Annotated in this window: 108 protein-coding genes, 11 tRNA genes, 1 other RNA gene and 1 riboswitch (2 of these 121 only partly in view); of the genes, 61 read left to right on the top strand and 59 right to left on the bottom strand. The window is 55.4% G+C overall.

Translation table 11 applies throughout. From position 1 onward, the window contains the following. Positions 1–243: the 3' end of an ATP-binding protein gene (locus ACSOSI_RS06600; RefSeq protein WP_476706720.1), read on the top strand. The gene continues 2,970 nt to the left of window position 1, outside the view; only the last 243 of its 3,213 coding nucleotides appear in the window; its start codon lies beyond the left edge, outside the window; it ends in the stop codon at positions 241–243. Continuing rightward, positions 243–1,193 (top strand): CDF family zinc transporter ZitB, encoded by a 951-nt coding sequence (gene zitB / locus ACSOSI_RS06595; RefSeq protein WP_012005718.1) that lies wholly within the window; start codon positions 243–245, stop codon positions 1,191–1,193. Before ACSOSI_RS06600 ends, zitB begins: the two co-directional genes overlap by 1 nt. Before the next feature lie 37 nt (positions 1,194–1,230). Here zitB and pnuC read toward each other — a convergent pair whose 3' ends face one another. From pnuC to sdhC, 27 genes are all read right to left on the bottom strand, one after another. Beyond that, on the bottom strand, positions 1,231–1,956 hold the full coding sequence (gene pnuC, locus ACSOSI_RS06590; RefSeq protein ID WP_112364343.1) for a nicotinamide riboside transporter PnuC: 726 nt from the start codon (positions 1,954–1,956) through the stop codon (positions 1,231–1,233). Positions 1,957–1,977: 21 nt separating this feature from the next. Continuing rightward, positions 1,978–3,039, bottom strand: coding sequence for a quinolinate synthase NadA (nadA, locus tag ACSOSI_RS06585; RefSeq protein ID WP_012005716.1), 1,062 nt, complete (start codon positions 3,037–3,039; stop codon positions 1,978–1,980). A 255-nt stretch (positions 3,040–3,294) separates the two neighbouring features. Beyond that, a non-coding RNA gene (locus tag ACSOSI_RS06580) (RtT sRNA) lies at positions 3,295–3,419 on the bottom strand. A 45-nt stretch (positions 3,420–3,464) separates the two neighbouring features. Beyond that, positions 3,465–3,540, bottom strand: a tRNA-Lys gene (locus tag ACSOSI_RS06575). Positions 3,541–3,593: 53 nt separating this feature from the next. Continuing rightward, positions 3,594–3,669 (bottom strand) — tRNA-Lys (locus tag ACSOSI_RS06570). 70 nt (positions 3,670–3,739) lie between these two features. After that, a tRNA-Lys gene (locus tag ACSOSI_RS06565) sits at positions 3,740–3,815 on the bottom strand. Between the two features lie 7 nt (positions 3,816–3,822). Further along, positions 3,823–3,898 (bottom strand) — tRNA-Val (locus ACSOSI_RS06560). Positions 3,899–3,930: 32 nt separating this feature from the next. Further along, positions 3,931–4,006 (bottom strand) — tRNA-Lys (locus ACSOSI_RS06555). Between the two features lie 178 nt (positions 4,007–4,184). Then, the gene (cpoB, locus tag ACSOSI_RS06550; RefSeq protein WP_012005715.1) at positions 4,185–4,985 is read right to left on the bottom strand and encodes a cell division protein CpoB; all 801 of its coding nucleotides are present in this window, start codon (positions 4,983–4,985) and stop codon (positions 4,185–4,187) included. A 9-nt stretch (positions 4,986–4,994) separates the two neighbouring features. Next, positions 4,995–5,510: a peptidoglycan-associated lipoprotein Pal gene (gene pal / locus ACSOSI_RS06545; RefSeq protein WP_012005714.1), complete on the bottom strand. Its 516-nt coding sequence runs from the start codon at positions 5,508–5,510 to the stop codon at positions 4,995–4,997. A 44-nt stretch (positions 5,511–5,554) separates the two neighbouring features. After that, complete coding sequence (tolB, locus tag ACSOSI_RS06540; protein ID WP_012005713.1) at positions 5,555–6,847, bottom strand: Tol-Pal system beta propeller repeat protein TolB; 1,293 nt, start codon at positions 6,845–6,847, stop codon at positions 5,555–5,557. Between the two features lie 131 nt (positions 6,848–6,978). Further along, entirely contained in the window at positions 6,979–8,232 is a 1,254-nt protein-coding gene (gene tolA, locus ACSOSI_RS06535; protein ID WP_476706719.1) for a cell envelope integrity protein TolA, read from the bottom strand. A gap of 81 nt (positions 8,233–8,313) precedes the next feature. Next, positions 8,314–8,742 carry a colicin uptake protein TolR gene (gene tolR / locus ACSOSI_RS06530; RefSeq protein WP_012005711.1) on the bottom strand — a complete coding sequence of 143 codons (429 nt, stop codon included), beginning with the start codon at positions 8,740–8,742 and terminating at the stop codon, positions 8,314–8,316. A 12-nt stretch (positions 8,743–8,754) separates the two neighbouring features. Further along, on the bottom strand, positions 8,755–9,438 hold the full coding sequence (gene tolQ / locus ACSOSI_RS06525) for a Tol-Pal system protein TolQ (RefSeq protein WP_006324117.1): 684 nt from the start codon (positions 9,436–9,438) through the stop codon (positions 8,755–8,757). After that, a complete protein-coding gene (ybgC, locus tag ACSOSI_RS06520) occupies positions 9,435–9,839 on the bottom strand; it encodes a tol-pal system-associated acyl-CoA thioesterase (RefSeq protein WP_012005710.1) in 405 nt (134 codons plus the stop codon). The genes tolQ and ybgC overlap by 4 nt, the downstream gene beginning before the upstream one ends. 130 nt (positions 9,840–9,969) lie before the next feature. Continuing rightward, positions 9,970–10,266, bottom strand: coding sequence for a cyd operon protein YbgE (gene ybgE / locus ACSOSI_RS06515; protein WP_012005709.1), 297 nt, complete (start codon positions 10,264–10,266; stop codon positions 9,970–9,972). Beyond that, complete coding sequence (gene cydX, locus ACSOSI_RS06510; protein WP_012005708.1) at positions 10,266–10,379, bottom strand: cytochrome bd-I oxidase subunit CydX; 114 nt, start codon at positions 10,377–10,379, stop codon at positions 10,266–10,268. Before cydX ends, ybgE begins: the two co-directional genes overlap by 1 nt. A gap of 17 nt (positions 10,380–10,396) precedes the next feature. Then, positions 10,397–11,536: a cytochrome d ubiquinol oxidase subunit II gene (gene cydB, locus ACSOSI_RS06505; protein WP_012005707.1), complete on the bottom strand. Its 1,140-nt coding sequence runs from the start codon at positions 11,534–11,536 to the stop codon at positions 10,397–10,399. Between the two features lie 14 nt (positions 11,537–11,550). Then, complete coding sequence (cydA, locus tag ACSOSI_RS06500) at positions 11,551–13,119, bottom strand: cytochrome ubiquinol oxidase subunit I (RefSeq protein WP_012005706.1); 1,569 nt, start codon at positions 13,117–13,119, stop codon at positions 11,551–11,553. Positions 13,120–13,899: 780 nt separating this feature from the next. Next, complete coding sequence (sucD, locus tag ACSOSI_RS06495) at positions 13,900–14,772, bottom strand: succinate--CoA ligase subunit alpha (RefSeq protein WP_012005705.1); 873 nt, start codon at positions 14,770–14,772, stop codon at positions 13,900–13,902. Further along, positions 14,772–15,938 carry an ADP-forming succinate--CoA ligase subunit beta gene (gene sucC / locus ACSOSI_RS06490; protein ID WP_012005704.1) on the bottom strand — a complete coding sequence of 389 codons (1,167 nt, stop codon included), beginning with the start codon at positions 15,936–15,938 and terminating at the stop codon, positions 14,772–14,774. Before sucC ends, sucD begins: the two co-directional genes overlap by 1 nt. 117 nt (positions 15,939–16,055) lie before the next feature. Then, positions 16,056–17,270: a 2-oxoglutarate dehydrogenase complex dihydrolipoyllysine-residue succinyltransferase gene (gene odhB / locus ACSOSI_RS06485; RefSeq protein ID WP_261098958.1), complete on the bottom strand. Its 1,215-nt coding sequence runs from the start codon at positions 17,268–17,270 to the stop codon at positions 16,056–16,058. An 11-nt stretch (positions 17,271–17,281) separates the two neighbouring features. Further along, positions 17,282–20,095, bottom strand: a complete 2,814-nt coding sequence (gene sucA, locus ACSOSI_RS06480; RefSeq protein ID WP_012005702.1) for a 2-oxoglutarate dehydrogenase E1 component — start codon at positions 20,093–20,095, stop codon at positions 17,282–17,284. Between the two features lie 385 nt (positions 20,096–20,480). After that, on the bottom strand, positions 20,481–21,197 hold the full coding sequence (locus ACSOSI_RS06475) for a succinate dehydrogenase iron-sulfur subunit (protein WP_012005701.1): 717 nt from the start codon (positions 21,195–21,197) through the stop codon (positions 20,481–20,483). A 16-nt stretch (positions 21,198–21,213) separates the two neighbouring features. Beyond that, entirely contained in the window at positions 21,214–22,980 is a 1,767-nt protein-coding gene (sdhA, locus tag ACSOSI_RS06470; protein WP_012005700.1) for a succinate dehydrogenase flavoprotein subunit, read from the bottom strand. A 1-nt stretch (position 22,981) separates the two neighbouring features. Then, positions 22,982–23,329 carry a succinate dehydrogenase membrane anchor subunit gene (gene sdhD / locus ACSOSI_RS06465; protein ID WP_012005699.1) on the bottom strand — a complete coding sequence of 116 codons (348 nt, stop codon included), beginning with the start codon at positions 23,327–23,329 and terminating at the stop codon, positions 22,982–22,984. Beyond that, the gene (gene sdhC / locus ACSOSI_RS06460; protein ID WP_004949747.1) at positions 23,323–23,712 is read right to left on the bottom strand and encodes a succinate dehydrogenase cytochrome b556 subunit; all 390 of its coding nucleotides are present in this window, start codon (positions 23,710–23,712) and stop codon (positions 23,323–23,325) included. The genes sdhD and sdhC overlap by 7 nt, the downstream gene beginning before the upstream one ends. 733 nt (positions 23,713–24,445) lie before the next feature. On the opposite strand from sdhC, the gene ACSOSI_RS06455 reads away from it, so the two are divergent. Continuing rightward, positions 24,446–25,738 carry a citrate synthase gene (locus ACSOSI_RS06455; protein ID WP_012005698.1) on the top strand — a complete coding sequence of 431 codons (1,293 nt, stop codon included), beginning with the start codon at positions 24,446–24,448 and terminating at the stop codon, positions 25,736–25,738. A gap of 107 nt (positions 25,739–25,845) precedes the next feature. Here ACSOSI_RS06455 and nei read toward each other — a convergent pair whose 3' ends face one another. From nei to ACSOSI_RS06395, 12 genes are all read right to left on the bottom strand, one after another. Continuing rightward, complete coding sequence (gene nei / locus ACSOSI_RS06450; RefSeq protein WP_476706718.1) at positions 25,846–26,637, bottom strand: endonuclease VIII; 792 nt, start codon at positions 26,635–26,637, stop codon at positions 25,846–25,848. A gap of 56 nt (positions 26,638–26,693) precedes the next feature. Next, complete coding sequence (gene pcp / locus ACSOSI_RS06445; protein WP_135344549.1) at positions 26,694–27,338, bottom strand: pyroglutamyl-peptidase I; 645 nt, start codon at positions 27,336–27,338, stop codon at positions 26,694–26,696. A 9-nt stretch (positions 27,339–27,347) separates the two neighbouring features. Then, positions 27,348–28,367, bottom strand: coding sequence for a DUF979 domain-containing protein (locus tag ACSOSI_RS06440; RefSeq protein ID WP_012005695.1), 1,020 nt, complete (start codon positions 28,365–28,367; stop codon positions 27,348–27,350). Continuing rightward, positions 28,364–29,095 carry a DUF969 domain-containing protein gene (locus ACSOSI_RS06435; RefSeq protein ID WP_012005694.1) on the bottom strand — a complete coding sequence of 244 codons (732 nt, stop codon included), beginning with the start codon at positions 29,093–29,095 and terminating at the stop codon, positions 28,364–28,366. Before ACSOSI_RS06435 ends, ACSOSI_RS06440 begins: the two co-directional genes overlap by 4 nt. A gap of 60 nt (positions 29,096–29,155) precedes the next feature. Next, on the bottom strand, positions 29,156–29,893 hold the full coding sequence (gene pxpA / locus ACSOSI_RS06430) for a 5-oxoprolinase subunit PxpA (RefSeq protein WP_135344551.1): 738 nt from the start codon (positions 29,891–29,893) through the stop codon (positions 29,156–29,158). After that, positions 29,883–30,815, bottom strand: coding sequence for a 5-oxoprolinase subunit PxpC (gene pxpC / locus ACSOSI_RS06425; RefSeq protein ID WP_261130806.1), 933 nt, complete (start codon positions 30,813–30,815; stop codon positions 29,883–29,885). The genes pxpA and pxpC overlap by 11 nt, the downstream gene beginning before the upstream one ends. Continuing rightward, positions 30,809–31,465: a 5-oxoprolinase subunit PxpB gene (pxpB, locus tag ACSOSI_RS06420; RefSeq protein WP_012005691.1), complete on the bottom strand. Its 657-nt coding sequence runs from the start codon at positions 31,463–31,465 to the stop codon at positions 30,809–30,811. The genes pxpC and pxpB overlap by 7 nt, the downstream gene beginning before the upstream one ends. 152 nt (positions 31,466–31,617) lie before the next feature. Continuing rightward, on the bottom strand, positions 31,618–32,361 hold the full coding sequence (locus ACSOSI_RS06415; protein ID WP_012005690.1) for a type 2 GTP cyclohydrolase I: 744 nt from the start codon (positions 32,359–32,361) through the stop codon (positions 31,618–31,620). Between the two features lie 17 nt (positions 32,362–32,378). Next, on the bottom strand, positions 32,379–33,359 hold the full coding sequence (locus tag ACSOSI_RS06410; protein ID WP_012005689.1) for an MBL fold metallo-hydrolase: 981 nt from the start codon (positions 33,357–33,359) through the stop codon (positions 32,379–32,381). A gap of 22 nt (positions 33,360–33,381) precedes the next feature. Beyond that, entirely contained in the window at positions 33,382–34,812 is a 1,431-nt protein-coding gene (phrB, locus tag ACSOSI_RS06405) for a deoxyribodipyrimidine photo-lyase (protein ID WP_476706717.1), read from the bottom strand. Positions 34,813–34,827: 15 nt separating this feature from the next. After that, a complete protein-coding gene (locus ACSOSI_RS06400; protein WP_261138247.1) occupies positions 34,828–35,781 on the bottom strand; it encodes a YbgA family protein in 954 nt (317 codons plus the stop codon). A 143-nt stretch (positions 35,782–35,924) separates the two neighbouring features. Next, on the bottom strand, positions 35,925–36,131 hold the full coding sequence (locus tag ACSOSI_RS06395; protein ID WP_012005686.1) for a YbfA family protein: 207 nt from the start codon (positions 36,129–36,131) through the stop codon (positions 35,925–35,927). A gap of 444 nt (positions 36,132–36,575) precedes the next feature. On the opposite strand from ACSOSI_RS06395, the gene ACSOSI_RS06390 reads away from it, so the two are divergent. The 6 genes from ACSOSI_RS06390 to kdpE all read left to right on the top strand — a co-directional run bounded on the left by ACSOSI_RS06390 (position 36,576) and on the right by kdpE (position 44,645). Beyond that, complete coding sequence (locus ACSOSI_RS06390) at positions 36,576–36,665, top strand: K(+)-transporting ATPase subunit F (protein ID WP_004949718.1); 90 nt, start codon at positions 36,576–36,578, stop codon at positions 36,663–36,665. Further along, entirely contained in the window at positions 36,665–38,353 is a 1,689-nt protein-coding gene (gene kdpA, locus ACSOSI_RS06385; protein WP_012005685.1) for a potassium-transporting ATPase subunit KdpA, read from the top strand. The genes ACSOSI_RS06390 and kdpA overlap by 1 nt, the downstream gene beginning before the upstream one ends. A gap of 155 nt (positions 38,354–38,508) precedes the next feature. Next, positions 38,509–40,578, top strand: coding sequence for a potassium-transporting ATPase subunit KdpB (gene kdpB, locus ACSOSI_RS06380; protein ID WP_012005684.1), 2,070 nt, complete (start codon positions 38,509–38,511; stop codon positions 40,576–40,578). 19 nt (positions 40,579–40,597) lie between these two features. Next, complete coding sequence (gene kdpC / locus ACSOSI_RS06375) at positions 40,598–41,167, top strand: potassium-transporting ATPase subunit KdpC (protein ID WP_476706716.1); 570 nt, start codon at positions 40,598–40,600, stop codon at positions 41,165–41,167. Positions 41,168–41,243: 76 nt separating this feature from the next. Then, positions 41,244–43,937: a two-component system sensor histidine kinase KdpD gene (gene kdpD, locus ACSOSI_RS06370; RefSeq protein WP_012005682.1), complete on the top strand. Its 2,694-nt coding sequence runs from the start codon at positions 41,244–41,246 to the stop codon at positions 43,935–43,937. Positions 43,938–43,955: 18 nt separating this feature from the next. After that, a complete protein-coding gene (gene kdpE / locus ACSOSI_RS06365) occupies positions 43,956–44,645 on the top strand; it encodes a two-component system response regulator KdpE (protein ID WP_012005681.1) in 690 nt (229 codons plus the stop codon). Positions 44,646–44,672: 27 nt separating this feature from the next. On the opposite strand, the gene ACSOSI_RS06360 is transcribed toward kdpE, so the two are convergent. The 4 genes from ACSOSI_RS06360 to seqA form a co-directional block, all read right to left on the bottom strand. Next, the gene (locus ACSOSI_RS06360) at positions 44,673–44,972 is read right to left on the bottom strand and encodes a DUF3861 domain-containing protein (RefSeq protein ID WP_368460220.1); all 300 of its coding nucleotides are present in this window, start codon (positions 44,970–44,972) and stop codon (positions 44,673–44,675) included. Beyond that, positions 44,972–45,628 (bottom strand): PadR family transcriptional regulator, encoded by a 657-nt coding sequence (locus ACSOSI_RS06355; protein WP_476706715.1) that lies wholly within the window; start codon positions 45,626–45,628, stop codon positions 44,972–44,974. The genes ACSOSI_RS06360 and ACSOSI_RS06355 overlap by 1 nt, the downstream gene beginning before the upstream one ends. A gap of 185 nt (positions 45,629–45,813) precedes the next feature. Next, positions 45,814–47,457: a phosphoglucomutase (alpha-D-glucose-1,6-bisphosphate-dependent) gene (gene pgm / locus ACSOSI_RS06350; RefSeq protein WP_259190725.1), complete on the bottom strand. Its 1,644-nt coding sequence runs from the start codon at positions 47,455–47,457 to the stop codon at positions 45,814–45,816. Positions 47,458–47,533: 76 nt separating this feature from the next. Beyond that, positions 47,534–48,073 carry a replication initiation negative regulator SeqA gene (gene seqA, locus ACSOSI_RS06345; RefSeq protein ID WP_012005677.1) on the bottom strand — a complete coding sequence of 180 codons (540 nt, stop codon included), beginning with the start codon at positions 48,071–48,073 and terminating at the stop codon, positions 47,534–47,536. Positions 48,074–48,439: 366 nt separating this feature from the next. Here seqA and ybfF point away from each other — a divergent pair, with 366 nt between their 5' ends. The 4 genes from ybfF to fur all read left to right on the top strand — a co-directional run bounded on the left by ybfF (position 48,440) and on the right by fur (position 51,328). Continuing rightward, complete coding sequence (gene ybfF, locus ACSOSI_RS06340) at positions 48,440–49,213, top strand: esterase (protein ID WP_012005676.1); 774 nt, start codon at positions 48,440–48,442, stop codon at positions 49,211–49,213. 292 nt (positions 49,214–49,505) lie between these two features. After that, positions 49,506–49,793: a LexA regulated protein gene (gene ybfE, locus ACSOSI_RS06335; RefSeq protein ID WP_012005675.1), complete on the top strand. Its 288-nt coding sequence runs from the start codon at positions 49,506–49,508 to the stop codon at positions 49,791–49,793. Between the two features lie 228 nt (positions 49,794–50,021). Then, positions 50,022–50,561 (top strand): flavodoxin FldA, encoded by a 540-nt coding sequence (gene fldA / locus ACSOSI_RS06330; RefSeq protein ID WP_012005674.1) that lies wholly within the window; start codon positions 50,022–50,024, stop codon positions 50,559–50,561. Positions 50,562–50,881: 320 nt separating this feature from the next. Continuing rightward, positions 50,882–51,328: a ferric iron uptake transcriptional regulator gene (gene fur / locus ACSOSI_RS06325; protein WP_012005673.1), complete on the top strand. Its 447-nt coding sequence runs from the start codon at positions 50,882–50,884 to the stop codon at positions 51,326–51,328. A 207-nt stretch (positions 51,329–51,535) separates the two neighbouring features. On the opposite strand, the gene ACSOSI_RS06320 is transcribed toward fur, so the two are convergent. The 8 genes from ACSOSI_RS06320 to nagE form a co-directional block, all read right to left on the bottom strand. Then, positions 51,536–53,497 (bottom strand): TcdB toxin N-terminal helical domain-containing protein, encoded by a 1,962-nt coding sequence (locus ACSOSI_RS06320; protein WP_476706714.1) that lies wholly within the window; start codon positions 53,495–53,497, stop codon positions 51,536–51,538. Then, positions 53,487–54,539, bottom strand: a complete 1,053-nt coding sequence (gene galE / locus ACSOSI_RS06315) for a UDP-glucose 4-epimerase GalE (RefSeq protein WP_476707252.1) — start codon at positions 54,537–54,539, stop codon at positions 53,487–53,489. Before galE ends, ACSOSI_RS06320 begins: the two co-directional genes overlap by 11 nt. Positions 54,540–54,588: 49 nt before the next feature. Beyond that, positions 54,589–55,734 (bottom strand): MFS transporter, encoded by a 1,146-nt coding sequence (locus tag ACSOSI_RS06310; protein ID WP_476706713.1) that lies wholly within the window; start codon positions 55,732–55,734, stop codon positions 54,589–54,591. A gap of 76 nt (positions 55,735–55,810) precedes the next feature. Next, positions 55,811–58,468 (bottom strand): beta-N-acetylhexosaminidase, encoded by a 2,658-nt coding sequence (locus ACSOSI_RS06305; protein ID WP_476706712.1) that lies wholly within the window; start codon positions 58,466–58,468, stop codon positions 55,811–55,813. 14 nt (positions 58,469–58,482) lie between these two features. Then, positions 58,483–58,809: a ChiQ/YbfN family lipoprotein gene (gene chiQ / locus ACSOSI_RS06300; RefSeq protein WP_012005668.1), complete on the bottom strand. Its 327-nt coding sequence runs from the start codon at positions 58,807–58,809 to the stop codon at positions 58,483–58,485. 59 nt (positions 58,810–58,868) lie between these two features. After that, complete coding sequence (gene chiP, locus ACSOSI_RS06295; protein ID WP_012005667.1) at positions 58,869–60,272, bottom strand: chitoporin ChiP; 1,404 nt, start codon at positions 60,270–60,272, stop codon at positions 58,869–58,871. 580 nt (positions 60,273–60,852) lie between these two features. Continuing rightward, positions 60,853–62,517, bottom strand: a complete 1,665-nt coding sequence (glnS, locus tag ACSOSI_RS06290; protein WP_012005666.1) for a glutamine--tRNA ligase — start codon at positions 62,515–62,517, stop codon at positions 60,853–60,855. A gap of 241 nt (positions 62,518–62,758) precedes the next feature. Then, positions 62,759–64,705: a PTS N-acetyl glucosamine transporter subunit IIABC gene (nagE, locus tag ACSOSI_RS06285; RefSeq protein WP_012005665.1), complete on the bottom strand. Its 1,947-nt coding sequence runs from the start codon at positions 64,703–64,705 to the stop codon at positions 62,759–62,761. A gap of 334 nt (positions 64,706–65,039) precedes the next feature. Between nagE and nagB the strand changes: the two genes are divergently transcribed. The 12 genes from nagB to ACSOSI_RS06225 all read left to right on the top strand — a co-directional run bounded on the left by nagB (position 65,040) and on the right by ACSOSI_RS06225 (position 73,480). Then, positions 65,040–65,840: a glucosamine-6-phosphate deaminase gene (gene nagB, locus ACSOSI_RS06280; protein ID WP_012005664.1), complete on the top strand. Its 801-nt coding sequence runs from the start codon at positions 65,040–65,042 to the stop codon at positions 65,838–65,840. A gap of 18 nt (positions 65,841–65,858) precedes the next feature. Next, a complete protein-coding gene (gene nagA / locus ACSOSI_RS06275; protein ID WP_476706711.1) occupies positions 65,859–66,998 on the top strand; it encodes an N-acetylglucosamine-6-phosphate deacetylase in 1,140 nt (379 codons plus the stop codon). A gap of 27 nt (positions 66,999–67,025) precedes the next feature. Beyond that, positions 67,026–68,246, top strand: coding sequence for a DNA-binding transcriptional regulator NagC (gene nagC / locus ACSOSI_RS06270; protein WP_012005662.1), 1,221 nt, complete (start codon positions 67,026–67,028; stop codon positions 68,244–68,246). A 67-nt stretch (positions 68,247–68,313) separates the two neighbouring features. Beyond that, complete coding sequence (locus ACSOSI_RS06265; RefSeq protein WP_012005661.1) at positions 68,314–69,066, top strand: HAD-IIA family hydrolase; 753 nt, start codon at positions 68,314–68,316, stop codon at positions 69,064–69,066. A 178-nt stretch (positions 69,067–69,244) separates the two neighbouring features. After that, complete coding sequence (gene chiC, locus ACSOSI_RS06260; protein ID WP_012005660.1) at positions 69,245–70,699, top strand: chitinase ChiC; 1,455 nt, start codon at positions 69,245–69,247, stop codon at positions 70,697–70,699. Positions 70,700–70,988: 289 nt separating this feature from the next. Next, the gene (asnB, locus tag ACSOSI_RS06255; protein WP_012005659.1) at positions 70,989–72,653 is read left to right on the top strand and encodes an asparagine synthase B; all 1,665 of its coding nucleotides are present in this window, start codon (positions 70,989–70,991) and stop codon (positions 72,651–72,653) included. A gap of 220 nt (positions 72,654–72,873) precedes the next feature. After that, positions 72,874–72,950: transfer RNA gene (locus ACSOSI_RS06250), tRNA-Met, on the top strand. Between the two features lie 10 nt (positions 72,951–72,960). After that, a tRNA-Leu gene (locus tag ACSOSI_RS06245) sits at positions 72,961–73,045 on the top strand. A 29-nt stretch (positions 73,046–73,074) separates the two neighbouring features. Next, positions 73,075–73,149 (top strand) — tRNA-Gln (locus ACSOSI_RS06240). Positions 73,150–73,196: 47 nt separating this feature from the next. Then, positions 73,197–73,271 (top strand) — tRNA-Gln (locus ACSOSI_RS06235). Positions 73,272–73,309: 38 nt separating this feature from the next. Next, positions 73,310–73,386 (top strand) — tRNA-Met (locus ACSOSI_RS06230). Positions 73,387–73,405: 19 nt separating this feature from the next. Continuing rightward, positions 73,406–73,480 (top strand) — tRNA-Gln (locus tag ACSOSI_RS06225). A gap of 84 nt (positions 73,481–73,564) precedes the next feature. On the opposite strand, the gene ubiF is transcribed toward ACSOSI_RS06225, so the two are convergent. After that, positions 73,565–74,746: a 3-demethoxyubiquinol 3-hydroxylase gene (ubiF, locus tag ACSOSI_RS06220; RefSeq protein ID WP_218215567.1), complete on the bottom strand. Its 1,182-nt coding sequence runs from the start codon at positions 74,744–74,746 to the stop codon at positions 73,565–73,567. 199 nt (positions 74,747–74,945) lie between these two features. Here ubiF and miaB point away from each other — a divergent pair, with 199 nt between their 5' ends. The 12 genes from miaB to ACSOSI_RS06160 all read left to right on the top strand — a co-directional run bounded on the left by miaB (position 74,946) and on the right by ACSOSI_RS06160 (position 86,719). After that, positions 74,946–76,370 carry a tRNA (N6-isopentenyl adenosine(37)-C2)-methylthiotransferase MiaB gene (gene miaB, locus ACSOSI_RS06215; protein WP_017891922.1) on the top strand — a complete coding sequence of 475 codons (1,425 nt, stop codon included), beginning with the start codon at positions 74,946–74,948 and terminating at the stop codon, positions 76,368–76,370. 139 nt (positions 76,371–76,509) lie between these two features. Continuing rightward, complete coding sequence (locus tag ACSOSI_RS06210) at positions 76,510–76,845, top strand: zinc ribbon domain-containing protein YjdM (RefSeq protein ID WP_085115587.1); 336 nt, start codon at positions 76,510–76,512, stop codon at positions 76,843–76,845. Positions 76,846–77,059: 214 nt separating this feature from the next. Then, complete coding sequence (locus tag ACSOSI_RS06205; protein WP_012005655.1) at positions 77,060–78,115, top strand: PhoH family protein; 1,056 nt, start codon at positions 77,060–77,062, stop codon at positions 78,113–78,115. Then, positions 78,112–78,585, top strand: a complete 474-nt coding sequence (gene ybeY, locus ACSOSI_RS06200; RefSeq protein WP_012005654.1) for an rRNA maturation RNase YbeY — start codon at positions 78,112–78,114, stop codon at positions 78,583–78,585. The genes ACSOSI_RS06205 and ybeY overlap by 4 nt, the downstream gene beginning before the upstream one ends. An 84-nt stretch (positions 78,586–78,669) precedes the next feature. Next, positions 78,670–79,548 carry a CNNM family magnesium/cobalt transport protein CorC gene (gene corC / locus ACSOSI_RS06195; protein WP_012005653.1) on the top strand — a complete coding sequence of 293 codons (879 nt, stop codon included), beginning with the start codon at positions 78,670–78,672 and terminating at the stop codon, positions 79,546–79,548. A 7-nt stretch (positions 79,549–79,555) separates the two neighbouring features. Further along, positions 79,556–81,085, top strand: a complete 1,530-nt coding sequence (gene lnt, locus ACSOSI_RS06190; RefSeq protein WP_476706710.1) for an apolipoprotein N-acyltransferase — start codon at positions 79,556–79,558, stop codon at positions 81,083–81,085. A 382-nt stretch (positions 81,086–81,467) separates the two neighbouring features. Then, positions 81,468–82,364, top strand: a complete 897-nt coding sequence (locus ACSOSI_RS06185) for an amino acid ABC transporter substrate-binding protein (protein WP_017891918.1) — start codon at positions 81,468–81,470, stop codon at positions 82,362–82,364. Positions 82,365–82,561: 197 nt separating this feature from the next. Continuing rightward, positions 82,562–83,302: an amino acid ABC transporter permease gene (locus ACSOSI_RS06180; RefSeq protein WP_017891917.1), complete on the top strand. Its 741-nt coding sequence runs from the start codon at positions 82,562–82,564 to the stop codon at positions 83,300–83,302. Continuing rightward, a complete protein-coding gene (gene gltK, locus ACSOSI_RS06175; protein ID WP_012005649.1) occupies positions 83,302–83,976 on the top strand; it encodes a glutamate/aspartate ABC transporter permease GltK in 675 nt (224 codons plus the stop codon). The genes ACSOSI_RS06180 and gltK overlap by 1 nt, the downstream gene beginning before the upstream one ends. Continuing rightward, the gene (locus tag ACSOSI_RS06170; protein WP_012005648.1) at positions 83,976–84,701 is read left to right on the top strand and encodes an amino acid ABC transporter ATP-binding protein; all 726 of its coding nucleotides are present in this window, start codon (positions 83,976–83,978) and stop codon (positions 84,699–84,701) included. Before gltK ends, ACSOSI_RS06170 begins: the two co-directional genes overlap by 1 nt. 238 nt (positions 84,702–84,939) lie before the next feature. Further along, the gene (rihA, locus tag ACSOSI_RS06165; protein WP_017891916.1) at positions 84,940–85,872 is read left to right on the top strand and encodes a pyrimidine-specific ribonucleoside hydrolase RihA; all 933 of its coding nucleotides are present in this window, start codon (positions 84,940–84,942) and stop codon (positions 85,870–85,872) included. Positions 85,873–86,020: 148 nt separating this feature from the next. Then, the gene (locus tag ACSOSI_RS06160) at positions 86,021–86,719 is read left to right on the top strand and encodes an FMN-dependent NADH-azoreductase (protein ID WP_411227623.1); all 699 of its coding nucleotides are present in this window, start codon (positions 86,021–86,023) and stop codon (positions 86,717–86,719) included. A 58-nt stretch (positions 86,720–86,777) separates the two neighbouring features. Here the strand turns inward: ACSOSI_RS06160 and ACSOSI_RS06155 are convergent, their stop codons facing one another. Next, the gene (locus tag ACSOSI_RS06155) at positions 86,778–87,260 is read right to left on the bottom strand and encodes a zinc ribbon-containing protein (RefSeq protein WP_012005645.1); all 483 of its coding nucleotides are present in this window, start codon (positions 87,258–87,260) and stop codon (positions 86,778–86,780) included. Between the two features lie 266 nt (positions 87,261–87,526). On the opposite strand from ACSOSI_RS06155, the gene leuS reads away from it, so the two are divergent. From leuS to lipA, 13 genes are all read left to right on the top strand, one after another. Beyond that, a complete protein-coding gene (gene leuS / locus ACSOSI_RS06150) occupies positions 87,527–90,109 on the top strand; it encodes a leucine--tRNA ligase (RefSeq protein WP_012005644.1) in 2,583 nt (860 codons plus the stop codon). A 14-nt stretch (positions 90,110–90,123) separates the two neighbouring features. Then, on the top strand, positions 90,124–90,684 hold the full coding sequence (gene lptE, locus ACSOSI_RS06145; protein WP_012005643.1) for an LPS assembly lipoprotein LptE: 561 nt from the start codon (positions 90,124–90,126) through the stop codon (positions 90,682–90,684). After that, positions 90,681–91,715, top strand: coding sequence for a DNA polymerase III subunit delta (gene holA / locus ACSOSI_RS06140; protein WP_261098970.1), 1,035 nt, complete (start codon positions 90,681–90,683; stop codon positions 91,713–91,715). The genes lptE and holA overlap by 4 nt, the downstream gene beginning before the upstream one ends. Next, complete coding sequence (gene nadD, locus ACSOSI_RS06135; RefSeq protein ID WP_174353226.1) at positions 91,705–92,367, top strand: nicotinate-nucleotide adenylyltransferase; 663 nt, start codon at positions 91,705–91,707, stop codon at positions 92,365–92,367. Before holA ends, nadD begins: the two co-directional genes overlap by 11 nt. 188 nt (positions 92,368–92,555) lie before the next feature. After that, positions 92,556–92,873: a ribosome silencing factor gene (gene rsfS, locus ACSOSI_RS06130; protein WP_012005640.1), complete on the top strand. Its 318-nt coding sequence runs from the start codon at positions 92,556–92,558 to the stop codon at positions 92,871–92,873. Between the two features lie 3 nt (positions 92,874–92,876). Further along, positions 92,877–93,347, top strand: a complete 471-nt coding sequence (gene rlmH, locus ACSOSI_RS06125; protein WP_004949595.1) for a 23S rRNA (pseudouridine(1915)-N(3))-methyltransferase RlmH — start codon at positions 92,877–92,879, stop codon at positions 93,345–93,347. A 38-nt stretch (positions 93,348–93,385) separates the two neighbouring features. Beyond that, positions 93,386–95,281: a peptidoglycan DD-transpeptidase MrdA gene (gene mrdA, locus ACSOSI_RS06120; protein WP_126501370.1), complete on the top strand. Its 1,896-nt coding sequence runs from the start codon at positions 93,386–93,388 to the stop codon at positions 95,279–95,281. 8 nt (positions 95,282–95,289) lie between these two features. Further along, positions 95,290–96,402: a peptidoglycan glycosyltransferase MrdB gene (gene mrdB, locus ACSOSI_RS06115; protein WP_476706709.1), complete on the top strand. Its 1,113-nt coding sequence runs from the start codon at positions 95,290–95,292 to the stop codon at positions 96,400–96,402. Positions 96,403–96,412: 10 nt separating this feature from the next. After that, a complete protein-coding gene (rlpA, locus tag ACSOSI_RS06110) occupies positions 96,413–97,498 on the top strand; it encodes an endolytic peptidoglycan transglycosylase RlpA (protein WP_012005637.1) in 1,086 nt (361 codons plus the stop codon). A 178-nt stretch (positions 97,499–97,676) separates the two neighbouring features. Further along, complete coding sequence (gene dacA, locus ACSOSI_RS06105) at positions 97,677–98,888, top strand: D-alanyl-D-alanine carboxypeptidase DacA (RefSeq protein ID WP_017891907.1); 1,212 nt, start codon at positions 97,677–97,679, stop codon at positions 98,886–98,888. A gap of 111 nt (positions 98,889–98,999) precedes the next feature. Continuing rightward, positions 99,000–99,263 carry a DUF493 family protein YbeD gene (gene ybeD, locus ACSOSI_RS06100; RefSeq protein WP_009636895.1) on the top strand — a complete coding sequence of 88 codons (264 nt, stop codon included), beginning with the start codon at positions 99,000–99,002 and terminating at the stop codon, positions 99,261–99,263. A gap of 134 nt (positions 99,264–99,397) precedes the next feature. Then, the gene (gene lipB / locus ACSOSI_RS06095; protein ID WP_012005635.1) at positions 99,398–100,066 is read left to right on the top strand and encodes a lipoyl(octanoyl) transferase LipB; all 669 of its coding nucleotides are present in this window, start codon (positions 99,398–99,400) and stop codon (positions 100,064–100,066) included. After that, on the top strand, positions 100,059–101,024 hold the full coding sequence (gene lipA, locus ACSOSI_RS06090) for a lipoyl synthase (RefSeq protein ID WP_012005634.1): 966 nt from the start codon (positions 100,059–100,061) through the stop codon (positions 101,022–101,024). Before lipB ends, lipA begins: the two co-directional genes overlap by 8 nt. 95 nt (positions 101,025–101,119) lie before the next feature. Here the strand turns inward: lipA and tatA are convergent, their stop codons facing one another. Beyond that, positions 101,120–101,329: a Sec-independent protein translocase subunit TatA gene (gene tatA, locus ACSOSI_RS06085; RefSeq protein ID WP_012005633.1), complete on the bottom strand. Its 210-nt coding sequence runs from the start codon at positions 101,327–101,329 to the stop codon at positions 101,120–101,122. 219 nt (positions 101,330–101,548) lie between these two features. On the opposite strand from tatA, the gene ACSOSI_RS06080 reads away from it, so the two are divergent. The 4 genes from ACSOSI_RS06080 (at position 101,549) to ACSOSI_RS06065 (ending at position 105,321) form a co-directional block, all read left to right on the top strand. Then, a complete protein-coding gene (locus ACSOSI_RS06080) occupies positions 101,549–102,610 on the top strand; it encodes a diguanylate cyclase (RefSeq protein WP_476706708.1) in 1,062 nt (353 codons plus the stop codon). 94 nt (positions 102,611–102,704) lie between these two features. Then, positions 102,705–102,767, top strand: a riboswitch (Fluoride riboswitch). 75 nt (positions 102,768–102,842) lie between these two features. After that, on the top strand, positions 102,843–103,226 hold the full coding sequence (gene crcB / locus ACSOSI_RS06075) for a fluoride efflux transporter CrcB (RefSeq protein WP_261138296.1): 384 nt from the start codon (positions 102,843–102,845) through the stop codon (positions 103,224–103,226). Positions 103,227–103,528: 302 nt separating this feature from the next. After that, entirely contained in the window at positions 103,529–104,125 is a 597-nt protein-coding gene (locus ACSOSI_RS06070; RefSeq protein WP_218215557.1) for a TetR/AcrR family transcriptional regulator, read from the top strand. Between the two features lie 5 nt (positions 104,126–104,130). Then, on the top strand, positions 104,131–105,321 hold the full coding sequence (locus tag ACSOSI_RS06065; RefSeq protein WP_476706707.1) for a multidrug effflux MFS transporter: 1,191 nt from the start codon (positions 104,131–104,133) through the stop codon (positions 105,319–105,321). 66 nt (positions 105,322–105,387) lie between these two features. On the opposite strand, the gene cspE is transcribed toward ACSOSI_RS06065, so the two are convergent. After that, a complete protein-coding gene (gene cspE, locus ACSOSI_RS06060) occupies positions 105,388–105,597 on the bottom strand; it encodes a transcription antiterminator/RNA stability regulator CspE (protein WP_012005628.1) in 210 nt (69 codons plus the stop codon). Positions 105,598–105,943: 346 nt separating this feature from the next. Between cspE and ACSOSI_RS06055 the strand changes: the two genes are divergently transcribed. The 5 genes from ACSOSI_RS06055 (at position 105,944) to ACSOSI_RS06035 (ending at position 111,010) form a co-directional block, all read left to right on the top strand. After that, positions 105,944–107,107, top strand: coding sequence for a M20 peptidase aminoacylase family protein (locus tag ACSOSI_RS06055; RefSeq protein ID WP_012005627.1), 1,164 nt, complete (start codon positions 105,944–105,946; stop codon positions 107,105–107,107). Positions 107,108–107,291: 184 nt separating this feature from the next. Then, complete coding sequence (locus ACSOSI_RS06050) at positions 107,292–108,617, top strand: LLM class flavin-dependent oxidoreductase (protein ID WP_112362787.1); 1,326 nt, start codon at positions 107,292–107,294, stop codon at positions 108,615–108,617. Between the two features lie 92 nt (positions 108,618–108,709). Beyond that, the gene (locus tag ACSOSI_RS06045; protein ID WP_012005625.1) at positions 108,710–109,237 is read left to right on the top strand and encodes a GNAT family N-acetyltransferase; all 528 of its coding nucleotides are present in this window, start codon (positions 108,710–108,712) and stop codon (positions 109,235–109,237) included. Between the two features lie 48 nt (positions 109,238–109,285). Then, entirely contained in the window at positions 109,286–110,173 is an 888-nt protein-coding gene (locus tag ACSOSI_RS06040) for an amino acid ABC transporter permease (protein WP_012005624.1), read from the top strand. A 9-nt stretch (positions 110,174–110,182) separates the two neighbouring features. After that, positions 110,183–111,010 carry an amino acid ABC transporter ATP-binding protein gene (locus tag ACSOSI_RS06035; RefSeq protein WP_476706706.1) on the top strand — a complete coding sequence of 276 codons (828 nt, stop codon included), beginning with the start codon at positions 110,183–110,185 and terminating at the stop codon, positions 111,008–111,010. 30 nt (positions 111,011–111,040) lie between these two features. Here the strand turns inward: ACSOSI_RS06035 and ACSOSI_RS06030 are convergent, their stop codons facing one another. After that, positions 111,041–111,550, bottom strand: coding sequence for a VOC family protein (locus tag ACSOSI_RS06030; protein ID WP_012005622.1), 510 nt, complete (start codon positions 111,548–111,550; stop codon positions 111,041–111,043). Positions 111,551–111,716: 166 nt separating this feature from the next. On the opposite strand from ACSOSI_RS06030, the gene ACSOSI_RS06025 reads away from it, so the two are divergent. Beyond that, complete coding sequence (locus ACSOSI_RS06025; protein ID WP_017891897.1) at positions 111,717–112,196, top strand: cold-shock protein; 480 nt, start codon at positions 111,717–111,719, stop codon at positions 112,194–112,196. Between the two features lie 268 nt (positions 112,197–112,464). Continuing rightward, the gene (locus ACSOSI_RS06020; RefSeq protein ID WP_165366726.1) at positions 112,465–112,626 is read left to right on the top strand and encodes a YnfU family zinc-binding protein; all 162 of its coding nucleotides are present in this window, start codon (positions 112,465–112,467) and stop codon (positions 112,624–112,626) included. 5 nt (positions 112,627–112,631) lie between these two features. On the opposite strand, the gene ACSOSI_RS06015 is transcribed toward ACSOSI_RS06020, so the two are convergent. The 3 genes from ACSOSI_RS06015 to ACSOSI_RS06005 form a co-directional block, all read right to left on the bottom strand. Further along, positions 112,632–114,080, bottom strand: a complete 1,449-nt coding sequence (locus tag ACSOSI_RS06015) for a GGDEF domain-containing protein (RefSeq protein WP_476706705.1) — start codon at positions 114,078–114,080, stop codon at positions 112,632–112,634. A 493-nt stretch (positions 114,081–114,573) separates the two neighbouring features. Continuing rightward, positions 114,574–115,125 carry a flavodoxin family protein gene (locus ACSOSI_RS06010; protein WP_012005619.1) on the bottom strand — a complete coding sequence of 184 codons (552 nt, stop codon included), beginning with the start codon at positions 115,123–115,125 and terminating at the stop codon, positions 114,574–114,576. Between the two features lie 130 nt (positions 115,126–115,255). Next, positions 115,256–115,343 carry the 3' end of a LysR family transcriptional regulator gene (locus ACSOSI_RS06005; RefSeq protein WP_261408368.1) on the bottom strand. The gene runs 824 nt beyond the window's last position, so 88 of the gene's 912 nt are visible here — the last part of the coding sequence; its start codon lies beyond the right edge, outside the window; the stop codon is at positions 115,256–115,258.

Below are 115,343 nucleotides of genomic sequence, written 5' to 3'. Positions count from 1 at the left end.
GCACAGAATCAGGACTGGCCAACCCTGGCGCAAACCGCGCATCGCATCAAGGGCAGCCTGCTGATGCTGCAACTGCCTGCAGCGGCCAGCCTGTGCCAACAACTGGCGGACAGCGGTCGTGAAGGAACATTCATTCAGGCCGCCTATACTGAATTGAGTACGTTAGTGGAACAGATCCTGATAGAACTGGATAATCTGGTCAGCACTGACGAGTCGTATTTTGCTATGGATAAGGAAGAATAATGTCGGACGCCCCACACGTACACCAGCCAAAAGACAGTAATAGTAAACGCCTACTGACCGCTTTTTTAGTCACCGCGGTCTTTATGGTCGCCGAAGTGGCCGGCGGGTTAATTTCAGGTTCACTGGCGCTGCTGGCGGATGCCGGCCATATGCTCACCGACGCCGCCGCGCTGCTGGTGGCCTTGATGGCCGTCCACTTCTCACAGCGTAAGCCCAATGCGCGCCACACCTTCGGTTATCTGCGTCTGACCACCCTGGCGGCCTTCCTCAACGCCGCCGCGCTGTTGGTGATCGTGGTATTCATCCTGTGGGAGGCGATACGGCGTTTCTTCGAGCCACAGCCGGTGATGGGTACGCCAATGCTGATTATCGCCATAGCGGGGCTGCTGGCCAACCTGTTCGCCTTCTGGCTACTGCACCGGGGCAGCGAAGAGAAAAATATCAATGTGCGCGCTGCCGCATTGCATGTGCTGGGTGATTTACTGGGGTCGGTGGGCGCCATCGCCGCCGCCATTGTGATCCTGACCACTGGCTGGACGCCGATTGACCCGATATTGTCAGTGCTGGTGTCTTGTCTGGTGATTCGCAGCGCCTGGCGACTGCTGAAAGAGAGTTTCCACGAACTACTGGAAGGCACGCCGCAGGAGGTGGACATCAACAAGTTGCAAAAGGACCTGTGCCTGAATATTCCGGAAGTACGCAATATTCATCACGTCCATGTGTGGCAGATTGGTGAACAAAAGTTGATGACGCTGCATGCGCAGGTGATACCGCCGCACGACCATGATGGTTTGCTGCGCCGTATTCAGGCCTATCTGCTGGAGCACTATCGGATTGGTCACGTAACCATTCAGATGGAATATCAGCACTGTGATACACCCGACTGTGGGATTAACCGGGCCCCCGAGCCGAGTGACCACTCACATTCACATGTGGGACATCATCACTAGAATCCACTGGGGCGCCTTATTCGGCGCCCCAGCGTTATTATGGTGCAGAAGATAATGGCCGCGATTGATTGTTGCCGGCGCTTTTGATCCACAGCCAGGAGCCGTTCAGCGCAATCAACGTCAGGATCACGTATTCCAGCGCCATGGCATAGACGCCCTGGTAGGCGAATATCGCCACGCTGATCACGTCAATCACTATCCACAACAGCCAGTTTTCCACGTACTTGCGCGTCATCAGGATCATCGCCACGATCGACAACACCATCATGGTCGAATCCCAGAATGGGAAGGCATCCGGCTGCAGTTGCGGCATTTGCACGCTCAAACCAAGCCCCTGCATCACCGTCACCGCTGCCTGCGTCAACCAGGCAAACACGCGGTCAATATTGAACGTCATCAAGGCTATGCCGATAACGCACACCGCCGCCCAGCTCAGCGCCTTCGGCAGTGACAGCCAACGTATCTTCAGCTCGGCCTGGTTATCCTGAGTCTGACGGCTCCAGGCGTACCAGCCGTAGATATTGGCGACAAAAAAGAACAGCTGCAGCAGCAGGCTGGCGTAAAGCTGGATTTGAAAGAAAATCACCGCAAACAGCGTGACGTTAATCAGGCCGAACAGGTAATTGATAATTTTCTCTTTGCTGGCATACCAAATGCACAGCAGGCCAAACAGGGTGCCGATAGCCTCAATCCATGACAGATCGTAGCCCCCCGCTCCCAGCGGGATATGCACCAGGATATTGCTGGTACTGAAAAAACTCATTTTATCTTCCTTATTAAATGGTTAAGCGTTCCCTTTAACCTGCACCCTTAACTCAGCGGCGAAATCCAACATCCGGTTCAACGGGATCAGCGCCTTCTGACGCAACGCGGCATCGACATGGATCTCATGCAGTACACCGCCGTGCTCCAGCCCATCGGCGATAGCCTTCAGGCCATTCATCGCCATCCACGGGCAGTGTGCGCAGCTACGACAGGTGGCACCTTCCCCGGCGGTTGGCGCTTCGAACAACTCTTTGTCCGGGCAGGCCTGTTGCATCTTATAAAAAATACCGCGATCGGTGGCAACAATCAGCTGCGAATTAGGCAGAGTTTTCGCCGCCTGAATCAATTGGCTGGTTGAGCCTACCGCATCGGCCAGGCTGACCACCGCCTGTGGTGACTCCGGATGCACCAGTATCGCCGCGTTCGGGTACAAGGCCTTCATCCGCATCAGGGCCTGGGTTTTAAACTCGTCATGGACGATACAGGCACCCTGCCAGCACAGCATATCTGCACCGGTTTGCTTTTGCACATAGCTCCCCAGGTGGCGATCCGGCGCCCAGATGATTTTCTCACCCAGGCTGTCGAGATGTTCAATCAGTTCAACGGCGATACTGGAGGTGACCACCCAGTCCGCCCGCGCTTTTACCGCCGCTGAGGTATTAGCGTAGACCACCACGGTTCTGTCCGGGTGGCTGTCGCAAAAGGCATTGAATTCTTCTTCCGGGCAACCGAGATCCAGCGAGCACTCGGCGTTCAATGTCGGCATCAGCACCCGTTTTTCGGGGCTGAGGATCTTGGCGGTTTCCCCCATAAAACGCACCCCGGCAACCAGCAGGGTCGAAGCCGGATGATTGCTGCCAAAGCGCGCCATCTCCAGCGAGTCCGCCACGCAGCCACCGGTTTCTTCCGCCAGCGCCTGGATCTCCGGATCGGTATAGTAATGGGCTACCATCACCGCATTACGCTGCTTGAGCAGGATTTTAATCTTCTCGCGGTAAAACGCCTTCTGCGCGTCGTCCAGCGGTACCGGCTTGGGCGGGAACGGGTACACCGCCGCATTAACATCAAACATTTCACTCATCGCTGCAATCTCTGTGCTAGGCTGGGTGTCTGCTGCCCGGGTATCACCCCATCGCAACCCCCTTCGTTTTATATACTAAACAAAATACCTTTATTTGTGCGAAAAGTCCGCTGATATTTTATATTTGCGCGGAAGATGTTTAATTCATTAAAAATTTAAAAGGATAAAATGCAAAGAAAGAGAGGGTTCAAGGTGCAACCAGGTACTAAAAGAGATAAACGGATAAAACGGATTGAAGATGCTGGGGGGCAAACCGGGGATACCGTGCGGGATTGATTCGGCCTTTGGCCTCACCCTACGGGCAACGCTATGCGTTGTCGTATCGCTGCGCGATGCTCGAACCTGAACGCAGCTTCTCACCCACACGGTTCGTGCGTTATGCCAATCAAGAGTTTATAAATTACGGAAGTGTATTTCTTTAAGAATGGTGGGCCGTGCGGGATTCGAACCTGCGACCAATTGATTAAAAGTCAACTGCTCTACCAACTGAGCTAACGGCCCACTGAGGGGATACTGCTGAACCGCGTAAGCAGGAGAGGAACTCGCTGCAATAATGGTGGGCCGTGCGGGATTCGAACCTGCGACCAATTGATTAAAAGTCAACTGCTCTACCAACTGAGCTAACGGCCCACTGACGTGGTTTACTGCTGAACAACCAATACAAAACCGAAGCTCGTATTGCGGAAAAACCATTCTGAAATGGTGGGCCGTGCGGGATTCGAACCTGCGACCAATTGATTAAAAGTCAACTGCTCTACCAACTGAGCTAACGGCCCACAGCAGTGGTGGGTGATGACGGGCTCGAACCGCCGACCCCCTCCGTGTAAAGGAGATGCTCTACCAACTGAGCTAATCACCCACTAGTGTGGTTACTGCTACTACTTCAGAAATTGGTGGGTCGTGCGGGATTCGAACCTGCGACCAATTGATTAAAAGTCAACTGCTCTACCAACTGAGCTAACGACCCAATTTCCTTGCTGCTTTAACATCTTGCAAGATGTCTTGGCAACGGCGGCATATATTACTAATTTATCTTGGCAGCGCAACCTAAATTTATAAACAACAGGTTCAACTGCTTGTTCTTCACACGAATGAGCCCAGAAATCGGTCAAATCGACTAACTTCTGGGCTCATTTTTTTACTGACTAACCTGCTACTCGACTTTTCGCCTGTTTGGCCGCAGCACTGGTTGGGTATTGTTTAATCACCTGCTGGAACACGGCTTTGGCTTTATCGGCCTGCCCTTTTTCCTGCATGATGATACCTACCTTGTACATTGCGTCCGGTGCCTTAGGTGATTTTGCGTAATTCTTCACCACCACCGCATAATAGTAAGCCGCATCATCTTTCTTACCCTTGTTGTAGAACAACTGGCCGAGCCAATAGTTGGCGTTGGGCTGGTAAGTTGATTTTGGGTACTGTTTTACGAAGGACTGAAAAGCGGAAATAGCCTGGTCATACTGTTTTTTTTCCAGCGCCAATGAAACAGCGGCGTTGTAGTCGCTGTTTTCATCACCCGTACTGGCCGGCGCTGCGGCTGTAGCGCCCGCAGAGGCGCTCTCAGCGCCGTCAGTGGACGCAGCCGCTGCTGCCCCACCTGCGGCACCCGCTGCAGCAGCGGAGCTCTGAGCGCCGCCCTGGCTGATGCTATCCATCTGTTGATAGATCTGCTTTTGGCGTTCAACAACCTGATTCAGTTGATATTGGTTTTCCTGGATTTGCCCGCGGAGAGAGTCAATATCGCGCTGGTTGTCAGAGAGTTGTTGCTGGAGTTGGTTTAAAAGCTGGCCCTGAGCATTGCTGATGCGCTCAAGTGAGGTGACACGGTCTTCGACCGAGCCGGAGCCGACATTACTGATTGGCGCTTGGGCAGTAGCGGCCCATGGGACCGCTACGCCAACCAGTAACGACAGACTCAACAAGTGACGTCTGAAGTTACTGTTCATGCGATTCTCTTAGTAAACCAGAACTGCACGACGGTTTTTAGCATAAGCCGCTTCGTCGTGGCCCAGTACTGCTGGTTTTTCTTTACCGTAAGAAACGATAGAGATCTGGTCAGCAGAAACGCCTTTACCTTGCAGGTACATTTTGACTGAGTTAGAACGACGCTCACCCAGGGCAATGTTGTATTCCGGCGTACCGCGTTCATCCGCGTGGCCTTCAACGGTCACTTTGTAAGACGGGTTGTTACGCAGGAATGCAGCGTGCGCGTCCAGCATCTGAGCGAACTCAGAGCTCACGTCATACTTGTCCAGGCCGAAGTAAACAATGTTGTTCTTCTGCAGTTCTTGCATCTGCAGACGAGCTTGTTCTTCAGAAGACAGGTTGCTGCTGCCATTTTCTGTACCAGTGCCAGCGCCAGCGCCCATACCAGATTGGTCGTTGTTTGCGCTTTTGTTAGAACTACAAGCCGCTACAGCCAGAACTGGCAGTGCCAGCAGAAGCCCTTTCAGCACTTTGTTCAGTTGCATTTCTTTAATCCTTTTATAGTTTGCCATACATATTTACACATGCATCACAGATACGGCGACCAGGCAGGGAATTTGACCTGTCCATCAGTTGCCGGAAGACGCGCTTTAAAACGCCCATCAGTCGATACCAGTTGCAGCACGGAGCCCATACCTTGCGTGGAGCTATAGATCACCATGGTGCCATTTGGCGCAATACTAGGCGTTTCGTCCAGGAAGGTGCCGGTCAAAACTTGAACTGCACCCGATCCGAGATCTTGTTTGGCGATATGCTGAGCACCACTGTTAGAGCTCACCATCACCAGGAATTTACCATCAGAGCTGACTTCAGAATCCTGATTCTGAGAGCCTTCCCATGTCAGACGCTGTGACGCACCGCCACTGGCACTGACTTTATAAATCTGTGGTCTGCCGCCCTGATCGGAGGTATAGGCCAGAGACTGCCCATCCGGGAACCAGGTCGGTTCGGTATTGTTGCTGCGCCCGTCGGTGATTTGGGTGATCTGGCCAGAGCCAAGATTCATCACGTACAGGTTCAGGCTACCGCTTTTAGACAGCGCAAACGCCAGGCGGCTGCCGTCCGGTGAGAACGCCGGCGCCCCGTTGTGACGCGGGAACGAAGCGATCTGACGGATAGCACCGTTAGCCAGGGTCTGCACAACCAGCGCAGAACGGCCGCTTTCAAAGGTTACGTACGCCAGTTTGCTGCCGTCCGGCGACCAGGCCGGGGACATCAGAGGTTCTGGTGAACGATGTACCGTAAACTGGTTGTAGCCGTCGTAATCCGCCACGCGCAGCTCATACGGGAATTTCCCGCCGTTGGTCTGCACTACGTATGCGATACGGGTACGGAATGCGCCCTTGATACCGGTCAGCTTCTCAAACACTTCGTCACTGGCAGTGTGAGCAGAATAACGCAACCATTGTTTGGTCACTTTATACTGGTTCTGCGCCAGAACGGTGCCTGGTGAGCCCGAAGTGTCCACCAGTTGATAAGAGATCAGGTAGCCGCCGTCTGCACCAGGTTGCACCTGGCCGACCACGACCGCGTCAATGCCCAATGCAGTCCAGGCCGCCGGCGTCACTTCAGACGCGGTGGTAGGTTGCTGAGGCATACGCGCCACGTCAATTGGGTTGAATTTGCCGCTGTTGCGCAGGTCTGCGCCGACAATTTTGCCAATATCTTCCGGAGGCGTGCCTGGGCCCGCCCATTTAAACGGCACCACGCCAATCGGACGAGCGGAGTCGACCCCTTGGGTGATTTCAATGCGAACTTCCGCGTGAAGAACGGATGCCCACAGTATTAAAAAACCTAGCGCTACTCGAAATGCCTGCTTCATCTCATCTCCCTTATCCAGGCGGAATGCCTGCGATAAATTAGCAGAATTTTAACAAACCAACTCAAACAAAACTACATAATCCCTGTTGGTTACCTTAGTACATCCCTGTCACGACTCAGTAAGAACAACACTTATTGAGGTTTGAATTCAAGTATAGAACTCTTAAATTGCTGATAAACGGCATCACTCGGCGGTTTAGGAATATTTGCCGATTTTGCCGCAGCAACCGCTGCCTGACATAATGCAGGATCACCGCCTGCTGCCTGAACACTGATCAATAAGCCATCGGGAGCCAGACGGATGCGCAGATCGCAGGTTTTTCCACTGTAATCCGAGGCACCGTAAAACTTGCTCTGGATAGCAGCCTGTATCTGGCTTTTGTAGCCGTTGATATCAGCACCACTGGCACCCGCAGTCTTGGCATTGCCCTGACCGGCCGGTTTACCGTCACCCTTCTGCTTGCCGCCGCCTTTCGGCGCGTTTTTACCGTCCGCCAGGCCACCAAACAGTTCGTCAACCTCTGAAGACTGATTCGCAGCTGCAGCGGCCGCTTTCTTCTTGGCATCTGCGGCTTTCTTGGCTGCGGCCTTCTCAGCAGCAGCGGCTTTTTTCTCTGCCTCTGCGGCCGCTTTCTTCTCGGCATCAGCAGCCGCTTTTTTCTCAGCCTTCTCAGCTTCTGCGGCAGCCTTCTTCTCGGCGTCGGCAGCGGCTTTTTTCTCTGCAGCTTCAGCGGCAGCGGCTTTCTTCGCTTCTTCCGCCTGTTTCTTGGCGGTAGCCGCGGCGGCAGCTTCTTTCTTGGCTTCAGACTCGGCTTTCTTCTGCGCGTCTGCCTGTGCTTTAGCGACCTTATCCGCTTCGGCCTTGGCCTTGGCGGCAGCGGCTTCCGCTACTTTCTGTTGTTCTTTGGCTTTCGCCGCGGCGTTCTCGGCCACTTTTTGCTGTTCAGCTGCCTGCTTTTGTTGCTCCGCCGCTTGCTTTTGCTGCTCTGCGGCCTGCTTTTGCTGTTCAGCCTGTTCTTTCGCGTCCTGGGCCGCTTTTTCCTGCGCGCTCAAACGCTCTTTCTCCAGCTCTTTCAGGCGCTGTTGTTCCGCCGCCTGCTTCTGCTGAAGTTCTTCGGCCTGTTGCTCCGCTTTTTTCTGGCGCTGCTTTTCAGCACGCTGCGCGTCGTTACTCTGCTGTTGCTGGCGGTTGTACTGCTCCACCACTGCCCCGGGATCGACCATCACTGCACCGACGACCGAACCGTCGCCGCCACCGCCGGCACTCATTTCGACGTTTTCTTGCAGCGAGCCCCAAATCAGCAGGGCAATCAATACAAAGTGCAGAACGACCGAAACAATAACGGCGCGGTTCAGCTTATCGTTTTGCTCAGTTGCCTTTACCAAAATAGATTCCCAAAAACTGGTGTTGCTTATACGGGGTTCCTGCACCGCAGCGCAGGAACCGGGTTGCCACTGACCTTAGGGTCAAATTGGCTGGGTCATCAGCCCCACAGAAGTGACGCCCGCCTGATGGAGAATATTCAATGCCTTGATAATCTCATCGTACGGAACTTCCTTCGCCCCACCGATCAAAAAGACCGTCTTGGGGTTGGCCGCCAAACGCGACTTGGCTTCGGCTGCAACCTGCTCCGGCGGCAACAGTTCCATGCGGTCGTGATCCACCACCATGGTGTATTGGCCCACGCCGGAAACCTCGAGGATCACCGGTGGATTATCACTGCTGGAAACCGCTTTGGAATCGGTGGCGTCCGGCAGATCAACCTCAACGCTCTGGGTGATGATCGGTGCGGTTGCCATAAAGATCAGCAACAGCACCAGCAACACGTCGAGCAACGGAACGATGTTAATTTCGGACTTCAGCTCGCGCCGATTACGTCCACGAACTCTCGCCATGCTACCTCCTACTTATTTGCTGTCGCTGGAGAAGGCCTGACGATGCAGAATAGCGGTGAACTCTTCCATAAAGTTGTCGTAATTCTGCTCAAGCTTGTTGACGCGCTGGTTGAGGCGGTTATAGGCCATAACGGCCGGGATAGCGGCGAACAGACCGATGGCGGTTGCGATCAGTGCTTCGGCGATACCCGGTGCTACCATTTGCAGCGTGGCCTGTTTCACCGCACCCAGTGCGATAAAGGCGTGCATAATCCCCCACACGGTGCCGAACAGGCCGATATACGGACTGATCGAACCCACGGTGCCGAGGAAAGGAATGTGGTTTTCCAGCGTTTCCAGTTCGCGGTTCATCGAGATACGCATGGCACGTGACGCACCTTCGATCACCGATTCCGGCGCATGGTTATTAGCGCGGTGCAAACGAGCGAACTCTTTGAAACCAGAGTGGAAAATTTGCTCTGAGCCGGTCAGGCTATCGCGACGCGCCTGGCTTTCCTGATACAAACGGGAAAGCTCAATACCGGACCAGAATTTGTCTTCAAAGGCTTCGGCGTCACGCGTGGCCGCATTAAGGATGCGGGTACGCTGGATGATGATCGCCCAGGAGGCCACTGAGAAGCATATCAAAATCAACATGATAAGCTTAACCAGCAGGCTGGCCTTCAAGAATAAATCTAGGATGTTCATCTCATTCACTGCTTAAACTCCGCGACAATAGACTTAGGAAGCGCTATCGGCTTCATTTGGTGTGGATCAATACATGCAATCAACACGTCGGCCTGACTCAAAAGAGTTCCGTCAGAATTGACAATGCGTTGAGCAAACGTAAGAGAAGCCCCGCGCATTGAGGTGATTTCACTCTGGACTTCCAACTGGTCGTCAAGACGAGCAGGAAGCAGATAATCAACCGTCATGCGCCGGACAGCGAAGGCGACATTTTCACTGAGCAGCTGCTGTTGATGAAAGTTATGATGACGCAGCATCTCGGTGCGCGCTCTTTCAAAAAAAGCCACATAGCGGGCGTGATAGACCACACCACTGGCATCGGTATCTTCGTAGTAAACGCGAACCGGCCATCGAAACAACGTATTACTCACTCTACTTCCCAGCAATGCAATTTAACGGTGCTACTATACGCAAGACGGATCGGGTTGGGAATGGGTTACAAGATGGGAACGAAAATAATTATGGGCCGCGATGGCCCATAACTTGGGGGTATAGCGGAGATTATAAAGAAACGTAAAGTAATCCTGCGGCCAGGATCACAATTGCCGGAAGTGGCGCAAAAAAAGCTCGCCACAGGGTGCGTTGCGGTCGGAACCCGACCCCATGAACCACCCCGGCACAGACTGCCCAAATAAGCAGCAGCCCTTCCCAAATCTCCAGCGAGCTGGTCTTCGCCGCAAAGCGGGTCGGATCCCAGAAAATACAGCCCGCCAAAATCAACGCCAGCACCAGTGAAAGGGCCCGGACCGGGCCCTTGTCGGTGATAGCGTACAGCTTGTCAGTCAGTGACAAACTCATCACTTATCGTCTTGCTGTGCTTTTGAATCTTCGTGGTGCTCAAGCGCCAGCGCCGTGATGATGCCGAAGGCACAGGCAAGAAGCGTTCCGAGAATCCAGGCAAAATACCACATGGTTTAGCTCCCTATCCTTAATACAGCGAATGCTTGTTGTTCTCGATGAAGTTCTTGTCGAGACGGCCGAACATTTTGTAGTACGACCAGCTGGTGTACGCCAGAACGATAGGCACGAAGATCGCCGCGACAACGGTCATCACTTGCAGCGTCAACAGGCTGGAGGTGGCGTCCCACATGGTCAGGCTGATGTTAGGCACGGTGCTTGACGGCATCACGAACGGGAACATCGTCACCCCGGCGGTCAGGATCACACAGGCAATGGTCAGCGACGAGGTCACGAACGCCAGCGCGTCTTTCGACAAGCGCGAGAACAGCACCGTGAACAGCGGCAGCACCACGCCCAGTGCAGGCAGTGCCCACAGCAGCGGATACTTGTTGAAGTTGATCAACCAGGCACCGGCCTGATGAGCCACTTCTTTACGCATCGGGTTAGACTCCGCCATGGTGTTCAGCGTCGAGGTAATCACATAACCGTCGATGCCTTTGACCAGCCAGATACCGCCCAACAGGAAGAACACCGCCATCACCAGCGTGGAGATCTGCGCCGCAGCGCGAGCACGCAGGTGAATTTCACCGCTGGTACGCATCTGCAGGTAAGTTGCCCCCTGGGTCACCAGCATGGTCAAACTGACCACGCCCGCCAACAGACCAAACGGATTGAGCAGTTGGAAGAAGTTGCCGGTGTAGAACAGGCGCATGTATTCATCCATGTGGAACGGCACGCCCTGCAACAGGTTGCCGAACGCCACGCCGAATACCACCGCAGGCACGAAGCTGCCGATAAAGATGCCCCAGTCCCACATGTTGCGCCAGCGGCTGCTCTCCAGCTTCGAGCGGTAGTCAAAACCGACCGGGCGGAAGAACAAGGCTGACAGCACCAGGATCATGGCAACATAGAAACCGGAGAACGCCGCCGCATAGACCATCGGCCAGGCGGCGAACAGTGCGCCACCGGCAGTGATCAGCCACACCTGGTTACCGTCCCAGTGTGGTGCGATGGAGTTGATCATCACCCGGCGCTCGGTATCGGTTTTACCGATAATGCGCACCAGGATGCCGACCCCCATGTCGAAACCGTCGGTGACGGCGAAACCGATCAGCAGTACGCCAATCAGGACCCACCAGATAAATCGCAGTACTTCATAATCAAACATACGTGGACTCCTGTTTAGCGCGCTTCCTGCACGGCGGCAGTCGGTTGTTCAAAGTGGTAGCGGCCAGTTTTCAGGCTGCTTGGACCCAGACGTGCAAATTTGAACATCAGATACATTTCAGCCACCAGGAACAGGGTGTACAAGCCGCAAATCAGCCCCATCGAGAACAGAATGTCGCCTGCAGTCAGTGAAGAGTTGGCGACCGCAGTCGGCAGCACCTCACCAATCGCCCAAGGCTGACGACCGTATTCAGCCACAAACCAGCCGGCTTCGATCGCGATCCACGGCAGCGGCAGGCCATACAGCGCCGCACGGTGCAGCCATTTTCTCTGGCCGACACGGTTGCGGATCACGCTCCAGAACGACAGACCGATGATCAACAGCATCAGCACGCCACAGGCCACCATGATACGGAAGGCGAAGTACAGCGGTGCTACGCGTGGGATCGAGTCTTTGGTTGCCTGTTGGATCTGCGTTTCCGTCGCGTCGGTGACGTTCTGGGTATAACGCTTCAGCAGTAAGCCGTAGCCCAGGTCCTGCTTGGCTTTATTGAACTCGGTGCGTACCGCCGGGTCAGTATTGCCGCCGCGCAGCTCTTCCAGCAGCCCATAGGCTTTCATCCCGTTGCGGATACGCACTTCATGCTGCGCCATCAGATCTTTCAGGCCGGTGACCTGGGTATCTGTTGAGCGGGTAGCAATAAGGCCAAGCGCGTAAGGGATTTGGATCGAGTAGGAGTTTTCCATTTTATCCTGATTCGGAATACCGAACAGGGTAAAGGAAGCCGGTGCCGGTTGCGTGTCCCACTCGGCTTCGATGGCGGCCAGTTTGGTTTTCTGCACGTCGCCCATTTCGTAGCCGGATTCATCACCCAGAACGATAACGGACAGCACGGCAGCCATACCGAAGCTGGCAGCAATAGCGAAGGAGCGTTTGGCAAAGGCGAGGTCACGGCCTTTCAACAGATAGTAAGAGCTGATACCCAGAACGAACATCGCGCCACAGGTGTAGCCGGCGGCCACGGTATGCACGAACTTCACCTGCGCAACCGGGTTGAGCACCAGTTCGGAGAAGCTGAGCATCTCCATACGCATGGTTTCGAAGTTGAAATCCGAGGCGATCGGGTTTTGCATCCAACCGTTGGCGACCAGGATCCACAGCGCAGAGAAGTTTGAGCCCAGTGCCACCAGCCAGGTAACGGCCATGTGCTGCACCTTGCCCAGACGATCCCAGCCGAAGAAGAACAGGCCGACCAGCGTCGATTCAAGGAAGAACGCCATCAGACCTTCGATGGCCAGCGGGGCCCCGAAAATATCACCGACGTAGTGGGAGAAATATGACCAGTTAGTCCCGAACTGGAACTCCATGGTCAAACCGGTGGCCACACCCAGGGCAAAGTTAATTGCAAATAACTTGCCCCAGAATTTGGTCATATCTTTATAGATTTGCTTGCCTGACAGTACATATACCGTTTCCATAATTGCCAGCAAGAACGCCATACCCAGCGTTAATGGGACAAATAAGAAGTGGTACATCGCCGTTAAAGCAAACTGTAAGCGCGACAGTTCGACAATATCAAACATCTTGACTCCTTGCTCCTCGCAGGAAGACTCCGACATGCGGTTATCGATATGACTTCGGGTGAAGCTACCGGTAACGCCCCGCAGTGAATGCCCTTAAACACAACAAAAATTTGATCCAGCCTCTCCGCTTTCAACCATGCATTCGACGCGGGCCTGACTACTGGCCAGTGCACAAAACACACCACTGAAAACCGACAACGGGTAACAAATGCAACAAGATCAACCATCCATATTCAGCATGGATGATACTCGCCCAATCCCACACAATAAATAGGTTTTTACGTGATGTGGGTTAGACTTTGGGTTACAGGTCAAATTTTCCCCCAAAGAGGTATTCAGGCGTAATTTGATCTGAAACAATTTAAGCCTATCCGGATTTTATTTCCAGATTCAGCTCACAATTTCTCATAATTATCTTGTGGTTATGTTACACAATGGTTTCGTAGTCTATGTAGGTACTTTTTGTGTTAAATAGATGTGATATTTAATGGCTAGCTGTATTTAAATGAAGTCTTGAGTGTGAATGATGTTAACGTTTATTAACCTACCAATAGGACAAGCTTAGCTTATTTTTTTACTCTGATAATTATAGGCAATAAAAAGAATTATTATCGATAAAGCAGCGCTTAAATACGCCTGCCTCATCCCCTTTCCCGCTTAATTGACGCCGCTAATCCCCACCACGACCATATTGATGCCCGGCCAGCCCTCCGACAGGCAAAAAAAACAGGGCCAGACGCGTGGTCTGACCCTGCTTGAACACGGACTACCGCAGGTAAATTAGCGGTTCAGAACCGCTTTGACTGCCTCGCCGATGTCAGCCAGGCTGCGCACGGTTTTAACCCCTGCCGCTTCCAGCGCCGCAAACTTCTCGTCTGCAGTCCCTTTGCCGCCGGCAATGATGGCGCCGGCATGGCCCATACGTTTGCCTTTAGGCGCGGTAACACCCGCGATATAGCCAACCACTGGCTTGGTCACGTGCTCTTTGATATAGGCTGCCGCTTCTTCTTCAGCGCTACCGCCGATCTCACCGATCATGACGATCGCTTCAGTCTGCGGATCTTCCTGGAACAGTTTCAGGATATCGATGAAGTTGGAGCCTGGGATCGGGTCACCGCCGATACCCACACAGGTAGACTGGCCCAGACCGGTATCGGTAGTTTGTTTTACCGCTTCGTAGGTCAGGGTGCCAGAGCGGGAAACGATACCCACTTTACCCGGCAGGTGGATGTGGCCAGGCATGATGCCGATTTTGCACTCGCCCGGGGTGATAACACCTGGGCAGTTCGGGCCAATCATGCGCACGCCGGCTTCATCCAGCTTCACTTTCACGGTCAGCATATCCAGCGTCGGGATGCCTTCGGTGATGGTGATGATCAGTTTGATGCCTGCATCGATTGCTTCCAAAATGGAGTCTTTGCAGAACGGAGCCGGTACATAGATAACGGACGCGGTAGCGCCGGTCGCTTCTACGGCTTCACGCACGGTGTTGAACACCGGCAGGCCCAGGTGCTCGGTACCGCCTTTGCCCGGCGTTACGCCACCGACCATTTTGGTTCCGTAAGCGATAGCTTGCTCGGAGTGGAAAGTCCCCTGGCTACCGGTGAAGCCCTGGCAAATTACTTTGGTGTTTTTATCGATTAAAATGGACATTATTTGCTCCCCACTGCCGCAACAACTTGCTGAGCCGCATCAGTCAGGCTGGTCGCAGCAATGATATTCAGACCGCTGTCCGCCAGTTTCTTGGCACCCAGCTCGGCGTTATTCCCTTCCAGACGCACCACCACCGGGACGTTAACGCCCACTTCGGCTACTGCGCCAATGATACCGTCAGCGATCAGGTCGCAACGCACGATACCACCAAAAATGTTAACCAGAACCGCTTTCACCTTGTCATCAGACAGGATGATTTTGAAGGCTTCGGTCACGCGCTCTTTGGTTGCGCCGCCGCCCACATCGAGGAAGTTGGCCGGTTCGCCGCCGTGCAGTTTAACGATGTCCATGGTACCCATCGCCAGGCCTGCGCCGTTCACCATGCAACCGATGTTGCCGTCGAGAGCAACATAGTTCAGCTCCCACTGTGCCGCACGGGATTCACGCTCATCTTCCTGAGAAAGGTCGCGCATTTCACGCAGCTCAGGCTGGCGGAACAGGGCGTTGCCGTCAGCGCCCAGTTTGCCGTCCAGACAGATCAGATCGCCCTGCTTGGTCACCACCAGCGGGTTGATCTCAACCATGGCCAGGTCACGTTCCAGGAACAAGGTCGCCAGACCCATGAAGATTTTGGCGAACTGGCCGACTTGCTTACCGGTCAGACCCAGTTTGAAAGCCAGTTCACGGCCCTGGTAAGGCTGTGGGCCTGCCAGTGGATCGATGGTCATTTTGTGGATCAGTTCCGGGGTTTCTTCCGCAACTTTCTCGATTTCAACGCCACCCTCGGTGGATGCCATGAACACCACGCGACGGCTGGCACGGTCAACAACCGCACCCAGATACAGTTCTTTATCGATGTCGGTCGCCGCTTCTACCAGGATCTGGTGAACCGGTTGGCCCAGTGCGTCAGTCTGGTAGGTCACCAGACGCTTGCCCAGCCAGGCTTCAGCGAAAGCACGGATGTCTTCCTTGCTGTTAACCACTTTAACGCCGCCAGCTTTACCGCGACCGCCAGCATGAACCTGACATTTAACCACCCACGGGCCGGAGCCGATTTTGGATGCGGCTTCTTCCGCTTCACGCGGTGTGGTACAGGCATAACCGGTTGGTGCCGGCATACCATACCGAGCAAACAGCTGTTTTGCCTGATATTCGTGTAAATTCATGATGTTCTATCCATTCAGTTCTGAAGGTTTTAGCCGAGCCATTTTGGCGGAAAACCGCATGACTTTAGTCGGCCACATAGCACAGAGTGTGGGCGCGGCGTACCGCGCCCATCAGGGTTATACGTCCAGCAGCAGACGAGCCGGATCTTCCAGCATCTCTTTAACCGTCACCAGGTAACCCACGGATTCTTTACCGTCGATCAGGCGATGGTCATAAGACAGTGCCAGATACATCATCGGCAGGATCACAACCTGGCCTTTGACCGCCATTGGGCGATCTTTAATGGCGTGCATGCCCAGGATGGCGCTCTGCGGTGGGTTGATGATCGGGGTAGACATCAGTGAACCGAATACGCCGCCGTTGGTAATGGTGAAGTTACCGCCGGTCAGCTCTTCCACAGTCAATTTGCCATCACGGCCCTTGACTGCCAGCTCTTTGATTTTCTTCTCGATGTCCGCCATGCTCATGCTGTCTACATCGCGCAGCACCGGGGTCACCAGGCCACGAGGAGTAGATACCGCAATGCTGATATCGAAATAGTTGTGGTACACCACGTCAGTGCCGTCGATAGAAGCGTTCACTTCCGGGAAGCGTTTCAGCGCTTCAACCACCGCCTTGATGTAGAAGGACATGAAGCCCAAACGTACACCGTGGCGTTTTTCGAAGGCTTCACCGTACTGCTTGCGCATGTCCATGATCGGCTGCATGTTGATTTCGTTGAAGGTCGTCAGCATCGCAGTGCTGTTCTTCGCTTCCAACAGGCGCTCGGCCACGCGCTTGCGCAGACGGGTCATAGGAACACGCTTCTCGCTGCGGCCGCTCAGAGCAGGCTGCGGAGCGGCTTCAACGGCGGCCGGCTTGTCGGCTTTCTTGCCGTTGGCCAGGTGCGCTTCCACGTCTTCGCGGGTGATTCGGCCACCCACGCCGCTGCCTTTGATGGCAGCTGCATCGAGGTCATGTTCGGCAATCAGGCGGCGGATAGCCGGGCTGAGTGCGTCGTTGCTCTCTTCTTCCAGGCTGGCGGTTGCGCGTTGGGCTGGAGTGGCTTCTTTAGCCTGGTTTTTTTCTTCGGTCGGCTTGCCAGAGCTGTCGCCCGGACGAATACGGCCAAGGATCTGGCGAGAAAGCACGGTTGCGCCCTCTTCTTCCACGATCGCATCCAGAATGCCTGCTTCGCTGGCCGGAACTTCCAGCACCACTTTGTCAGTTTCGATTTCAACCAGAACTTCGTCACGCTGGACGCTGTCACCTGGTTTCTTGTGCCAGGTGGCGACGGTCGCATCGGCAACCGATTCAGGAAGGTCAGGAACCAGAATATCTACGCTACTCATTTAGCTTTCCCTTAATCTTTAACAATATTCAGCGCGTCATTAACCAGAGCCTGTTGCTGCTTCTGGTGTACGGACATATAACCCACTGCCGGAGAGGCAGAGGCTGGACGTCCGGCGTAACGTAAAGAAGCCCCGAACGGCACCACTTCACGGAAGTTGTGTTGGCTGCAGTACCAGGCACCCTGGTTCAGCGGCTCTTCCTGACACCAGACGAAATCATGCACGTGAGCGTACTTCTCCAGCACCGCCTGAAGGGCCTGATGCGGGAACGGGTACAGTTGCTCGATACGTACGATGGCCACGTCTTTCTGGTCGTTCTTGCGACGCTGTTCCAGCAGATCGTAATAGACCTTACCGGAGCACAGCACCACGCGTTTGACCGCTTTCGGATCCAGATCGTCAATTTCGCCAATCGCCGGCAGGAAGGTGCCGTTAGCCAGCTCATCCAGAGACGAAGTCGCCAGCGGGTGACGCAGCAGAGATTTCGGTGACATCACCACCAACGGACGGCGCATACCGCGCAGCGCCTGACGACGCAGCATGTGGTAAACCTGTGCCGGGGTAGACGGGATGCACACCTGCATATTCTGCTCGGCACACAGCTGCAGGTAACGTTCCAGACGCGCAGAGGAGTGCTCTGGGCCCTGGCCTTCGTAACCGTGCGGCAACAGCATCACCAGGCCACACATACGGCCCCATTTCTGCTCGCCGGAGCTGATGAACTGGTCGATCACCACCTGAGCGCCGTTGGCGAAGTCACCGAACTGCGCTTCCCAGATGGTCAGGGTGCGAGGTTCTGCGGTGGCATAGCCATATTCGAACGCCAGAACGGCTTCTTCAGACAGTACGGAGTCCCAAACTTTGAACTCGCCCTGCCCGCTGTGGACATTGGCCAGTGGCACGTAGACCGAACCGTTTTTCTGGTTGTGCACTACCGCATGACGGTGGAAGAAGGTACCGCGACCGGCATCTTCACCGGAAAGGCGGATTGGAATGCCTTCGTCGACCAAAGTGGCATAAGCCAGCGTTTCCGCCGCGCCCCAGTCGAACGCTTTATTACCTGCAGCCATCTCTGCGCGGTCACCGTAGATTTTCGCTACGCGTGACTGCATTTCAATAGCTTCCGGCGCGGTGCTGATGCGACGGGCCAGTTCCTGCAGGCGCTTCATTTCAACCTTGCTTGGGTACTCTTCGTCCCACTCGTGGTTGAGGTACGGCGACCAGGTAAAGGAATGCAGGTTCATCGGACGCCATTCTTCAACCACGCAATCGCCGCGGTCGAGTGCATCACGGTAAAGGTTGACCATTTCCGTGGCATCTTCCAGGCTGGCGACTTTTTGTTCGGTCAGCACGTCAGCATAAATCTTGCGTGGCGTTGGGTGTTTCTTGATCTTCTGGTACATCACCGGCTGGGTTGCACTTGGCTCATCGGCCTCGTTATGCCCGTGGCGACGGTAGCAGACCAGATCGATCATCACGTCACGTTTGAAGGTGTTACGGAAATCCAACGCCAGACGGGTAACAAAGGCCACCGCTTCCGGATCGTCAGCATTAACGTGGAAGATCGGCGACTGCACCATCTTGGCGATGTCAGTACAGTATTCGGTAGAACGCGCATCCAGCGGGTTGGAAGTGGTGAAACCAACCTGGTTGTTGATCACGATACGTACCGTGCCGCCCACTTCGTAACCGCGAGCCTGCGACATGTTCAGCGTTTCCTGAACCACGCCCTGGCCGGTAATGGCGGCATCACCGTGGATGGTGATTGGCAGTACCATGTTGCTGCGCGCTTCGTCCAGACGGTCACGACGGGCACGTACAGAACCCATAACTACCGGGCTGACGATCTCCAGGTGCGACGGGTTAAACGCCAGCGCCAGGTGAACCATGCCGCCTTCGGTTTCTACGTCGGAGGAGAAGCCCTGGTGATATTTCACGTCACCGGTGCCGAGGTGTTCTTTATGCTTGCCGGCAAACTCGTCGAACAGGTCGGCAGGTTTTTTACCCAGCACGTTGATCAACACGTTCAGACGGCCGCGGTGGGCCATGCCCAACACCACTTCGCGCGTACCGTTCTTACCGGCATGGCGCACCATCTCTTTAAGCATTGGCACCAGCGCATCGCCACCTTCCAGCGAGAAGCGTTTTGCCCCTGGGAATTTGGCACCGAGGTAGCGTTCCAGACCTTCCGCTGCGGTCAGCTCGTTCAGGAAACGGCGCTTCTCGTCATGGGTAAAGCTGGCGTGCCCCACTACCGATTCAATACGCTGTTGGATCCAGCGTTTCTCTTCGGTATTGGTGATGTGCATGTATTCCGCACCGATCGAGCCGCAGTAGGTCTGCTTCAGCGCAGCGTACAGGTCGCCCAGCTTCATGGTTTCTTTGCCGATGGCGAAAGAACCCACGTTGAAGGTTTCCTGGAAGTCGGCTTCGGTCAGGTTGTGGTAGGCGGGTTCAAGGTCAGGAACTTGCTCACGCTGCCACAGACCGAGCGGATCGAGGTTGGCATGCTGATGTCCGCGGAAACGGAAGGCGTTAATCAGCTGCAGTACCTTGACCTGTTTGGCGTCGGTGTCTGGATCGTTGATGGTGGTGTTGTAACGCGCGGAGTCTTTCGCCAGGCGGCGGAAGTAGTCACGCGTTTGAGAGTGAAGCTGATCGGGTTTTACACCCGCGGTTGGTAGCTGTTGAAAAATGGAACGCCAGCTATCTTCAACGGAGCCCGGATCGGTTAAGAAGTCTTCATAGAGCTGTTCTATGTAAGACTGGTTCGCGCCCGCCAGATAGGAGGAATCCAGCCAGGCCTTCATTGCGCCGTTCTGCATCATGATCCCTTAAGCTTTGAAGCTTTAGTTTTCGCCGTGGTTAACATAATTACCGTGATGGATACGGTTTGCCGTAGAAACGGTTCACTCGACGTACTTTTATACCCGTCGCCTTTCAAGTTACAGCGTTGTTACCTGCACTCGCTCACCCCAGTAACTTACTAAAGTAAGCGCCTGGGGATGAACGAGCTGGTCGCCTAGCTGTAACTCGAAATTCATAGGGTATCGGTACGTTCTGCTATGGACCTTGCGGTCCCTTACAAGGAACCTCTAAAAACCGGCGGGCGAACCAGGCTGCTTAGCGCCGCAGCCGCGGGTCAGTTTTTAGAGGCTCCCTCCTTTGTGATGTGCGCCGGAAACTGCCCGGCGCAGCATCTCATTCCATTTATGCGCCGCGTTGCAGCAGCATAGACTTGATATGACCGATTGCACGGGTCGGATTCAAGCCCTTAGGGCATACACTGACACAATTCATAATGCTATGGCAGCGGAAAACACTGAAAGCGTCGTCCAGATCGTCTAAACGTTCTTCCGTTTCCGTGTCACGGCTGTCAATCAGGAAGCGGTACGCCGCCAACAGGCCAGCCGGGCCGATAAACTTGTCAGGATTCCACCAGAATGACGGGCAAGAGGTCGAACAACAAGCGCATAAAATGCACTCGTACAGACCATCGAGCTTGGCACGCTCTTCCGGCGATTGCAGGTGCTCACGCGCTGGCGGGTTCTTGCCGTCGTTCTGCAGGAAGGGCTTGATCTTTTCATACTGGGTGTAGAACTGACCCATATCGACCACCAGATCGCGCACTACCGGCAAGCCCGGCAACGGACGGATCACAATCTTTTTATTGCCTTTGGTCAGCGACGACACCGGAGTGATACAGGCCAGGCCGTTTTTACCGTTCATGTTGATCCCATCGGAGCCACAAACGCCTTCACGGCATGAACGACGGAACGACAGGCTTGGATCTTTTTCTTTCAGCTGGATCAACGCATCCAGCAACATCATGTCGCGACCTTCTTCCGCTTCCAGGCTGTAGTCCTGCATGTGCGGAGCATCGTCAACATCCGGATTGTAGCGATAAATTGAAAATTCGAGTTTCATCAATCGATCTCCGCAATTAGTAAGAACGCACTTTCGGCGGGAATGCCGGGCGCAGCTTCGGTTGCATGTTCACTTCACGACGCGTCATGCTTTCCGATTGCGGCTGATACAGCGAGTGACACAGCCAGTTGGCATCATCACGTTCCGGGAAGTCGAAGCGGCTATGCGCGCCACGGCTCTCGGTACGGAAGTTGGCCGACACGGCGGTGGAAAACGCGGTCTCCATCAGGTTATCCAACTCCAGGCATTCGATGCGCTGGGTGTTGAATTCGCTGGAGGTATCGTCCAGACGTGCGTTCTTCAGACGTTCACGGATCTCTTTCAGTTCTTCCAGCCCTTTCGCCATCGCATCACCTTCACGGAATACCGAGAAGTTGTGTTGCATACAGGCTTGCAGCGCCTTGCGGATTTCAACCGGATCTTCACCTGAACGGGTGTTGTTCCAGCGGTTCAGACGATCCAGCGACGCTTCTACATCGGATTCGCTCGCTTCACGGCTGGCGCCCTGCTCGAGGATAGATTCCTGCAGATGCATGCCGGCGGCACGACCGAACACCACCAGATCCAGCAGCGAGTTGCCGCCCAGACGGTTGGCGCCGTGCACCGATACGCAGGCAATTTCGCCCACGGCGAACAGCCCCGGGATCACTACGTCTTCGCCTTTCTCATTCACGGTCAACGCCTGACCGGTCACTTTGGTCGGAATACCGCCCATCATATAGTGGCAGGTTGGGATAACCGGGATAGGCTCTTTCACTGGGTCGACGTGCGCGAAGGTGCGCGACAGTTCCAGAATGCCCGGCAGGCGGGATTCCAGCACTTCTTTACCCAGGTGATCCAGCTTCAGCTTAACGTGCGGGCCCCACGGACCGTCACAGCCACGGCCTTCGCGGATTTCAATCATGATCGAACGGGCTACCACATCACGGCCCGCCAGGTCTTTGGCGTTCGGCGCATAGCGCTCCATGAAACGCTCACCGTGTTTGTTCAGCAGATAACCGCCTTCACCACGACAACCTTCGGTCACCAGAACCCCGGCACCGGCGATGCCGGTCGGGTGGAACTGCCACATTTCCATGTCCTGCACCGGCACGCCGGCACGCAGCGCCATGCCGACACCGTCACCGGTGTTGATATGGGCGTTGGTAGTGGACTGGTAAATACGGCCTGCACCGCCGGTCGCCAGCACGGTGGCTTTGGCTTTGAAGTAAACCACTTCACCGGTTTCAATGCAGATAGCCGTGGTGCCGACCACTGCGCCATCTTGGTTTTTCACCAGATCCAGCGCATACCACTCGGAGAAGATAGTGGTGTGATTTTTCAGGTTCTGTTGATACAGGGTGTGCAGCAGGGCGTGACCGGTACGGTCAGCCGCCGCAGCGGTACGTGCTGCCTGCTCGCCACCGAAATTCAGTGACTGGCCGCCGAATGGGCGCTGATAGATGCGGCCATCGTCGGTACGGGAGAACGGCAGCCCCATATGCTCCAGCTCCAGAACTGCTTCCGGGCCGGTTTTACACATATACTCAATGGCGTCCTGGTCACCGATATAATCGGAACCTTTCACCGTGTCATACATATGCCATTCCCAGTTATCTTCGTGGTTGTTACCCAGGGCTACGGTAATGCCGCCCTGTGCAGACACGGTATGGGAACGGGTCGGGAATACTTTGGACAGCAGGGCACAAGAAGAACCCGCTTGAGAAATTTGCAGTGCCGCGCGCATACCTGCGCCGCCTGCACCGATAACTACAGCATCAAACTCTCTGACCGGCAGTTTCATCTTACGCACCCCACACTACGATTGTTCCGTACAGTAAATAGACCAGCAACACGACAACGATCGCCAGTTGCAACACCAGACGTACCGCTACCGGCTTGACGTAATCCGTCAGCACCTGCCACAACCCGATCCAGGCATGAGCCAGAATCGACAGCAGCGTCAGCAGCGTGAACACTTTCGTAATAGAAGTGGCGAAGAAGCCGCGCCAGATTTCGTAGGTGAGATCCGGAGCCGTGACAAAGAAGCCCAGGATATACAGAACATACAGGGTGATGACGATAGCGGAAGCACGCAGTAACAACCAATCGTGTACGCCGTTGCGTCCTAATGCAGAAACATTGTTTACCATACGAGGACTCCAGCCAGAACTGACAGCACGACGGTCAGACCGATTGCCACCTGGGCAGAACGGGTACCGGCGGCTAAACTCTCTTCGATATAGCCAAAATCCATTAACAAATGGCGAATGCCACCGCAAATGTGATAGGCCAGCGCAGTGAGGATGCCCCAGAATATGAATTTGACAACGAAGCTATTCATGATGGCAGCAGCCTGCATGAAACCCTCTTGGGAAGAGAGTGACAGGCCCAGCAGCCAGAGGAGGATACCCACGGCAACGAAGGTAATTACGCCAGAGACTCGGTGTAAGATGGACGCTATCGCAGTTACGGGAAACTGAATCGTTTGCAGATCCAGGTTGACAGGTCTTTGTTTTTTCACGTTTTTGCCCACACAGCTCTTATTATTTTCCTTCCTCCGGCCTGGGCGGGGATCAGACAGCGTTAAGAGCCAAAACCCTCACACGTCACGCGCTCAAACAACAACATCCTCTGTGCTTAAACGGCGCGTAGTTATAACGCTGGGTGCTCCTACTTCAGGGTATCCCGGAGACCTGGCGGCAGTATAGGAGGATCACATTCTGATTACAATTCCCATACAATCCCTTTGGTAACATTTCCCCCGAACAGTGATTTAGATCACGGATTTCACAATTAGCATAAAATTAATTATCTGATTTGACAAGAGATCAACAATTCCATTACATATAGGGGCACAAACGGCCCTATGATGCGCAATAGGTCAGCAGATACACTTCCCCCGATGTTCAGGATATGCAACAGTGTATTTGAAAGAACCTATCCCAATGGCGGTTTTTGCCGGTCACGTTTGCAGCACACTACCGCAGACGAGAACAAATAAGGCATATAAAACAGTTTATTGGGATAGGTTCAACCACCCCCGAACACGTCGTAGGTAAGATTAACAGAACATAACGAATTCCGATGAATCGTTAACAACTGGTCACCCACCTCGTTCGCCTGGTTAGCACTCTGTACCCTACCCGCGCATTTGCGCAGTCGCTCACAGAGTTAGCGTCCGCTCCATTTTTTGCGGGCAACCTGAGGAGAATTAAGGTATTTCAGTTGTTAGAGGTTTTTAAAATAAGGCGCAAAGGAGACTGTAAATGACTGATAAGAAAGCGACGCTAACCATTAACGATGGTGAAGCTCCAATCGAACTGGGCGTATTAACCCCGACACTGGGCCCCGATGTCCTTGATGTCCGCGCCCTGGGCTCCAAAGGTTATTTCACGTTTGATCCCGGCTTTACCTCTACCGCTTCCTGCGAATCCAAAATCACTTTTATCGACGGTGACAAAGGCGTATTGCTGCACCGCGGCTTCCCGATCGAACAGCTGGCGAAAGAGTCTTCCTATCTGGAAGTGTGCTACATCCTGCTGTACGGCGAAACGCCGACCGCAGAAGAGTTCGAGACCTTCAAAACCACCGTGACCCGTCACACCATGATCCACGATCAGATCACCCATCTGTTCCGTGGCTTCCGTCGTGACTCACACCCAATGGCGGTGCTGTGCGGCGTGACCGGCGCCCTGGCGGCGTTCTACCACGATGCACTGGACGTCAACAACGAGCGTCACCGCGAGATCACCGCGTTCCGCCTGCTGTCCAAAATGCCTACCGTGGCGGCCATGTGTTACAAATATTCTCTGGGTCAGCCGTTCGTTTATCCACGCAACGATCTGTCCTATGCCGGTAACTTCCTGCATATGATGTTTGCCACCCCGTGCGAAGAATACGTGGTGAACCCGGTGCTGGAACGCGCAATGGATCGCATCCTGATCCTGCACGCCGATCACGAGCAAAATGCTTCCACTTCTACCGTACGTACCGCAGGTTCTTCAGGCGCTAACCCGTTTGCCTGTATCGCTGCCGGTATCGCTTCACTGTGGGGCCCGGCACACGGCGGCGCCAACGAAGCCGCGCTGAAGATGCTGGAAGAGATCAAAACCGTTGAGCACATTCCTGAGTTCATCAAGCGTGCCAAGGACAAGAACGACTCGTTCCGTCTGATGGGCTTCGGCCACCGCGTGTACAAGAACTACGATCCACGCGCCACCGTGATGCGCGAAACCTGTCACGAAGTGCTGAAAGAACTGAACAAGAAGGACGACAACCTGTTGCAAGTGGCGATGGAGCTGGAACACATCGCGCTGAACGACCCGTACTTCATCGAGAAGAAACTGTATCCGAACGTCGACTTCTATTCAGGCATCATCCTGAAGGCGATGGGGATCCCTTCTTCCATGTTCACCGTTATCTTTGCCATCGCCCGTACCATTGGCTGGATTGCACACTGGAACGAAATGCATGACGAAGGCATCAAGATTGCCCGTCCGCGTCAGTTGTACACCGGCTATGCCGAGCGTGACTTCAAGTCCCAAGTGAAAAACAAATAACGCCGCTTTACCCTATGTATTGCAGCAAGACGCCGCCCCCCAGGACGGCGTTTTTTTTTGCCCTCTCCCTGGGGAGAGGGTCGGGGTGAGGGGAAACATTGAATAACCTATTTCTGGCAACCTGGGCACCAATAAAAGGGCCTTGAAGACAGCGTCGTGCGTTCGATCATCGCACCACAACGCTCGCAAGGTTCACCACTGCGGTGGAACACCTTAAAGCTGAACAACGTGCCATGATGGCGGTTCTCATCCACCTGCCCACGCGTCTGATAAGACAAGCGCGGTACCGCCAGCAACGCCTCCGCCAAGCGCTGCAAGGTTTCCGGCGCCAGATCCTGTGGCTTATGCTGGGGCGCCAGCTCTGCCTGCCAAAGGATCTCGGCCCGCAGGTAGTTGCCCAACCCGGCGAGAAACGCCTGATCGAGCAACATGCCGCCCAGTTGCCTGCGGCGAAATGCCGGTGACAGCAGCCGTTGCTCCACCGCGGCCACCGTTAACGTCATATCCAGTACGTCGGGGCCGATACGTTGCAAGAACGGATGCTGCTCAATTTCCTCGCGCGGCCCGACGGTAATCTCCGAGGCGCTGTACAGCAAAATCGCCCGATCCGCCGTTTCCAGCCGCACGCGCAGATCCCGTTTGGTTTCCGGCGTCTCCCCTGCTTTAACCACTTTCCACACGCCATACAACTGGTTATGGCTATACAGCGTCAGACCATTGGAAAAATGGGTCAGCAGTGCCTTACCCCGTGGTTCAATAGCGATAATACGCTCGCCGATTAACCGGTCGCGGTAATGTTTAAGCTGGGGAAAGGCGAAACCGACTTCGGTCAGCGGCTGGTCGATCACCGCCGCCGCCAGTGCATCCGCCGCCCGGCGAATTTCCGGTCCTTCCGGCATATGAAAACTCCTGAATGGACCCCGGTGCAGCAGGCCGCACCGGGGAATAACTGCGATTAATGCGTCGCGCCACCGACTACTTTCAGGTCGTGTTCAACCTGTAACGCAATAGAAATGGCCAGTTCCAGGGCGAACAATACCGTGGTCGCCGCCATACTCGGTGCGCCAGGGTGTGCGGCAGCCTGTTCAGGCAGATAAGGAATATGAATAAACCCGCCCTTGATTGCCTGCTGGCTGTTTAAACGGTGCAACAGACCGTACATCACATGGTTGCAGACGTAGGTACCGGCCGTTTGCGATACCGAGGCGGGAATACCCGCTTCGCGCATCGAGTCGACCATCGCCTTGATCGGCAGCGTGCTGAAATAGGCCGCCGGGCCGCTTTCAACGATAGGTTCGTCTATCGGTTGCTGCCCCTGATTATCGGGGATACGGGCATCATCGACGTTGATCGCCACCCGTTCGATGGTGATGTCGGTACGTCCTCCGGCCTGGCCGATCGCCAACACCATCACCGGCTGCACTTCATCAATCGCCGCATTCAGGGCTTCCAGCGCCGTACCAAACACGCAGGGCAGTTGGCGTGCAATAATGCGCGCACCGGCCAGTTCCATATCATTGAGTTGCTTTACCACTTCCCACGAAGGATTAACGCGTTCGCCGCCAAAGGGCTCAAAGCCCGTGATCAATACCTTTTGCATGCGTTCTCCTTACAGGAACATCAGGAAATAAAGCAGGAATACGTTGACCAACAGCAGCAGCACCCCGGTCGGGATCTGCGCCTTGATCACCGCATTCTTGTCCGGCAATTCCAGCAACGCCGCCGGTACAATATTAAAGTTAGCAGCCATTGGCGTCATTAGCGTGCCGCAATAGCCGGAAAACATGCCGATGGCCGCCATTACCGCCGGATTACCGCCGTGCTGCAACACCAGGATCGGAATACCGATACCGGCGGTGACGATAGGGAAAGCCGCAAAGGCGTTGCCCATAATCATGGTCAACAGCGCCATGCCGATGGCATAAACCGCCACCGCTATAAAGCGGTTATCGACCGCCAGATACTCCTGGGTCAGATGAGAAATGGCCGTACCGACACCGGCAGTGGTAAACAGCAGGCCCAGCGTGGCAAGGATTTGCGGCAAAATAAACGCCCAGCCGATAGAGTCCAGCAGCCGACGCGCTTCCTGGACCGGCTGTAGCGCTTTTTCGTGGGTCATTTTCACCGCGATAACCAGGCCAAGCAAACAGCCGACGGTCATCGAGAACAGGGTAATCAGGGTGGCGTGGTTGCCGCTGCCGAAGACCGCGGTTTGCAGCGCCGGAATATTATTGAACAACAGCACGCCAACCACCGTTACCACCGGGATCGCCAGCGCAGGAATAAACAGCCGGTTGCCCAGGCGTTTGGCGCTCTCTTCACGCTGCTGTGGGGTACGTTGGTGATAGCTGCCCAAACGTACGCCGCCGAAACCGGCGATCAACGCCATGATCACCACCACCACACCGACGATGATATGCAGCATGCGTTTCTCATTGCTGCCCTCACCCAGCACGTCGCCCAACAGGCTATAGGTCCAGTCACCGACCAGGAAAATCAGGCCGTACAGCGCCCAGAACAGACCCGTGGTGACGCGGCGCGGGTTGGCGCGATCGCGGAAAGACATCACCGCCACGATCAACAGCACCACGCCCGCCAGCCAGTAGAGATATTGTTGTTGGAAAGTCATTGGGCATCTCCTTTGGCCTGCAGCGCCGCCTGGTTGAGCTGCGAAAGTTCGGCACTGAGCTGTTTATCCATCCGGTAAAGCCGGAATGCATGGATCAGGAAGGCAAAGATGGCGGTAGGAATGCCCCACAAGGCGATATGCAGCGGTTCGGTCTGGATGCCGCCGGATTCCAGCATAAAGTTGTGCATGAAGATGATCGCGCCGAAGGCGACAAAAATATCTTCGCCAAAGAACAACCCAACGTTATCCGTGGCGGCAGACATCGCCCGCAGGCGGTGGCGCGTACGCTCCGGCAGCTCGCCGTAACGGTTTTCCGCTGCCCCTTCGGCCATCGGTGCCAACAGTGGGCGCACCATTTGCGGATGCCCCCCCAGGCTGGTCAGCCCCATGGCAGCGGTAATTTCACGCACGAACAGATAGACGATCAGCAAGCGGCCGGCGGTGGCACTTTTGATCTTGGCGATCCACGCCTGCGCACGCTCTTTTAGCCCGTGACGTTCCAGCAGACCTATTACTGCCAATGGCAGCAGCAGGATCAGCGGCAGGTTACGGGTATTGAGGAAGCCTTCACCCAGTTTTTCCAGGATCGTATCCAGCGGCATCAGCGCTGCCAGCCCGGTGATAATGCCGGCGGCAATCACCACCAGCACAGGGTTAAAGCGTAAAACAAATCCAACCACGATGGCGGCGATGCCAATCAGTGGCCAGAGGTTAACGGCCTGTTCCATAGTATTCCCTCGGTAATTTCTAATAGTTTTTGTTGTGTTGTGTGTTGTGTATGTACTGCCTTACTGAGCGCTGACGCTGATGCCTTCCACGGCAAAACGTTCGCGCAGCGTGCGCGCATATTCCAGCGCATGTTCACCGTCGCCGTGCAGGCAGACGGTTTCGGCCTGAACGGCGGCCCAGGTGCCGCTCAGGGTGCGAACCCGATGATGACGTACCATTTCCAGCGTTTGCGCCAGTGCCAGTTCGTCGCTGGTAATCAGCGCCCCTGGCTGGCCACGCGGTACCAATGTGCCATCGGCCTGGTAGCCGCGATCGGCAAACACTTCCTGCCGTGTCACCAGCCCCTGTTTTTCACCGGCGCGGATCAGCTCACTGCCCGCCAGCCCCACCAGCCGCAGCGTCGGATCGACCGCTTTAACCGCCCTGGCGATAGCCTGCGCCAGTTCCGGCTCCACAGCCGCCTGGTTATACAGCATACCGTGCGGCTTGACGTGGACCATCACCCCGCCTTCGGCACGGGCGATCGCGGCCAATGCACCCAGTTGATATACCACCTGGGCATAGACCGTTTCCGCTGGTAGCTGCATACGGGTACGGCCAAAGTTCTCGCGATCGGGAAAACTCGGGTGCGCACCAATAGCTACGCCGTACTGCAGTGCCCAACGCACCGATTGCCGCATGGTTTGCGCATCCCCGGCGTGGAAACCGCAGGCAATATTGGCCGAGCTGACCAGTTGCAGCAGCGCCTGATCGTTGGCGCAGCCCTCGCCGAGATCGGCATTTAAATCAACGATCATCTAACCCCCAGGCAATCTGTTGGATAAAGTGCTCCTGCTCGACCCTGGCGCGTTGCGCCTCGGCCAAAGTACAGGGAACAAAGTGGATGGCTTCGCCCAGACGGATCTGCGCCAAATGGTAGAGATCGGCCTCGATCACGCAGGCAATACGCGGGTAACCACCGGTAGTCTGTGCATCGGCCATCAGCACAATCGGCTGGCCGTTATGCGGTACCTGCACCACCCCCGGTAACAGACCGTGCGATAACATTTCGCGGTCAGTGGTGCGATTTAATGCGTGGCTGCCGTGCAGACGATAACCCATGCGGTTACTCTGCGGGCTCAGTTGCCAGGCGGTGCGCCAGAAAGCCTCTTTCGCCTCTTCGCTGAATTCATCATATTCCGGCCCCGGTAACGCACGGATGCGGTTGTTGAACAGCGGTTGCTTCACACCAAAACTCTGCTTTGGCAAGGAATGACTTTGCCCCAGCGGCAGGCTGTCACCATCCCGCAGATTACGCCCTTCCAGCCCACCAAAAGCGGCTTTGTTATCGGTGCTGCGCGAGCCGAGCATTTCCGCTACCGCGATGCCGCCACTGATCGCCAGATAGGTGCGCATGCCGCGTTTTGGCGTTTTCAGTATCAGCTGTTGGCCGGCATTCACCGGATAGCGCCAGCCGGTCCACAGTGGTTTGCCATCGAGTTGCGCATCGCAGCCGGCACCGGTCAGAGCGATCCAACCTGACTGAGTAAATTCGGCGCTAAATTGCCCGAGAGTGATTTCCAGCCCGGCGGCGTTGGCAGTATTGCCCACCAGCAGGTTGGCGATCCTCAGGGCAGGTTCGTCAAGCGCCCCACTCTGGCTAACGCCCAGACGACGGAAACCGTTACGGCCCAGATCCTGCACCGTTGTGTAAATGCCCGCACGCAGGATCTTCAGCATACGCCCTCCTTCTGCGGCACAAACCGCACGCTATCACCGGGGCGCAGCAAGGTTGGCGGCATTTCATAGGGATTAAACAGCGCCAAAGGAGTACGGCCAATCAACTGCCAGCCACCGGGGGTGACCAGCGGATAAATCCCGGTCTGGCTGCCGCCGATGCCAACGGAGCCTGCCGCCACCGACAAGCGCGGTTCAGCGCGGCGCGGCGTCGCCAACTTTTCCGGCATGCCGCCCATGTAAGAAAAACCGGGCTGAAAACCGAGGAAATAGACCACGTAGGCCGCCGAGGAGTGGCATTCCACAACCTGCTGCGGCGTCATGCCGGTGTGGCGTGCCACTTCATCCAGGTCGGGGCCGTCCTGACCCCCATAGATCACCGGAATATCCACCTGGCGCGATTCCGGCACCAGGATTTCCTTGCTGTCCCAGCCCTGTTGCAACAGCGTCAGCATTTGTTCTGCGTCGGCCTGCGGCGTATGCAGCAGCAACGTAAGATTGTTCATGCCCGGTATCACTTCACGCACATCGGGATGATGATTCAGTTTTTCGGCCAGCGCCCAGATCCGCTGCTGGCTCGGCAGCGTCACCGGTGGCGACAGCTCAAGCACTACCGCTCTTTCACCTAATAGGTAACATCGTGCTCGTTGCACCCTTTTCTCCTTATTATTATCGCGATGAAAACACAACAGTTATGCGCGACGACGCTCTGGCTGTCAATAGAACAACCTTTGAGAAAATAAGGGATTAGGCTATTAAAAGGATTCAGCCACGGTAAAAACCGGGCTGGATCCTGGGGGGATAATCAGGCGGGGTTGGGGATGTCAATAAAGGTCACGTCAAAGCCATGCTGTTGGGTCAGCCATTCACCGAGCGCCTTAACGCCACCGCGCTCAGTGGCATGGTGCCCGGCGGCAAAGAAGTGAATACCCATTTCGCGCGCGCTGTGGATGGTTTGCTCAGAAACTTCACCGCTGATAAAGGCATCAACGCCAAAGCGTGCGGCGCTGTCGATAAAGCCCTGACCGCCGCCGGTGCACCAGGCTACACGGCGGATATGCGCCGGTGCGTTATCGCCGCAGTGCAACACCGCACGGCCCAGACGGCTCTCGATGCGCTGTTGCAGTTCAATACCGGTCAATGGCTGCTCGAATTCGCCGTGCGGCACCAGCGGCTCCACTTCGCCAATCACCCGGATCCCGAGCAAATGTGCCAACTGCGCGTTGTTACCCAGCACCGGATGCGCGTCCAGCGGCAGATGATAAGCGTACAGGTTGATATCATTACTCAGCAGCGTTTTCAGCCGGTTGCGCTTCATGCCACGCACCGAAGGCGCTTCGTTTTTCCAGAAATAGCCGTGATGCACCACAATGGCGTCCGCCTGATGTGCCACTGCCGCATCCAGCAGCGCCTGACAGGCGGTCACGCCGGTGACGATACGCTGCACGTGCGCTCGCCCTTCCACCTGCAGGCCATTCGGCCCGTAATCCTGAAACGCAGCGGTGTTCAGTTCTGTGTTGATCAACTGTTCCAGATCGAGGTTACGCATAGAGTTCTCTCTTCAATTCAAAATGTCTGCCGGTCGCCCTGTTCCATCAGGATATATTTTACGCCCAGGCTGTTACCCTGTTCCAACTGCTGTTTGATGGTCGCACGCACGTCTTCGCCCTGCTTCAGGCTGGGCTTGATATGGCTGATCACCACCGGGAAATCTTTCAGCGAGCCTTCGCCGCCGCTGTACTGAGTCAGATTCTTCAACTCTTTTTGCAGCCACGCCGGTGTCAGGTGGCCATACAGGTTTTTATCTTCCACCTCATTGGGATAGGAGGTTTCGATAATCATCCCTTTCAACTTTTTCTGCTCAATCAACGGCCCCAGCGCACGCCAGGCGCTATCGAGATTGCGCGACTGCTCAAGTGCGTCCGCTCCGGTATCACCAAAATAGGCGAAAGAGCCGCTGCGATCGGACACCAGCAACATCGAAGAGGGGTAGCGGTCATGACTGAGCGGATACATCACGCCACTCAAACCAGTCATGCCCAGAGTCACGCGCTGCTGTGGCCGTACCGTTTGCAACCGGTAAGTCCCCAGTCGCGAACCGTTGCCGGAATCAGTGAAGTTAGGCCAGGCCTTCCAGTTAAAATAATGATTACGCAGGGTCAAAATGGTATCGACCTGGGCATAGATATTCTTTTTACTGTCTTCCGGCGAACCGATAATCAGCCCGGCCACGTGGTCCAGATGACCATGGCTGATAAAGTAAGCGCCGATTAACTGGCGGAAGATATAGCCCTGCGGGGTATAAGGCGCAGCCAGTTCAGGGGTGACCTGCGGGAAACTGCCCTTTTCCAGCCCTTTGGCGATGCCCGGTAGCAGTGAGCCGGCATCCAGCGCCAGATACTGCGTCTGATTGTCGCTGCGGATCAGGTAGGAGGTCAGATTGCCGCCCCCCACGCCGCCGTCCACGCCCAGCGCCACCACGTCAAAGCCGGCCTGCGCCAGGGCGCAATAGCCGCTCAGGCACAGGGCCAGCACCTTTTTCATCATTATTTCGCTCCTTGCTGTTGCCTTAATATTCCCCGCGCTTCGCCGCTTCAAAGGCCGCCAGCGTCTCCAGCCGCGCCTGTTTGTGGTCGACGATCGGCAGCGGATAATCCAGCACGCGCTGCTGTTGTTCTGCCCAGCGATGGGGTTGATGGATAGCATTGTCCGGTACATCCGCCAGCTCGGGCAACCATTTACGGATAAAAGTGCCTTGCGGATCAAAACGTTCGCCCTGAGTGGTCGGGTTAAAGATGCGGAAGTACGGCGCAGCGTCAGTGCCGGTTGAGGCAGCCCACTGCCAGCCGCCATTATTGGCTGCCAGATCGCCGTCCAATAACTGTGACATGAAATAGCTTTCACCGGCACGCCAGTCGATCAACAAGTCTTTCACCAGAAAGCTGGCGCTGATCATGCGTAATCGGTTGTGCATCCAGCCGGTGGTATTCAATTGGCGCATGGCTGCATCGACAATCGGATAACCGGTCACGCCCTGCTGCCAGGCCTGCAAAAGTTCTTGGTTATCCTGCCAGCGTACCCTATCCGTCCATTCGATAAAGGGACGGTGCTTGCATAACGCGGGATAGGCCACCATCAAATGCCGATAAAACTCGCGCCAGATCAGCTCATTGAGCCAGCCGAAGGCACCGCTGTCATGATTTTCCAGCAGTTGCGGACATTCAGCTCGCAGGCGGTTAAAACATTGGCGCGGCGACAACACGCCAATTGCCAGATAAGGCGACAGGCTGCTGGTCCCGGCAATGGCGGGCAAATCCCGCTGCTCGAGGTAATCCTGCACCTGCTCACGGCAAAAGCTGCGTAGCCGCTGTAGCGCCGCTTCTTCCCCGGCGGGGAAATCCTCGTTCGGCTCTGCCGGCGGATAATCAAATGCCTCTGGGATAGCGGTTACCGGTAATGCGCCGCCTACCCGTGGTTTTGGCGCAGGCAAGGATTGAATGTCGGATTCAGTCAGACGCTGGATAAAGGCTTTACGAAACGGCGTGTAGATTTTGTACATTTCGCCGCTACCGGTCTGCACGCTACCCGGCGGTAACAGCAGGCTGTCATCAAAACCCTGGCAAATCGCCTGCCCGGACAAGCGCTGTTCCAGCCGTTGGTCGCGCTGGCGCTCATTGATTTCGTACTGGCGATTGTAAAACAGCCTATCCACCTGCTGCTGCGCGCAATACGCCGTCAGCCAGTCAACCGAGGCGGCAAAATCATCACACTGGTGGTAGCCAAGCGGAATGCCGCGTTCGGCAAGAGCCTGCTGCACCTGCAGCAGGTTGGCATGGATAAATGCAGCCTGACGGGGGGCCATTTCGTGCTGTCGCCATTGTTGCGGGGTGGCGATAAACACCGCCAGCACGCGGGCGTCGGGATCGCTGCAAGCGGCATGCAACGCTTTGTTGTCGGTAATACGCAGATCGTTACGCAACCAGACCAGATGCGTGGTCATAAAACTCCTTGTCAATTAATGGCCATAACGCAGGCGCAACGCCTCGGGATAGGGCTCGAAATAACGCTGATCGGCCAGATAGCGATCGGGGTATTCGGCCATGTAATGTTTGAGCAGAGTAATCGGCGCCAGCAGCGGCTGCACACCCTGCCGATAGCGGTCGATCAACTGCGCCAGTTCCTGACGCTGCGCGGAACTCAGGTGACTGCGAAAATAACCCTGTACGTGCATCAGCACGTTGGTGTGGTTGCGGCGCGTCGCCTTGTGCGCCAACAGTCTCATCAGACGGCTGCGGTATTCAATGGCGAACGCCTCCAGCGACTCCCATTTATCCACATCAGCCACAAAGCGCCCCAGCTCACGGTATTCCGGCTGTGAGTGCGCCAGCAGCGACAGCTTATAACGGCTGTGGAAGGCGATCAGCCCACCACGAGTCAGCCCCTTGCGCCACAGCATGTTCAACTCATACAAGGCATAAACGCGTTCGACAAAGTTTTCCCGCAGCGTTGCGTCATTCAGGCGTCCGTCTTCTTCCACCGGCAGCCAGGGCATTTGGCGCTGCAGTTCGGCGGTGAACAACCCGACGCCGCTTTTACGCGCGCCTGCACCGCCCTCATCATACAGCCGCACCCGTTCCATGCCGCAGCTTGGCGAATTAGCGCAGACAATGTAGCCGCACAGATGCTGCAAAGCAGCAATACGCTGGGTGGAAAACTGCTGCATCTGGTCGGTCACATCGATACTGTCGTCATTGCTGTAACGCAGCGCGACATGATGTTGTTTTTTGATCAACCGCAGCGCCGGGCGCGGGGTCGACAGGCCGATCGCCATTTCCGGGCAAATCGCCTCAAACCGCACATAGGGCGCCAGTTGTTCCACCGCGAAGGCCAGCCGTTTATGGCCGCCGTCAAAACGCACCTTTTCACCCAGCAGGCAGGCGCTGATCCCGACCGGAATTTTGTCACTCATCATGGGCTCCCGCAGCGTTGGATGATGTTAAAAGTGTAGAGGAATTTCCCTCTCAGGACGAACCTTACCAACACAATGACCGAACCGCGCCCATAAAAAAACCCCCGCTGCGAAGCGAGGGTTTCAGGGGACAACGGCGGCAATCAGTAGAAATCGCAGGCCGCCAGTTCCGCCTGCTGCAGCCAGACCGGTTTATCGCTGGTTTTTGACCAGACGCGGTGCAAATAGCTGTAAAAACGAGCACGGTCACTGCGGAAAAGCATTACCGGTAAAGCCAACACACCTGCCAGGATCACTGCGCTGCGACGCAGGAGAATCCGATGCAATGAATAAGCTGGGTAGATAGACATGCGAACCTCCTTAAAAACGCCCGGCCGTTGATTTGTCTTGCAAACAGCACTGGCGTAAACCATTAAAACGGGATGATTTGGTAACTGGACAAAATTTTAGCGCAATTGATGAAAGTTTACTACTCATCCGACCACTAAACTGGTCAAAAAATCGCAATTAAATGCGTCATCACGTAATTTTGTTACACACAAGTTAATAATTAACTAACCATCGGTTACATTATGGTTATTTACACCCTGTTTACGCAAACCTTCATCTTCACGCCCCCAAACAGGAGTCCAACGGCGCTACGCCCCCCAAAATCGAGGCTAAAAAGCCATTTTCTGCTGTAATTTCAGCCATTTTTATACTTTTTTTACACCGGCCAGCGCTATTTTTTCATCTTCTTTCTACCGCCCTCCCTACACTCGCCTTATCAAAAACTACACCTCTGGAGGTGTCCTGTGAGTATCAGCGTTATTGGTGGTGCGCTGTTGGTCCTGCTGCTGTTGGGCTATCTGGTTTATGCCCTGTTCAATGCGGAGGATTTCTGATGGCAGCTTCAGCCTTTTTATTGATTGCCAGCTTTATGCTGGTGCTTTTGCTGCTGGCCCGGCCGTTAGGCAGTTTCCTGGCGCGCCTGATCGAAGGTGAACCTTTACCCGCGCTGCGTCGGGTGGAGGCCGCCGTCTGGCGTTGCTGTGGCAATACCACCGCTGAAATGAACTGGTGGCAGTATGCGCTGGCAATCTTGTGGTTCAACCTGCTCGGCCTGGCGCTGCTGTTTGCGCTGCTGATGACGCAAGGCTCGTTGCCGCTAAACCCGCAGGGTTTCCCCGGTCTGTCATGGGATCTGGCGTTCAATACTGCCGTCAGCTTTGTCACCAACACCAACTGGCAGGCCTACAGCGGTGAAAGCACCCTCAGCTACCTCAGCCAGATGGCCGGGCTGGCAGTGCAGAACTTCCTGTCTGCCGCTACCGGTATCGCCGTGGCCTTTGCGTTGATTCGTGCCTTCACCCGCCGTTCCAGCGCCACCATAGGTAATGCCTGGATCGACGTGTTCCGTATAACGCTGTACGTGTTGCTGCCGATCTCGCTGCTGATCGCGCTGTTCTTCGTCAGCCAGGGCACGCTGCAAAACTTCCTGCCTTACCTGCATATCAGCACGCTGGAAGGCGCGCAGCAGACGCTGCCAATGGGGCCGGTTGCCTCTCAGGAAGCGATCAAGATGCTCGGCACCAACGGCGGCGGCTTCTTCGGCGTCAACTCGGCTCATCCGTTCGAAAACCCGACCGTACTGACCAACTTTGTGCAGATGTTGGCGATCTTCCTGATCCCTTGTGCGCTGTGCTTTTCCTTCGGCCAGGTGGCCGGTGAGAACCGTCAGGGCCATGCGCTGATCTGGGCGATGTCGCTGATCTTCGTGGTGGCCGTCGTAGTGGTGATGTACGCCGAGCTGGCCGGTAACCCGCATCTGAGCGAATTGGGCAGTGCCAGCAATATCAATATGGAAGGCAAGGAATCGCGCTTTGGCATTCTCGCCACCAGCATGTTCTCGGTGGTCACCACCGCAGCGTCCTGTGGGGCCGTCAACGCCATGCATGACTCCTTCACCGCGCTGGGCGGCATGGTGCCCATGTGGCTGATGCAGATTGGTGAAGTGGTGTTCGGCGGCGTCGGTTCCGGCCTGTACGGCATGCTGCTGTTCGTGCTGCTGACGGTGTTTATCGCCGGGTTGATGATTGGGCGTACCCCGGAATATCTGGGCAAAAAAATCGACGTCTATGACATGAAAATGACCGCGCTGGCGATCCTGGTCACGCCGACCCTGGTGTTGCTGGGCAGCGCACTGGCCATCTCTACCGACGTAGGCCGCGCCGGCATTCTTAACCCGGGTGCGCACGGTTTCAGCGAAGTGCTGTATGCCCTGTCCTCCGCCGCCAATAACAACGGCAGCGCCTTTGGTGGGCTGAGCGTCAACACGCCGTTCTACAACCTGCTGTTGGCCTTTGCCATGTTCGTCGGCCGCTTCGGGGTGATCCTGCCGGTGCTGGCAATTGCCGGTTCGCTGTGCGCCAAGAAACGCCAGCCTGCGGGCAACGGGACCTTGCCAACCTACGGGCCGTTGTTTATCGGCCTGCTGGTCGGCACCGTGCTGCTGGTGGGCGCATTAACCTTCGTGCCTGCGCTGGCGCTGGGACCGGTGGCTGAGCATTTGCAACTTTGGCTGACCAAATAACCGACGCATTCCCGTCGCCTTTCGAGCCGCAGCGTTGTTACCTGCACTCGCTCACCCCAGTTACTTACTCAAGTAAGCGCCTGGGGATGAGCGAGTTGGTCGCCTAGCTGCAGCTCGAAATCCATAGGGAATGAAATAGGAAGAGAGAATAAAAGATGACTCGCAAACAACGCGCGCTGTTTGAACCGGCACTGGTCCGTACCGCGCTGATCGATGCGCTGAAAAAGCTGGATCCGCGTACCCAGTGGCGTAACCCGGTGATGTTCGTGGTGTATATCGGCAGCATTCTGACCACGGCCATCTGGCTGGCGATCCTCGCCAAACAGACCGACGGCAGCGCCGCCTTTACCGGCAGCATTGCCATGTGGCTGTGGTTCACCGTGCTGTTCGCCAACTTTGCCGAAGCGCTGGCCGAAGGGCGCAGCAAAGCTCAGGCGGAAAGCCTGAGAGGCACCAAGAAAACCAGTTGGGCGAAGAAACTGGCCGGACCGCGCCGTGAGGGTGCCACCGAGAAAGTCTCCGCCGAGAGCCTGCGCAAGGGTGACGTGGTGCTGGTCGAGGCCGGTGACACCATTCCCTGCGACGGCGAAGTGCTGGAAGGCGGTGCATCGGTGGATGAAAGCGCCATTACCGGTGAGTCCGCACCGGTGATCCGTGAGTCCGGCGGCGACTTCTCATCGGTCACCGGCGGAACCCGCGTGCTGTCCGACTGGCTGGTAGTGCAGTGTAGCGTCAACCCGGGCGAAACCTTCCTTGATCGGATGATCGCCATGGTGGAAGGCGCAAAACGCCGCAAAACCCCGAACGAGGTGGCGCTGACCATTCTGCTGGTGGCGCTGACCCTGGTGTTCGTGCTGGCGACCGCTACGCTGTTCCCGTTCTCGCAATACAGCGTCGACGCCGCCAACGGCGGTTCGGTGGTCAGTATCACCGTATTGGTGGCCCTGCTGGTCTGCCTGATCCCGACCACCATCGGTGGTCTGCTGTCCGCCATCGGCGTGGCCGGGATGAGCCGGATGCTGGGCGCCAACGTCATCGCCACCAGTGGCCGTGCGGTGGAAGCCGCCGGTGACGTGGATGTACTGCTGCTGGATAAGACCGGTACCATCACGCTGGGTAACCGTCAGGCATCCGAATTTCTGCCGGCACCGGGAGTGAAAGAACAGGAACTGGCCGACGCCGCGCAGCTATCTTCACTGGCGGATGAAACGCCGGAAGGCCGCAGCATTGTGGTACTGGCCAAACAGCGCTTTAATCTGCGCGAACGTGACCTGCAGGCGCTGAACGCTACCTTCGTGCCCTTCTCTGCCCAAACGCGCATGAGCGGCGTCAACGTGCAGGACCGCATGATCCGTAAAGGCGCAGTGGATGCCATTCGCCGTCACGTGGAGTCCAATCAGGGCCACTTCCCGCAGGCGGTAGACGACCTGGTGGCCAGCGTGGCACGCACCGGTGGTACGCCGCTGGTGGTGGCCGAAGGGCCACGGGTGCTGGGGGTGGTGGCGCTGAAGGATATCGTCAAAGGCGGTATCAAAGAACGCTTTGTCGAACTGCGCAAAATGGGCATCAAAACGGTGATGATCACCGGCGATAACCCACTGACCGCTGCCGCCATTGCCGCCGAAGCCGGGGTGGATGACTTCCTGTCGGAAGCGACGCCGGAAGCCAAGCTGGCGTTGATCCGCCAATACCAGGCTGAAGGCCGTCTGGTGGCGATGACCGGCGACGGCACCAACGACGCCCCGGCGCTGGCACAGGCCGACGTGGCGGTGGCGATGAACTCGGGTACCCAGGCCGCCAAAGAGGCGGGCAACATGGTCGATCTGGACTCCAACCCGACCAAGCTGATTGAAGTGGTGCATATCGGTAAACAGATGCTGATGACGCGCGGTTCGCTGACCACGTTCAGTATTGCCAACGACGTGGCCAAGTATTTCGCCATCATCCCGGCGGCGTTCGCGGCAACCTATCCACAGTTGAACGCGCTGAACGTGATGCATCTGCACTCCCCCGCTTCCGCCATTATGTCGGCGGTTATTTTCAACGCCCTGGTGATCGTGTTCCTGATCCCGCTGGCGCTGAAAGGGGTGAGTTACAAGCCAATGAGCGCCGCTGCGCTGCTGCGTCGTAACCTGTGGCTTTATGGCGTGGGCGGTCTGCTGGTGCCCTTTGTCGGTATCAAGCTGATCGACCTGCTCCTGGTCGCGCTGCATATCGCCGGTTAATCATTAAGAGGAAATGAAAATGTCTTATTTACGACCTTCACTGGTGATGTTGATCCTGCTGACGTTGATTACCGGTATCGCCTACCCGCTGCTGACCACCGGGCTGTCGCAGCTGTTGTTCTCCGGCGCGGCCAACGGCTCGCTGCTGTACCAGGGCGACAAAGTGGTAGGTTCGGCGTTAATCGGCCAAAGCTTTACCAAACCCGAGTATTTCTGGGGCCGCCCTTCTGCCACCGCTGATTCGGCCTATAATGCCATGGCGTCTGCCGGTAGCAATCTGGCCGCCACCAACCCGGCGCTGGATAAAGCCATAGCCGAGCGTGCGGCACAGCTGCGCCAGGCTAATCCGGCAATGAAAGGCCCGATCCCGGTCGATCTGCTGACCGCGTCCGGTAGCGGTCTGGATCCGCAGATCTCTCTTGCGGCGGCACAGTATCAACTGGCGCGGGTGGCTGCGGCGCGCCAACTGGCACCGGAGCAAATCGCCAAACTGATTGATGAAAGCACCGATCAGGCCACCCCCAACTTTATGGGTGAGTCGGTGGTGAACGTGCTGAAATTGAATCTGGCACTCGACGCATTGAAATAATGCCCCGCGTGTTAAAGGATAAGTAACGGGTCCGGCGTGCCGGACCCGCTTTACGTTGCTGCAAAAAGGAACTCCGATGGTGGAAGAGGAACAACAGCGCCCCGACCCTGACAGCCTGCTGGCGCTGGCCAATGAAAAGCCCCGTGGCCGCCTGAAGGTGTTCTTCGGCGCTTGTGCCGGGGTAGGCAAAACCTACGCCATGCTGCAGGAAGCCCAGCGGCTGCGTGCCCAGGGGCTGAACGTGCTGGTCGGCGTAGTGGAAACCCATGGCCGCAGCGAAACCGCCGCGCTGCTGGGCGGGCTGGATTTGCTGGCGCAAAAGCGCATTCAGTATCGCGGCAGAATGGTACAAGAGTTTGATCTCGACGCCGCATTGGCTCGCCACCCGGCATTGATCCTGATGGACGAGCTGGCGCACAGCAACGCCCATGGCTCGCGCCATCCGAAACGCTGGCAGGATGTCGAAGAGCTGCTGGATGCCGGTATCGACGTGCTGACCACCGTCAACGTACAACATCTGGAAAGCCTGAACGACGTGGTCGGCGGCGTGACCGGGGTGCGGGTACGTGAAACCGTGCCCGATCACGTGTTCGACGAAGCCACCGAGGTGGTGCTGGTTGACCTGCCGCCGGACGATCTGCGCCAGCGTCTGAATGAAGGCAAGGTGTATATCCCCGGTCAGGCCGAACGTGCCATCGAGCACTTTTTCCGTAAGGGCAATCTGATTGCCCTGCGCGAACTGGCATTGCGCCGCACCGCCGATCGGGTCGATGACCAGATGCGCGCCTTCCGCGACACTCAGGGGCGTGAACGCGTATGGCACACCCGCGACAGTATCCTGCTGTGCGTCGGCCATAACAGCGGCAACGAGAAACTGGTGCGTATCGCCGCCCGCCTGGCGGCCCGGCTGGGCTGCCACTGGCACGCAGTCTATGTCGAAACGCCCAAATTGCACCGTTTACCGGAGAGCCAGCGCCGGGCAATTTTGCGAGCGCTGCGGCTGGCGCAGGAGTTGGGTGCCGAAACCGCTACCCTGTCCGAACCTGATGAAGAACGCGCGGTGCTGCGTTACGCCCGTGAGCACAACCTGGGCAAAATCATTATCGGTCGTCGCAGCGAACAGCGCTGGAAACTACGCGGCAGCTTTGCCGATCGCCTCGGCAAGTTGGGTCCGGACCTCGATCTGGTGATTGTCGCGCTGGAAAACGACAGCCCCCCGCAGCCAGGCAAAGAACACGACAGCCGCAACTTTGGCGAGAAATGGCGTATGCAACTGCGTGGCTGTGCCGTCGCCGTCGCACTCTGCGCCCTGATCACTCTGCTGTCCCAGTGGCTGCTGCCGGGCTTCGATCAGGCCAATCTGGTGATGGTTTACCTGCTTGGCGTGGCCATTGTCGCGCTGTTCTTCGGCCGCTGGCCGTCGGTGCTGGCGGCGGTGATCAACGTCGCCAGTTTTGACCTGTTTTTCGTCCAGCCGGAATGGTCGTTTGCCGTCAGCGATATGCAATATCTGCTGACCTTCGGCGTGATGCTGACGGTCGGCATCACTATCGGTAACCTGACCGCCGGCGTACGTTATCAGGCGCGGGTGGCGCGCTACCGCGAACAGCGGGCTCGTCATCTGTATGAGATCTCCCGCGGGCTGAGCCAGGCGCTGACCACCGAAGACATCGCCAAAACCAGCCGCCACTTCCTCTCCAGCAGTTTCCAGGCCAAAACCGTGCTGCTGCTGCCACAGGAAGACGGCAAGCTGCAGCAAATGGTCGGGGAAACCGGCGGACTGCTGTCGGTAGATGAGGCTATTGCGCGCTGGAGTTTCGACAAGGGCATGCCGGCCGGAGCCGGTACCGATACCCTGCCCGGCGTTCCCTATCAACTGTTGCCGTTAGCCACGTCGAAACAAACCTTTGGCCTGTTGGCCATCGAGCCCAGCAACCTGCGTCAGCTGATGGTGCCGGAACAACAGCGGCTGCTACAGACTTTTGCGGTATTGATTGCCAGCGCGCTGGAACGCTTGCATTTGGCGCGCAGCGCCGAGGAAGCAAAACTGGACGCCGAACGCGAACAACTGCGCAACTCGCTGCTGGCGGCGCTGTCCCACGATTTACGCACTCCGCTGACGGTGCTGTTCGGCCAAGCGGAAATTCTGACGCTCGATCTGGCGGCGGAAGGCTCCAACCATGCGACCCAGGCCAGTCAGATCCGCCAGCAGGTGCTGAGCACCACCCGGCTGGTGAACAACCTGCTGGATATGGCGCGCATTCAATCCGGCGGTTTCAACCTGCGCAAAGAGTGGCAATCGCTGGAAGAGATCGTCGGCGCATCGCTGCATATGCTGGAGCCGCTGATGACTCAGCATCAAATCAAGGTTGAGCTACCGGCGGAGCTGGTATTGGTTAATTGCGACGGCAGCCTGCTGGAGCGCGTGTTCACTAACCTGTTGGAAAATGCCAATAAATATGCCGGCTACGATGCTACTATCGGTATTCGTGCCCATACTCTGCCAGAGTGGCTGGAAGTCGAAGTCTGGGACGATGGGCCGGGCATTCCCGAAGGGAAAATGCAGCTTATTTTCGATAAATTTTCTCGCGGCAATAAAGAGTCGGCGATCCCCGGCGTGGGTTTGGGGTTAGCGATTTGCCGTGCCATTATTGAAGTGCACGGTGGCCGCATCTGGGCCGAAAACGGTGCCAACGGCGGTGCCAGTTTCCGCTTTGTGCTACCGCTGGAGAAACCGCCAGAAATAGACAGCGAAGCCTTTGATCTTTAATCAAGTCCCGGGAGTCTTGTGAGCAACACGCCAACCAATATTCTGATTGTTGAAGATGAAAAAGAGATCCGGCGTTTCGTCCGTACCGCCCTGGAAAGTGAAGGCCTGCGGGTGTTTGAAAGCGAAACGCTGCAACGCGGGCTGATTGAAGCCGGCACGCGTAAACCGGATCTGATTATTCTCGATTTGGGGTTGCCGGACGGCGACGGGCTTAACTATATCCGCGATTTACGCCAATGGAGCGCCATTCCGGTGATCGTGTTGTCGGCACGCAACGCTGAGGAAGACAAAATCGCCGCGCTGGACGCCGGGGCGGATGACTATCTCAGTAAGCCATTTGGTATTGGCGAATTGCTGGCGCGCGTGCGGGTCGCGTTGCGACGTCATTCCGGTAGCCTGCAGGAAAGCCCGTTGGTCAGCTTCTCAGAAATCACCGTAGATCTGATTAATCGCCGGGTGCTGCGCCAGGGGGAAGATTTGCATCTGACGCCAATAGAGTTTCGACTGCTGGCCGAGTTGCTGGCCAACTCCGGCAAGGTGTTGACCCAGCGGCAGCTTCTTAGCCACGTGTGGGGGCCGAACTACGTCGAACACAGCCATTATCTGCGAATTTATATGGGCCATCTGCGGCAGAAACTGGAGGCCGACCCGGCCCGGCCAAAACACTTGCTGACCGAAACCGGCGTCGGTTACCGCTTTATGCCTTGAAGTTAATGGGCGCAGCATGCGGCGCCCCTACTGTTGTGGGCCTTTCTTCAACCCTATCATAAATTCCTTGAACGCTTCGCGCAGCGGTGCAAATACCGGATGCTTGCGGTTTTCGATCATCACTTCGGAAAACAGTTTCAGGCCAACGGCAAAGGCCGCGCTGTTGTTCTCGCCAAAGTTCAGATCTTCACGCGCTTTGATGCGCTCAACGATGCCAAGAATGTCGTCGTGGTTTTCTACTTCAAAACTCAGTGGCGCTTTATCGACCGGCTCGCCTTTGCGATCGCTCAGGGCTTCAACGGTGATGCGGAAACGGTGGCCTGGCATTATTCATTCTCCTGTGCCGTCGGGGTAATGTTCATTTCGCTTTCAATCGCCGCCACGGCGGTCAGCAACGCAGCATTGATGCGTTCCACCTGCTGCGCGGAAAGATCGGCACGCATCACGTTGCCGCGTAACAAACTGCGCAGGCGGTTCATGGCATCAGAGATGCCCTCTGCCAGATTGCCGTAATGATGATGACCGCGATCGGCACCTGCCAAACGGGCCAGGATCACGTCGACAACGGCCTGGTGCTTTTGTAATTCATTCTGGCCCAGTTCGGTGATTTGATAACTTTTGCGGCCGTTGCTGCTGGTGATTGGCTCGAGGAAATCCTGTTCTTCCAACAGCGTCAGGGTCGGGTAAATCACCCCCGGGCTTGGCACGTACAGACCGGAAGAAGCCTCATCAATGGCCTTGATCAGTTCATAACCGTGGCTCGGTTTGCGTGCCACCAGCGCCAACAGCACCAACCGCAGGTCCCCATGTTCAAACATGCGGTGACGGCCACCACGACCGCCGCGTCCGCCCCGGCCATGCTCTTCGCCGTGATCGCCGCCAAAGTGATGACGTCCGCCGCGGCGGCGATGATGATGACAGTGCCCTTCTTCGCGGTCAGGATGGCAACCATGACGACGGTGTGAATCTAAACGGTGAAACATAGCTATACCTCTCAATAGATAGTTAGTTGACGAGGTGGTTTAGATATATCTAAACGACTTCGATATAGCTAATCTAGATCGATATATCTAAATGCGCAAGCGCTGTTCGTAAAATAGATATATCTAAATTGCAGGCATAAAAAAAGCGCTGTAAAAACAGCGCTTTCATCGGAAATGGCGAAAAATTACTTGGCGGAAGCCAGCACTGCGCTGACGATTTCGACCGCTTCGTGCTCGATCTTTTCGCGATGTTCGGCCCCCAGGAAGCTCTCACAATAAATCTTGTAAGCCTCTTCGGTACCGGAAGGACGCGCTGCGAACCAGCCATTGTCAGTCATCACTTTCAGGCCGCCAATGGATGCGCCATTGCCCGGTGCTGCGGTCAGACGTGCGGTGATCGGATCACCCGCCAGGGTATCGGCCTTGACCATTTCCGGTGACAGCTTGGACAACGCGGCTTTCTGCGCTGAGGTTGCCGGCGCCTGAATGCGGTTGTAGCTCGGTGCGCCAAAGCGTTTGGCCAGATCTTCGTAGTGATTTTGTGGGTTTTCACCGGTGACTGCGGTGATTTCCGCCGCCAACAGACACATAATCATGCCGTCTTTATCGGTAGACCAAGGCTTGCCGTTGAAACGCAAGAAAGATGCCCCAGCGCTCTCTTCACCGCCAAAGCCCAGGCTGCCATCGTACAAGCCGTCGACAAACCATTTGAAGCCCACCGGCACTTCCACCAGTTTACGGCCCAGAGAGGCGACCACGCGGTCAATCATTGCACTGGAAACCAGCGTTTTGCCCACCGCCACATCGGCGCCCCACTGTGGACGATGCTGGAACAGGTAGTTGATGGACACCGCCAGATAATGGTTCGGGTTCATCAGGCCCTTCGGCGTAACAATGCCGTGGCGGTCGTAATCCGGGTCGTTGGCGAACGCCAGATCGAACTTGTCACGCAGCGCCAGCAAACCACCCATCGCCGGCACTGACGAACAGTCCATGCGGATCACGCCGTCGTGGTCCAGGTGCATAAAGCGGAAGGTCTGATCGATAGAGTCGTTCACCAGCGTCAGATCCAGCTTGTAATGCTCGGCAATACGCTGCCAGTAGGCAATGCCGGAACCGCCAAGCGGATCGACGCCTAACTTCAGGCCGGCACGCTGGATAGCAGGCATATCGACAATATCCACCAACCCTTCGACGTACGGCTGCACCAGATCTTGTGCGTGTACGCGGCCGCTGTTCCAGGCCTTGTCCAATGACTGACGCTGAACGCCTTGCAGCTGCAAAGACAGCAGTTCATTGGCGCGCTTTTCAATCACCGAGGTCAGATTGGTGTCGGCCGGGCCGCCGTTGGTCGGGTTATATTTGATGCCACCGTCTTCCGGGGGATTGTGAGACGGGGTAATAACGATGCCGTCGGCCAATGCCCCACCGTTGCGGTTATGGCACAAAATGGCATGCGATACCGCAGGGGTTGGCGTGAAGCCGTTATTTTCCTGCACGACAACATCGACGCCATTGGCGGTCAACACTTCCAGCACAGAAATAAAGGCAGGCTCGGACAGCGCATGAGTGTCTTTACCCACGTAGCATGGGCCGGTCACCCCTTGCTGATGGCGGACTTCCGCAATCGCCTGCGCAATAGCGAGAATGTGGTTTTCATTAAAGCTATGACGCAGAGCGCTGCCGCGGTGGCCCGAAGTGCCGAACTTCACCGCGTGTGCTGCATTGCCCGCTTCAGGTTGCAGTACATAGTACTGCGACGTCAGCTGGGCTACGTTGATCAAATCGCTTTGCTGAGCCGGCTGCCCGGCACGTGGATTATTCGCCATCGACATATCTCCCTATCCCTGTCCTGCGGCCTGGCAATATGTCGCTCACGGCCACCATGACGGGCTGTTCGCTAAATTAGATAGTGCCGCAAACTTTTTCTGTCAGTTCCGCTGGGAACTGCATAGCCTGCATGATGTGTTCCACCATGCTGCGTTTACGACCGGTATTGGTATTGGTGATCACCCAGTAAGGGGTGCCCGGAACGTGCTTTGGTTTGGTGTGCGTTCCGTTTGCCAGCAGGGTTTGCTGATCGCCGGCAAAATAGGTGCGGGTACGGCCATGTAACGCCTCGGTCGCCGTGGCAAAACCGGCCGCGTCGAGGGTATACAGGGTGGAAAGTACCAGCATAAAACGGTTCACCGCTTTGTTCTGCTCGGCATATTCATCCGACAACAGCAGCTCACGCACGGCACGTACGCGATCGCGCGGGCGCGACGCGGCAACAATTTTATCCTGTTCAGCGCTCTGGGCACTGGCTGCCGGCACCGCACGTAACGGCTGACCTGCGGTAAATTTCAACATGCGGCGCAAAATATCGGACGCGCTCTCACCAATATGTTGCGTGTGGCTGGCAATATAACGGTAGAGCTCTTCGTCGACTTCAATAGTTTTCATCTTTATCCAGTACTGTTTTTTTCTACTTAGAACCTGAAGCCAGATCCTGCATTCAAGCCATGGGATTATAAGGTTAAAAGCGCAGATGCGAACATCACAATGTGCCTCAATACGGCAAAAGCAGACAATTACCTAAAGCCTGCCTGGCATCGGCTCTGCCAACCCATCACCTTACCATGAAAAATCCGCGTTATACCCTATGGATTTCAAGTCGCAGCTAGGCGACCAACTCGCTCATCCCCAGGCGCTTACTCAAGTAAGTAACTGGGGTGAGCTAGTGCAGGTAACAACGCTGCGGCTTGAAAGGCGACGGGTATTTTCATCGTGTGTTTTAATCATGATACCCTAATCTGAATCTCACTCAGTATGAACTTCGCCATGAAATTACATTATCAACTGCTGGCCTGCGAGTCCGATGCTCTGCCGGTTGTCCTGATCCACGGGCTGTTTGGCAATCTGGACAATCTGGGCGTGCTGGCGCGCGATCTGAACCAACAGCACAGCGTGATTAAAGTCGATCTGCGCAACCACGGCCTGTCGCCACGTTCCGAGGTGATGACCTACCCGGAAATGGCGCGTGATCTGCTGGCGCTGCTGGATGATTTGCAGTTGGACAAGGTCATTGTGATTGGACACTCGATGGGCGGCAAAGCGGCGATGGCGCTGACGGCAATCGCACCTGAGCGAGTGGAAAAACTGATCGTTATTGACGTGGCACCGGTGGATTATCAAACCCGTCGCCACGACGAGATTTTTGTCGCCTTACAAGCCGTAAGTGCGGCCGGTATCACCCAACGCCAGCAGGCGGCAGAACTGATGCGCGACTACCTGAAGGAAGAAGGAGTGATCCAGTTCCTGCTGAAATCCTTCCACCAGGGCGAATGGCGCTTTAACCTGCCGGTGCTGATCGAACAATACGAAAACATCACCGGCTGGCAGGAGGTTCCCGCCTGGCCACATCCCACATTATTCATTCGTGGTGGTTTGTCGCCCTACGTGCAGGACAGCTACCGCGCAGATATTGCCCGCCAGTTCCCGCAGGCTCGCGCGCACGTGGTCGCCGGCACCGGGCACTGGGTTCATGCGGAAAAACCGGAGGCGGTGCTGCGCGCAATTCACCGTTTTCTCGGCGAAGCCTGAGTCGACCAGCCCTTTAGCCTGATGCGTAGAGCCGCCTAAAACAATCATCTGGTGAAAAAACGCGCTAAAGATAACGGCTTAGCACGTTTTCGGCTCAGTTAAGCATTGTCGTTGCTCCACCTGCTGGGGTAATATGACGCGCTATAATTTTGCCGCCGTGTCGAGCGTGTTGATTAACGCCTGGCTGGGGGTAAATTTGGGTTAGGGTTTATTGGCCCGAAGTGTGTTAACCGAACCATCCAGAAGCGTCTACGCGCTTTTAGATGCAAACTCCCTTGCAGTACCGCTACCTATGGCAAAAGAACAAACGGATCGCACGACGCTGGATCTGTTCGCAGATGAACGCCGTCCGGGGCGCCCGAAAACCAACCCGCTATCCCGAGATGAACAGCTTAGAATCAATAAGCGTAATCAGCTTCGACGCGATAAAGTCCGTGGCTTACGGCGTGTGGAACTGAAGATCAACGCGGATGCGGTGGACGCTCTGAACAAACTGGCGGAACAGCGGAACATCAGCCGCAGCGAGCTTATTGAGCAAATGCTGTTGGCACAACTGGCGGACGACCAGCCAGAACATTGATCATTGCAGCCGCACATGCGGCGCGGCGTTAAGGATGACGCCCGATCAACATCATTTTATTCCACCCGGTATCGCATAAACGTGATAAAACCCCGGGGTAAATTTCTGGCATGATACGCAATTACCGGTGAGGGCTCCCCTTGCCATGGCATCATTTTAATCGGTGTTATCGTGGTCAGCGCTAACATCGTGTAATGCAATTTATTGAATTTAAAGGTTATACGCGATATGGCTAATGTAGGCATTTTCTTTGGCAGCGACACTGGCAATACCGAAAACATTGCCAAGATGATCCAGAAAATTCTTAAGCAACAGTTCGGTGACGATGTGTGCGAAATTCACGACATCGCCAAAAGCAGCAAAGAAGACCTGGAAGGCTTCGACATTCTGTTGCTCGGTATTCCAACCTGGTACTACGGCGAAGCCCAGTGTGACTGGGATGACTTCTTCCCAACGCTGGAAGACATCGACTTCAACGGCAAGCTGGTAGCCCTGTTTGGCTGCGGCGATCAGGAAGACTACGCAGAATATTTCTGTGATGCGATGGGCACCATCCGCGACATCATTGAACCGCGTGGCGCTGCCATAGTCGGCCACTGGCCAACCAAAGGCTATCATTTCGAAGCCTCGAAAGGTTTGGCAAGCGACAGCCACTTCATTGGCCTGGCGATTGACGAAGATCGTCAACCTGAACTGACCAATGAGCGTGTTGAAGGTTGGGTAAAACAAATCGTCGAAGAGCTGAGCCTGGCCGAGATCGTCGGCTAACGCCAAAGGTTGAACAAAAGCCCTGCAAAGTGCATAGTGTTGCCGGCAGGGCCATCATTGGCAGTACTGATTACTGCAATCGAAGATACATATTTGTAACTTCCCACATCGTCAAGGTAGACTGAGTTATCGGTTTATCCCGCCCATCAAGACGTTGCGTGTGTAACATGCAATAGTGCAATTATATCTTTGTTAACAACCGGCGGTTTCTATTTAGGTCAACCGGTTCTATAATGAGACGCAATTAACTCTTTGTGCCGACCGATGCCACAGGCGAGAACGCCTCAACTTGATTAGCATAGTAACAGGACTGAATCCGCATGACTGACAACAACACCGCATTGAAGAAGGCCGGCTTAAAAGTCACGCTTCCGCGACTCAAAATCCTGGAAGTACTGCAAAATCCGGAATGCCATCACGTCAGTGCGGAAGATCTGTACAAAAAACTGATAGATATGGGCGAAGAAATTGGCCTGGCTACGGTTTACCGCGTACTGAACCAATTTGATGATGCCGGCATTGTGACCCGTCACAATTTCGAAGGCGGCAAGTCCGTATTCGAACTGACCCAGCAGCATCACCACGATCACCTGATTTGCCTGGACTGCGGCAAAGTGATCGAATTCAGCGATGAATCTATCGAAGTTCGTCAGCGTGATATCGCCAAGCAGCACGGCATCAAGCTCAGCAACCACAGCCTGTACCTGTATGGCCACTGTGAAGCTGGCGACTGCCGCGAAGACGAAACTCTGCACGATAAAAAATAATGCCCTCAACCGGCATTGAGAACCGCCTTCATGGCGGTTTTTTTATGCCCATAGCCCGGTGACGAACAGGTAAAAAAATCCCCGGACAGGTCCGGGGAAAGTTCACAGCTTGAAATACAACAATTGCAGCGGCACTTCTCTCTCGCTTCCCACTTACACTCACTTCACCGTCAACTCACCCGCCGACACGCGGATGGGCAAACCTCTTCAGAGCTCATACTCAAGAAACAGCAGCCGATCAAAAAATAACGACCAGGCCTGATCGAATACACCCCGGACACGGAACCCCTTGTTCAGATAGATTTGGCTGGCCTCACTGCTTTGCCATACGCACAGCACGATATTTTTCGCCTGTTGCCGATCTGCCTGCTGCTTTATCAGGGCAAATATCTGATTAAAATGCCCTTGCCCGCGGAAATGGCTCTCAATTGCCAGGCTGCAGATAAAATAATCGTCAGCAGCGCACTGGCTTTGTACAAAGCGATCGTATGCCTCATCAAGCGGCCTCATTTCATCGCGATAAAGGTAGTCCGCTTCTATGCCATACAGTTCGCTAACGGTGGCCGCGTTGAAAAAGCCGACAAACGCTCCACGCCGGTCGTAAGCCACTGTGATCAACCCCAGATAAGGCTCAATATTTTGCGCCTGCTGTAACGACACCAGATCCAGCCCGGCCCGGTTGCCAACAGAACAGTACTCCAGGTAACTGGTGGTGAAGATTAGCTTCGCCATGCGGGTTTTATCGGCTTCACTGGCCTGTCGTCCTGGTAGAAAATGCAAAGCCCCGCCCGGCTCCGGTAACGACACATCTCTCCCCCCAGCGGTTGGACACCAGTAATTCCCCGCCATAATCTGCCGTCGGTTATCAGCGATCAGGTATTCCCCAAATAGCTGGTTTACCCGATCAAGCGTGCGGTCATGGGAAAGCACGGAATAATAGTGGTAATGGTCGATATCGGAACGGATCTGCGCTGGATAGGCCATACGCGGTACTTCATCGACGGTAAATATTTCCGCATAACGAGCCAGATCCAGCGGCTGTTCAAGCTGCCAATCCAGCTGTTCCAGGTGGCTGACGCATTGCTGGTAGCTAAACTGCTCCTCCTGCGACAGCGGTAGCCGCTCATTGGTGATCACATCTTCCAACAGCCGCATGCCACGAATACCACAGGTGACTGCCTGTGGGTGCGCATCATAATGGACGCCATAATCCTGACAGAAGCGGTCGTGACTGAGGAAGGACCGGCCTATGTGGCGACTCCACAGCTGATAAAAGGGATCGAACAGTTTCCGCTCATAAACCGAATTCTTGTCCGGCACTTCACCGCTTTGCGCCACATAGATCTGATCCAACCCCGCCAACATCCGGCACAGCGAGATATCTCCTTTGCGGCTGATAATCATGCCGGTTTCATCGAGAAACAGATTCAACCAGCTAACGTGGCTGACTTCCCCTGCGGGCAGAAACTGAAGATAATCCGGTAATTCTGGCTTGGTCAAAAACAGCGTCGCCGATCGGTGGGGAATAGTGTCGATATCCATGTACAGCCCCCCCATCTCGATCAAAATCAGAAAACGGAAGTAGTCGGAAAGCGTGGCGTAATAGCGCTTATCGTGCAGTTGATGGATAAAGCCCAGGTTGTCGCCGACTCTTTTTTGCGCCAGTTCGCTCAGCGAATGCACCTGCAGGCGATGATTACCGGCATCATACTCCCCCAGGTAGCCGCCTTTTATCACCGGTACGGGGATGAAATACGCATCCCTTGCCAGTTGCTGCGCGTCCCAAACCCATAACATGCCGACCCAGTCATTCGTCTCGGCGCTAGCCACCACCTGCTGCGCGTCGCCCCACTGGGAGATAACCTCTCTGGCATCGTCAGGGATAGCCCCCCCCAACCAGATACGGTGCAGCCGTTTTTCACTCGCAGCCAGCGGACGAGTGGGCACGCAGAACAACGAAGAACAGCGTTCGGCATTGAATAAATGCCCGTGCGCTGCCCGCCACTCGCGCAGTTGAGCGACACCGCGCTGAAAACTTTCCAGCCGTGCCGGTGAGGTCTGGCGCTGATATTTAGCGAACTCAAACTTCAGCTCGCTGATCCGCGCTTCGTATTCGGCCCGGAACAGATCATCCTGCAGAACACCCAGATGCCCGTCGTTAAGCTTCATCGGCCAGCATCCTTATCGATGGCATCGATGCACAACGGCTGTAACCCTGCGGATTTTTGCTTTGCCATGACCAGGCATCACACACCATTTTTTCCAGACTGCGTTTAGCCTGCCAGCCCAGCTTTTCTGCCGCCAGCGATGGGTCTGACCAACACTCGGCAATATCTCCCGCACGCCGGGGATTAAATTGGTAGGCGATTTTGAAGCCACAGGCGCGTTCAAACGCCCGAATAATCTCCAGCACCGAGTAGCCTTTGCCGGTGCCCAGGTTATAGACGTTAAAACCTGGCTGCAGGTTATCCAGCGCTTTCAAATGCCCTTCGGCCAAATCCATAACGTGAATGTAATCACGTACCCCGGTACCATCGCTGGTAGGGTAGTCGTTGCCATACACCGGCAACACCGCGAGTTTGCCAATAGCCACCTGCGCCAGATAAGCCAGAAGATTATTGGGAATGCCGGCGGGATCCTCACCAATCAAGCCGGACTCGTGCGCCCCAGCCGGATTAAAGTAACGCAGCGCGGTGATCGCCATCTGCGGGGCCGTGGAAGCGAACTCCGCCAGGATCTGCTCGACAATCAGCTTGGAAGTTCCATAAGGATTGGTGGTCTGCCCAACACGGCAATTCTCCGTCAGCGGGGTATATTCCGCCGGTCCGTAGACGGTGGCTGAAGAGCTGAAAATAAATTGCTTAACGCCGGCATGGCGCATTCTGTCCAGTACGATCAATGAGCCGGAAATATTATTTTGATAATATTTCAGCGGTTCTTCGGTAGATTCCCTGACCGATTTCAACCCCGCAAGATGAATAACCGCATGAACATCATGCTGACGAAATATATGATCCAACAAATGGTGTTGCTGGATATCTCCATGATAAAAAGTCACTTTTTTACCGGTTAATCGCTCGACCCGAAACAAAGACTCTGACGAACTGTTGGACAGGTTGTCCAGTACGACAACTTCCTCCCCCCTTTCCAACAGCGCCAACACCGTATGCGAGCCGATATAACCGGCGCCGCCCGTCACCAATATAGCCATCATATTTCCTTGTTTATGCTTAAAAATAAACGATTCACTCAGAAACCACCTAAACTTCCCGGGTTTTAAAACCGACAGGTAAAGCAATACAAAGCAGTAATATGGCTAACAGATAAACGGAGGAATGCGGCCCGTATTCGGTCAGGATCCCTTGTAATATTCCGGCCAGGATCACACCGGTAGAAATACTGTTGGTGAATAAAGTGGTGGCCATGCCCGCCCGTTCCGGCATCAAGTCCTGGAAATACAGCATGCCGACGGTGGCAATAATGCCGATAAATATCGCGTTGAACAGCTGCCAGACCAGCAACCCGGCGGCCGAGGTAAACCACAGCATCCCGGCATAAAACAGTATGCCGGCCACCATCGCCCCCGCCATCATCAGGCGCTTGCCCACCCGGTTTACGTAGCGCCCTACCAGGATCATGATGGGGATTTCGATCGCGGCGGCGACGCCCATCATCCAGCCGGTCAGACTTTGCGGCAAACCCAACTCGGCAGTGATATACAACGGCACATCAATCAGATACATGGCGCTGCAGGTCCACATCAATACCGAGGCGAAAAACAACCGGCTAACGTCTTTATCGAAGACTGTTTTTTGCGGTATGGCGATTTCATTACTCACCGGTCGGCGAGCGACCTCGGGTAATATCCACCAGGCCAGCAGCGTGACCAGCAGGAATATGCCGGCAGCAAACATAAACATGGCCGTAAAGCCATAATTCACCACCAGCATAAAAGCCAATGGCGGGCCAAATACCCAGGCCAGAGAAAGTTGGGCGCGCATAATGGCGCTAAACATAGCGACGTTTTGCGATGACCGCTCCCCGTACTCACGCGCCAGAGCGAATAATTGCGGTATCGCCGTATTGGCGATGGCGGTTAACAATACGCCAGCGGTAATTAACGTCAGGTAATTACGATTAAAAGCAAATAACAGACAGTTTCCCGCCGCCAATAAATAACAGATTAAAATCAAATGGCGCCGGTCGCGCTGGCGATCTGATTTTTTTGCCAGCAAAAAACTGACAATAATGCCGACCCCGGCGTTTACTGCATAAAAAAAACCGACCCATAATGACGTCACCCGCACCTCGGTGGTGAGGAACAGGCTCAGGGTCGGTATTTGCAGCGCCCCGGCAATGCCGGAAAAAAAAGCAACGACCATAAAGGTCAGCCGTATCGAATTCATCGCTGATTACCACCGGTCGCTGCTGTTAACGATCAATAACGGCCCACCTGCGAACAGACGGGCCGTGGTTTATGATTTACACTTTCTCGGCGCGGCTATAACGCTTGCCGTCCGGACTGACCGCACGGACCAGCACCTCGCCGCTGACCCCAGGTTTAGCCTTGGCATCGTAGCGCTGCCATTGCTTACCGCCGTCGGTGGAATACTCAATGCCCAGACCCGGCAACGAGATATTGGCCTCCAGCTTGCCACCCACTACACGGGCGCCTGGTACCGGCAACCGATAGCTCACGCCGCCCTTGTCCAGTTTCGCCAACTCGCGCTGGCCAAGAATATTGGCAAAGCGCAGCCAGTCGCGGTCTAGTTTTTGGCTATCGATAAAGTGGGTTTCGCCGCCTTTATATTCACGCCCCGCCTGGTAATCCTGCTCCCAACTCGCCCGGTGCCATGCACGCTCGGCCACCGACAGTGAACGCGGGAAGATCATGTATTCCATTTGATCGTCGGTACGCTGAGTTTCACTCCACATTTGGGCAGAAATGCCGTAAGCGCCCGGCCACGGCTTGTCGCTCTTGGCGGTAAAGTGATTGCCATCGCGGTCAACCGAGGTTTCGGCGTTCTGCGGCAGGTTGTTCGGCGCGAAGCTGAACATTTTCTGCTCGTCACTGAAACGGGTGCCCCAGTAGTAACCGCGCTCGTCCGGGTTCACCTCATACGGGAAGTCCATGTAGACGTAATCCGGGTTGGAGAGGATCACTTCGTAGCCTTTGTTCGCCCAGTCATTGGCGCTATCAAAACCGCCCCAATACAGGGTATCCCAGAAGTTCACCCCGACGCGTTGGGTGGCGAAGGCCTTGGCGTTTTTCGCATCTTTCAGGCCGTCCTGCCAGGCCTGCATTCTGTCGATGCCATGCGCTTTCACCAGTTGACTGACTTCCACGCCAAAGTAGCTTGGCAGATGTTCCATATCGGCGACTTTGCCGTCTTTGATCATCTTTTGGCACACCTGGGATTTCGCCCAAGGCTTATCTTCTTTGCTCTGATCGATGATGCCTTTGCCTGCTTCTGGCTTGGTAAGGTCGGTATAGCCTGCCCCCAGGCGAATGTTTTTCGCTTCGTCGCCGCCAAAGTGCCAGGTGCGCAGCGGCTGCCCGGCCTCTTTATGCATCTGGGCAATTTCACCAATCACCTTATCGACAAAGCGCTTGGACGAATCCAGGCAAGGGTTAAGGTAACTTTGACGGTTAAAATACTGCACCGAGGTGGTATTGGAAGTATCGGTCGGATCCACCAGGCGGAACTCATTGGCCTGCTGCTCTTTACCGGCGGCATGCAGCTTTTTATAGCGTGCCTCCATCGAGACCACGGCGGCACGGGCATGTGCCGGCATATCGATTTCCGGGATCACTTCAATCTGACGCGCCTGGGCGTATTTAATGATCTCGATGTAATCCTGACGCGAGAAGAACCCGCCATACACCTCAGGCCCCTGGCCGTACTGTGGCAGCAGGCAGGTAGTTTCGCTCAGGTCATGACAACGCCGGCCCCCGACTTCGGTCAGTTCAGGCAAGCCTGGGATGGCAATACGCCAGCCTTCGTCGTCGCTAAGATGGAAGTGGAATTTGTTGAGCTTATAAGCCGCCATCTGATCGAGTAAACGCAGTACCGCATCTTTCTGATGGAAGTTACGTGCTACATCGAGGAAGATGCCGCGGTACTGGAAGCGTGGTGCATCCCTGGCCTCCAGAGTGGCGATTTTAGCGCTGCCGTCGGTCGGAACCAGCGACACAATAGACTGCAGGCCATAGAACACCCCGGCCTGATCGAAGCCGATAACTCGCGCTTCCTTATTGCCAATTTTCAGCTCATAGGCTCCCGGCACGGCCAGTTCACCTTTAAATTTACCCGGCTGAATATCGGTTTTAATCGGGTAGCCCGCCGCGTTATGGGTTATGCCCAACAGTGCAAAACGTTGAATGGCGGCGTCCGCTGCCGGTTTGGCCAGCGCACTCAACTCCAGCGCCACGCCGTTGCTCAGACTCACATCTTGTGGATGTACTTTCACTTGCAACGGCGTCGGCACGATCTGGCCGCGCAGCGAAGCTGCAGGCAAGGTTTTCAACTCGGCGTTTTTGGTAAAGCGGGAGGCCGGAGTCATCAGGATATTGTTGTCATCCTTGATGCGCTTCCATTGATCGCCACTAAAGGGGGTCACAAACTGGCTGAGATCTTCGGTATCGGTGTTGACCAGAATTTTTGGCTTGGCATCGCCCGAGGTGGCGTACCAACGTGGTACGAAGTCGGTTTTAAACAGTTGCCAATATTCGGCAATAATCGGGATCTCAACCGTTTGACCGGCCGGGAAGCCGGTAAATTTATCGGTAGGTTCCAGTTTGTACAAGTCACCGGTCAAATGAGCTATTTTGAACTGCTCGTTATCCACCCGCATGGTCTGACGGGCGCTGTGGAAGTAAATCGCCCAGTCGTGACCTTTGATCTCCTGATGATCGTTGGTCAGGCTGATCAACACCTTGTTGCAGGCCGCCCAGTCGGCACCCAGCTTACCGCAATCCAGGCCGCTGTCGGCAGCCCGGTTATCGACCATTTTCAAATTCAATTTTAACTGGCTCAGTTGATCCACCAGCGGCTGATTGGCCAGCGCATTCCCCGCGCTGCCAAATAATCCAACGGTTGCCGTTAATGCGGCAAGCGTACTCAATTTGAATTTGTTCATTTTTAACATCATCCTTAATTATTGTTATCGTGGATCTCTTGCCAAATTTTGCCGCACTGGGCGTCATAAGCCTGACCGTTACCACTGTGAACCGCCTGAATGCAGTTCTGATAATCCATCACCCGCACCGTTTCTTTTTCGGCAAACTGCTGGTGTTGCTTCTCTTGTTTCAGCACGTTCAGCACCGCCTGGCACGACTGCAGTTTTTCCGGTGAGCCTTCTGCGGTATTAATGCAGGCGCTGTAGGCCTGTTTCAGCTTGGCATCTTCCGGTGGTGCGGTTGGCTGTGCGCAGGCGCTCAACGTGACGACCGCGGCTAACATCAGCATGATTTTTTTCATCGTTATATTCCCGTTAAGTGTCAAAAACGCTGTCCCCGGCGCTGCCGCCGGGGAACGCATCAGAAAATGGTAAATGGCGCGATAACCATGAATTTGACGTCTTTCTCATCCTGGAAGATGTTGCCGTAACCGCCACCCCAGCTTGGGATGTTGGTGTGGTTGTCATATTGGGTGTAGTGCAGTTTCAGCAAGGTGCCTTTGGCGCGACCTTCCTGAATGGTGTACAACGCGTCCAGGCTCCAGGCGCTCTCTTTCAGGCGCTGGCTCTGGTCGTACATCGGGTTGGTGCTTGGCTTGGCATCCCAGGCATAAACGTAAGAACCGCCCACCGCCATGCCCGGCAGGTTCCAGTTGCTCAGGTCGTACATTACCCCGGCGTAAACCGCTTTTTCGCCGTTGGCGTTGAAGTCGGAACGGTTATCCCACCAGACGTCGAGACGACCGTTGGAGGAGGCGTAAGTTGGGGTCATACGTTGCAGGAAGTAACCCTGGTTGCCCTCGGCCTTGACCATGGTTCCTTCCAGACGCCAGTTGAACTGACCGGTGGTGTAACCGAAGGTCAGCGCCTGCAGCCAGGCCAGGCCGTCGTAAATGCTGTTCGGGTCGTTCTTGTCGCTGATACGGTCTTCGGTACCATAGAACTGGTAGCTGGTGGTCAGCGGGTTGCCCACCAGATCGAATTTGTAAGATGCCTTGGTGAAGTACTGATTCACATAACCTTCGGCCTGACCAAAAGCGGCCTCCAACACCAGGTCGTTTTTAAAATCGTACTTGGCACCCAGTGAGTGCAAATAAGAAACGCCGGTGGTTTTATCGTTCTGGCGGAAATCATCCATTTCGATATGCCATGGCGCTTTGTATTTATCTGTCCACATGTAGGAGAAACTCAAAGCACCGGCATCGCCGTAATCAAAGTTTGCTCCCGCTTCAGCGCCCCGGTAGGTACCCGGCATAAAACTCCAGTGTGGGGCAATCAGCGTTTGCCCGCTTGGCTGGATATAACCGGCGCGTGCCCAGACGGGGCCATACTTGAATTTACCGGCGGCCTTGTACAGGCTGATGCCGCCTTTGTCGCCGGAGTAGTCTTCATCATAGGTACGGTTTTTGGAGGAGAACGCGATTTCATTCGGATGACCGCTGGCGCTGGATTCGGCCAGCTCAATGGCGGTAAAGGCTCCCACATCCAAACCGAACATGTCCCAGGCATAGCCCGAGGCGAAATCCAGGCTCAGGTTGGCGGTCGAGTGTGACAGGTTGGTAGTGTATTTATTGTAATCGTCACTGGTCGGGTTGAGATCTTTACGGTCACGTTCACGCTGCCAGTAATACACACCGCCGGTCATCGTGGAATCATCGATAAATCCTGCGGCTTTCGCCTCAGGGGCCATGGCAAACCCTGTTCCCAACAGCGCACCCGCGACTGCGAGCGCCAGCGTTTTACGCTGAGCACCGTGCGTACCCATAATGAAATTCCTCTTTGACTTAACTTTAAAAGTTGCAGTCGCCCGTGTTCACCACTGCCCTGCACGACCGCTAATAAAAAACCCAATCGGGTAAAAAATATTGCTGACGGGTTAAAATCCCACAGCACTTATTGCTACAGACAGACTATTTTTCGCGACGCGAATTATCAAATGAATTATGAGAGAGATTTGTCAAAGTATGACAAAGAGCACATATCGATGAGATTATGTTACGTGGCTATGCAAAGAGGCTGTCGAATAAAAAATTCAATAAAATCAGAATAAAATTCAATATCAGGTCAATCAGAGACGATTAATGGTTTCAGCCTAAGCAAAAAGGTCAGCCAAAAGAAAAAACATGAGAGCGCTCTCTAAATGACATTAATTCGCATCACGAATATATAAGGCAATGTTATATGACTAATGATTTTTATCAAGAAATTGCTGATACAACCCTTCGATAAAAAATTAAAAATAGATTGGGGAATTAAAAGCATTAACGGGGAGAAAAACCGGGCTGGCGGACAAAAAAAAAGCGCAACCAAAGTTGCGCTTTATCGCATTAGCTTTTGATCAGCACTCAGGCGCCAATTTTAGCCCAGGTATCGCGCAGGCCCACGGTGCGGTTAAACACCAGATGCTCGGCCGAAGAGTGACGGTTGTCAGCACAGAAATAACCTTCACGTTCGAACTGGTAGGCTTTTTCCGGCTGTGCGGCCGCCAGACTTGGCTCAACAAAGCCGTGCTTGATAACCAGTGACTCCGGGTTAATGGTGGTGAGGAAGTCCTCTGCCGCCGCCGGATTTGGCACGCTGAACAGACGGTCATACACGCGAATTTCCGCCGGCAACGCATGCTCGGCAGACACCCAGTGGATCACGCCTTTCACCTTGCGGCCATCGGCAGGATCCTTGCTCAAGGTATCTGGATCGTAGCTGCAGAAAATAGTGGTGATCTCACCTTCAGCGTCTTTCTCAATGCGTTCCGCCTTGATCACGTATGCATTGCGCAGGCGAACTTCTTTACCCAGCACCAGCCGCTTGTACTGCTTGTTGGCTTCTTCACGGAAGTCGGCGCGATCGATATAAATATCACGGCTGAATGGCACTTCACGGCTGCCCATTTCCGGCTTGCTCGGGTGGTTAGGCATGGTCACCATTTCCACGCCGGTGGTCAGGTTTTCAATGACTACCTTCACCGGATCCAGCACGGCCATCGCACGTGGTGCGTTCTCGTTCAGCTCTTCACGAATACAGGCCTCAAGCGCCATCATTTCGACGTTGTTATCCTGCTTGGTCACGCCGATACGCTGGCAGAATTCGCGGATTGACGCAGCGGTATAACCACGGCGACGCAGGCCGGAAACGGTCGGCATACGCGGGTCATCCCAGCCCTCAACGATTTTCTCGGTCACCAACAGGTTCAGCTTGCGCTTCGACATGATGGCGTACTCAAGATTCAGACGCGAGAACTCGTACTGACGCGGATGACAAGGGATGGTGATGTTATCCAGCACCCAGTCATACAGACGGCGGTTGTCCTGGAACTCCAGCGTACACAGCGAATGGGTGATCCCTTCCAGCGCATCGGAAATGCAGTGGGTGAAATCGTACATCGGGTAGATGCACCATTTATTGCCGGTCTGGTGGTGTTCTGCAAATTTGATACGGTACAACACAGGATCGCGCATCACGATAAACGAGGAAGCCATGTCAATCTTGGCACGCAGGCAAGCGGTCCCTTCGGCGAATTCACCGTTACGCATTTTTTCAAACAGCGCCAGGTTCTCTTCCACGCTGCGGCCACGGTACGGGCTGTCTTTACCCGGCGCAGTCAGGCTGCCGCGATATTCACGGATTTGCTCAGGCGACAGTTCGTCGACGTAAGCCAGGCCCTTGTTGATCAGCTCCACCGCATAGTTGTGCAGTTGATCGAAGTAATCCGAGGAGTAACGAACGTTGCCGCTCCACTCAAAGCCCAGCCACTCGACGTCATGTTTGATTGATTCAACGAACTCGATGTCTTCTTTCACCGGGTTGGTGTCATCAAAACGCAGGTTGCATTGGCCCTGGTAATCGCGAGCGATACCGAAATTCAGGCAGATGGATTTCGCATGGCCGATATGCAGATAGCCATTTGGCTCCGGCGGGAAACGGGTATGGACTGACTTGTGTTTCCCGGACGCCAGATCTTCATCAACGATCTGACGGATAAAATTGGTTGGGCGGGCTTCAGCCTCACTCATTTCACTATTCCTCAATGCAAAGCGCTACTCATAACCGCCTATGTTCCAACAAGCCACGCCCGGAAACAACCGTTTGTTTCACGAAAAATGCGGAGCATTGCACCACAACAGGTCAAGGCACCCTGACCGGACAACCGCTGCCCATAAAAAAGCGGGAAGAGATTGCTCTCTTCCCGCCAAAGGTAGGGTGCGTTCCGTCATGACTCGTTAAACACCCCGGGTACTACTCAGGTAAAACGGTTTATTTCTGGATCTCGAACAGTTTGGTCTGGCCGGCTACTACAGAACCGGTCGCCAGCGCCGTCAGACCGGCGTAATCGTCAGAGTTGCTGACCACTACCGGGCTTATCATCGAGCGGGCATTGGCGTTCAGGAACTCCAGATCCAATTCAAGGATTGGCTGGCCGGCTTTCACCTCAGCCCCCTCTTCAACCAGACGTTTGAAGCCCTGACCGTTCAATGCCACGGTGTCGATCCCCATGTGCACCACAATCTCCGCGCCCTTGTCGGTTTCCAGACAGAAAGCGTGGTTGGTGTTGAAGATTTTCACGATGGTGCCATCTGCCGGTGCTACTACGGTTTTGTCGGTCGGGCGAATCGCCAGGCCGTCGCCTACCGCTTTACTGGCAAAGGCTTCGTCAGGCACCTGATCCAGGGCCACGACTTCACCGGTCACCGGGGCCACCAGCGACTCGAAGGCCACCTTCGGCGTATTAGGCACTGCCTGCGATTTAACTGCAGCCACGCCTGGAGCCGGTGCCACTTCTGCCGCAGGCACCGGGCCGGCAGCAATCACCGCACGCATGCCGTCAGCAATGGCTTCGGCTTTAGAACCCACGATAACCTGAACGGTTTGCTTGTTCAGTTTCACCACGCCTGATGCACCCAGGCGTTTACAGCTGGCATCCAGCACTTTAGAAGAGTCTTTAACGGTCAGGCGTAAACGGGTGATACAGGCATCAATGCCGGTCAGGTTGTCAGAACCGCCGATGGCACCAATATAGCTGCGGGACAGTGCGCGCAGGCCTTCATCGGTATTGCTGTTGGCTTCAGGTGCGACGACATCGTCAGACGCATCTTCACGGCCCGGGGTTTTCAGGTTGAATGCACGGATAATGACGGAGAACAGGACGAAGTACACCGCGAAGGCGACCAGACCCATCAACACCAGCATCCAGACGTTCTTGCTCGCAGCCGGCAGGTTGTACATCAGCACATAGTCGATGGCACCTGCAGAGAAGGAGAACCCGGCGTGAATACCCAGCAAGGTGGCTACAAACAGGCTGATACCGGTCAAAATGGCGTGGACCAGATACAGCAGCGGAGCCAGGAACATGAACAGGAATTCAAGCGGCTCGGTCACACCGGTCAGGAATGCGGTCAGCGCAACGGACAGCAGCATACCGCCAACCATTGGGCGACGTTCTTTCGGCGCAGCGAAGTACATGGCCAATGCCGCACCCGGCAAACCGAACATCATGATCGGGAAGAAGCCTGACATGAACATCCCGGCAGTACCGTCACCCGCGTAGAAGCGGTTGATGTCGCCATGGAAGATGGTACCGGCAGCGTTGGTAAACTCACCAATCTGGAACCAGGCAATGGTGTTCAGCACCTGATGCAGACCGGTTGGGATCAGCAGACGGTTAACGAAGCCGAAAATACCGGAACCGATAGCGCCCATCGAAACAATCCATTCACCGCCTGCGTGGATCGCATTTTGTACCGGTGGCCAGATATAACCAAAGATGGCAGCAAGGATTAAACAGAAAAAGCCGGTAGCGATTGGGACGAAACGCTTGCCGCCGAAGAAGGAGAGGAACTCGGGCAGTTTGATGCCGGACCAGCGGTTATAGACCGCACCGCCCACCAGGCCGGTAATGATACCCGCCAGCACACCCATATTGATCGCCGGGTTAATGGTGACCATTGCCTTGGTCAGGATGAAGTAACCCACCGCGCCCGCCAATGCGGCTGAACCGGCATTGTCTTTCGACCAGGTTGCCGCCACACCGATAGCAAAGATTAACGCCAGGTTATCGAAGATTGATCCACCGGCCTGTGCGATGAATGAAATATTCAGTAAATCAGGCTGGCCGAAGCGTAGCAAAAGCGCCGCAACGGGCAGTACTGCGATTGGCAGTTGTAACGACCTGCCCAATCTTTGGAAAAAGCCGAGTATGTTCACCTTAATATTCCCCCTAATGCCCTTTAATGAGCTTTATCATATTTTACGCAAGCGCCATCACACACTGCGATTAACTCTGGACGAACGACAACACGTGGAGTGTAAAAAAATTATTTCGTATCGCAAATTAAAACCTCCTTTTTTGTGATTTGCATCACCAAAAAGCAGTCTTAAGCTGCCACATTGCTAGCCATCACACAAAACTTATTTTATCATTAAAAAAATCATTGGACCTGAGACATCACGTGAGAATCATAAAGCTGGGTTAGGCTTAAGACTCTCGTTCAGGCTCGAACCAGTATAGCTTTAGTTTACTTACCCCAAGAGGTGTTAGATGAGACTTATCCCACTGAAAGATACTGCACAAGTCGGCAAATGGGCCGCCCGCCATATCGTCCAGCGCATCAACGCATTCAAGCCTACTGCGGAGCGTCCGTTTGTGCTCGGCCTGCCAACCGGCGGTACCCCGCTGGAAGCCTACAAACATCTGATTGCGATGCACAAAGCAGGTGAAGTAAGCTTTAAGCATGTGGTGACTTTCAACATGGACGAATACGTTGGCCTGCCGCAGGAACACCCGGAAAGCTATCATACCTTCATGTACCGTAATTTCTTTGATCACGTTGATATCCCAAGTGAAAATATCAACCTGCTGAATGGTAATGCGCCGGACGTTGACGCCGAGTGCCGCCAGTACGAAGCGAAAATCAAATCCTACGGCAAGATCAACCTGTTCATGGGTGGCGTTGGCATCGACGGTCATATCGCGTTTAACGAACCGGCTTCATCGCTGGCATCTCGTACCCGCATCAAAACCCTGACTGAAGATACCCGTATCGCCAACTCCCGCTTCTTCGGCGGTGATGTCAGCCTGGTGCCTAAATTTGCCCTGACCGTGGGCGTGGGCACGCTGCTTGATGCAGAAGAAGTGATGATTCTGGTGACCGGCCATGCCAAGGCACAGGCGCTGGAAGCCGCAGTGGAAGGCAATATCAACCACATGTGGACCATCAGTTGCCTGCAGTTGCATGCCAAGGCCGTTGTGGTGTGCGACGAGCCATCCACCATGGAACTGAAAGTCAAAACCGTTAAATATTTCCGCGAGTTAGAAGCGGAAAGCGTTAAGAGTCTTTAATTCTTGCAGGGGGCTACGATGTTCGCTTTAACCCACGGCCGTATTTATACCGGCCACGACGTACTTGACGACCACGCAGTTATTATCGCTGATGGGCTGATTGAACGAGTCTGCCCGCTGGCTGAACTGCCGGCCGGCATTGAAACGCGCGATCTGGGTGGCGCTATCCTGGCCCCCGGTTTGATTGACGTGCAGCTTAACGGCTGTGGCGGCGTGCAATTTAACGACTCGCTGGAGGCCATTTCGGAACAGACGCTGGAGATCATGCAGCGTGCCAACGAAAAATCCGGCTGTACCAGTTATCTGCCGACGCTGATCACCAGCAGCGACGAATTTATGAAGCACAGCATCGAAGTGATGCGCGCTTATCTGAAGAAACATCCCAATCAGGCGCTTGGCCTGCATCTGGAAGGGCCGTACCTTAGCCCACTGAAGAAAGGCACCCATAATCCGGCGTTTATCCGCAAACCGACCAGCGAGATGATCGACTATCTGTGCGCCAATGCCGATGTGATCACCAAGGTCACGCTGGCGCCGGAAATGGTGGAGCCGCACTTTATCAAGCAATTGACCGAAGCAGGCATCGTGGTGTCCGCCGGTCACTCGAACGCCACCTACGATCAGGCCCGTATCGGTTTTGCCGCCGGTATCACCTTCGCCACTCACCTGTATAACGCCATGCCGTATATCACCGGGCGTGAACCAGGGCTGATGGGCGCGATTTTCGACACGCCAGATGTCTATACCGGGATTATCGCCGACGGCCATCACGTAGCCTGGGCGAGTATCCGTAACGCCAAACGCATGAAAGGTGATAAATTGGTGCTGGTCACCGACGCCACCGCGCCGGCAGGTGCCGATATCGACCAATTTATTTTTGCCGGTAAAACAATATACTATCGTGATGGGCTGTGCGTGGACGAAAACGGCACCCTGAGCGGCTCAGCGCTGACCATGATTGACGCGTTAAAAAACAGCGTTGAGCATGTCGGTATTGCATTGGACGAAGCACTGCGCATGGCAACGCTGTATCCGGCGCGCGCTATCGGCGTGGATCACCGTTTAGGCACTATCGAGCCCGGTAAAGTGGCGAACCTGACGGCCTTTACCCGTGATTTTAAAATCACCAAAACGCTCGTTAACGGTAACGAGGTTTAATTTAATGAACAGCGAGTAAAATTATTGATGAGTACTGGCGGACAGGCACAGATAGGGAACGTTGACTTAGTCAAGCAACTCAACGGCGCAGCGGTTTACCGCCTGATCGACCAACAGGGTCCGATTTCGCGCATTCAAATAGCCGAACTGAGCCAGCTAGCGCCCGCCAGCGTCACTAAAATTACTCGCCAGCTGTTGGAGCGCGGGCTGATCAAAGAAGTCGATCAGCAAGCCTCCACCGGCGGCCGCCGCGCCATTTCCATTGTCTCCGAAACCCGGCATTTCCACACCGTGGCCGTGCGCCTCGGTCGTCACGACGCTACCATCACCCTGTACGATATGAGCGGCAAGTCGCTCGGTGAAGAACACTACCCGTTACCGGAACGCACCCAGGAGACACTGGAAAACGCGCTGTTTATCGCCATTGCCCAGTTTATCGAAAATTATCAGCGCAAGCTGCGTGAGCTGATCGCCATCGCGGTGATCCTGCCAGGCCTGGTTGACCCGGCGCTGGGCGTAGTGCGTTATATGCCGCATATCAGCGTCAACAACTGGGCGCTGGTCGACAACCTGCAGCAACGTTTTAACGTCACCAGCTTTGTTGGCCACGACATCCGCAGCCTGGCGTTGGCAGAGCATTACTTTGGCGCCACCCGCGACTGCGAAGACTCTATTCTGGTGCGCCTGCACCGTGGCACCGGTGCCGGTATTATCGTCAACGGCCAGATTTTCCTGGGCAACAACGGCAACGTCGGTGAAATCGGCCATATTCAAATTGACCCATTGGGCGAACGCTGCCACTGCGGCAACTTCGGCTGTCTGGAAACCGTCGCCGCCAACGCCGCGATTGAACACCGTGTACGCCAGTTGCTGACTCAGGGCTACCCCAGCAAGCTAACCCTCGACGACTGTAGCATCTCCGCCATCTGCAAGGCCGCCAACCGCGGCGACCTGCTGGCCAGCGAAGTGATCGAGCACGTCGGCCGCTACCTCGGCAAAGCCGTGGCGATCGCCATCAACCTGTTCAATCCACAGAAAGTAGTGATCGCCGGTGAAATTACCGAGGCGGAAAAAGTGCTGCTGCCGGCGATCCAAAGCTGCATCAATACTCAGGTGCTGAAGGACTTCCGCAAAAATCTGCCGGTGGTCACCTCCGAACTCAATCATCGCTCGGCGATCGGCGCTTTCGCCCTGGCCAAACGAGCGATGCTCAACGGCGTGCTATTGCAGCGATTGCTGGAAAGCTGATCCGCCGCTTCAGGCAGGTGTGCTATCTTCGCGTTTTGCCTGCCGCAAATCATGAGAAACAGCAACAATGACAATCAAAAACGTTATATGTGATATCGACGGCGTGCTGCTGCATGACAACACGCCGGTGCCCGGCGCCGATCTTTTCCTCGCTCGCATTCAGGAACAGGGCATGCCGCTGGTAGTGCTGACCAACTATCCGTCACAGACAGCGCAGGATCTGGCGAACCGCTTCGCCGCCGCCGGACTGGAAGTGCCGGAAAGCGCGTTTTATACCTCCGCGATGGCCACCGCCGATTTCCTGCGCCGCCAGGAAGGCAAAAAAGCCTATGTGGTCGGTGAAGGTGCGCTGATTCATGAACTGTATAAAGCCGGTTTCACTATTACCGACATCAACCCGGACTTCGTTATCGTCGGCGAAACCCGCTCCTACAACTGGGACATGATGCACAAGGCCGCCTACTTCGTGAATAACGGCGCGCGCTTTATTGCTACCAACCCGGATACCCACGGCCATGGCTTTGTGCCGGCCTGCGGTGCGCTGTGCGCCCCAATCGAGAAAATCACCGGCCGCAAACCATTTTACGTTGGCAAACCAAGCCCGTGGATTATCCGCGCCGCGCTGAACAAAATGCAGGGGCATTCGGAAGAAACGGTGATCGTCGGTGATAACCTGCGCACCGATATCCTGGCGGGCTTCCAGGCGGGTCTGGAAACCGTCTTGGTGCTGTCCGGCGTCTCAACTCTGAACGATGTCGAAACCATGCCGTTCCGCCCGAGTTATATCTTCCCGTCCGTCGCTGATATCAATATTTTCTAATCCCTGCGGTGGCCATTACGGCCACCCTTTAATTTGACTAGCTTGAATTAAATTTATTATTGCCCACCAAAGGTTTCACCCCGGCCTCGTTAAAAAGTCGCACTATATATTTACGCCCCGTCAAGAATAAACATTGACGGTCAGTGGAAATAATCTTACCTACAATAACGAGGTTACCATGAGCACCAATAATATTATCAATGCACAAGCAGCAGATGACGCCGCTATCATGCCGGATATGACCAATAAAAAAATCATGATGGGTTTTTGGCACAACTGGGCCGCCGGTGCCAGTGACGGTTATCAGCAAGGCCAGTTTGCCAATATGAATCTGACCGACATTCCGGCCGAATATAACGTGGTCGCCGTGGCCTTTATGAAAGGCGAAGGCATCCCAACCTTCAAGCCTTACAACCTGTCTGATGCCGAGTTCCGCCGTCAGGTTGGCGTGCTCAATAGCCAGGGCCGCGCAGTGCTGATTTCACTGGGTGGCGCAGACGCGCATATCGAATTGAAAACCGGCGACGAAGACAAGCTGGCCAACGAGATTATCCGCCTGGTGGAAACTTATGGCTTCGATGGGTTGGATATCGATCTGGAACAGGCCGCTATTGGCGCAGCCAATAATAAAACCGTGTTGCCGGTTGCACTGAAAAAAGTAAAATCGCACTATGCGGCCGAAGGTAAAAACTTTATTGTCAGCATGGCGCCAGAATTCCCTTATTTACGCACCAACGGCACTTACCTGGATTATATTACCGCGCTCGAAGGCTATTACGATTTTATCGCGCCGCAATATTATAATCAGGGCGGTGACGGTATCTGGGTTGATGAAGCCAACGGCGGTAAAGGCGCCTGGATCACCCAGAATAACGACGCCATGAAAGAAGACTTCCTGTATTACCTGACCGAAAGCCTGGTTACCGGCACCCGTGGCTACAGCAAAATCCCGGCAGCCAAATTCGTTATCGGTCTGCCAACCAATAATGACGCTGCCGCCACCGGTTATGTGGTTGACAAGATGGCGGTCTATAACGCCTTCGCACGTCTTGACGCCAAAGGTTTGTCGATCAAGGGCCTGATGACCTGGTCGGTAAACTGGGACAATGGCCGGAGCAAAGCCGGCGTGGCATATAACTGGGAGTTCAAAACACGTTACGCAGCCCTGATCCAGGGAGGGGTCATTCCGCAACCGGGAAAGCCTGATGCGCCGACGGCATTGAACGCCACCGCGATCGCTGCAACGTCTTTGACGTTGAACTGGACGGCTTCCAGCAGCGTCAATCCGGTTAGCCAATACACGGTTTACCGTAACGGTAGCGCTATCGGCCAGACCGGCGGCCTGTCGCTGCAAGACAGCGGCCTGACTCCGGCAACGCAATACAGCTACTTCGTTACCGCCACCGATAACCAGGGCAGCACCTCACTGCCGAGCAGTGCGCTGGCGGTGAAAACCGCAGACGGCGGCACACCGCCCGATCCTACCCCAGGCGAGTGGCAGAACAACCACAGCTATAAGGCCGGCGATGTAGTGACCTATAAAGGCAAGAAGTACACCTGTCTTCAGGCCCACACCTCTAACGCAGGCTGGACGCCGGATGCGGCCTTCACCCTGTGGCAGTTGACCGCCTGATAAGCGGCAATGAGTTGCCGGAAAAACTGTCCGGCAACTCATCTATTCAGTAAAAAATTGCACATTCGTTAATTTAAACCTCCATTAACTGAACATCCGCTAATATTCACCCTATCCCAAACAACTATTTTTCGGCGTAGCGCTAAAACGCTTGCATCCCCTGCCGCTTTTGACGCATTTTCATAAACACAACGCAGCAAAACCGCGCCATCGCTGATGAGCCAACCATGCTGCCTATAACAACCAAAACAACATCACAGTCTAAAAAAGTCGTTAGGAGAGTCGGTATATGTGTTCTATTTTCGGTGTGCTCGATCTGAAGTCCGATCCCGTTGAACTGCGTAAGAAAGCGCTGGAGCTGTCCCGTCTGATGCGCCATCGCGGCCCGGACTGGTCCGGCGTTTACGCCAGCGATAAAGCCATTCTGGTGCATGAGCGCCTGTCGATTGTCGACGTCAACAATGGCGCCCAACCGCTGTACAACGCTGCGCACACCCACGTTCTGGCGGTTAACGGTGAAATTTACAACCACCAGGCGCTGCGCCAGCAACTTAGCGATCGCTATGAGTTCCAGACCGGTTCCGACTGTGAGGTGATCCTGGCGCTGTATCAGGAAAAAGGCACCGACTTCCTCGACGATCTACAAGGCATGTTCGCCTTTGCCCTGTACGACTCCGAGAAAGACGCCTACCTGATTGGCCGCGATCATTTGGGCATTATCCCGCTATACATGGGGCATGATGAATTCGGCAACCTGTACGTGGCCTCTGAAATGAAAGCGCTGGTGCCGGTTTGCCGTACCATCAAAGAATTCCCGGCGGGCAGCTACCTGTGGAGCCAGGACGGCGAGATCCGCGAATATTACCAGCGTGACTGGTTCGATTACGACGCGGTTAAAGACAACGTCACCGACGCCAACGCCCTGCGCAACGCACTGGAAGATTCAGTGAAAAGCCACCTGATGTCCGACGTGCCGTATGGCGTGCTGCTGTCTGGCGGTCTGGACTCTTCGGTGATCTCCGCCATTACCAAAAAGTACGCCGCACGCCGTGTGGAAGATCAAGAGCGCAGCGAAGCCTGGTGGCCACAACTGCACTCCTTCGCCGTCGGCCTGGAAGGTTCACCGGATCTGCGCGCCGCGCAGGAAGTGGCTAACCACCTGGGCACCGTGCACCATGAAATTCATTTCACCGTGCAGGAAGGCCTGGACGCCATTCGCGACGTGATTTATCACATCGAAACCTATGACGTCACCACCATTCGTGCCTCGACCCCGATGTACCTGATGTCGCGCAAGATCAAGGCGATGGGCATCAAGATGGTGCTGTCTGGTGAAGGTGCGGACGAAGTGTTCGGCGGTTACCTGTACTTCCATAAGGCACCGGATGCCCGTGAGTTCCACGACGAAACCGTGCGTAAACTGCTGGCGTTGCATATGTTTGACTGTGCGCGCGCCAACAAGGCGATGTCCGCCTGGGGTGTGGAAGCCCGCGTGCCGTTCCTGGATAAAAAATTCCTCGACGTGGCGATGCGCATCAACCCGAAAGACAAAATGTGCGGCAATGGCAAAATGGAAAAACATATCCTGCGTGAATGTTTTGAGTCCTATCTGCCGGCCAGCGTGGCCTGGCGCCAGAAAGAGCAGTTCTCCGACGGCGTTGGCTACAGCTGGATCGACACCTTGAAAGAAGTCGCTGCCAAGCAGATCAGCGATCAACAGCTCGAAACCGCACGTTTCCGCTTCCCGTACAACACGCCGAGCTCCAAGGAAGGCTACCTGTATCGCGAAATCTTTGAAGAGCTGTTCCCACTGCCAAGCGCGGCCGAGTGCGTGCCTGGCGGCCCGTCAGTGGCCTGCTCCTCAGCGAAAGCCATCGAATGGGATGAGTCGTTCAAAAAGATGGACGATCCTTCTGGTCGTGCAGTCGGCGTTCACCAGTCCGCCTATAAATAATCGCCGGACGTTTTATTCCCTGGGCGGACCTTCGGGTCCGCCTTTTTGTTGATGTTTTCAACCATTAATTGTCTGAATTGATGATTTTATCGCCATACTGTTCACAACCCAGACAAACAACACATCCGGTCGCTTTTTCGGGAAAAAACTTGTTGACGCAAAACGGCCATATACGCATAATGCGCCCCGCAACGCCGATGAAGGTTGCGCGAAAAAAGATGGCTACGTAGCTCAGCTGGTTAGAGCACATCACTCATAATGATGGGGTCACAGGTTCAAATCCCGTCGTAGCCACCATCTTTTTTTTGCGGGAGTGGCGAAATTGGTAGACGCACTAGATTTAGGTTCTAGCGCCGCAAGGTGTGCGAGTTCAAGTCTCGCCTCCCGCACCATTTCTTATCATCGGGTTGCAGGCATCAGATGGGGTATCGCCAAGCGGTAAGGCACTGGTTTTTGATACCAGCATTCCCTGGTTCGAATCCAGGTACCCCAGCCATTTTTTAAATGGTTGGATGCAGTAAGAAGAAGTTGAAAATTTGTTGATGGGGTATCGCCAAGCGGTAAGGCACTGGTTTTTGATACCAGCATTCCCTGGTTCGAATCCAGGTACCCCAGCCATCAACATCATTGACTTTTAAAGTAAAATATCAAAAAATGGCTACGTAGCTCAGCTGGTTAGAGCACATCACTCATAATGATGGGGTCACAGGTTCAAATCCCGTCGTAGCCACCATATTTTACTGTTTTACAATTGGGGTGTCGCCAAGCGGTAAGGCTCTGGTTTCTGATACCAGCATACCCAGGTTCGAATCCTGGCACCCCAGCCACATTTAGAAAAGCCCGCTTCGGCGGGCTTTTTGCTGTCTGTCATTCGGCAAATGACCGGGCCCAGCAAGCTGAACCCGTTCAGGTTATAAACCCAGCGCGTACTTCAACGCATTTTCCTTTAGCTTGCCCGCCCGTTGTGCCGCCATCAACGCAAGATTGCGTGCCACGCTTAACGGTGCCAAATTATTGCTAAAGGCGGTGTAAAACAGATCCATGCCGCTTTGCATCAGCAAATTATCGGTACGGCGACGACGCTGATAGCGCATCAGCACCGCTTCGCTGCTCCAGTCCTCACCCTGTTCCCGTGCCTCACTCAACACCGCCAGCAAGGCGTCCACATCGCGATATCCCAGATTCACGCCCTGCCCGGCTAACGGATTAATGGTGTGCGCCGCGTCACCGAGCAACGCCAGCCCCGGTAACACATAGCGCTGTGCGTGGCGACGTGCCAACGGGAAAGATCCGGCAGCATGTACCTTCACCGTTCCCAAACGTGCGGGAAACGCCTCAGCGATTTCGCGCTCAAGCTGCGCTGGCGGCATCGCCTGCAACTGACGGATACGCTGCGGGCTGTCGTACCACACCAGCGAGGCCCATTGATCATACAGCGGCAGGAAAGCGCGTGGGCCCGAAGGGAAAAATTGCTGCCAGGTTACATCCTGCTGCGGCGCACCGGTCTCAACGGTGATCAGCATGCAGGACTGACGGTACTGCCAGCCGCTGGTGCCGATAGCCGCCAGATTACGCACCTGCGAGTTGGCACCATCAGCGCCGACCACCAAACGCGCCTGAAGCGTCTCAGAAGAGTCCAGTGTCACTTGCCAATGGTCATCGCCCCGTTGCAGCGAACGCAGCCTGGCGGGGCAATAGAGCGTCAGATTGTCGCACTGCTCGAGTTGCTGCCACAGCGCCAGTTGCAAAATGCGGTTTTCCACCATAAAGCCCAGCTCCGGCAGGCCGAGTGAAGCGGCGTCAAACGCCACCCGTGCCGACGCCCACTCCCAGGTTTCCAAACGGCGGTACGGCGCGGTGCGCATCGCTTGCACCGCCGGCCAGGCGCCGAGCTGTTTGAGCAACCCTACCGAGGTGCAGCCAATCGCGGAAATACGCAAGTCCGGCGGGCTTTGCGCATCAAACGCTTGCGGCGCCTGATGTTCCAGCAATGCCACCGACCAACCGGCCTGCGCCAGCCCCAGCGCGGCGGCCGCGCCAACCATGCCACCGCCTACCACCACCGCGTCATACCGTTTTTGAGAAGTGTTCATATTGTTGGCTATTTTTTCTTGGTTAATTATCGCCATCCCCACCGGCATGGCGTTTGGCATCAGTGTAACGGATTTTTAATTTGGCTTCAGGTCGCATGCCGTTTTCCCCGCGCTGGTCACAACGGCGTCAAATGTTTACAATAGCGCCCTGCATGTCGCGTATCGCAACTTTCGCTCCGCACTGAGTAATGGCAAGTCAATGACCAAAAAACTACATATCAAAACCTGGGGCTGCCAGATGAATGAATATGATTCATCAAAAATGGCGGACTTACTGGGAAGCACGCACGGTTATCAATGGACCGACAACGCTGAAGAAGCGGACGTGCTGCTGCTCAATACCTGCTCGATCCGCGAGAAAGCGCAGGAAAAAGTTTTCGCCATGTTGGGCCGCTGGAGGCTGCTGAAAGAAAAGAACCCGGCGCTGATTATCGGCGTGGGTGGCTGCGTGGCCTCGCAGGAAGGTGAACACATCCGTAGCCGTGCGCCCTGTGTCGACGTGGTGTTTGGGCCGCAAACCCTGCACCGCCTGCCGGAAATGCTCAATCACGTGCAGGGCACCCGCAGCCCAATCGTCGATATCAGCTTCCCGGAGATCGAAAAGTTCGACCGCCTGCCGGAACCCCGTGCAGAAGGCCCGACCGCCTTTGTCTCCATCATGGAAGGCTGCAACAAATACTGTACCTTCTGCGTGGTGCCTTATACCCGCGGAGAAGAAGTCAGCCGCCCAAGCGACGACGTGCTGTTTGAAGTCGCCCAACTGGCGGCGCAGGGCGTGCGTGAAGTCAACCTGCTCGGCCAGAACGTCAATGCCTACCGCGGGGCAACCTACGACGGCGGCATCTGCTCCTTTGCCGAACTGTTGCGCCTGGTGGCGGCCATTGACGGCATCGACCGCATCCGCTACACCACCAGCCATCCGATTGAATTCACCGACGATATTATTGCGGTATACGAAGACACGCCGGAGTTGGTCAGCTTCCTGCATCTGCCGGTACAGAGCGGTTCAGACCGCATACTGACCATGATGAAGCGCGCGCACACCGCACTGGAATACAAAGCGATCATTCGCAAACTGCGCAAGGCGCGGCCGGACATTCAGCTCAGCTCTGATTTTATTATCGGCTTCCCAGGGGAAACCCAGGCCGACTTCGAACAGACCATGAACCTGATTGCCGAGATCAACTTCGACACCAGCTTCAGCTTTATCTACTCGTCACGCCCAGGTACCCCGGCGGCCGATATGGTGGACGACGTCAGCGAAGACGAAAAGAAACAGCGCCTGTATATCCTGCAGGATCGCATCAACCAGCAGGTGCTGCAGTTCAGCCGCCGGATGCTCGGTACCGTTCAGCGCATTCTGGTGGAAGGCACCTCACGTAAAAGCGTGATGGAGCTGGCGGGGCGTACCGCCTGCAACCGCATGGTAAACTTTGAAGGCACGCCGGATATGATTGGCCAGTTCGTGGATGTGGAAATCACCGAAGTCCTGACCAACTCACTGCGTGGCGCAGTAGTGCGTACCGAACAGCAGATGGATCTGCGCGTACATGAATCCCCGCAGTCGGTGATCGCCCGTACCCGCAAAGAGAATGCGCTGGGTGTCGGCATTTACCAGCCCTGATGCTGTTTTAGCCTGGCGCTAACCGTGGCGGCCGCGCTTCCCGCCGCCACGATAACGATGATCCTTATTATTTCTCTGTCGGGCCTCTCGCCCGGCAATTTTCTTTTTTTTATTTTTTTGATTGAAGAGGCGACATAGCATGCAACTCCCACACTGCCCGAAGTGCAATTCCGAATACACTTATCAGGACAACAATCTGTTTATCTGTCCTGAGTGCGCCCATGAGTGGAGCGACAGCGCCCCGGCGGAAGACAACGATGCGCTGATTGTCAAAGATGCCAACGGCAACCTGCTGGCCGACGGCGACGCCGTGACCGTGGTAAAAGATCTGAAGGTCAAAGGCAGCTCTTCGATGCTGAAAATTGGTACCAAGGTGAAGAACATTCGCCTGGTGGAAGGCGACCACAACATCGACTGCAAAATTGATGGCTTTGGCCAAATGAAACTGAAGTCCGAGTTCGTGAAAAAGAACTGATCCCTGCTTCCATTCTCAAGTCATTACGCGGCTGTTTTGGCCGCGTTTTTCCTCCCCCTACCCTTGAAATTCAGCGCCGACGCACAGATAGATCATGGGTAAACTTGCGCCCATGCGTCGCACCATGAATAATTCAGGGTAGAGAACCTCAGGGTTTGCCCTGAATGCGCGTACCGAAAATCAACCAGGCCCGATATGAGCCTTGAGGAATAGTTTGAACGTCGCAACACAAGAAATTTTGTTAGAGCCGGCAGACAATCAGCGATTGCTCAGCCTGTGCGGCCCGTTTGATGACAATATCAAACAACTCGAACGCCGGTTGGGCATTGAAATCAACCGCCGTGATAACCGTTTCAAGCTGGTTGGCAAAAACCTGTGCGTGGTTGCCGCCGCCGATATCCTGCGTCACCTGTATGTGGACACCTCGCCCATCCGCGGCGTGATCCCGGATATCGACCCGGAACAGATCCATCTGGCCATCAAAGAAAGCCGGGTGTTGGAACAGGTTGCCGACAGCGTGCCGGATTACGGCAAAGCGGTCACCATCAAAACCAAACGCGGTATGGTGAAACCGCGCACGCCGAACCAGGCGCAGTACATCGCCAATATTCTCGACCATGATATTACCTTCGGTATTGGCCCGGCCGGTACCGGCAAAACCTATCTGGCGGTTGCCGCTGCGGTAGACGCGCTGGAACGTCAGGAAATTCGTCGCATTATGCTGACCCGCCCTGCGGTCGAGGCCGGTGAGAAACTGGGCTTCCTGCCGGGAGATCTGAGCCAAAAGGTCGATCCTTATCTGCGCCCGCTGTACGACGCCCTGTTCGAAATGCTGGGCTTTGAGCGCGTGGAGAAACTGATTGAACGTAACGTGATTGAAGTGGCACCCCTGGCCTATATGCGCGGTCGTACCCTGAACGATGCGTTTATCATTCTTGATGAGAGCCAGAACACCACCATCGAACAGATGAAAATGTTCCTGACGCGCATCGGCTTCAATTCAAAGGCAGTGATTACCGGTGACGTGACGCAGATAGACCTGCCGCGCAACCAAAAATCCGGCCTGCGCCATGCCGTGGAAGTGCTGTCGGACGTCGAAGAACTGAGCTTCAACTTCTTCCATAGTGAAGACGTGGTACGTCATCCGGTGGTGGCCCGCGTGGTCATCGCCTATGAAGCCTGGGAAGCCGCCGAACAAAAGCGCAAAGACGCCATTGCCGAACAACGTAAACGCGAGGCGACCCTCGCCTCCGAGCAGGAGACACCATGAGTCAGGTGATTTTGGATCTGCAGCTGGCCTGTGCAGATAACAGTGGCCTGCCGGACGAAGCCACCTTCCAGCGCTGGCTGGAAGGCGTGCTGCCGCAGTTTCAGGAAGAAGCGGAGGTCACCATTCGCCTGGTGGATGAAGCCGAAAGCAATGAACTGAACCTGACTTATCGTGGCATGGACAAACCGACCAACGTGTTGTCATTCCCGTTCGAAGCTCCCCCGGGTATCGAGCTGCCGCTGCTTGGCGATCTGATCATCTGCCGTCAGGTGGTTGAACGGGAAGCCGCTGAGCAAGACAAGGCGCTGGAGGCCCACTGGGCGCATATGGTTGTCCATGGCAGCCTTCATCTGCTAGGGTATGACCACATCGAAGACGATGAAGCCGAAGAAATGGAGTCTTTGGAAACCGAAATCATGCACGGACTGGGTTACCCGGACCCGTACCTGGCGGAAAAAGACCCCCTCTGACGTCAGCTGATTTCCCCGCAGCCCCTGTATGGGGCTGTCGCTGACTCCCCTAACTCTGACATGAGTGATATTAACTAAAACGCCATGAGCGACGACCATTCACAAAGCAATGACAGCCCCAGTCCCAAGAAGGGGTTCTTTACTCTTATCCTTAACCAGCTGTTCCACGGCGAACCAAAAAACCGTGGCGATCTGGTAGAGCTGATCCGTGATTCCGAGCAAAACGACCTGATCGATCCCGATACCCGTGACATGCTGGAAGGCGTGATGGATATCGCCGAGCAGCGCGTGCGCGACATCATGATCCCGCGCTCCCAGATGGTGACGCTCAAGCGTAACCAAACGCTGGAAGAGTGCCTGGACGTGATTATCGAATCCGCCCACTCGCGCTTCCCGGTGATCAGCGAAGATAAAGATCACATCGAAGGCATTCTGATGGCCAAGGATCTGCTGCCGTTTATGCGCGCAGAGTCCGAGGAATTCAGCATCGACAAGGTGCTGCGCACCGCAGTGGTGGTGCCGGAAAGCAAGCGGGTCGACCGGATGCTGAAGGAGTTCCGCTCCCAGCGTTATCACATGGCGATTGTCATTGACGAATTCGGCGGCGTGTCCGGCCTGGTCACTATCGAAGACATTCTGGAACTGATTGTCGGCGAAATTGAAGACGAGTATGACGACGAGGACGACCTGGACATCCGCCAGCTCAGCCGTCATATGTATACCGTGCGCGCACTGGCGCCGATTGAAGACTTCAACGAAGCCTTCGGCACCCACTTCAGCGACGACGAGGTCGACACCATCGGTGGCCTGGTCATGCAAGCCTTCGGCCACCTGCCTGCACGTGGGGAAACCATTGAAATCGAAGGTTACCTATTTAAAGTTGCGATGGCCGACAGTCGACGTATCATCCAGGTTCATGTAAAAATTCCGGACGATTCTCCGCAACCGAAACTGGAAGAATAAATCGAACATGGCTAAAGCCTCTTACCTTGATCGCCAGTGGGTTCGCGCCCTGCTGGCGCTGTTGACTGGTGCCAGTGGCACGCTGGCGTTTTCCCCTTACGATATCTGGCCGGCGGCCATTGTCTCCCTGGTTGGCCTGCTGGCCGTTACCCTGAACCGCACCACCAAACAGTCCGCCCTGCTCGGCTTCTGCTGGGGCTTTGGCCTGTTTGGTAGCGGGATCAACTGGGTTTACGTCAGTATCGCCGACTTCGGTGGCATGCCGTTTTCCGTCAATATCTTCCTGGTGGCGCTGCTCGCCGCCTATCTGTCTCTGTATACCGGGCTGTTCGCCGGCTTGCTGGCACGCCTTTGGCCAACCACCAGTTGGTATCGCCTGGCCATTGCTGCTCCGGTGCTGTGGCAGGTCACCGAGTTTTTACGCGGCTGGGTGCTGACCGGCTTCCCCTGGCTGCAATTTGGCTACAGCCAACTCAACGGCCCGCTGAAAGGCGTAGCGCCGCTGCTGGGGGTGGATACCATCACCTTTATGCTGATGGCGATTGCCGGGTTGCTGGTGTATGCCGTCAATCAACGTCGCATCACGCCGGCGGTGGTGGCGGTTGCACTGCTGCTGTTGCCGTGGCCGCTGCGCCAGTTGCATTGGTACACCCCTCAACCGGACAAGGCGGTTAACGTCGCTATGGTGCAGGGCAATATCGCTCAGTCGATGAAGTGGGACCCGAAAGCGCTGGTCAGTACGCTGCAAACCTATCTGGATGAAACCCGTCCTTATATGGGCAAAGCGCCGATCATCATTTGGCCGGAATCTGCCATCCCGGATTACGAAGCCAGCCAGAACGGCTTCCTGACCATGATGGACGACCTGATGCGTGCCAAAAACAGTAGCCTGATCACCGGCATTGTTGACGTTCGTGCCACCCCGCAGGGCCAGCAAATCTACAACAGCGCCATCGTGTTGGGTGAACCGACGCCGTACGTTTATCCGGCCAAAGACCGCTACAACAAGCACCATCTGGTGCCGTTCGGCGAGTTTGTTCCGTTGGAAACCCTGCTGCGTCCACTGGCGCCGTTCTTCGACCTGCCGATGTCCTCTTTCAGCCGTGGCGATTACGTCCAGCCTCAGCTCAGCGTGAAGGGCTACAACCTGACGGCGGCGATTTGTTATGAAATTGTCCTCGGCCAGCAGGTGCGCGATAACTTCCGCCCGGACACCAACTTCCTACTGACCATCTCCAACGATGCCTGGTTCGGTCATTCCATCGGCCCGTGGCAGCACTTCCAGATGGCGCGCATGCGTGCACTTGAGTTGGGCAGACCTCTGTTGCGCAGCACCAACAACGGCGTGACAGCCGCAGTGGATGCTAACGGTGAAGTGATTGCAGAGATCCCGCAGTTCACTCGCAAGGTGCTGGAGGTGAAAATGACCCCCACCACTGGCATTACGCCTTATGCCCGCTTTGGCGCCACGCCATTGTGGGTAATCACCTTGCTGCTCGGCGGTCTGGCGCTGTTCCTCGGCATGCGTCGTAAATAATCCCCCGGGGCGTGGCCATCGGCGCGCCCCGTTGTTTTTCCCTCCCTGTCAAAAATCATTGCCAAATCAACGCTTCTGGCACACTCCTTGCTTTACTTACTCCGTGATTTAGAGCCGATTTACTTTTGCTGACGTTTCGTCGTATTTGCGCACAACTCGAGAGCATCACTGGCACCATCAAGGTGCATTGGGGTTTTGTTGCATTAATTTGGTGCGCGTGGCGTCTCAAAAAAAGAAACATTTTAGTTTCAATCTGTTCACAATCGGCTATTTTCTAACGGTTATCTGTTCTAAGACTATCTTTATACTTGAGCAATAAATCTCCATTAAGAATCTGATGCTCTTTGAATTTGAGCCACCACAACAGCAAAGGAGTTGGACCATGCAAATGCGTAAATTGGCGTTATCGTTACTGCTGATCGGTACGGCGGCTAACGTAGCCCATGCGGAAGAACTGACCGGTACGCTGAAGAAAATCAAAGACAACGGCGTGATCGTTGTCGGCCACCGCGAATCGTCAGTGCCGTTCTCCTACTACGACAACCAGCAGAAAGTGGTGGGCTACTCCCAGGACTACTCCAACCAAATCGTTGAAGCGGTTAAGAAAAAACTGAACGCCCCGGATCTGCAGGTCAAAATGCTGCCGATCACCTCTCAGAACCGTATTCCGCTGCTGCAAAACGGTACCTTTGACTTCGAGTGCGGCTCGACCACCAATAACCTTGAGCGCCAGAAACAGGCTGCCTTCTCCGACACCATCTTCGTGGTCGGTACCCGCCTGCTGGTGAAAAAAGGCTCTGACGTTAAAGATTTCAAAGATTTGGCTGGTAAACCGGTCGTAGTCACCTCCGGCACCACTTCGGAAGTGCTGCTCAATAAACTCAATGACAGCGGCAAAATGAACATGCGCATCATCAGCGCCAAAGACCACGGTGATTCATTCCGCACCCTGGAAAGTGGCCGAGCAGTCGCCTTTATGATGGATGACGCCCTGCTGGCCGGTGAACGCGCGAAAGCCAAGAAGCCGGACCAATGGGAAATCCTCGGCACGCCGCAGTCGAAAGAGGCCTACGGCTGTATGCTGCGTAAAGAGGATCCTGAGTTCAAAAAACTGGTCGATGACACCATCGCTCAGGCCCAGACTTCAGGCGAAGCTGCAAAATGGTTTGATAAGTGGTTCAAACAGCCAATCCCACCGAAGAACCTCAACATGAACTTCGAACTGTCAGACGACATGAAGCAACTGTTCAAAGAGCCTAACGACAAAGCACTGAACTAATAAAACAAAGTCCAGGGTAACCTGGTCTTGTTGATGGCTGGGACAGACAGGAATGCGGGAGGCCGTTCCCCTCCCGCATTTTCCCCTTAACGCACCACCGATGCCGCACAGACAGGTCAGCCCGACTGGCCGCGGTACTTTCGGCGTGAATAGTCATCAATCTTTAGGCGCTCTGCGCCCGCTTAACGGAGTTTGTTATGTCAATAGATTGGAACTGGGGTATCTTCCTGCAGCAGGCCCCGTTTGGGAATACCACTTACCTCGGCTGGATTTGGTCCGGCTTTCAGGTCACGGTAGCCCTCTCCGTCTGTGCATGGATTATCGCTTTCTTTGTCGGTTCGCTATTCGGTATTTTGCGTACCGTACCCAACCGCTTTCTTTCCACCCTCGGTACCTGTTACGTCGAACTGTTCCGTAACGTGCCGCTGATCGTGCAATTCTTTACCTGGTATCTGGTGATCCCGGAACTGCTGCCGGCCAATATCGGCATGTGGTTCAAAACCGAACTCGATCCTAACGTGCAGTTCTTCGTTTCCTCGATGCTGTGCCTGGGGCTGTTTACCGCCGCCCGCGTATGTGAACAGGTCCGCGCGGCCATTCAGTCACTGCCACGCGGTCAAAGAGCCGCCGGACTGGCCATGGGCCTGACGCTGCCGCAAACCTATCGCTACGTGCTGTTGCCGAACGCCTATCGGGTGATTGTGCCGCCGATGACCTCGGAAATGCTTAACCTGGTTAAAAACTCCGCCATCGCTTCCACCATCGGGCTGGTCGACATGGCTGCGCAGGCCGGCAAACTGCTGGATTACTCCGCGCATGCCTATGAATCCTTTACCGCGATTACGCTGGCCTACATCGCCATCAACGCCGTGATCATGCTGTTTATGCGACTGGTAGAGCGAAAAGTGCAGTTGCCTGGCAATCTGGGGAGTAAATAATGTACGAATTTGACTGGGCATCAATTGTCCCAAGCTTCCCTTACCTGCTGCAAGGTCTGTTGATCACGCTGAAGATCACCGTGACCGCTATCGTCTTCGGTATCCTTTGGGGCACCATTCTGGCCGTCATGCGTCTGTCGCCATTCAAGCCCATCAGCTGGTTTGCCGCGCTGTACGTCAACCTGTTCCGTTCGGTGCCGCTGGTGATGGTGCTGCTGTGGTTCTATCTGGTGGTTCCAAGCTTATTACAACAAGTTCTGGGGCTGTCGCCGAAAACCGATATTCGCCTGATCTCGGCTATGGTAGCCTTTTCCCTGTTTGAAGCGGCCTATTACTCGGAAATCATCCGCGCCGGGATTATCAGCATCTCGCGCGGCCAGTCTTCCGCCGCGTTGGCGCTGGGCATGAGCCACTGGCAGTCAATGAAACTGGTTATTTTGCCGCAGGCGTTCCGCGCCATGGTGCCACTGCTGCTGACTCAGGGCATCGTACTGTTCCAGGATACTTCTCTGGTCTACGTACTGAGCCTGGCTGACTTCTTCCGTACCGCCTCAACCATCGGCGAGCGCGACGGCACCCAGGTTGAAATGATCCTGTTCGCCGGCTTTGTCTACTTTGTTATCAGTCTCGCCGCCTCGGCGCTGGTAAGCTATTTGAAGAAAAGGACTGTTTGATGATATCCCTGAAAAATGTTTCTAAGTGGTACGGTCACTTTCAGGTTCTGACCGATTGCACCACCGAAGTCAAAAAAGGTGAGGTGGTGGTAGTCTGCGGTCCTTCAGGCTCGGGAAAATCTACCCTGATCAAAACCGTCAACGGCCTGGAGCCGATCCAGCAGGGCGATATCCTGGTGAACGGTACCCCGGTCAACAACAAGAAAACCAACCTGGCGCAGTTGCGTTCCAAGGTCGGCATGGTGTTCCAGCACTTTGAGCTGTTCCCGCACCTGTCGATCATCGACAACCTGACGCTGGCACAGGTAAAAGTGCTCAAGCGCGATAAAGCCGCCTCACGCGAGAAAGGCCTGAAGTTACTGGAACGCGTCGGCCTGACAGCTCATGCCAACAAGTTCCCCGGCCAGCTTTCCGGTGGCCAGCAGCAGCGTGTGGCTATCGCCCGTGCGCTGTGCATGGATCCTATCGCCATGCTGTTCGATGAACCCACCTCGGCGCTCGATCCGGAAATGATCAACGAAGTGCTCGACGTGATGGTCGAACTGGCGAACGAAGGCATGACCATGATGGTGGTGACCCACGAAATGGGCTTTGCCCGCAAGGTCGCCAACCGGGTGATCTTTATGGACGAAGGCAAAATTGTCGAAGACCGCAATAAAGACGACTTCTTCAACAACCCCGAGTCTGAGCGTGCCAAAGACTTCCTGGCAAAAATCCTGCACTGATTTATCTGATGCGCTCGTGCCCGTTATTAGGGAGAGCGTGCCGAAGGGGTCGTAGCAGCTTTAGCTGCCGGAGCGCCCCTCGGTGCGCTAGGCCCGGGTATCTCAGGAGAAAAAACAACGCTTGCCTCAATATGCATGCGCTCCATTCGGGGCGCATCTCCCCTCTCCCGGCACTAAAAGCGCTTGTTTCTCCCTGGTTTTGATCCGATGCTCGGAACACAACTACAAGGAGATCTCTATGCCTCGCCCTATCATTATCGATTGCGATCCCGGCCTCGACGACGCCATTGCCCTTGCTATGGCACTGAGTTCACCGGAACTTGAAGTGAAAGCCATTACCACCTCTGCCGGTAACCAGACGCCGGAGAAAACCCTGCATAACGCGCTCGGGCTGCTGACGCTGATGAAACGCGAAGACATTCCTGTCGCCGCCGGTGCTGCAGCCCCGCTAATGCGTGAGTTGGTGATTGCCGACTATGTGCATGGCAAAACCGGCATGGGCAATACCCATCTGCCAACGCCCACCATCAAGCCGGTAAAACAAAGCGCCGTCGAACTGATCGCCAGCCTGTTGCGCAGCAGCCCGCAACCCATCACTCTGGTGGTTACCGGTCCAATGACCAATATCGCCCTGCTGCTGGCTCAACACCCTGAGCTGAAAGGCAACATCGAGCGTATCGTCTTTATGGGCGGCGGCATGAACGCCGGCAACACCACCCCGGTGGCGGAATTTAATATTTTCGTCGACCCGGAAGCCGCCGAAATGGTACTCAAATCCGGCGTGCCGCTGACCATGGCGGGTCTGAACGTCACCCATCAGGCGCTGGTACTGCCGCAGGATATCGAACGAATCCGCCAGATTGACAACCCGGTCGCGCAGGCGGTAGCAGAAATGCTCGACTTCTACCTGCCGCTGTATCTCAGCCACCCGCGCGGATTGCCCGGCGCCGCGATGCACGACCCCTGCACCATCGCCTGGCTGTTGGCACCACGGCTGTTTGGCAGTATCGAACGCTGGGTAGGTGTAGAGACCAAAGGAGAGTACACCCAGGGGATGACGGTGGTGGATATCTTCGGACAAAACGGCAAAGCGGCTAACGTGGAAGTGCTGACCGATATCGATCGTGAAGGGTTTATCAATCTGCTGGCCGAACGCGTCGCGCGTTACTGACCCGCGGGGACACCAACATAGTCAGCATTCAGTTTTTTTGATTTAACTCAGCGAATTTTTACGCTATCACTGGCCCAGGCTTGCCTCTAAGATGCTTTAAACGCACAGCGAACGCTGGCAACCTTAGAGCAAGCCTGGAGATATCCGCATGAGTCGTATACTGGTCCTGAAATCAAGTATCCTGGGCGATTACTCCCAGTCTGGAAAATTAGTCGATTTTTTTGTTCAACAGTGGCGTGAAGCACACCCAAGCGACAGTTTTACCTTCCGCGATCTGGCCAACCCGACCCTGCCGGAACTGGATGGTGAAGTGATTGGCGGCTTTAGCGCCGGTGATAAGCCCTTAACGCCACATCAGCAAAAAACGCTGGCGCTTTCCGATGAGCTGATTGCCGAGCTGAAATCGCACGACACCATTATCATCAGCGCCCCAATGTACAACTTCAATATCCCGACCCAGTTGAAAATCTATTTCGACCTGGTCGCGCGTGCCGGCCAAACCTTCCGTTATACCTCCGAGGGTTCCGAAGGCCTGGTCACCGGTAAAAAAGCGATCGTCATCTCCAGCCGCGGCGGTATCCATGCCGAGACACCAACCGACCTGATCACGCCTTACCTGAAGCTGTTCCTGGGGTTCATCGGTATTACTGACGTGGAGTTCGTGTTGGCGGAAGGTTTTGCTTACGGGCCGGAAGCGGCAGAAAAAGCAGCGCAGGACAGCCGCATAGCGGTTGCGCAGAAAGTGCCTGCGACGGTATACGCCGCCCTCGCAAACCAGCCTGAACTGGCCACAGCGCCGGCCGGCGGCGGTTTCCTCAGTAACCTGATGAAAAAACTGTTCGGTTAATCACGATCTCCCTGCCCCGGCCCTTTCCGCACAGGAAAAGGCCAGGGTGCGGGAAAAATCAAGGTTCGAAAGGCCGACGCTGAAACTGGTCATGGCCACATTTCGGGCATAGCGGCAACACTTCCGGCGTGTAAAACGCCAAATGATGATGACACTGCTCGCACACCAAATTCCCCAGGCCGACCACCTCACCGCTGTGGTAAACGCCATGGTGGCTGACGTCCTTGAAAACTTCGCGCCATTCCAACTGGGTTTTGTCGGTAATGTCCGCCAGTTCCTGCCACAGGCTCTCTTTAATCACCCGCATAAAAACGCTGTCGGTAAATTCGTCCCGGCTTTCCTGGTAACTGCGCGCAAACTCTTCCAGATCGCGCCGTACCGCCAGGGTCACCTGCTCCACTTCATCGCGCGTCAGCTCACCGGCTTCGTTCAGCCGTTTTTCAGCGCTCGCCACCAGTGAATCAATATCACGTTCGCCATTTTTCAGGCGTTCGGTCAGAGATGCCACCAATTCGCGGTAGTACTGAGCAACCTTGTTCATAATCTCTCCTCGATGAACTTACGTGACAGGGCTTACCTCTTCAAAGTAGCTCTTATCATTTTAGCGGTAAATTGCTGATGTCACTTGGCAAGGCACGGGATCCTCAAGATGTGAGTCATATCATGGCGGAGATTTTTTAAATACGCCGAGTCGGGCGCTTGGTGTTGTTGCCGAGAGGTCTTATCAGCTATGCTATGCGGATCTATAAGTACTCAACAGAATGCTACGGATGTAGCTGTTTTACACCTACAGGACCACCAGCCGCCATGCAAGAGCAATACCGTCCAGAAGACATAGAATCGAACGTACAGCTTCACTGGCAAGAGAAGCAGACTTTCAAGGTTACCGAAGACGCGAGCAAGGAAAAGTATTACTGCCTATCCATGCTGCCATACCCATCAGGCCGTCTGCACATGGGGCACGTTCGTAACTACACTATCGGCGACGTGATCTCGCGCTATCAGCGCATGCTGGGTAAAAACGTACTACAGCCGATCGGCTGGGATGCGTTCGGCCTGCCGGCGGAAGGCGCCGCAGTTAAAAACAACACCGCGCCGGCCCCGTGGACCTACGACAACATCGAATACATGAAGAACCAGCTAAAACTGCTGGGCTTCGGCTACGACTGGGATCGCGAGATCGCTACCTGCGATCCGGATTACTACCGTTGGGAACAATGGTTCTTCACCAAGCTGTACGAAAAAGGCCTGGTCTACAAGAAGACCTCTGCGGTCAACTGGTGTCCGCACGATCTGACCGTGCTGGCCAACGAACAGGTTATCGACGGCTGCTGCTGGCGCTGCGACACCAAGGTCGAGCGTAAAGAAATCCCACAGTGGTTTATCAAAATCACCGATTACGCCGATCAACTGCTGAACGATCTCGATACGCTGGAAAGCTGGCCAGAGCAGGTGAAAACCATGCAGCGCAACTGGATTGGCCGTTCCGAAGGGGTGGATATCACCTTTGACGTGGCGGGCAGCGACGAGAAACTGACCGTTTACACCACCCGTCCAGACACCTTTATGGGTGCGACCTACGTGGCCGTTGCCGCGGGTCACCCATTGGCGCAACAAGGCGCGGTGAACAACCCGGCGCTGGCTGAATTTATCGAAGAATGCCGCAACACCAAAGTGGCCGAAGCCGAAATGGCAACGATGGAGAAGAAAGGCATGCCGACCGGCCTGTTCGCCATCCATCCGCTGTCCGGCGAGCAAGTGCCGGTTTGGGTCGCCAACTTCGTGCTGATGGAATACGGCACCGGCGCGGTAATGGCCGTTCCGGCTCACGACCAGCGTGACTGGGAATTCGCCACCAAATACGGTTTGCCGATCAAACCGGTAGTGCTGGCGCTCGATGGCAGCCAACCGGATGTCCAGGCAGAAGCGATGACCGAGAAAGGCACGCTGTTCAATTCCGGCGAGTTTGACGGTTTGGACCACCAGGACGGTTTCAACGCCATTGCCGACAAGCTGGTCGCCAAAGGCGTCGGCCAGCGCAAGGTTAACTACCGTCTGCGCGACTGGGGCGTTTCCCGTCAACGTTACTGGGGTGCGCCAATCCCAATGGTCACGCTGGAAGACGGCACCGTAATGCCGACCCCGGAAGACCAACTGCCGGTGATCCTGCCGGAAGACGTGGTGATGGACGGCATTACCAGCCCGATCAAGGCCGATCCCGAGTGGGCGAAAACCACCGTTAACGGCCAGCCGGCGCTGCGTGAAACCGACACCTTCGACACCTTTATGGAGTCTTCCTGGTACTACGCACGCTACACCTGCCCGCAGTACGACAAGGGCATGCTGGATCCGGCCGCCGCCAACTACTGGCTGCCGGTCGATCAGTATGTCGGTGGTATCGAACACGCCATCATGCACCTGATGTACTTCCGCTTCTTCCACAAGCTGCTGCGTGACGCGGGCCTGGTCGATTCCGACGAGCCGGCAAAACGCCTGCTGTGTCAGGGCATGGTGCTGGCAGACGCCTTCTATTACAGCGGCAACAGCGGCGAACGCGTCTGGGTTTCCCCAGCCGACGCCATCGTTGAACGCGATGACAAAGGCCGCATTATCAAAGCCACCGATCCACAAGGTCGTGAACTGGTCTATGCTGGCATGAGCAAAATGTCGAAGTCGAAAAACAACGGCATCGACCCGCAGGTGATGGTTGAGAAATACGGTGCGGATACCGTGCGTCTGTTCATGATGTTCGCCTCGCCGGCAGAAATGACGCTGGAATGGCAGGAATCCGGCGTGGAAGGGGCGAACCGCTTCCTGAAACGCGTGTGGAAACTGTCCTACGAACACCTGGAAAAAGGTGCCGTACAGCCGCTGAACGTAGCAACGCTGACGGAAGACCAGAAAGCGCTGCGCCGCGATCTGCACAAAACCATCGCCAAAGTGACCGACGATATCGGCCGTCGTCAGACCTTCAACACCGCCATTGCCGCCGTGATGGAGCTGATGAACAAGCTGGCCCGTGCTCCGCAGGAAAGCGAGCAGGATCGCGCTCTGCTGCAGGAAGCCCTGCTGGCAGTGGTCCGCATGCTGTATCCGTTCACTCCGCACGTGTGCTTCTCACTGTGGCAGGCGTTGGGCGGTGAAGGCGATGTGGACACCGCAGCCTGGCCGCAAGCCGACGAGCAGGCGATGGTCGAAGACTCCAAGCTGGTGGTAGTACAGGTCAACGGCAAGGTCCGCGCTAAAATTACTGTGGCAGCAGATGCAACCGAAGAGCAGGTGCGCGCGCGCGCCGCTGAGGAACATCTGGTCGCTAAATATCTGGACGGGGTTACGGTTCGTAAAGTGATCTATGTTCCGGGCAAATTGCTTAACCTGGTTGTGGGTTAACACAAGGAGGAATTGTGCGACAACGTATTCTGACGCTGTTGCTGGGGTTGGCGGTGCTGGTCACCGCCGGCTGCGGTTTTCACCTGCGTGGCACCACGCAGGTACCCTCGGAAATGAAAACGCTGATTCTGGACAGCTCAGACCCTTATGGTCCGCTGACCCGCGCCGTGCGTGAGCAATTACGTCTGAGCGACGTGACCATTGTCAAAGATGCAAAACGCAAGGATCTCCCTTCCCTGCGCATCATTGGCGCCACCGAAAGCCAGGATACCGCCTCTATCTTCCAGGACGGTAAAACCGCTGAGTACCAGATGGTGCTGACGGTCCAGGCACAGGTGTTGATCCCGGGTCACGATCTGTATCCGCTGAACGTGAAAGTATTCCGTTCGTTCTTCGATAACCCGCTGACCGCACTGGCAAAAGATTCCGAACAGGAAATTATTCGCCAGGAAATGCGTGAGCAGGCCGCCCAGCAACTGGTGCGTAAACTGCTGACGGTGCACGCGGCGGAAGAAGAAACGCAGCAGAAAGCCGCTGCGGCCGGTGAAAAAGCGGCCAGTCGCGTAGATCAATGATCCGTATTTACCCTGAACAACTTGCCGCGCAGCTCCGAGAGGGGCTGCGCGCTTGTTATTTATTGAGTGGCAATGAACCGCTGCTGTTGCAGGAAAGTCAGGATCTGATCCGCCAGACGGCACAGCAGCACCAGTTCACCGAGCACTACAGCATTTCGCTTGATGCCCATACCGACTGGGACGCCATTTTCAGCATCTGTCAGGCGATGAGTCTGTTCGCCAGCCGTCAGACGCTGTTGCTGATCTTCCCTGAAAACGGGCCGACCGCCCCGATAGGCGAACAGTTGATCAAGCTGGCTGCTCTGCTGCATGACGATATTTTGCTGATGCTGCGTGGGCCACGCCTCACCAAAGCTCAGGAAAACAGCGCCTGGTTCAAGGCACTCAGCCCGCATGGCGCTTACGTCAGTTGCCAGACACCGGAGCAGGCGCAGTTACCCCGCTGGGTAGCCCAGCGCGCCAAAAGCATGAAGCTGGAACTGGACGACGCGGCCAATCAGTTGCTGTGTTACTGCTATGAAGGCAACCTGCTGGCGCTGTCGCAGGCGCTGGAACGACTGTCGTTATTGCATCCGGATGGCAAGCTCACGCTGCCGCGTGTCGAGCTGGCGGTCAATGACGCCGCGCACTTCACGCCATTCCATTGGCTGGACGCCCTGCTGGCGGGTAAGAGCAAACGCGCCTGGCATATCCTGCAACAGATGCAGCAGGAAGATGTCGAGCCGGTGATCCTGCTGCGCACCCTGCAACGCGAATTGCTGCAATTGCTGAACCTGCAACGACGCATGGCGTCAGTGCCGCTGCGTACGCTGTTCGACCAGTACAAGGTCTGGCAAAACCGCCGTAACCTGGTCACCCAGGCATTGCAGCGGTTATCCGGTGCCCAGTTGCGGCAAGCGGTTCATCTGCTGACGCAGATTGAAATCACCCTTAAGCAGGATTACGGCCAGTCGGTCTGGTCGGAACTGGAAACCCTGTCGATGCTGCTGTGCGGCAAACCTCTGGCCACGAGTTTTTCCGATGCCCACTAATTCGCAAGACACCACCGTCCTGCACGCCCTGTTTGGCGGCACCTTTGACCCAATCCATTACGGCCATCTGCGCCCGGTGGAAGCGCTGGCGGCGGAGGTAGGCCTGAACCGGGTGACGCTGTTGCCGAATCATGTGCCGCCACACCGCCCTCAGCCCGAGGCTAACGCTCAGCAACGGTTGAAGATGGTTGAACTGGCGATCGCCGGCAACCCGCTGTTTGCGGTTGACGATCGCGAACTGCACCGCACCACGCCCTCCTATACCATAGAGACGCTGGAGGCCATTCGTAAAGAACGTGGCGCTGCATTGCCGCTGGCGTTTATCATTGGCCAGGACTCGCTGCTGACGCTGCACAAGTGGCACCGCTGGCAGTCGCTGCTGGATACCTGCCACCTGCTGGTGCTGGCCCGTCCGGGCTACAATGACCGAATGGACACGCCGGAACTGCAGCAGTGGCTGGAACAGCATCAGGTGACCGATGCCGCGCTGCTCAGCCGGCAGCCACAGGGCTATATCTATCTGGCCGATACGCCGCAGCTGGAAATTTCAGCCACGGAAATCCGCCAGCGTCGCCACCAGGGCCTCAACTGTGACGACCTGCTGCCGCGTTCGGTACAGCGCTATATCGAGTTACAGGGTTTATATCGCTAGCGAGAGCCGCATGATATACTGCGCCGCTATTTTTCAGGTATTCGCTGAAAACCCCGGAAACCTTAGCTGGCCGGGCAGTCACCAGCTGGCTTTCAGCGGCATCCTGCCGACTTATCATTGATTCAGGCCGCAAAACGGGCAGTTGCCCGCCGCAGTCGAATGAACAGAACACTCCCGAGGGGGAACCTTTGCAAGGTAAAGCGCTCCAAGATTTCGTCATCGATAAAATTGATGACCTGAAAGGCCAAGACATTATCGCTCTGGATGTCCAGGGTAAATCCAGCATCACCGATTGCATGATCATCTGCACCGGTACCTCTACCCGTCACGTGATGTCGATCGCCAACCACGTGGTGCAAGAATCCCGTTCTGCGGGCATGGAACTCTATGGCATGAAAGGCCAGGAAGCTTCCGACTGGATAGTGGTTGATTTGGGCGAAGTGATCGTCCACGTGATGCAAGAAGAAAGCCGTCGTCTGTATGAGCTGGAAAAACTCTGGAGCTAAGCGGTGAAACTGCAACTGGTCGCTGTCGGCACTAAAATGCCAGACTGGGTGCAGACCGGCTTTATGGATTATCTGCACCGTTTTCCGAAAGACATGCCGTTTGAGCTGACCGAAATCCCGGCGGGCAAGCGCGGCAAGAATGCCGATATCAAACGCATTCTGGAAAAGGAAGGCGAACAGATGCTGGCGGCGGTAGGCAAAGGCAATCGCATTGTCACGCTGGATATCCCCGGTACGCCGTGGGAAACGCCGCAGTTGGCGCAGCAGCTCGAACGCTGGAAGCAGGACGGCCGCAACGTCAGCCTGCTGATTGGTGGCCCGGAAGGGCTGGCCCCGGCGTGCAAGGCCGCAGCCGAACAAAGTTGGTCGCTCTCACCTTTGACATTGCCGCATCCTTTAGTGCGCGTCCTGGTGGCTGAAAGCCTCTATCGCGCCTGGAGTATTACAACAAATCATCCTTACCACCGGGAATAACCGGTGGTAACCGTGACAGAGTGAAATAAAGCAGCGGGATGAAAATAGAACGTAACCCTTTTCGCGACTATACGGCTGAATCCGCCCTGTTTGTACGCCGCGCCCTGGTGGCGTTCCTGGTCATCCTGGTGCTGACCGGCACCCTCATCGCCAATCTGTATAACCTGCAAATCGTCCGCTTTGAGGATTACCGTACCCGCTCCAACGAAAACCGCATAAAACTGGTGCCTATCGCGCCCAGCCGCGGCATTATCTACGATCGCAACGGCACCCCGCTGGCGCTCAATCGCACCATTTATCAACTGGAGCTGATGCCGGAAAAGGTCGATGACCTGAAGGCCACGCTACAGGCACTGCGTCCGGTGGTCGATCTGACCGACGAAGACATCACCAACTTCGAGAAAGAGCGTAAACGCTCACGCCGCTTCGTCTCCATTCCGGTGAAAACCGCCCTGAACGAAGTCCAGGTGGCGCGTTTTGCGGTTAACCAGTTCCGCTTCCCCGGCGTCGAGGTCAAAGGCTACCAGCGTCGCTACTATCCTTATGGCTCCGCCCTGACCCATGTCATCGGCTACGTATCGAAAATCAACGACCGCGACGTCGAACGTCTGGATAAAGACGGCAAGCTGGCCAACTACGCCGCCACGCACGATATCGGCAAGCTGGGCATCGAACGCTATTACGAAGAAACCCTGCATGGCAAAACCGGCTACGAAGAGGTTGAAGTCAACAACCGCGGCCGGGTGATCCGCCAACTGCATGAACAACCCCCTTCCGCCGGTCAGGACGTTTACCTGACGCTGGATCTCAACCTGCAACGCTATATCGAGCAGTTGCTGGTCGGCAGCCGTGCGGCCGTGGTGGTGAGCGATCCGCGCACCGGCGGCATTCTGGCGATGGTCTCTAACCCCAGCTATGATCCGAACCTGTTCGTTGATGGCATCTCCAGTAAAGACTATCAGGGGCTGCTCAACGATCCGAACCGGCCGTTGATTAACCGCGCCACGCAGGGGTTATATCCACCGGCTTCTACGGTTAAACCCTACATTGCCGTCTCGGCGCTCAGTGCCGGGGTGATCACCAAAAACACCAGCCTGTTCGATCCCGGCTGGTGGCAATTGCCCGGCTCGGAAAAACGCTTCCGCGACTGGAAAAAGTGGGGCCATGGCCGCCTGAACGTCACCAAAGCGCTGGAAGAGTCAGCGGACACCTTCTTCTATCAGGTCGCCTACGACATGGGTATCGATCGCCTGTCGACCTGGCTGACCAAGTTCGGTTACGGCGAATATACCGGCATCGATCTGTCCGAAGAACGTTCCGGCCTGATGCCGACCCGCGACTGGAAATTCAAGCGCTATAAAAAACCCTGGTATCAGGGAGACACCATTCCGGTGGGCATCGGCCAGGGCTACTGGACGGCAACGCCGATCCAGATGGCCAAGGCACTGACCACGCTGATTAACGACGGCAACGTCAAAACGCCACACCTGCTGCAGAGCACCAGAATCAATGGTGCGCTGGTGCCCTTCACCCAGGAAGAGAGCAAGCAGATCGGCGATATTCATTCAGGCTTCTGGGAAATTGCCAAAGACGGCATGTATGGTGTAGCCAACCGTCCGAACGGGACGGCGCGTAAGTACTTCTCGGATGCACCTTACAAAGCCGCGGCGAAATCGGGTACCGCACAGGTATTCGGCTACGAAACCTACAACGCCCACAAACTGGCGGAACACCTGCGTGACCATAAATTGATGACCGCCTTTGCTCCGTTCAACAATCCAACGGTATCGGTCGCCATCATTCTGGAAAACGGCGGCTCCGGTCCGGCGGTCGGGACGATCACCCGTCAGATCCTCGACCATATCTTGCTGGGCGACAACAATACGCAATTACCATCTGAAGCCCCACTGCCACCAGGCGTAGAGGGTGATTAAGGTAGAACATGACTGAAAGCCAACAAAAGGGCTCGATCTGGACCAAAATCCATATCGACCCCACATTCCTGCTATTAATTCTGGCCCTGCTGGTCTACAGCGCGTTCGTGATGTGGAGCGCCAGCGGTCAGGATATTGGCATGATGGAGCGCAAGATCGGCCAGATTGTCATGGGGCTGATAGTGATGGCCGTCATGGCGCAAATCCCGCCGCGGGTCTATGAAAGCTGGGCACCGTATTTATATATTTTCTGCGTGATCCTGCTGATACTGGTAGACGCTTTCGGCCAGATCAGTAAAGGCGCGCAGCGCTGGCTGGATCTTGGCTTCGTGCGTTTCCAGCCGTCCGAGATCGCTAAAATCGCCGTGCCGCTAATGGTGGCGCGCTTTATGAACCGTGACGTCTGCCCGCCTTCGCTAAAGAATACCGCGATTGCGCTGGTGCTGATTTTCCTGCCGACCCTGCTGGTCGCCGCGCAGCCCGATCTGGGGACTTCGATTCTGATTGCCGCCTCCGGCCTGTTCGTGCTGTTCCTGTCCGGCATGAGCTGGACACTGATCGCCGTAGCCGCCGTGCTGCTGGCGGCCTTTATCCCGGTGCTGTGGTTCTTCCTGATGCACGGCTATCAGCGCGACCGCGTGATGATGCTGTTGGATCCGGAAACCGACCCACTCGGTGCCGGTTACCATATTATTCAGTCGAAAATCGCCATCGGCTCAGGCGGCCTGTCCGGCAAGGGCTGGCTGCACGGCACTCAGTCGCAGTTGGAATTCCTGCCGGAGCGCCACACGGACTTTATCTTCGCGGTCCTGGCCGAAGAACTGGGGCTGATTGGGGTACTGGTGCTGCTGGCGCTGTACCTGCTGGTTATCATTCGTGGATTGATGATTGCCGCCAAGGCGCAAACCACCTTTGGTCGGGTGATGGTCGGTGGCCTGATGCTGATTTTGTTCGTTTATGTGTTTGTTAACATTGGTATGGTCAGTGGCATTTTGCCGGTAGTTGGCGTACCTTTGCCTCTGGTCAGTTACGGGGGTTCGGCGCTGATTGTGCTTATGGCTGGGTTCGGCATTATCATGTCGATCCACACGCATCGAAAAATGATGTCCAAGAGTTTATAAGGGGTGAGTAATGCGTAAGGAATGGCTTTGGGTCGGCGTTGTCGCGGTATTACTTTCCGCCTGTACCGCCCCGACCACGGAACAGCAAGCGCCACCGCAGCAGCCGTATAACGGCCCCGTGGTGGAGATCGGTGGCGTTGAGCCTCAATATGAACCCTATAACCCTAATAACATGCAGGATTATAAGGTTAATGGCGACACTTACCGCATCGTCAAGGATCCGCAGAACTTCTCGCAGACCGGTCTGGCCAGCTCCTACGGTGAAGAAGCCCGAGGCAATACCACCGCGCTGGGGGAACAGTTCGATCCTAATGGGTTAACCGCCGCGCACCCAACGCTGCCGATCCCAAGCTACGTACGCGTGACCAACCTGGCCAACGGCCGCCAACTGGTAGTGCGAGTAAACGATCGCGGGCCTTACACCCAGGGCCGCATTATCGATTTGTCGAAAGCCGTCGCCGACCGCCTGAACCTGTCCAACAACACCAAGGTCAAGGTTGATTTCATCAACGTGGCCCCGGACGGCACTCTAAGCGGCCCTGGCACCATTGGTACTACCGTTGCCAAACAAAGCTACGCCCTGCCCGCACGTCCGGAACTCGGCTCCAGCAACATGGGAACCCCGGTGCAACAGGATGTCCCTGTCCCCAACGGTGCCGCAGTGCACCCGATTGACAACAGCAGTTTGAACACCGGCGACAACGCCCCGGCCGCTACCACCGGCAATAGCCGCAGCGGTTTCCTGGGTGCGCCAAGCGCCGTACCGGCCGGCGTGCTGGAAGGCTCAGAGCCTGAACCTGCCGTCAGTGCCGCAGCCATTGCCGCACCGGTCGCGGCCTCCGCCGCCGTTGCCGCCAATGCTTCTGCTGGTGGTAGCTACGTGGTGCAGGTCGGCGCACTGAGCAGTGCCGAACGCGCGCAGAGCTGGCAACAAAGCCTGAGCCAAAAGTTTGGCGTACCGGGTAAAGTGGCCGCCAGCGGCAGCGTCTATCGCGTACAGCTGGGCCCGTTCAGCAGCCGTCAGCAAGCCGCCGAACTGCAGCAGCGTCTGGCCAGCGAAGCGCAGCAACAATCTTTTGTCACTGCCGCACCTTAAAACAAATATCCGGCAGGCGAACGCGGTTGATAAGCGTTCCTTTAGCTGAAACATTTTCTTTCAGCTAAAGCCAATAAAGCGCGATTAGTCAGAGCATTGGCTAATGCCTGCCGGGATCTCATCTGTTATAGTGTGGCTCGTTTTTAATTTTACCCTCATGGATGTTGTAGTCTCGATCATGAAACAAGTAACTTCTTTTCGCTTAATCAAGAGCATAGCGCTCGGCACCGTTATCGCGATGAGTGCAACCTCCGTTGCGCATGCCGATGACGTTAATATCAAGACCATGATCCCAGGGGTACCGCAAATCGATGCGGAATCCTACGTCCTGATTGATTACAACTCCGGTAAAGTTTTGGCGGAAATGAACGCCGATGCCCGCCGCGATCCAGCCAGTCTGACCAAAATGATGACCAGCTACGTCATCGGCCAGGCGCTGAAAGCAGGTAAAATCGGCCAGGAAGACATGGTTACCGTGGGGCAAGACGCCTGGGCTACCGGCAACCCGGTATTCAAGGGTTCTTCGCTGATGTTCCTCAAGCCAGGCGACCGCGTACCGGTCTCCAAGCTGACCCGCGGCATCAACCTGCAATCCGGTAATGATGCCTGCGTGGCGATGGCCGACTACGTAGCCGGCAGCCAGGACGCGTTCGTTAACCTGATGAACACCTACGTCAGCAAGCTGGGCCTGCAGAATACCCACTTCCAGACGGTACACGGCCTGGATGCACAGGGTCAGTACAGTTCGGCGCGCGATATGGCGTTGATCGGCCAGGCGCTGATCCGCGACGTGCCGGACGAATATGCGATTTATAAAGAAAAAGAGTTCACCTTCAACAATATCCGCCAGATGAACCGTAACGGTCTGCTGTGGGATACCAGCCTGAACGTGGACGGCATCAAAACCGGTCATACCGATGCGGCAGGCTACAACCTGGTCGCTTCTGCGACCGAAGGCCAGATGCGTTTGATCTCTGCGGTGTTGGGCGGTCGTACTTATAAAGGCCGTGAAACCGAGAGCAAGAAACTGCTGACCTGGGGCTTCCGCTTCTTCGAAACCGTTGCGCCACTGAAAGTGGGCAAAGAGTTTGCGTCTGAACCCGTCTGGTTCGGCGATGCGGATCGCGTTGAGTTGGGCGTAGACAAAGACGTTTACCTGACCATCCCACGCGGCCGGATGAAAGATCTCAAAGCCAGCTACGTACTGAACACGCCGGAAATTCATGCACCACTGGCGAAAAACCAGGTTGTCGGCAGCATCAACTTCCAGCTCGATGGCAAAACCATCGATCAGCGCCCACTGGTGGTGATGAACGAAGTGAAAGAAGGCGGTTTCTTCAGCCGTATCGTGGATTACATCAAACTGATGTTCCATCACTGGTTCGGTTAACAGTTGAAATGGGCGAAATCGCCCCCATATACTGATTAACATTAACTCCCGCTCCGGCGGGAGTTATAATTTATAGAATCGCTATACCGATAGCCGCACTCTGGAGCGCACATGAAAACTAAACTGAACGAACTGCTCGAATTCCCTTGCTCATTTACCTACAAAGTAATGGGCCTGGCACAACCCGAGCTGGTGGACCAGGTGGTTGAAGTGGTGCAGCGCCATGCTCCCGGGGACTACAACCCACAGGTTAAACCTAGCAGCAAAGGCAATTACCACTCCGTGTCCATCACCATCACCGCCACCCATATCGATCAGGTGGAAACCTTATATGATGAGTTGGGCAACATTGAAATTGTCCGCATGGTTCTGTAATTACAGCACAAAACCCTGCTTTTCAGCCCGGGCCAGAGCATCCTCTGCCCGGGTTGCGCATTTTTGGTCAGCGAAATGCTGGCCGCGGGCCAGAGCGCCCGGTATAATGGCGACACCACTTCTGTAACCTGACGATGACTCTTTTGCAACCAGACAAGATCATTTTGCGTCAGCTGGGGTTGCAGCCCTATGAGCCTGTATCCCAAGCCATGCACAACTTCACCGATCGCCGAACCGAAACCACGCCCGATGAGCTGTGGCTGGTTCAGCATCAGCCCGTATTTACCCAGGGCCAGGCCGGTAAAGCAGAGCATCTGTTAATGCCGGGCGACATTCCGGTTGTCCAGAGCGATCGCGGTGGCCAGGTAACCTATCATGGGCCGGGTCAGCAGGTGATGTACGTGATGATCGATCTGAAACGCAACAAGGTTGGCGTTCGCCAACTGGTCACGGCTATCGAAGATACCGTTATTAACACCCTCGCCCACTTTCACATTGAATCGCGCGCCCGTCCGGATGCGCCCGGTGTTTACGTGGGGGAGCAAAAAATCTGTTCGTTGGGTTTGCGGATCCGTAAAGGCAGTTCATTCCACGGCCTGGCCCTGAATGTGGCCATGGATCTCAGCCCCTTCCAGCGTATCAACCCTTGCGGTTACGCCGGCATGCAGATGGCGCAGGTCAGCGCGCTGGCACCCGGTGTTGGCATAGAAGACGTACACCCAGTCCTGGTACAGGAATTTGTTCATTTACTCGGCTACCCGAAGGTCGAGCTTCGTAACTGGAACCTGCACGATTATGAGTAAACCAATTCAGATGGAACGCGGCGTCAAATACCGCGATGCAGACAAAATGGCGTTGATCCCGGTTAAAACGGTGGTCACTGAACGGCAGGAGCTGTTACGTAAACCCGAGTGGATGAAAATCAAACTTCCTGCCGACTCTACGCGTATTCAGGGCATTAAAGCCGCAATGCGTAAAAACGGTCTGCATTCGGTGTGCGAAGAAGCTTCCTGTCCGAACCTCTCTGAGTGCTTCAACCACGGCACCGCCACCTTTATGATCCTCGGTGCCATCTGTACCCGCCGCTGCCCATTCTGCGACGTGGCCCACGGCCGCCCGGTGGCACCAGATGCCAACGAGCCGGAAAAACTGGCTCAGACCATCGCCGATATGGGTCTGCGTTACGTAGTGATCACCTCGGTTGACCGCGATGACCTGCGTGACGGTGGTGCCCAGCACTTTGCCGACTGCATCGCGGCTATCCGCGCTAAAAACCCGACCATCAAGATTGAAACGCTGGTACCGGACTTCCGCGGCCGTATGGATCGTGCGCTGGAAATCCTGACCGAAACGCCACCGGATGTGTTCAACCACAATCTGGAAAACGTACCGCGCGTCTACCGTCAGGTTCGTCCGGGCGCTAACTACGAGTGGTCATTGAAGCTGCTGGAGCGGTTTAAAGAAGCGCATCCGCACATCCCAACCAAGTCTGGCCTGATGGTCGGTCTGGGGGAAACCAATGCGGAAATCGTTGAAGTGATGCGCGATCTGCGTCGCCATGGCGTCACCATGCTGACTCTGGGCCAGTACCTGCAGCCAAGCCGCCATCACCTGCCGGTACAGCGTTACGTCAGCCCGGCCGAGTTCGATGAGATGAAAGAAGAAGCGATGGCAATGGGCTTCACCCATGCTGCTTGCGGTCCGTTTGTCCGTTCTTCCTACCATGCCGATTTGCAGGCAAAAGGGATGGAAGTTAAGTAATTCTGGTAATGGATTGTTACCATTAAAGTGACAGACACGGCAAAAAACGGATGACCTTGCGGCATCCGTTTTTTATTGCCCGTCAGAAAGCGGAATTAAACGTCTTTCTTTTCGACGCTCTGCGGGTTGGACTGACTTTCTGCCGTATTTGCCGCTGGCGGAGTCGTATCGTCACCCACCGCCTTTTTGAAACCCTTCAGCGCAGCACCCAAGTCCGCGCCCAAAGTACGCAGTTTGCTGGTACCGAACAGCAAGATGATCAACACCGCAATCACCAGAAGTTTGGTAATACTGATCCCTTCCATACTCACCTTCTTATTCATATAGCGCTGCGGATGCAGCGAGAAAACAAACCTTGCCTGAGGATATTTACCTACTTTCCCAGATTCAAAACAACAGCAACATGTAACAGAGTAAGATCCCACGCCAATATGCAACTTTAAATCGGCTGGTTACGCTTCAGACTATTCTGAGTTTTTAACCCGCATGATACGCTGTTCCCCTGCTCATCATGGAGTTGCCGGATGTATACGCCATCAGTGATTGATACCAGACGTTCCGGCCTTAGCTTCGCCAGACGCACTTATCTGCCACGTATCGTCGGCCTGGGGATCGGTTTTATCTGCGTGTTCTCAGTATTCTATACGCAAAAAACCTCATACTGGGTCTGGGGCCTGCTGATTTTCCATGGTTTTATCTGGCCACACCTTGCCTATCAATGGGCGCGCCGTTCCGCCATGCCCTTCAAGGCTGAAATTCGCAACCTGCTGATCGATTCATTTTTCGGCGGGCTGTGGGTAGCCATGATGGCATTCAATGCCTTACCGTCAGTCGTTATCCTGTCGATGATGGGCATGAATAACATGGCTTCTGCCGGCAAATCTCTGTTCTTTAAAGGGTTGGCCGTACAAGTACTCAGCACCCTGGCAATTAGCGCTCTGCTGGGCTTCCCTTTCCAACCGCAAAGCACACCGCTGCAGATCTATCTGTGCCTGCCGATGATCTATTTCTACCCTATCCTATTGGGATTAGTGACCTACCGCACCGCCAAACGGCTGGCGGAAAAAAAACAGGAGTTGTTGCGCATCAGCATGCGCGACGGCCTGACCGGGCTGTACAACCGCCGCCATTGGGAACATTTGCTGCATCACCAATTTGACAGCTGCCGCCGCTATCAGCACAGCGCGACCCTGATCCTGATGGATATCGATCGCTTTAAGACCATTAACGACACCTTCGGCCATGCGCTGGGTGACGAGGCGCTGGCGGTACTGGCAGAGGAATTGCTAATCGGTTTGCGCGCCGTGGATATTGTCGGGCGCTACGGTGGCGACGAATTTGGGGCCGTGTTGCCCAACACCAGCGCCGAACAGGCCAGCATAGCGCTGTTGCGCATTCAGGAACGGTTGAACGAGATTGTTTTCCGCGAAGCGCCGCAGTTACGGCTGAACATCAGCGCCGGCATTGCGGATTATCACGGCGACATGAGCAGCTATCTGGACTGGTTAAAAGCCGCCGACAACGCGCTGTACCGGGCGAAGAACAACGGTCGCAATCGCCTGGAGCTGGCGGTACCTGGCCACTGAGACCGGAGGAACAATTTCAGTTTCCAGTCACTTTTGATGCTACAAAATAGGCAGCGCCGGGTGTAAGATCCCGTCTGCGCGGCAAACAGCGGCGTCGAACGACGGAGATGACATTCCTCCTTAACCGCCTTCACGGGCTGATGATGTCTACGTAACCTCTCGGAGAGGTGCGTAGCATTGCGCCTGAACCTTTCTGAGCTTGTCCCCCATTTAATGAAAGGCATTTTCGACCATGTTGAGTTCTTTACTGGCAGTTTTTATTGGCGGCGGTATGGGTAGCGTTCTGCGCTGGGCCATAAGCATGAAGATGAATCCGCTTAACGCGCACATCCCGTTGGGGACGCTGGCAGTCAATCTGCTGGGCGGCTTTATTATCGGTTTGGCTATCGCCATCTTCACCCGTTTGACGCACCTGGATCCCACCTGGAAGTTGCTGATCACCACCGGTTTTTGCGGTGGGTTAACCACCTTTTCCACCTTCTCTCTGGAGGTAGTGTATTTGCTGCAAGATGGGCGTTTCATGTGGGCGTTGGCCAATATGCTGCTTAATTTGGCCGGCTCGCTGGTGATGACCCTGCTGGCGTTTATGCTGGTGGTGTGGATTAACGGCCAATAATTTAATTTCGGCGTCTTAATGTTTCCTTAATCTGCCCTGAGCATAATCTCATCCAGTACCCCCACTGGATGAGAACTCAGATGTTTAGCCTGCCAAAAACGCCCGCTGAAGTGGCCGCCACCCTGCTGTGCCTGCTGATTGTTGGTGCCTTCATCAGGGTTTATCTGTTCGCCTGAAGTCCGCCCCTGCAAAAACCATCTTTACCGTTGCGCTCTTGCCAATTGCCATTGTTGCATTACAATTGAGAATGAACGTTCGCACCCAGAAAGCGAACCGCATTTCACTTGGCAAAGGATCGGGACATGATATCCACCAGCGACAGCAGGCAGGCCAAAGCACAGGCTCGCCGCGATCAGATTGTCGACGCCGCAAAACTCTGTTTTCGTCAGCACGGTTTTCACGCCGCCAGCATGGCGGAAATCGCGCAGGGTTCCCAGCTTAGCGTCGGTCAGATCTACCGCTACTTCGACAATAAAGATGCGATCATCGAAGAGATCGTTAACCGCATCATCGCCAGTAAAATGCGGCGGCTGGAAGATCTTGGCGATCATATCAACCTGATCGCCGGTACCCTGGCGGCGCGCACCCTGTTTCAACAGCCCGGTGAAAGCGAAACCGACCATATGCTGATGCTGGAGGTCACCGCCGAGGCCACACGTAACCCGATAGTGGCCAAAATGCTCAGCGATGCCGAAACGCGGTTATTCCACCATGTTTGCCAAAACCTGCGGCGGATCTATCCTCACTTCAGCGAGCAGGAAATCGCCGCCAGAGTAGAATTTATCGCCGTATTAAGCGAAGGCACCGGTTACCGCATACTGACCACACAAAAAGCCGACGTCAGCCTGCTGAACGGCCTATACCAACAAGCTATCTCTCACCTGTTCAGGAAACCTTAATCCCTATGACCAGACAACTTGCCAGACAACGTCTGGTGCACGCGCTCGTGCTTGGCCTGCTAGCCTCACTGGGGCCGCTGTGCACCGACCTCTACCTGCCCGCCCTGCCGGAAATGGCCGGCGATCTGAACACCTCTACCGCTACGGCGCAGCTCAGCCTGACCGCCGGCCTGCTCGGTTTGGGCTTCGGCCAGCTGATTTTTGGCCCCTACAGCGACAAGCTCGGCCGTATGCGCCCGCTGTTACTGTCGCTGACGCTGCTGCTGGCCACCTCGCTGTGGTGCGCCCTGGCCCCCAATATCGATCAGTTGCTGATTGCCCGTCTGTTGCAAGGGCTGGCTGGTGCCGGCGGTGCCGTCATTTCTCGCGCCATCGCCCGTGACCTTTATTCCGGACACGAACTGACGCGTTTCTTTGCCCTGCTGATGTTGGTCAACGGCCTGGCACCGATCATTGCGCCGGTGTTGGGGGGCGCCTTGCTGCAGTTTATGGACTGGCGCGGGATTTTCGGCGTACTGGCGGCCATTGCCGTGCTGCTGTTCACGCTCGCCAGCCTGAAGTTAGATGAGTCATTGCCTGCCGAACGCCGCAGCCAGGGCGGTATTTTTGCCATGTTGCGGTCACTGGGCGGATTGCTGACCCAGCGTCAGTTTATGGGCCTGTGTCTGACGCAAGGTTTTGTGATGGCCGGGATGTTCGCCTATATCGGCGCCTCGCCTTTCGTGCTGCAGCAGATTTATGGCCTCAGCCCACAGATGTTCAGCCTGTGCTTCGCCATCAACGGCGTCGGACTGATTATTTCCGCGCAGATCGCCAGCCGCCTGAGCATACATTTTGGTGAAAGGAAGGTATTGAAAGGCGGATTGACCCTGGCAGCGGTTTCTTCGCTGCTGTTACTGTTGGCAGCCAGCCTGCACGCACCGCTGGCACTGTTGATGGTGCCGCTATTCTTCTCGGTGGCCGTGATCGGTATTGTCGGCCCGACGGCATCATCATTGGCGATGCAAAGCCAGGGCGACAAGGCGGGCAGCGCCTCTGCGCTGATTGGCGTGAGCATGTTCGCACTCGGTGCCTGTAGCGTGCCCTTGACGGGGCTGGGTGGCACTTCCAGCGTATCAATGGCACTGACCATCGTCGGCTGTTACGCCGTCGCCATCACGCTGTTTAAACTGCTGGTACGCAAAGCTCAGGCATAAAGCGACGGAAAAAAGGCAATAAAAAACCCGCTCAGTGAGCGGGTTTTAAGAATTTCGGCTGTAGCATTAGATAGCGATAACGTTAGCAGCAGATGGGCCTTTGGCACCTTGCGTGATTTCAAATTCTACGCGCTGGCCTTCAGCAAGAGTTTTGAAACCATTGCTAGCGATGGCAGAGAAGTGAACGAAAACGTCCTTGCTACCATCTTCCGGAGTAATGAAGCCGAAGCCTTTGGATTCATTAAACCACTTAACGCTACCTTTAATCTTAGACATCAAACTTACCTTTAACGTGAATGAAAGACACTAAACATGTGTCCAATACAGTACAGCAATTAGACGGGATTTTGTCCACAACCTGGATCACATAAAATCGATAAAGAGTGAAAAAATCCGTGTCCTTCGGTGTAAATCGCTTGTCCCCCTTGCCATTGTCTCTACAGGTAGTCCAATCCTCTTCAAACTCCGGCGAACAGCGGTCGAACGCCTGTTTCACCCGCCGTCAGCCTGCCTTGCCGGTGTGATGCAGACAAAATCGCTATGAAATATAACCAGATAGTCTTTTTGCTTCCGGCCGCCCTGCACTAGGGTTAGAGCTTACTAACCACTGTGAGCCAAGACTATGACCAGCCAACTGGCCGAAAAAATCGTCGCCTACCGCCGTGAACTGCATCAGAACCCTGAGCTGTCCAACCACGAGTTCGCCACTACCGCCCGCCTGACCCGCTGGCTGGAAGAGGCCGGTATCCGTATTCTGCCGCTGGCGCTGAAGACCGGCGTGGTGGCCGAAATCGGCAGTGGCAAGGGGCCTGTCATTGCGCTGCGCGGGGATATTGACGCCCTGCCGATAGAAGAAATTTCCGGCGTGCCGTTCAGTTCGCAAAACAGCGGCGTGATGCACGCCTGCGGACATGATTTTCACACCTCGGTGATGCTGGGCGCGGCGCATTTGTTGAAAGCACGCGAAGCCACCCTGCCCGGCACGGTACGCATTTTCTTCCAGCCGGCGGAGGAAACCTTCAACGGCGCCCAGCACCTGATCGACGCCGGAGCCCTGGATAACGTGGCGGCGGTATTCGGTCTGCACAACGCGCCGGAGCTGCCGACCGGTACCTTCGCCACCCGCGCCGGGGCGTTTTACGCCAACGTCGATCGCTTCCAGATCCTGATCACCGGCAAGGGGGCGCATGCCGCCAAACCGGAGCAAGGGGTGGACACCATCGTCACCGCCAGCCAGATTGTCAACGCGTTGCAAACCCTGCCCAGCCGTAGCTTCAGTTCGCTGGAGTCGTTGGTGGTGAGCGTCACGCGCATTGAGGGCGGTAACACCTGGAATGTTCTGCCACAGACCGTAGAGCTGGAGGGCACGGTCCGGACCCATAGCGATAAGGTTCGTCGCCAGGTACCGGATAAAATTCGCCAGGTGATTAACGGCGTCGCCGCATCCCTTGGCGCACAAGCGGAGCTACGCTGGCAGGCCGGCCCACCGGCGGTAGTCAATGACGCACGCTGGGCAGCCTTCAGTAAAACCGTCGCCGCCGAAGCCGGTTACCGGGTGGAAGAGGCTGAGCTACAGATGGGCGGGGAAGACTTTGCGCTTTATCTGCACCACGTGCCGGGCGTCTTTGTCAGTATTGGCTCGGCAAGTGAATTTGGTCTGCATCACCCGCGCTTCAACCCGGATGAACAGGCGATTTTCCCGGCCTCGCAATATTTCGAACTGTTGGCTGAGCGCACGCTGCAGCAATTAGTCACCACACCGGAAAAAGCCACCAGCAAGGCATAGAACTCACCCGGTTATTATTCGCGGCGCGGTGTATTCTGCGCTGCGAATTATTATTTCCCCCTCGGTTATATTTGCCAATTTCAACATTAGAATATGCTGTTTTGTTGTTTTACATCCTGATGGTGCTCGTCAATAGTGGGGCTCTAAAGATAGCGCCACACCGGCACTTAACAGGGTGAAAGCAATGAGCAACAGTGCGAAAGAACCACGACAATTGCGCCTTGGCGCCATTTTGCATGGCGCATCGGGAAATATGTCTGCCTGGCGACATCCGGACGCCACTGCCGATGCCAGTATTAACCTCGATTTTAATATTGCCACGGCAAAAAAAGCCGAACAGGGTAAATTGGATTTCGTGTTTGTGGCCGACGGCTTATATATCAATGAGAAATCCATTCCCCATTTTCTCAATCGTTTTGAACCCTTAACCCTGCTCGCCGCACTGTCCGCCGCCACCGATAAAATCGGGCTGGTGGGCACCTTATCCACCTCGTACAGCGATCCCTTTACCGTTGCGCGCCAGTTCGCCAGCCTCGATCACCTCAGCAAAGGCCGAGCCGGCTGGAACGTGGTGACCTCGCCACTGGAAGGGTCAGCAAAAAATTTCTCCCGCACCGAACATCCGGAGCACAGCCTGCGCTACCGCATTGCCAGCGAATACCTCGACGTCACCAAAGGATTATGGGACTCGTGGGAAAGCGACGCTTTTGTGCGAAACAAGAACAGCGGTGAATTTTTCAGCGCCGGTAAACTGCATACCCTGAATCACCAGGGCGAGTTCTTCTCGGTGCAGGGGCCGCTGAATATTGGTCGCACGCCACAAGGGCGGCCCATTCTGTTCCAGGCCGGCGCCTCGGAGGACGGCAAGCAATTGGCAGCCAAACATGCCGACGCCATTTTCACCCACCATGAGAGCCAGCAACAGGCACAGGCTTTTTATCAGGACGTTAAAAAACAGTTGGTGGAGCAAGGCCGTGAACCGGATGACCTGCGGATCTTTCAGGGCGTCAGCGTGATTGTCGGTGACGACAATGAAGACGTGGAGCGTCAGTATTGGGAAACCGCCCGCCTGGTCAGCATCGAAAACGCACTCAACTACCTTGGCCGCTATTTCGAGCACTATGATTTCGCCCGTCATCCGCTCGATGAACCCTTCCCTGACGTCGGTGAACTGGGTCAAAACAGCTTCCGCAGCACCACCGACGCCATCAAGCGCAATGCCCGCGAACGCAATCTGACGCTACGGGAAGTCGCGCTGGAAGCCGCCTCACCACGCCCGGTATTTGGCGGCACGCCGGAAGCGGTGGCGGACGGCCTGCAAAACTGGTTCGACACCCAGGCGGCGGACGGTTTCATCATCAGCGGCGGCACGCCAAATTCATTCGGCCACTTTGTCGATCGCGTGGTTCCGATCCTGCAGCAGCGCGGCCTGTTCCGCAGCGATTACAGCGGTGACACGCTGCGTGACCACCTGGGCCTCAAGCTGCCTGCCAATCAATTCACTCAATAACAACAATAATTTCTCAGGGATATCCGCTATGCGAACAACCTTTAGCGTCCTGCCCAGCCAACGTAACGATCTGGGCGATTAGGAGCATACCGATGGCAAACGACGTTTTTATCCAAACGCTGCCAAGCGATCCGCTGGTCCAGCCGGTGATCGCAGGGCTATTCGGTGAATATCGCCAACGCTACGGCGACTATTTTGGTGACCAGGAACAGGAAGCGCTGGATTTGTACGCCCCGCCGCAAGGCGCCTTTATCGTGCTGTTACGCGCCGGGGAGCCGATCGCCATGGGGGCCTTCAAACGCTACGATCCGCAAACTGCCGAGCTGAAACGCATCTGGACACGAACCGATTTACGCCGCCAGGGCCTGGCACAACGGGTATTGCAGCAACTGGAAACGCTGGCGCAGCAACAGGGTTATCGTCAGCTCTACCTGACCACCGGCTTTCGCCAGCCGGAGGCGGTGGGCTTGTATTTGAGCAACGGCTACCAGCCGCAGTTCGATACCAGCGTCGATACTGAAGTCTACAGCCGTCCCCCTTATGATGGCCGGCTGCCATTTCGCAAAAGCCTGATAACAGCGGACGCATACTGTTGCGCACCGGAAAGGAAGATTGCCTAGGGGACATTCCCCCTTATTCACCCTTTTATCTGTTTCAGGAGAGTAGTGATGTCCAAACAAGAAGTCTTAAAAGTGGTTCCCGCACGTTACCCGCTGCGGCTGGCAGGTGCGTTGTTCTCGGTGTTTATTCTGGCGGCGATCCTCCAGTCTGTGGCAACCAACGAACGCTGGGAATGGGGGGTATTCGCCGAATGGTTCTTTGCCCCGGCGGTGCTGTCGGGTCTGGGAAAAACGCTGCTGCTGACGCTGCTCGGCACGCTGTTCAGTATCATCTTCGGTACGCTGCTGGCCCTGGCGCGGTTATCGCGCTCCTACCTGTTGGCTTCGCTGGCGTGGGGTTATATCTGGCTGTTCCGCTCGCTGCCGCTGATCCTGGTGCTGATCGTTCTGTATAACTTCTCTTATCTGTACGACTCCATCTCACTGGGCATCCCCTTTACCTCGCTGGTGTTCGCCAGCTATCCGACCATCGATATCCTCAGCCAGTTCTCGGTGGCGGTGCTGGGGCTGACGCTGGTGCAGTCGGCCTATACCGCAGAAATCATCCGCGGCGGCATTATCGGGGTCGAGTACGGCCAGCATGAAGCGGCTGCGGCACTGGGGCTGCCGGGCTATCGCCGCACTTTCCGCATTATTTTGCCCCAGGCGCTGCGCTCGATCATTCCAACCGGCTTCAATGAAATTATCAGCCTGGCGAAGGGCACTTCGATTGTCTACGTGCTGGCGCTGCCGGAGCTGTTTTATACCATTCAGGTGATCTACAACCGCACCCAGCAGGTGATACCGCTGCTGATGGTCGCCACCGTCTGGTACCTGTTCATCACCACCGCGCTGTCGGTCATTCAGTATTACATCGAGCGCTATTTCGCCCGTGGCGCAGTGCGCGAACTACCGCCAACGCCATGGCAGAAACTAGCCGGCTGGTTAAAACGTTAGGAGGATCCCATGTCCGAAGCCATTGATTACTATGCCCTGCGCGAAGCGGCGGTACACAGCATCGTGCCAGTACCGGCGCGCGGCCTGATTGAAATCAGCAACGTCAGCAAATTTTTCGGTAAGCACAAGGCGCTGGACGACGTCAGCCTGACGCTGCAACCAGGCACCGTCACGGTGATCCTCGGCCCTTCCGGTTCCGGCAAGTCCACCCTGTTGCGGGCCATTAACCACCTGGAGCGTGTCGATGAAGGCTTTATCCGCATCGACGGCGACTATGTCGGCTACCGGCGCAAAGGTGACAAGCTGTATGAGCTAAAAGAGAACGCTATTCTCAAGCAGCGTATCAACGTCGGTTATGTGTTCCAGAACTTCAACCTGTTCCCTCACCTGACGGTACTGGAGAACATCATTGAAGCCCCGATAGTGCATAAAATTTACTCGCGGACCGAGGCCAAAGAGGTGGCTTATCAACTGCTCGATACCGTCGGCCTGCGCCACAAGGCTGATGCTTACCCGCGCCATCTGTCCGGCGGGCAACAGCAGCGCATCGCCATTGCCCGCGCACTGGCGCTGAACCCGAAGGTGATTTTGTTTGATGAACCGACCTCGGCGCTCGATCCAGAGCTGGTCGGTGAAGTATTGGACGTCATCAAGGGGCTGGCAGATCTTGGCGTAACGCTGGTGGTGGTCACCCATGAAATTGGCTTTGCCCGTGAGGCAGCCGATCAGATTGTCTTTATGGTCGATGGGCAAATCGTCGAACAGGGCGATGCTCGTCGGGTACTGAACCAACCGCAACACCCCCGCACCATCAACTTCCTCAATAAAGTGCTGTGATCAGCGGGGCGTCAGCGGCGCCCCGCTCTGTTAGAGCAACGCGAAACGGCGTTTTTCAGCGGTAAAATCCAGCGGTTTGATGCCACGCTGATTACGATCCTGTTCGGTCAGTAGCTCGGGAGGAATAAACCAGGTCACTTCAAACAGTAACCCATCCGGATCGTGCCCATAGATGCTTTTGTGCACGCCATGATCTTCTTCCAGCCCAAGAATGCCGCGCTGCGCCAACTGGTCGCGAATGCGCTCAAGTTCGTCCAGGCTGTCGACCTCCCAGGCCAAATGGTACAACCCGGCCGGCGGCTCGTTTTCCGCCGGTGGCTCACCGTTGGCGCGAAACACTCCGGCCCGCTGCTGCCCCAGATTCTTGCTGAACAGCGCCAGATCGTGATCGTTATCCGAATCGGCCGCCTGGGTAAACACCGCTTTCTCGGGGCTGCCTGAGGGCTTGAGCTTAAATCCCAGTACCTGATGATAAAAATCCGCGCTCTGCTGTACATCGCTGACATACAGCACCGCATGGTTTAGCCGTTTAATGCCCATCGGTTGTCCCTTTCAGAAATAAATAAAGTCAGAAAGAAAATAGCATGTGGCGACAACCCCGCTAAATGCCGTAATCGCATTATCAAATGCCGGGCACGCAATCTGTCACTGCAAGGCATTCCGCGCTATCATATGCACTGTATTGAGCGACTTTATGAGAATGATGATGAACGGCAAGATAACGACTTTTTTTGAAGACAAAGGCTTCGGCTTTATTACCGATGAGAACGGGGAAAATCGTTATTTTCACGTGATTAAAGTGCAGAACCCGGAGCTGATTAAGAAAAACGCGGCGGTGACTTTCGAACCGACCAACAACACCAAAGGCCCATCGGCGTTTGCGGTCAAGGTGCTGGCGTCGAGCAAGTACATCATCATCGCCAACGAAAGAATCAAGATCACCAGCATCAAATCCTTCAACACCTTCACCAAAGAAGTGCCGGTGAAAGCGGACGTGGATAAAGAAAATACCGTGCTGTCGGTCGGCCTGTTGATGAACCGCATTCGCCCGCAGTCCGAAGAAGCGCCGCAAACCATGCAGACGCTGCGCATGCTGACCATCACCACCTTCCAGAACGACACCCATACCTTCTCAGAACATGAGATCGACATGGATGAAACCCTGAAAGTGCTGAAAAGCCTGTAATCACAACCACCGCTAGCCGCATATACCCGATGAATTTCGAGTTGGCCGCTCTGGCGCGTCCATGCGCTCGCGGCATTTGTACATCCCTGTACAGCACAGCTAGGCGACCAGCTAGCTCATCCCCAGGCGCTTACTTCAGTAAGTAACTGGGGGGAGATAGTGCAGGTAACAACGCTGCAGCTTGAAAGGCGACGGGTATAAAACATTCTAAGCAATTTGATACCACCTGTGTTAGCGTGGGTTTTCACCTGACACAGGCCATTTTATTATGTCTGATACCAGCAGTGTTAAAGGCTTTATCAACCGCTCCACCAAAATCGCCTGCCCCAAATGCGCCTACGTCACCACTCAAAAATGCTCGATGCTGCGGCAAAATGTCATGCTGATCTGCCCAAACTGCGGTACTGAGTTTGAACCCAAGCAGAACTGATACCCTTATTTAAACATGATGTGGCCAACGCTGTTGCCACTTACCGCGTTAAACGACTCCACCCGGTTACGCCCCTGCGACTTGGCGCGATAAAGCGCGATATCCGCCATATTCATTAACTGTTCCAGCGATTTAACTTCGTTCATCCCCAGACTGGCGACGCCAACGCTGATGGTGATGTTCAACGGCACCTTGCCAGTGGGGAGCAAATCGGCTTTTTGTACCAATTGCCGCAAATGCTCTGCCAGTGCCACCCCCTGCGCCGCCAGCGCCCGCGGCAGCATAATGGCAAACTCTTCCCCACCCAAACGGCCAAACAGCTGATCGTGACGCAACTCGCGCCGCACAATATGGGCGAATGAAGCCAGTACCTGATCGCCCACCAGATGCCCATGGGTATCATTGATCTGCTTAAAATGATCGATATCGATCAGCAGCAGCGACACCGCCTCCTTCGATTTATACTTGTGCTCCAGCAGTTCGCCAGCCTTGCGCGTTAGTGCATTACGCGCCAGTACGCCGGTCAGAAAATCGTGATTGGCGCTGTGCTCCAGCCGCCGCAGCAGCTTACGGTTAACGGCAATTGAACTGGCAAGGATCAGTGGCCCCATCACCAGCATGGCGATCCCCAAACGGGCTGACATCAGCGTGTCGAGGAAGGCAATGTGGTTGTTGGGCGTTTCATACAGCATCAGATTGGCGGAGATACTGCTGATCTCGGTCATCCCGGTCAGCAGCGTCAACAAGGTTACCGTGAACAGTTGGTAGCGCACCGCGCACCACAGCAGCGCCGGAATGGGGAAGGCAATCGCCCCTGGACCGCCGATATACACACTGAACACCAGTGAAAACAGCAACGCCAGCAGTGGCATACCGGCACGCAGTTGCCAGTTGATCTGCATACGCAACAGCTGTTTGAGACGCGGTGCCGCCAGCAGTACCGGCAACAACAGCAGATTGGTCGAGAACTGCTCGCTGAACCAGGCTAACCAGGCGATAACGGCCGTGTTGTTGTACAGGCTGTCATTACGCAGTATCGATAAGGTCGACGCCACCGCCGCGCTACTCAGGCTGGCGGTAAACATATAAAGGATAGTCTGGGGTTTACCCATCCGGCGTTGCGACTTTGGCAGCAGCGACATCACGCCGTAACCGGTAGCAATCAGCGACATATTGCAGGCGTTCAACCACATCGCCAGCGACAGACTCTCACCGTTGGCCAAATCTGCGGCGATCATCCCAATATAGATAGCCAGCCAACCGGCCGGACTGGCATAGGCGGGTTTGCGTAATAGCAGACCGAGTAAAATCGCATTCACCGGCCAAAACAGAGAAAGCGATCCTATTGGGCGGGTAAAAATACCCAGCAGGGAAAGCAAAAATGCCAGCAGAAAAAGCGTAATCAGCTGGATAGCCACAGGCAAGCCATGTTTGTCGCTTATTCTGGCGTTCATCGCCTTACCCATATATTTATAATAACCAGAGCAATTCTATGCATATTCCCTCGCCCGGCATAATGAAAATGACATAAGAACCAGAGGCAGACTTAAAAAATACAGGCAGATCAATCACAAAGATACATTCACTTTTATTTAACGGAATGTTCTGAACTCAAGTCGTCAACGAGATGCTTCATGATGAAACGAATTTTCATCCTTGCGAAAATAATATTCAAGGATATCTAACAGCATAGCGTAAAGCAGCACTCATCAGCACCACGTAAAGGCCATAATTATATAAAGGGTATTTTACTTGCCGCCCAAAACTGGTCTGCCGGCTATTATTTCCCGGCAAGTCATGTTCGACATGCAATTAGAGGCAACAAAAAACCCGGTCTAGGAACCGGGAATGTTTGTACGAAATGCAGTGTTAGCCCAAGCAGGCTAATAACATTCCCCACTTTACGCTGTAATTGTGTAGAAAAAATGAGCGAACGGGGAATGGCTATTAAGCCAGTTTGGCAGCAAAGCCCGCCACGCGCTGGCCGTAAAGGCTGGCGGTTTCCAAATCACCCGACAGCATTTCATCCACACCGGCGTCGGCGGGCGTTTGTACCAATAACCCTACCGAACCGCCCAGGTTGTTTATATCGGTACGCTGCGCCGACTTGGTATTCGCGGGCATCAGCCCCAGGCTGACCCACAGGCCGCCATGCTGCGAGGCCAGAGTTTGCAGAGCGATCAGCGTAACCTGCTTGTCACCGTTCAGGCTGGCGCTGTTGGTGAACCCACCGAAAACCTTGTCCTGCCACTTACGGCCAAACCAGGCTTTAGAACTGGCATCGGCAAATTTTTTGAATTGCCAGGACGGGCCACCCATATAGGTCGGCGAACCAAAAATAATAGCATCCGCCTCATCGAGTTTCTGCCAGGCTTCATCGCTGATATTGCCTTCCTGATCGATAGCGATCAGTTCCGCTGCCGCGCCTTCGGCAACAACCTTTGCCAAACGCTCGGTGTGGCCGTAGCCGGAATGAAAAATAACCACTGTCTTCGCCATTAGGAACTCCCAGATCGTTGCAGTAGAGTGCCGACGGCACCCGAGGATATTCTTATCCAATCTAATCAACTGACCCTGGGGTGAATACCAAATTTATCTGACAGAGTTATTCAAAAAAACCGGGCGGTATTCATGCGCCAATTGCCTGCGGGCTCTGCTGCCGGGCGAAATCAATAAACGCACGCAGCGGACGCGGCATTTGCCGGTTTGCGGGGTAA

Source organism: Serratia sp. AR11 (assembly GCF_056376275.1).
This window is presented reverse-complemented; position numbering and strand designations above follow the sequence as displayed.

Coding starts and splice junctions, on each gene's coding strand:
- zitB (WP_012005718.1), top strand. CDS start 243: ATGTCGGACGCCCCACACGTACACCAGCCAAAAGACAGTAATAGTAAA.
- pnuC (WP_112364343.1), bottom strand. CDS start 1,956: ATGAGTTTTTTCAGTACCAGCAATATCCTGGTGCATATCCCGCTGGGA.
- nadA (WP_012005716.1), bottom strand. CDS start 3,039: ATGAGTGAAATGTTTGATGTTAATGCGGCGGTGTACCCGTTCCCGCCC.
- cpoB (WP_012005715.1), bottom strand. CDS start 4,985: ATGAACAGTAACTTCAGACGTCACTTGTTGAGTCTGTCGTTACTGGTT.
- pal (WP_012005714.1), bottom strand. CDS start 5,510: ATGCAACTGAACAAAGTGCTGAAAGGGCTTCTGCTGGCACTGCCAGTT.
- tolB (WP_012005713.1), bottom strand. CDS start 6,847: ATGAAGCAGGCATTTCGAGTAGCGCTAGGTTTTTTAATACTGTGGGCA.
- tolR (WP_012005711.1), bottom strand. CDS start 8,742: ATGGCGAGAGTTCGTGGACGTAATCGGCGCGAGCTGAAGTCCGAAATT.
- ybgE (WP_012005709.1), bottom strand. CDS start 10,266: ATGAGTTTGTCACTGACTGACAAGCTGTACGCTATCACCGACAAGGGC.
- cydX (WP_012005708.1), bottom strand. CDS start 10,379: ATGTGGTATTTTGCCTGGATTCTCGGAACGCTTCTTGCCTGTGCCTTC.
- cydB (WP_012005707.1), bottom strand. CDS start 11,536: ATGTTTGATTATGAAGTACTGCGATTTATCTGGTGGGTCCTGATTGGC.
- cydA (WP_012005706.1), bottom strand. CDS start 13,119: ATGTTTGATATTGTCGAACTGTCGCGCTTACAGTTTGCTTTAACGGCG.
- sucD (WP_012005705.1), bottom strand. CDS start 14,772: ATGTCCATTTTAATCGATAAAAACACCAAAGTAATTTGCCAGGGCTTC.
- sucC (WP_012005704.1), bottom strand. CDS start 15,938: ATGAATTTACACGAATATCAGGCAAAACAGCTGTTTGCTCGGTATGGT.
- odhB (WP_261098958.1), bottom strand. CDS start 17,270: ATGAGTAGCGTAGATATTCTGGTTCCTGACCTTCCTGAATCGGTTGCC.
- sucA (WP_012005702.1), bottom strand. CDS start 20,095: ATGCAGAACGGCGCAATGAAGGCCTGGCTGGATTCCTCCTATCTGGCG.
- ACSOSI_RS06475 (WP_012005701.1), bottom strand. CDS start 21,197: ATGAAACTCGAATTTTCAATTTATCGCTACAATCCGGATGTTGACGAT.
- sdhA (WP_012005700.1), bottom strand. CDS start 22,980: ATGAAACTGCCGGTCAGAGAGTTTGATGCTGTAGTTATCGGTGCAGGC.
- sdhD (WP_012005699.1), bottom strand. CDS start 23,329: ATGGTAAACAATGTTTCTGCATTAGGACGCAACGGCGTACACGATTGG.
- ACSOSI_RS06455 (WP_012005698.1), top strand. CDS start 24,446: ATGACTGATAAGAAAGCGACGCTAACCATTAACGATGGTGAAGCTCCA.
- nei (WP_476706718.1), bottom strand. CDS start 26,637: ATGCCGGAAGGACCGGAAATTCGCCGGGCGGCGGATGCACTGGCGGCG.
- pcp (WP_135344549.1), bottom strand. CDS start 27,338: ATGCAAAAGGTATTGATCACGGGCTTTGAGCCCTTTGGCGGCGAACGC.
- ACSOSI_RS06440 (WP_012005695.1), bottom strand. CDS start 28,367: ATGACTTTCCAACAACAATATCTCTACTGGCTGGCGGGCGTGGTGCTG.
- ACSOSI_RS06435 (WP_012005694.1), bottom strand. CDS start 29,095: ATGGAACAGGCCGTTAACCTCTGGCCACTGATTGGCATCGCCGCCATC.
- pxpA (WP_135344551.1), bottom strand. CDS start 29,893: ATGATCGTTGATTTAAATGCCGATCTCGGCGAGGGCTGCGCCAACGAT.
- pxpC (WP_261130806.1), bottom strand. CDS start 30,815: ATGCTGAAGATCCTGCGTGCGGGCATTTACACAACGGTGCAGGATCTG.
- ACSOSI_RS06415 (WP_012005690.1), bottom strand. CDS start 32,361: ATGCGTAACCTCGATCTGGAACAGTTGATCAACACAGAACTGAACACC.
- ACSOSI_RS06410 (WP_012005689.1), bottom strand. CDS start 33,359: ATGATGAAAAAGGTGCTGGCCCTGTGCCTGAGCGGCTATTGCGCCCTG.
- phrB (WP_476706717.1), bottom strand. CDS start 34,812: ATGACCACGCATCTGGTCTGGTTGCGTAACGATCTGCGTATTACCGAC.
- ACSOSI_RS06400 (WP_261138247.1), bottom strand. CDS start 35,781: ATGAGTGACAAAATTCCGGTCGGGATCAGCGCCTGCCTGCTGGGTGAA.
- ACSOSI_RS06395 (WP_012005686.1), bottom strand. CDS start 36,131: ATGTCTATCTACCCAGCTTATTCATTGCATCGGATTCTCCTGCGTCGC.
- kdpA (WP_012005685.1), top strand. CDS start 36,665: ATGGCAGCTTCAGCCTTTTTATTGATTGCCAGCTTTATGCTGGTGCTT.
- kdpB (WP_012005684.1), top strand. CDS start 38,509: ATGACTCGCAAACAACGCGCGCTGTTTGAACCGGCACTGGTCCGTACC.
- kdpC (WP_476706716.1), top strand. CDS start 40,598: ATGTCTTATTTACGACCTTCACTGGTGATGTTGATCCTGCTGACGTTG.
- kdpD (WP_012005682.1), top strand. CDS start 41,244: ATGGTGGAAGAGGAACAACAGCGCCCCGACCCTGACAGCCTGCTGGCG.
- ACSOSI_RS06360 (WP_368460220.1), bottom strand. CDS start 44,972: ATGCCAGGCCACCGTTTCCGCATCACCGTTGAAGCCCTGAGCGATCGC.
- ACSOSI_RS06355 (WP_476706715.1), bottom strand. CDS start 45,628: ATGTTTCACCGTTTAGATTCACACCGTCGTCATGGTTGCCATCCTGAC.
- pgm (WP_259190725.1), bottom strand. CDS start 47,457: ATGGCGAATAATCCACGTGCCGGGCAGCCGGCTCAGCAAAGCGATTTG.
- seqA (WP_012005677.1), bottom strand. CDS start 48,073: ATGAAAACTATTGAAGTCGACGAAGAGCTCTACCGTTATATTGCCAGC.
- ybfF (WP_012005676.1), top strand. CDS start 48,440: ATGAACTTCGCCATGAAATTACATTATCAACTGCTGGCCTGCGAGTCC.
- ybfE (WP_012005675.1), top strand. CDS start 49,506: ATGGCAAAAGAACAAACGGATCGCACGACGCTGGATCTGTTCGCAGAT.
- fldA (WP_012005674.1), top strand. CDS start 50,022: ATGGCTAATGTAGGCATTTTCTTTGGCAGCGACACTGGCAATACCGAA.
- fur (WP_012005673.1), top strand. CDS start 50,882: ATGACTGACAACAACACCGCATTGAAGAAGGCCGGCTTAAAAGTCACG.
- ACSOSI_RS06320 (WP_476706714.1), bottom strand. CDS start 53,497: ATGAAGCTTAACGACGGGCATCTGGGTGTTCTGCAGGATGATCTGTTC.
- galE (WP_476707252.1), bottom strand. CDS start 54,539: ATGGCTATATTGGTGACGGGCGGCGCCGGTTATATCGGCTCGCATACG.
- ACSOSI_RS06310 (WP_476706713.1), bottom strand. CDS start 55,734: ATGAATTCGATACGGCTGACCTTTATGGTCGTTGCTTTTTTTTCCGGC.
- ACSOSI_RS06305 (WP_476706712.1), bottom strand. CDS start 58,468: ATGAACAAATTCAAATTGAGTACGCTTGCCGCATTAACGGCAACCGTT.
- chiQ (WP_012005668.1), bottom strand. CDS start 58,809: ATGAAAAAAATCATGCTGATGTTAGCCGCGGTCGTCACGTTGAGCGCC.
- chiP (WP_012005667.1), bottom strand. CDS start 60,272: ATGGGTACGCACGGTGCTCAGCGTAAAACGCTGGCGCTCGCAGTCGCG.
- glnS (WP_012005666.1), bottom strand. CDS start 62,517: ATGAGTGAGGCTGAAGCCCGCCCAACCAATTTTATCCGTCAGATCGTT.
- nagB (WP_012005664.1), top strand. CDS start 65,040: ATGAGACTTATCCCACTGAAAGATACTGCACAAGTCGGCAAATGGGCC.
- nagA (WP_476706711.1), top strand. CDS start 65,859: ATGTTCGCTTTAACCCACGGCCGTATTTATACCGGCCACGACGTACTT.
- nagC (WP_012005662.1), top strand. CDS start 67,026: ATGAGTACTGGCGGACAGGCACAGATAGGGAACGTTGACTTAGTCAAG.
- ACSOSI_RS06265 (WP_012005661.1), top strand. CDS start 68,314: ATGACAATCAAAAACGTTATATGTGATATCGACGGCGTGCTGCTGCAT.
- chiC (WP_012005660.1), top strand. CDS start 69,245: ATGAGCACCAATAATATTATCAATGCACAAGCAGCAGATGACGCCGCT.
- asnB (WP_012005659.1), top strand. CDS start 70,989: ATGTGTTCTATTTTCGGTGTGCTCGATCTGAAGTCCGATCCCGTTGAA.
- ubiF (WP_218215567.1), bottom strand. CDS start 74,746: ATGAACACTTCTCAAAAACGGTATGACGCGGTGGTGGTAGGCGGTGGC.
- miaB (WP_017891922.1), top strand. CDS start 74,946: ATGACCAAAAAACTACATATCAAAACCTGGGGCTGCCAGATGAATGAA.
- ACSOSI_RS06210 (WP_085115587.1), top strand. CDS start 76,510: ATGCAACTCCCACACTGCCCGAAGTGCAATTCCGAATACACTTATCAG.
- ybeY (WP_012005654.1), top strand. CDS start 78,112: ATGAGTCAGGTGATTTTGGATCTGCAGCTGGCCTGTGCAGATAACAGT.
- corC (WP_012005653.1), top strand. CDS start 78,670: ATGAGCGACGACCATTCACAAAGCAATGACAGCCCCAGTCCCAAGAAG.
- lnt (WP_476706710.1), top strand. CDS start 79,556: ATGGCTAAAGCCTCTTACCTTGATCGCCAGTGGGTTCGCGCCCTGCTG.
- ACSOSI_RS06185 (WP_017891918.1), top strand. CDS start 81,468: ATGCAAATGCGTAAATTGGCGTTATCGTTACTGCTGATCGGTACGGCG.
- ACSOSI_RS06180 (WP_017891917.1), top strand. CDS start 82,562: ATGTCAATAGATTGGAACTGGGGTATCTTCCTGCAGCAGGCCCCGTTT.
- gltK (WP_012005649.1), top strand. CDS start 83,302: ATGTACGAATTTGACTGGGCATCAATTGTCCCAAGCTTCCCTTACCTG.
- ACSOSI_RS06170 (WP_012005648.1), top strand. CDS start 83,976: ATGATATCCCTGAAAAATGTTTCTAAGTGGTACGGTCACTTTCAGGTT.
- rihA (WP_017891916.1), top strand. CDS start 84,940: ATGCCTCGCCCTATCATTATCGATTGCGATCCCGGCCTCGACGACGCC.
- ACSOSI_RS06160 (WP_411227623.1), top strand. CDS start 86,021: ATGAGTCGTATACTGGTCCTGAAATCAAGTATCCTGGGCGATTACTCC.
- ACSOSI_RS06155 (WP_012005645.1), bottom strand. CDS start 87,260: ATGAACAAGGTTGCTCAGTACTACCGCGAATTGGTGGCATCTCTGACC.
- leuS (WP_012005644.1), top strand. CDS start 87,527: ATGCAAGAGCAATACCGTCCAGAAGACATAGAATCGAACGTACAGCTT.
- holA (WP_261098970.1), top strand. CDS start 90,681: ATGATCCGTATTTACCCTGAACAACTTGCCGCGCAGCTCCGAGAGGGG.
- nadD (WP_174353226.1), top strand. CDS start 91,705: ATGCCCACTAATTCGCAAGACACCACCGTCCTGCACGCCCTGTTTGGC.
- mrdA (WP_126501370.1), top strand. CDS start 93,386: ATGAAAATAGAACGTAACCCTTTTCGCGACTATACGGCTGAATCCGCC.
- mrdB (WP_476706709.1), top strand. CDS start 95,290: ATGACTGAAAGCCAACAAAAGGGCTCGATCTGGACCAAAATCCATATC.
- rlpA (WP_012005637.1), top strand. CDS start 96,413: ATGCGTAAGGAATGGCTTTGGGTCGGCGTTGTCGCGGTATTACTTTCC.
- dacA (WP_017891907.1), top strand. CDS start 97,677: ATGAAACAAGTAACTTCTTTTCGCTTAATCAAGAGCATAGCGCTCGGC.
- ybeD (WP_009636895.1), top strand. CDS start 99,000: ATGAAAACTAAACTGAACGAACTGCTCGAATTCCCTTGCTCATTTACC.
- lipB (WP_012005635.1), top strand. CDS start 99,398: ATGACTCTTTTGCAACCAGACAAGATCATTTTGCGTCAGCTGGGGTTG.
- lipA (WP_012005634.1), top strand. CDS start 100,059: ATGAGTAAACCAATTCAGATGGAACGCGGCGTCAAATACCGCGATGCA.
- tatA (WP_012005633.1), bottom strand. CDS start 101,329: ATGGAAGGGATCAGTATTACCAAACTTCTGGTGATTGCGGTGTTGATC.
- ACSOSI_RS06080 (WP_476706708.1), top strand. CDS start 101,549: ATGTATACGCCATCAGTGATTGATACCAGACGTTCCGGCCTTAGCTTC.
- crcB (WP_261138296.1), top strand. CDS start 102,843: ATGTTGAGTTCTTTACTGGCAGTTTTTATTGGCGGCGGTATGGGTAGC.
- ACSOSI_RS06070 (WP_218215557.1), top strand. CDS start 103,529: ATGATATCCACCAGCGACAGCAGGCAGGCCAAAGCACAGGCTCGCCGC.
- ACSOSI_RS06065 (WP_476706707.1), top strand. CDS start 104,131: ATGACCAGACAACTTGCCAGACAACGTCTGGTGCACGCGCTCGTGCTT.
- cspE (WP_012005628.1), bottom strand. CDS start 105,597: ATGTCTAAGATTAAAGGTAGCGTTAAGTGGTTTAATGAATCCAAAGGC.
- ACSOSI_RS06055 (WP_012005627.1), top strand. CDS start 105,944: ATGACCAGCCAACTGGCCGAAAAAATCGTCGCCTACCGCCGTGAACTG.
- ACSOSI_RS06050 (WP_112362787.1), top strand. CDS start 107,292: ATGAGCAACAGTGCGAAAGAACCACGACAATTGCGCCTTGGCGCCATT.
- ACSOSI_RS06045 (WP_012005625.1), top strand. CDS start 108,710: ATGGCAAACGACGTTTTTATCCAAACGCTGCCAAGCGATCCGCTGGTC.
- ACSOSI_RS06040 (WP_012005624.1), top strand. CDS start 109,286: ATGTCCAAACAAGAAGTCTTAAAAGTGGTTCCCGCACGTTACCCGCTG.
- ACSOSI_RS06035 (WP_476706706.1), top strand. CDS start 110,183: ATGTCCGAAGCCATTGATTACTATGCCCTGCGCGAAGCGGCGGTACAC.
- ACSOSI_RS06030 (WP_012005622.1), bottom strand. CDS start 111,550: ATGGGCATTAAACGGCTAAACCATGCGGTGCTGTATGTCAGCGATGTA.
- ACSOSI_RS06025 (WP_017891897.1), top strand. CDS start 111,717: ATGAACGGCAAGATAACGACTTTTTTTGAAGACAAAGGCTTCGGCTTT.
- ACSOSI_RS06020 (WP_165366726.1), top strand. CDS start 112,465: ATGTCTGATACCAGCAGTGTTAAAGGCTTTATCAACCGCTCCACCAAA.
- ACSOSI_RS06015 (WP_476706705.1), bottom strand. CDS start 114,080: ATGAACGCCAGAATAAGCGACAAACATGGCTTGCCTGTGGCTATCCAG.
- ACSOSI_RS06010 (WP_012005619.1), bottom strand. CDS start 115,125: ATGGCGAAGACAGTGGTTATTTTTCATTCCGGCTACGGCCACACCGAG.